The organism is Kibdelosporangium banguiense (assembly GCF_017876405.1).
In the GTDB taxonomy this organism is placed as follows: domain Bacteria; phylum Actinomycetota; class Actinomycetes; order Mycobacteriales; family Pseudonocardiaceae; genus Kibdelosporangium; species Kibdelosporangium banguiense.
The window spans coordinates 4926927-5041492 of record NZ_JAGINW010000001.1 but is presented as its reverse complement, the minus strand read 5'-3'; the positions used below and the strand labels follow the sequence as shown (position 1 = coordinate 5041492).

Genomic DNA, 114566 nt, shown 5'->3' with positions numbered 1-114566 from the left:
CTTCAAGCAGCTCAACGACGCGGCGAAAATCGTCACCAGCGACCGGAAAGCCCTGCTCACGGAATGCACCGAGATCGACGATCCACGGGCGGCGGAATGCGCCCGCATGCTCCAGCCGGCCCAGCCTGATCTCGCACGGCTCGCCGGGCTTGTCGCGCCTGGCGACGCGAACACAACCGCTGGGACGGCACTTCGGCGGCTCGCGGAGTTGCCATTGCCTGGCGACGATCTGGTCAAGGCCGCAGTGGAGCGTCTGAGCACAGCGCTCGGCGTGCTCAATCACCGCAGAACCGCCGACGTCAGCTCGGCGCGCGACACCGCGGATCTGCTTCGCCGCGCGCTGCTGCTCCACGAGTCGACAGGCGACGGACCATGTCCGGTCTGCGCCGCGGGCCACCTTGATCAGGACTGGCGTGTTCGGGCCACGACTGCGGTAACCACTCATGAATCCGTTGCCGCGCAACTACGGGCGGCGGAGCTCGAAGTCGGTCATGCACAGGACGACGTGCGTGAACTCATCGCTCCGATCCCTGCCGAGCTGGCCGAGGGGCATCCAGGTGTCGACACGACGGAAGCACTTGCAGCGTGGCGAGAATGGCGCGCGCTCGCCACGCTCCAGTCGCCCGAGGACGTTGCTTCCCAGTTGTGGGAACGTCATCACGTCCTCTCACGAAAGGTACGTGACCTGCGGGCGGCATCCGAGCAGGAGCTGACTCGCCGCAACGAGGTCTGGCAGCCGTTTGCCGGCAAACTGCTGGCTTGGCTGGAGCAGGCACGCCAGGTCGCGGCGAACGCCGAACGCCGCAAGCAACTCCATGCCGCCCAGGAATGGATCAAGAAGGCCTGGGACGACCTGCGTGACCAGCGTGTGCTGCCGTACGCGGAGGCCGCGCAACGGATCTGGCATTCACTGCGCCAGCAGAGCAATGTCGACCTGGGCAAGTTCAAGCTGGCCGGCGGCCTGGTCCAGCGCAAGGTCGATCTTGAGGTCCAGGTCGACGGGTCACGGAGCGCCGCGCTCGGTGTGATGAGTCAAGGAGAGCTCCACGCACTGGCTCTGTCACTGTTCCTTCCGCGCGCGACAGTCGAGCAGAGTCCGTTCCGGTTCGTCATGATCGACGACCCCGTCCAGGCGATGGATCCCGCCAAAGTGGACGGTCTTGCTCGCGTACTCTCGGATCTCGCCGAGGATCGGCAGGTCATTGTCTTCACGCACGACGACCGCCTCGCCGAAGCCGTCCGCCGGCAGAAGCTGCCCGCGACGATCTGGGAAGTCGTTCGCGGTGAACAGTCCAGAGTGGAGCTTCGGGCGGCCGGGAATCCGGTGAAACGCTACCTGGCCGACGCACGCGCGGTGGCCAGGACGACTCAGATGCCAGCCGCCTTCCGTTGCGAGATCGTCGTCAGCATGTGCCGGTCGGCCCTGGACGCGGTCAGCCATCAGGTGATCCGGTCGCGGCGGCTCAGCCGTGGCGAGAGGTACCACGACGTTGACGACCTGATCGAGACGACCCGCACCACCCACGAGAAACTCACCTTGGCGGTGTTCGACGATCCGACCCGCAACGCCGACCTCTACAGCCGGATAAAGATCTCGGGTCCACGGGCAGTCGAGACGGTGCAGGCCTGCAAGCAAGGCGCCCATCGTGGCTACGAAGGCGATCTCGGCCAGCTGATCAAGGACACTGAGGCACTCGCGTCATGGGTGGAGAGGCAGTGAACGAACGACTGGACTACGTCAGGCAGCTGCTGGGCACGCCGGGCGAACTCATCGGAGTCTGGCCGCAGTGCTGTGTCTGGCTGCTTCGGCTCGCCGTCGAGAACGAGATCACCGCACTGTGGGAGTCGCGGCGGCCCGAAATGAACTCGTGCAGCATGCGTGCCCAGTTCATCGCGCTGAGGCAGATCGTCGACACGGACACGGCCCATGAAGCAGCAGCTCTCTGGTCAACGTTGAGCCGGGCGTCCCACCATCACGACTACGAGCTCGCGCCGACAGTCCATGAGCTGTATTCGTTGCACGCCACTGCGAGCCGGATCTGCGCGGCGCTGCGGCAAGGCACATCAGTGATCTGAAGACGCTACTTCTCCAGGTCGTTGAGCCAGAGGCGCAGGGCTGTGCCGGATTCGCGCAGGGTTCGGGCTGGTTCGCCGAGGCCTGAGTGGGTGTGGCCGTGGCGTTGGGCCTTGGGGCTCCAGAAGTGGGAGAAGGCGAGTTTGAGGCAGCCTTCGACTGTGGTGGCGTGGTACATCAGGAGTTCGGCGACACGGTTCTGCAGCGAGCCTGGGCCGGCGGCGTGGTCGGTGGCCTCGCGGTGGAGCCTGGCGTATTCGCTGACTATGCGCCCGCCGCGGCGGGCCACGTCGTTGGGGATCTCGCCGGCGCGGCAGCACTCGGCGATGGTTTCCTCGGCGTTGGGTTGCTCGCGGACGCCTTGGTCGACTAAGTCGATCAGGGCGGCGAGGCTTCGGGCCAGGTCGGCCCGGGCTCGGGCGGCCGCTCGCGGCCTGCGCCACATTCTCATCGGCTCCTCCACCACCGACGCTGGTGCATGGATGTGACTCACCCTAGAACTTTTTTGTGACGAATGGGCCCCAGGTCACGTTCGGGTTTTGCCGAATGCGAGCCGCCGGGCGGCGCGGGGGTGGCCAGTCGTCCACTGTGGAAAAGCACAGTGGACGAAAGCCGCGGCAGGCGGGCGGCGAAGACACCCAACGTGACTTGTACAACGTACAAGAGTGATCTGTACACCGTACAATCGCGGACGCATTTGACGTCTGGCGGTGGGAGTGTCCTGATGGGCCGTAGGTCGTTGTCGCGTCCGGAGATCGTGACCGCCGCCCTGCGTTACGTGGACCAACACGGCCTGGAGGCGCTGTCCATGCGCGCCCTGGCCAAAGAGATCGGGGTCTATCCGACGGCCCTGTACTGGCATATCGGCACGAAGGCCCAGCTGGTGGGGGCCGTCACGGCGACTGTTCTCGACGACATCGTGCTGCCCGCCGACCACGAGCTGAGGTGGGACGAATGGCTGGTCGAGGTCGCCCGGCTGTGCCGGCAGGCGATGCACCGCCACCCCAACCTGTCCCCTGTCATCGGGTCTCAGCTGGTGGTGACCACGGCGGCGTTGCCACTGGTCGAGCGCGTGCTCAACGTTCTGGAGCGGGCCGGGTTCACCGGCCGCGACCTGGTGGACGTCTACAACGCGGTGGCCGGGTTCATCCTCGGCTGGGTCAGCCTGGAGCTGGCCAGCGGCCCGCTGGACGTCGAGGACGACTGGCAGGAGGAATACGCCGGCCAGCTCCGGTCGGTCAACCCGAACGCGTACCCGGCCATGACCCGCAACATGGACCTGCTGGCCGGCAACGCCTTCATGACGCGCTGGGAATCCGGCCGGGTCCGGCCGATGGACCGCAGTTTCGAGGCCTCGCTGGAGCTGCTGATCCTGGGCCTGCGTGTGAAACAGGAGCGGGTATGAACGACGAGCGTGAACGATTCCTGATCCGCTACGCCGGCGACTTCGCGCCGTTCGTGGTCGAGAAGGCCGAGGGCTCCTGGGTGCTGACCACCGACGGACGGCGCATCCTGGATTTCACGTCCGGGCAGATCAGCTCGACGCTGGGGCACAACCACCCCCGGATCGCCGAGGCGGTCGAACGCTCGTTACGCGAGGTCATCCACCTCAACTCCTGGATGATCAACGAGGATGTCCTGGAGCTGGCAAGGCGGTTGGCCGAGCTGCTGCCGGACCCGCTCGAGCAGTCGATCCTGCTCAACACCGGGTCGGAGACCAACGAGGTCGCGTTCAAGCTGGCGAAGGCGTTCACCGGCAAGTTCGAGGTCGTCGGGCTGACCCGCAGTTTCCACGGTCTGCTCGCGGGCACCAACTCCGTGACGTTCTCCATGGGTCACAAGGGTTTCGGCCCCAACATGCCAGGCAGCTTCGCGATCCCCGCACCGTATGAGTACCGCTGCCCGGTCCGGCATTGCGTGCGGTCGTGCGACATGACCTGCCTGGACGTCGGATTCGACCTGGTCGATCAGGCTTCGGTCGGCTCGCTGGCGGCGATGGTCGTCGAGCCTGTGCTGTCCGCAGGTGGGGTGATCCCGTTGCCGGACGGCTATTTGCGGGCCGCCAGGCAGAAGTGCGACGAGCGCGGCATGCTGCTGATCGCCGACGAGGCCCAGACCGGATTCGGCCGCACAGGTGCGATGTTCGCGTTCGAGCACGACGACGTGGTTCCCGACATCCTCACGGTGTCCAAGACCCTGGGCGGCGGTATCCCGCTCGGCGCGACGATCACCAGCGCCGAGATCGCGGAAAAGGCTGTGCAGAACGGCTTCCTGCACATCACCACGCACGTTTCCGACCCGATGCCCGCCGCGGCCGGGCTCGCTGTGCTGGACGTGATCGCCGACGAGGACCTCGTACAGCGGACGCAGAAGATGGGCGCGTACCTGATGGAACAGTTGCGCGCGCTGCAAACGGAGTTCCCGCAGATCGGGGATGTCCGCGGCCGGGGCCTGCTGGTCGGGCTGGAACTGGTCGAGGACCGCGAGACCAAGCAGCCCGCCAACGATCTCGGTGGCGCGGTGACCGAGGAATGCCTGCGGCTCGGGCTGTCGATGAACATCGTCAAAGGCGATGGGTCACAACGCAACTGCCTGCGTCTGGCACCGCCCTTGACGACCACCGCCGAAGAGGTCGACATCGCGGTCGGAATTCTGCGGACAGCGTTACGGACTTGTCTATAAAGTTGTGAGACACACAAAACCTGGGGGATCTGGATGACTGTGCGTATCGATCCTTCCAATGCGGACCAGCTGACCGCGTGGGACGGCCCCAACGGCGAGTTCTGGACCGCCCGCGCCGACCGGTTCGATCAGGGTGTCGCCCGCTACCAGCCGAAACTCCTCGCCGCAGCCGCGGTCGATCCTGCTGACAACGTTCTCGACATCGGATGCGGCAGCGGGACCACGACACGCGACCTCGCCCGTGCGGCCAGCTGCGGCACGGCACTTGGCGTGGATCTGTCATCACAGATGCTGCGGCTCGCGCGAGAACGAGCCGCGGCCGAGCAACTCACGAACGTGACCTTCGAGCAGCGCGACGCCCAGATCCACCCGTTCCCCGAAGGTCACTTCGATGTCGTGGTCAGCCGGAACGGTGCGATGTTCTTCGGCGATCCAGCTGCCGCGTTCAAGAACATCGCGCGTGCCATCCGGTCTGGTGGCCGGCTTGTTCTGCTGACATGGCAGGCTCTGGCCGACAACGAGTGGCTCAGCACCTTCCGGGCCGTTCTGGCCGCGGGCCGCGATCTGCCGATGCCGCCGCCCACCGCGCCCAGCCCGTTCTCGCTCAGCGACCCGGACCGCGTGCGGTCGCTGCTGGCGCCGGCCGGGTTCGAGAACATCCAGTTGCAGGCGCTCCGCGAACCGATGTACTTCGGTAAGGACACCGAGGACGCGTACGACTACGTGCACGACCACTTCTGCGGTCTGGTCAAGGACCTCGAGGCCGAGGTCAGGGAGTCCGCGCTCGAGCAACTGCGGGCAAACCTGGCCGAACACCAGACCGCGGAAGGTGTCGTGTACGACTCGGCAGCGTGGTTGATCGAGGCGCGCCTCGCAGGCTGAGCCCGCGAGGCGCCATTGCCTAGTCCAGGGGATCGATCGTCATGTACGCCTGCAATGGATTTCCATCGTGCACAAGCGACTCGTGCGCCCCGACATCGTCGAAGGCGAAGCCGTAAGCCTTGCCGTCGGCCATTTGTGCGTGGATCAACCGGGAGAAGTGGTTGGTCACCGGGTCACGGTAGAAGTTCGTGTTGTCCGGGTCCGGCTGGTTGGCGTTGACCAGCAACGTCGACCGGTTGAACCCGGCGCACAGGGTGCGCGAGATAGGGCCCCGGACCAGGTCGTTCGGCGCGTCCAGCCGCTTGTGACAGCCGAAGACGCTGTCGGAGTCCGGTTTCTCGAACTGGGTGGCGAATCCGCCTGACGCGTTGGTGAAAACCATGAAATTGCCTTGTACCCGGCCGAAGTACTTCGTATTCGGCTGGTTGGCGAACGGTGTCACGGTCAGGGTCTGCGACGCGTATCGCGTCCAGACCCGGTCGATGTAGTCGTTCATCACCGACGCAGGCAGGGCACCGGCTTCAATTCCGTGCCCGGGGGCCAGAGCACGCAAGTTGTTGCCACGGATCAGCCCGCCCCAGCCCTGAGCCCGCAGACCGTTGAAAACAGCCGCATAACCGCCTGGCTTCAACCTTCCGGCATTCCGTATCGCGCCGCTGGACGGCTGAACGCCGACCGAATAAGGCGCCGAGAACATGTCGACCTGGGTGCTGTTGATCCAGATACCCGAGTCGTTGAGCGTGTACTCCGACCAGTTGAACAGGATGTTCACGTTCGGGTCGGCCGGGTTCTGCACCGCGGGCTGGACCAGGCCACCGGTGGTGAGTTTGAAGACGAGCTTCTGGCCGTAGGAGAAATAGATCCGGCCGGAGAACTTCGGAATCCGGATGGTCTTGGTCTGGCCGTTCGCCGGGCCCGCGATGGACGCGTCCGGCGCCGGTGTCGGTGGATTGCCACCCGCCGGCCAGGGATGGAACGTCCCGTTGGCGTCCGCCCAGCCTTGCTGGCCGGTCGACAGCAACGTCCCCAGGTTGTAGATGTACACCGGATCGCTGCGTCCTGAACTGTTCTTGAACTCCAGCGGGATGGTCGCGGGCACGGCTTGCGCCGTGAGCGCGGTGAAAGCCATCAGGCCGGCAGCGGCCAATGCCGCAATCTTCCATTTGACACGCACCTGTTTTCCTCCTCTGGGGCTGTTCCCGGTTGGAGCGGTGAGAGCGCTCTCATAGCGTCGCCCGGCAAAGCGTGTGTGTCAATGTTCACGTCGCCCGAAAGGCGTTCTTTGGCTCTTTATGGACAAAACAGCAGCGTTGACGGCCTCCTGATAGCGTTCGGGGCCATGGAGAGTGTGACTTCGAAGGACGGCACGACGCTCGTCTACGACCGCAGCGGCAACGGCCCGGCTGTGATCCTGGTTGGCGGAGCGACAGTCACGCGCCACGACAGCGCACCGCTCGCTGCCGAGCTGGCCGAACACTTCACTGTGTACAACTACGACCGGCGCGGCCGCGGCGAAAGCGACGACACGCTGCCGTACACCGTCGACCGTGAATTCGAGGACATCGCGGCGCTCATCGCCGCTGCTGGTGGAACCGCGCACCTGTATGGCATCTCGTCAGGTGGCGCGCTTGTTCTTGAGGCCGCCGCAGCTGGTGTCCAGGCAAACAAACTCGCGGTTTACGAAGTGCCTTACGACCTGTTGCCTGGCGGCGACGAAAGGAACCGGGAGTACAACGAGACCCTGAACGCCTTGCTCGCTGAAGGCCGTCGGGGTGACGCGTTCGCGCTCTTCATGCGCTTCGCAGGCGCGCCGGAGGAAAACGTCGAAAGCGCCCGCAACTCGCCGGTGTGGGCCGGGCTGGAAGCCCTCGCTCCCACGCTCGCCTACGACGCCGCCTGCATGGGCAACGGCCGGCCATCCGCCGAGCGGCTCGCCAAGATCACCCAGCCCACCCTGGTCGCGATCGGTGGCGCCAGCGCGGAGTCGTTCGTCGGCGGTGGCGGCGACTTCTTCGCGCTCGCCGCCGAGGCCATCGCGGCGGGCATTCCGCACGCACAACGGGAAACCATCGAGGGCCAGACGCACATGGTCGACCCCAAGGTGCTCGCGCCGGTGCTGACGAGGTTCTTCAAGGACTGAAACCCGGCGATGGCAGGTGCGTGTCCAGCGGGAACACGCCGATTTGATCCGCCCGCCGCGGGCTGTGTCAGAATCACAAGAGGTTGGTTCACCGCTTGGGGGGCATGGCTAGGTGCGCATTCTGGTCCTTGGGCCGGTCGATCTGACCACCTCAGACGGTACGGGTGTGCCGCTGGGTGGCCTGGAGCAGAAGGCTCTGCTGGTGGCGCTGCTGCAGCAGGCCCGTCGGCCGGTCCCGGCGGATCGCGCCACCGAGCTCGTCCGGAGCGGCTCCCCTCCGGCATCAGCGACAATCCAGACATACGTGTCCACGCTGCGCCGCGCGATCGCCGCGGCGGGCGGGGGCGATGCGCTGACCGCCGACGAGTCCGGTTTCCGGCTCGATGTCCCTGACGCATGCACTGACCTGGGCGTTTTTGCCGAACGGCTGGGGCAGGCGAAGCAGGCCGAACAGGACAACGATCTCCAACGGGCCGCCGAGCTGTACGACTCGGCGCTCGCGCTGTGGCGCGGTCCGGCACTGGCGGATGTGGACGCCGCGTTCGCCCGGAGCTGGGCCGAGTCCCTCGAGCATGACCGTGCGGAAGCGCAAGCCGGACGTGCTCGTGTCCAGGCCGCGATGCACTCCGAGATCATGGCGCACGCCCAGGTGACGGTCGGTGCGCCGGCCACCCGGCCACGCAATCTCCCACCGGACGTCGCCGACTTCACTGGCCGTGAGCAGGACCTCAAGACGATCCTGCGGCTCGGCGAGACGGCCGGGCAACGCACTGTGGTCGTCTCCGGGTTCGGTGGTGTGGGCAAGTCCGCGCTGGCCGTGCACGCCGCGTACCTGCTGAGCAGCCAGTTCCCGGACGGCCAGCTGTTTGTCGACCTGCGTGGCGCCGACCAGGCGCACGAGGTGCTCGGCCGATTGCTGCAGACCATAGGCATGCCCGCGGGCGCCGTGCCGGCCAGCACAGAGGAGCGAATCGAGCAGTACCGCTCCCGGATCGCCAGTCGCCGGTTTGTCATCGTGCTCGACAACGCCCGCAACGAACAGCAGGTCCGGCCGCTGTTGCCGGGAGAACCGGGCTGCCTGCTCGTGATCACCAGCCGGTCCCGGCTGGCCGGGCTGGGCGCCGAGGCGGTCGAGCTGAACTTCCTCACACTGGACGACGGCGTGCACCTGCTCAGCAACATCCTCGGCGACGAGCGCGTCGCCAGCCAGGGTGCCGACGCCGGACGGATCGTCGAACTGTGCGGCGGCCTGCCGCTCGCCATCCGGGCGGCCGGGGCGAAGCTGCTCGCACAGCCGGACTGGCCGCTCAACGCGCTGATCGTCCGGCTGGCCGACGAACGCCGCAGGCTGGACGAGCTGACCGTGGGCGACCTGGCGATCCGGTCCAGCCTCGGGCTGAACTACGCGGAGCTCGACGAGCGGCAGCGGCGGGCGTTCCACCTGCTGTGCCTGCTTGACCTGCCGGATTTCGGCTGGTGGCCAGTGGTGGCGCTGCTGGGTGTGTCGCCCCGGGACGCCGAGGACATGGTCGAGCACCTGGTCGACTTGCGGCTCGTGGACGTCGCCGGGGTGGACGCGATCGGCCGGGTCCGCTACCGGCTGCATGACCTGGTCCAGCTGTTCGGTGCCGAACAGCACGAGTCGGGCGTAGGCGTCGCCGCGGCGGTGTCCCGTGCGGTGGCGACGTGGACTGTGCTCGTTGAGGAATGCGCGCGTGACCTGCCACAGGTGACAGTGCCGCTGCTGCCCCCGCAGACGCCGGACATCGTCGTCGACCCGCTGTTGACCGACGACGCCGTGCACGACCCAGGCGAGTGGCTCAAGTCCGAGACCGCCGCGGTCACGCGGATGATCGAACGGGCTCACGAGCTGGGTGTGGATCATGGTGCCATCGTCGCCCTGGCCGCGCGCCTGGCCGCGCCTTTCGCCGCACGCAACGAATTCGGGGAGTGGAAACGGGTTCTGCAAGCGGGTCTCGCGGCCGCGCGAATCATCGGTGACGCTGCGGCTGAAGCCGTGATGCTCACCGGGCTCGGGCAGGCGCACGCCGAACTGGACGCGTTCACCGAAGCGCTCGCCTACTTCCAGCAAGCGTCCACAATGGCCGGTGACGAGCAGACCCGGGCTATCGCCCTGGTCGGCATGGGCAGCGTTCACCGCGAGCTCGCTTCGTACACCACCGCTGTCGCCGACCTGACGGCCGCCGCCGATTCGGGCTACCCGGCTGTTGTCGCCGCCGCGAACTACGGCCTGGGCGCGATCAGCCGCGACCACGGCGACATTCCCGGTGCGACAGCGCATTTCCAGAATTGCGCCGACACCTACCGGCAGATCGGTGATCTTCGCGGCGCGGCGTTGGCATTGCGCGGCTTGAGCCTTTGCCACCGTGCCGTCGACGAGTACGCCGTCGCCGCGGAACTCGCCGGGCAGTCCGCGGCACTTCTCAACGAGATCGGCGACGAACTCGGCACAGCCTATGCGCGGCAATCCTGGGCCAAGGCCTCGATGCGCCTCGGCGAATACTCCGAGGCGATCAGGGTTCTGGGCTCGTGCCTGTACACATGCACACGCCGGCACGACCGGTTCGGCGTCGCCCTGATGACCCGGACCCTCGGTGAAGTCCATCTCGCCGCGGGGGATCTCGTCGCCGCCCAGGAGACTTTGGGCGCCGCCCTGGACTTGTGGACCGAGCTCGATCTGCCGTTGTGGCAGGCAAGAACTTTACGGGACCTCGCCGCAGCGACTGCGCCAGACGATCCGGCCACTGCGGATGCGTACTGGGCGCGTGCCCGGGGGCTGAGCGAGGCCAGTCAGGGCCGGGAAAGCAGCGAGCTCGCCGCCCTGTCCCCCGCCGCCTGGCTCGCCAAGGTCCGCGCCTGACGGCTCGACTGTTGCCGGTATCGCAGCCCCGGCAGGCCCGTTGCCGGTTACTCTCCGACCAACGACAACATCAAGTGCGGTGAAGGTTTTTCCAGGTCAAGGACTAGTTGGGGGAAGATGTCCGACCTTAGGTACGGCTTGCTGGGCCCGCTTGAGGTGATCCGCGACGGCGACCGGGTCGCGATCAACGGGCCCAAGCTGCGCGTTCTGCTGGCCACGCTGCTGTTGCGGGCGAATTCGACGGTGTCGGTGGACCAGCTGGGCGAGCGGATGTGGGGCGAGAATCCCCCCAGTACCGCCCGCAAGAGCGTTCAGCTGTACGTCATGCGGCTACGTCGTATCTTAGGGGATGATGGGTTGATTGAGACCCGTCCGGACGGATATTTGATGAAAGTTCCGTCCAGCCAGGTCGATCTGCTGCGGTTCCGGCAGCTCACCCAGGAAGCTCGCGAGGCGGATGAACTCGTCGACGAGCTGCACGCCCTCACCGAGGCGGTGGCCTGCTGGCGTGGACCGGCGCTGAGCGACGTCCCCTCTGAGTCGCTGCAGCGCGAAACCGTGGCCGAGCTGGCCGAAGATCGTCTGCGCACGGTCGAGCGACGCATCCAGGTGCTGCTGGACCTAGGCCGGCACCGCGAGGTGATCAGCGACCTCGTCCAGCACACCAAGGACCACCCGTGGCACGAGCAGTTCTGGATCCAGCTGATCCAGGCGTTGCACCGGTCCGACCGGCTGGCCGATGCACTGGACACATACCGGACAGTGCACCGGAAGTTCCGTGAGGAGCTGGGCATCGACCCCGGCCCGCAGCTGCGACAGCTGCAGCGCACGATCTTCGCCGAACCCGCTTCGGCCGAGCCGGACACACCGGCGGCGCCGATCGGCCAGCTGCCTGCGGACATCCACAGTTTTGTCGGCCGGGCGGAGCTGATCCCGAAGCTGACCGGCGCGCGTGGCCGGGTGACCGTGATCTCCGGGCCGCCCGGCTTCGGCAAGACATCGCTCGCCCTGCACGTGGCCCATCTGCTCAAACCCGAATTCCCTGATGGCCAGTTGTATGTGGACTTGCAGGGATACGCGGCCGATCCGCCGTTGTCCCCGGCGGCTGTGCTGACGCGGTTCCTCAAAGCGCTTGGTGTGCCGCGGGACCGTGTTCCGAGCGAACTGGAGAGCCAGGCGGCGTTGTACCGCAGTCTGCTCGGCGGACGCCGGATGTTGCTGCTGCTGGACAATGCCGTGAACGCCGACCAGGTGCGGCCGTTGCTGCCCGGCGATCCCGGCTGCCATGTGCTGATCACCAGCCGGGGCGACCTGCGTGGCCTGGCGGTCAATCCCGGGGCCGACCAGCTGCCGCTGGGCGAGCTCTCAGAAGAGGAGTCGATCGCCATTCTGGCCGGGCTGATCGGTGCCGAGCGTGCTTCGGCCGAGCCGGAGTCCTTGGTGGAACTGGTTTGGGCGTGTGGCCGTCTGCCGCTCGCCCTGCGGATCGCGGGTGCCAACCTCGCCGCGAATCCACATCGGACTCTTGCGGACTACCTCACCGAAATGCGCCAGTTCGGACGTCTCACCGAACTGGCGATCGACGGGGACAAGCCGTCCGCCGTCCGGGTCGCGTTCGATCACTCCTATCTGCGGTTGGGTGACCGCGACCGCGAACTGTTCCAGTTGCTCGGCCTGGCTCCCGGTCCGGACATCGGCGTTTCCGCCGCGGCGGCGCTGGCCGATCTGACGCCGTCCGAAGCCAACCGAGCGCTTGACCGGCTTACCGCGGCAGCTTTGTTGCAGCGCGACACGCGTGGCCGGTATCGGTTCCACGACCTCATCCGGGAGTACGCGGCTTCGCAGGCCAATGCCGCGCAAGCCGCAGCCGCGATGACGCGTCTGGCTGACTACTATCTGCACACCGCGCATGCGGCGGCCATGCTGTTGTACCCCGGAACGCCACGGCTGCCGTTGCCAACGCCTTGCGGGCACGCGGTTTCGCTGACCACGTCCACGGCATCGCATTGGCTGGACAACGAATGCTACAACCTTGTCGCCGTCGTGACCTGGGCCGCGGCTCATCCCGTGCTGCATCACTACGCCTGGCGGCTTGTCGACGTTCTGCGTGGATACCTGCAGGCGCGTGGGCACGCTCCCGAAGCGATCGCGGCATTCGAAGCCGCGCTCTACGCGGCCGAGGACGCCGGCGAACGCGCCGCGCAGATCTCGATGCTCGACGTTCTGGGCGTGGTTTCGTACAACCTCAGCGACTACAAGCGGGCCATCGACTATCACCGGCGGGCTCAGGACGTAGCCAACGACATCGGCGACACGGATGCCGCGGGCCAGGCACTGCACCACCTCGGCCGGATCCACATGCAGATGGGGCAGCCACGGCTGGCCGAGCGCTACCACCGCCAAGCGCTTGCCGCGGCCCGGAAAACCGGCAATGTGGAAACAGAGATCCTGGCCCTGAACTACATCGGCGTGGCTCTGACCTCGTTGGGCATGCCCGGCACGGCGATCGGCTGGCACGAGCGCTCGCTCGCGTTGAGCGAGTCGACCGGCAATCGCACGGCGGCTTTCCGGGCGCTCAACGCACTGGGCATCGCCACATGGCGCCTTGGCCGGCTCGACGAAGCGATTTCTTTGCTCGAGGGGGTGATCGCCTATTGCCAGGAGATCGGTGAACGGTTCGGCGAACTGATCACACTGGTCTGCACAGCCGAGATCAACTGCGACGCGGGCCGGCTCGATCTCGCGCTGACCCAGGCGAACCAGGCCATGGTCGTAAGCGCACAGCTTGGCGAACGCCGCAGTGAGGCCGGCGCCCGTGAGGTGATCGCGACCGTCCACAACCGACAGGGCAGGCACATCGAGGCAATCGCGGGCTACACCGAAGCGCTGCATGTGGCCAGGGAGATCGGATTCGGGTACGGCGAGACGTCCATCCTGATCGGACTCGCCAGCGCACACCGGAACGCCGGTGAGCCCGCCGTGGCCCTGGCACACGCCGAGCAGGTGTTGATCCGGCTGCGCGGCGACGGCCAGTTGCAGCTTGAGGCCTCCGCCTTGATCGAGGTCGCCCATGCCTACCTGGACCTGGGCAACGTCAGCAAAGCGAGCCATTTCATCGGCCAGGCCGTTCAGCGTACGCGTAAACGCGGTGAGACCCTGACCGAGAAGAGGGCACTGGATGTACAGGCCCTTATCGAGTCGCACAAAGACCAATGACCACAATCACGGTGTTGTTGCGCCTGTCTCCCAGACATATCGGGCTGAGGCGTGTTCGGCAACAGAACCCCCGCTATGGCAACAAGTGCGACCACGCCTGGCCACACACGAGGCCTGAACCGCTTGGCCTGCAACGCGGCAATCCGCCGCCTTCCCTCAATCGCTCCCCGCCAACCAGGATCCAGCGAAAGCGCAGTCGCCCAACAAGAGTCGGCGTCCGCGAACTCGCCCCGCTGCGCATGCACCCTCGCCAACAGGTCCAATACCCGCGGATCATCACTCTCCCGCCCACCCATTCCTTCCAGCGCCGCCACGGCCTCTTCATAGCGCCCCGCCCTCGCCGCCTCAACCGTCCTTTCGAGCACAGCACTCATCGACGGGATCGCACGGTTGACGGGGCTGAGTCGTCGGGGACGGGACGGTCCGGCGGGACCAATCTGCCGAGTTCGTTGGCGATCATGGTCAGGCGATTGTTGTCGCCTTGCACAAGGGCTTTGTCGCCGTCGGCGATCAGTGCCTGGATGCGTGGATCGCGGCTGCCGGAGAAGTGTTGTTTGAGAGCGTTGAATCGGATCGCCGGGAGTTCGCCGGTTGATTCGAGAACGTCGACACCTATCTTGCGCAGTACCTCGATCTGGTGAGTCACCACTGTGATGTCGCCCGCTGTGGCCGCCTCATCGAGTTTCCGCTGGGCTTCGACGGCTTCCTGTTTGGAGCGTTGGTCTCCGGCCTCGGCGTTCAGATCCGCCACCCATTGTCGCATCTGGCTGGCTTCGGCGAGTAGCTGTGGCAGTTCGGCGGCTTCCTCAGCCTTGTCCAAAAGGGATTCCGCGGTACGGATCAGCGCCTGTGCCGCGGCCGGCGCGTCCGGGTTGTGTTCGGCCGAGTCCAAGGTGTGCCTGATCTTGACCAGCAGATCCTGGACCTCCTGCAGGAATGGGTTGGCCCCGGCCGCGTGGAGCTTGTCGTGCTGCGTTTCCAGGGCACGGCACTGCCTGCGGAGCTCCTTGACTCCGGGAGCCCCGGTCCGGCCGAGCTCGACCTCGATGTCGAATTCCTCGTCCAGGATCGGCACGAACGCGTCCACGTGCGGCGTGAAACTCCGGTCGATCGTGATCGACACCTCGATCTCGCTGCCGGCCGGGACATCCCGGGTGATCTGGTCCGGCCGGATGTCCAGCTGGCCGATCACCGTGTTGCGATCGGCACGCGGCCGCTCCCCCTCGACGATCGGCACGCGGATCAGCCCGGCTGCCGCGCCTCGGCGTACATCCACTGTGGACTCAAGAACGATCCGCTTGACGGCAGGCAGTTCCGCGCCTTTGCGCAGAATCCACTTGACCTCGTTGCCCTCAAGCCATACCCCCACTGAATGGCTGAGAGTCGAGTCACCGCCCTCCATGTTCATCCGCTGATAAGAAGTGCTCGCGGGCTCAGTCGGCACGAGTGTCCCGGCCGGGGTGCGGAACTCGATGTCGAACTTGTTCGACTGCGCCGCGGCCAGCAATCTCGTGGTGAACGTCCCCGCTTTGGTCAGCGGCACCTGGCCGCTGCGCCATATCGGCTGATGGGTGTTGTTCACGAACTCGATCGTGTGACCGGTCCAGTCATCGCGGACCGGCTCGACCGCCTTGCCGCCGACCAGCGGATCACTGCCGCGGCCAGTCGGCTGGTTCTGGAAATCAAGCCGGACATGCCCCGAAACGACCGCCCGTCTGGTCAGGTCCCGGGGAATTCGCTGCGTCCGGGCGAAAATCGCGGCACCCCGGGCGACCACCGTGACCGGATCCAGGCTGTGGTCCAACGGAATGCCAAGCCCATCAACCGGATCGGCCAGCAACGCCCGCAGCGCGGGCGCCATGGTCGCGCCACCGACGAGAATCACCCGTTCGATATCCGCGGCTTTGAGTCCTCTCTCCGACAGCGCCCGGCGGCACAACTCCACGGAACGGCGATACAGCGGCAGCGACAGCCGCTCGACGTCCGCCCGGGTCATCTCGTAGGTGAACGAGAACCGCCGGTCGTCCTCGTCTGCGATCTCCACCGCGATCTCGGCGAAATCACTGTGCGACAGCTCGATCTTCGCGTTCTCCGCGGCGACTTTGAGCTTGGCGACATTGCTGCGCCACCGCGGATGCGAGCGGTCGAACGCGGGCAGCGAACCGTCCGCGGCGACCGCGGGCACGAGCAGTTCGTCCACAATGGTCCAGTCGATCAGCTTGCCGCCGAGGAAATTGTCTCCGGCGTGGTTGACCACGGTGAACTCGCCGTCCTGGACCTGCACGACAGCCGCGTCGAACGTCCCGCCGCCGAAGTCGTAGACGAGCCAGAAACACTTCGAAGGCACATTCGAGGCCTGCGCGCTGTACGCCCACGCGGCCGCGGTCGGTTCCTGGACAAGCGGCGCGAAATCCAGGCCTGCCAACGTTGCCGCCCGGCGAGTCGCATCACACTGGTCCAGCTCGAAGGCCGCCGGAACGGTGATCACAGCGGCGGTGATCGCCTCCCCGAGCTTCTTCTGCACGTCCGCACGCAGCGATTTCAGGACTTCGGCAGACAGTTGCTCGGGCGCGAGCGCCCGGCCGGAATCGGCGAACATCCTTGGCTTGTCCCGCATTCCCATCTGGAGCTTGAATTCTGAGTGCGCGTTCAGAGGGTCGGCTTCGACTCGGTCACGGGCGGACTTGCCGACATAGACGTTGCCGGATTTGCTTATATAGACTGCGGACGGGGTGTACTCCATCTCAAGGTTGTTGCGCACCACGGTCCCGTCGGAGCCCGCCGACACCGCGATGGCACTGTTGGTGGTACCAAGGTCGATACCGAAGTCGACGGTTTCACGCGTCATGCTGCTGAACTCCTTCGGGTTGAGCGACAATGACCTGACCGGTCTGGATACAGCGACCAGCCCGGTAGATCGAGGGGCGCACGGTTTCCACGACCGTCTCGCTCGCCGTTCCCGGGCGCGCTTCATAGGCGATCACGTCCAGGGAAAGGCCTGGGTGAAAGGGGGTCCCGTCGTGGTCCTGAATTTGGATACCGGCCTCGGCAAGGCTTTCCTGCGCCGCCTGGGCATGTCGCGAGGCCATCCGGCGACCGCGTGCGGCATCGCCGTTCTGCTCACCGGTGAGTTTCTTGGTGACTCGCCACAAGTTCGTCGCCAGATCTGCCATCACCACATCAGCAGGTTCGGTATCTTCCTGTGGCGCCGGCGGAATCTCCGGATAGCTGTCCGGAATCCTGAACTCGGGCGGGAACCGCCACTGCCGCAGCCTGCCGAGGATCACCGGCCCACCTTCCTCAAAGCCCACATCCGCAGCCGCAACCACCGGACTCCGACAACGAGCAGCGACACACCGTAAACCGTGAGCAGCACATCCATATTGCTGATCAGCGACCCGAAGACAGCCGAGACGACCAAGCCGAGCAGGAAGTTGAGGACGGCGAACCGCCACCAACGGGCCCACCGGCCCAACGGAATCCTGGCCCGCAACTGAAAAATCGTGGCGAAGTACGCCGACACCGGGATCAGCGGAACGAACAGGATGCTCACCATGAGCAGCGCGGTGTAATGATAGGGGTCGTCACCGCGCGTAAGAGCAACAAACCTCTTGCCGCAACCGAACAGGCTGAAAGTTCCCGGTACTCGAGGGACGTCCGCGCCGACCCGGTTGTCATCCGGCGGAATCGACTGCAAGGCCTGTTTGAGCTCCCCGTCCGGCAGCACACTGAGCAACGCTCGCCGCCGCCGATCGGCTTTGTCCACCTTGTCCCGTTCGCAGAGCTCCCGCATTTCCGTCGTCAGGTCGTTCAAGCTGACTACTGCGATGTTGTCGTCGACAAGCCGGGTCGTGGTGCGCAGGCGCGCGAACGACTTTGCCGATGCCAGCAACCGCAAAGCTATGTCCGGCCGGTGCCCCGTCAGGTTATGGGCAACGGCGCAGTTGTTGACCACGAGCGCGACCTCGTCGCTGAGCACCACAGTGATGTCATCCCCTGTCCCCCGCAGTGCTTCGACTACCAGCAACGGGCTGCCGACCTTGCCCAACAGGTCCTCTGCGATATCCTCGGCCCGGCTTTGGTTTGCCTGCAAAGCATCCCGTGCCCCACTGCAGGCGGAAACGATCGATTGTTCGGCTGGGCGGACCGCGTCACGCAGCGTGTCGCGCACCAGTTCGCTCGGGAAAGGCGAATTCACCAGAAGTTTCACCAAGCGGCCCGAATCTCCGCAGCGCGCGGCGCGGACAGCGAGATCGGCTGTCACCGAGACGATGTGCTGCGGCAATCGGTCTCGCAGCCGCCGGACGGTCCCCGTGGTGAGCCGAGGGTCATCGATCTGTTTGACCCGTTCTTTGGCGTGTGCCCAGAATTCCGGCGCCTCCAGTCGCAACGCCCACGCTGTGAGGCTGTTGACCCACAGCTTGTCCAGCCGTTTCGCCTCGCCGCTGGTAGCCGGGAACGGGCCCTGGTATTCGGTTTCCACGGCTTCGCGATGCTGTTGCGGTGCCGGGAACCACAGAAGCTCGTGAATGAGCCGGGCAACCGGGTCGCGCATCGTTTCGAACGCGCTGCGGATTGCGTCAGCGTCGAGATCCGGGTTCAGCCTGCTCTGCAGAACGGCCTCTTCACGCATCCGCCGGATCTGCCCGGCGGACGCACCGGCCGGCACGCCGGTGATGTTGAAGATGTTGGCGCGGTACAGGTCCGGCCCGGAAATCGCACTCAGGACCTGGTCGAGATCGGTCGCGGTCTGCATCACAGCCCGGCTCCCCAATCCGCCAGCTGCCCGGCCAGTACGGTGGCATTCGGTGTGCGGCCAACAGGATTCGGGTCCAGCGCGGCCAGCACGATGTCGTCCAGCCGCGTGTCGGCGTCAGAATTGAGCGCGCTTGGCGCGACCGGTCGTGTGCGCCGCGAGGCTCCTTCGGGATACGGATGTCGGTCGGTCAGCAAGAGGTAGGCGATGGCGCCCAATGACCAGACGTCCATCGCACACGATTCCGCGACCGCACCCAGCATCGATTCCGGCGCGGCAAAGGCCAGGGTCACCTGTCCCCGGGCTTTTCCGGGCAGTGGCCGGGCCACTTTCGCCAGACCGAAATCACCCAGCCGGGCACGCCCGTCCGGCCCGATCAGGATGTTGTGCGGGGTGATGTCGAGATGGATGATCGGCGGCCGTTCAGCGTGCGCCGCCGCCAAACCCCTGGACACCTGGTGGATGATCCGCACGGTTTCGGCCACCGCGATCGGCCGGTTGCGGGGCGTCGCCCACAACCGGTACAAAGTGCCGCCCGCGACGTATTCCATCGTGAAGAACCCGCGTTCACCAAAGGCGGTCGCGACCGTTCCCGCGTCGAACACCCGCACGATGTTCGGATGCGCGATCCTGGTCAGCAGCACCGCTTCGGTCATCAGCGCTCCGCTACCGGCCTGCTTGAACACCTTCATCGCCTGCCGGCCCATGAATCGGTGCCGGACCCGGTACACCTCGGCGAACGCGCCTTCGCCGAGCAGGCGTTCCACCACATAGCCCGGTTCTATGCGCTGCCCCTCAACCAGGAAACACATGCCGGCACGCTAACCCCGGCCGGCTGGGACCCCTCCCGGCCGAATTCCCGGACAATCACTGCCGCTGCTCGGTCAATTCGGGCAACAACGAGTGCCTGTCGCACCCTGTTGGCAGGCGGCCGCCCCGGGCAGGATTCAACTGGCCGGTGGCCGCGGCAAGACTTCATTAAGACCGCCCACTCAGACTGCTCGCATGCAACAGGTGCGCGTGACCGTCCAGACATCGGATCCGATGTCTCACGTGGGGCTGACCAGCTATCTTGAAACAAAACGCGAGTTCGCCGTGGTCGACGGCGTTGGAGAGCGACCCGACGTGGTCCTGTTCTCGACCGAACGGCTGAGCACTGACGCGATGGCACGACTCAGACAGACGGCGACCGACTTCGCGCGGCCGACCGTGCTGATGACCGGCGACCTCAGCGACGCCCCGCTGCTGACCGTGGTCGAATGCCGCGTGGTGGCCATCCTCCCGAAGAAGACGGTCACCAGCACCCAGCTCGTCGACAGCATCCTCGCGGCGGCCGACGGCAACGGCGTCATGCCACGCGACATCCTCGGCAAACTCCTCCGGCGCGTCGAAGTCCTGCAACGCGAAGTCCTCGCCCCCAACGGCCTCAACGCCTCCGGCCTGCAACCCCGCGAGGTCGACGTCCTCCGCCTGATCGCCGACGGCTTGGCCACCGAGGAAATAGCCCAGGCACTCCGCTATTCAGAACGAACAGTGAAGAACGTCATCTACAACCTGACCGCCAGACTGCATTTACGCAACCGCGCCCACGCCGTCGCATACGCCCTGCGCGCAGGCGTCATCTGAAACCCATGCATCTATTCCACGCGGGCAATCCGGCAATTCCCGAGGGAGGGGGCGCCTCCGGCCCCCGGAATCCAGCCTGGATTCCGGGGGCCGGAGGCCATTTTCTCAGGAAGCGCGGTTGATCTGGGAGCGGGAGGCCACGCCTAGTTTGTTCATGATCTGGACGACATGGGCCTGGACTATTCGGCGGGGCAGGGACATGCGGGTGGCTATGTCGGGGTTGGAGAGGCCGTTGGCGACCATGTCCGCTATTCGCTGCTCCGCTTCCGACAGGGTTCCCCAGCTGCTGGTCCGGCCGCCGGGGATGGCGTGGAGGGGCTCGCCGATGCCGGATTGGGCGAGGCGGACCTTGGCGCGAGCCCTGTCCCAGCGGGCGCCGAGGGCGACGAAGGTCTGGACGGCTTCGGCGTAGGCGGCGATGGCTTGGTCACGCTGGTTGTCGGCGGCCAGCAGGACTGCGGCGTCTTCGAGGGCGTGCGCCAGTTCGACTGGTCGGCCGACGAGCCTGTAGTGCTCGACGGCGGTCAGTGCGGAGTCGAGGTCGCCCTTGGCCAGAGCGCGGCATCGATGCAGGGCGGCGTACGCGCGAGCGGGCACCAGTTCGCGAGCGGCTTCCATTTCGGCTACGGCCAGCGCCTCCTCGACGCGGGCGAAGTCGGCGATGTCCAATGCCAGCCGCACGACATCGGGCAACCACTGGTGCCGCAACATCATTTCCGCGTAGGCTGGGTCGAGCACAGGCGCGAACTCCACCAGCGCACCGGCCACGTCTCCGCGCTGCACTGCCGCGAATGCCCTTGCTGCCAACAGGAAATCGCAGCTTTCCCGTTCGGAGTCGGTGATCACCAGGTAGCGCTCGGCCGCTGCCAGGTTCTCGGCCAAGGCTGCACGGTCGTCACGCCGAGCCGCGATCAACGCGGACACGCCGTGCAGCAGCAAACCGGCGGGCCCGGCATCCATCAGGCCGGCGTACGTGATGGCCGGGCCGTCCTCGGTGATGGCGTCCAGCTCGAACAGGGCTTCGTCCCATCTGCCTGTCCAATAGTGGTGCACGGCAGCGGAAACCTGCGGGCCGACCGGCAGACGGTGTTCGAGCACCAGCTCGGTGGCCGCTCGCAGGGTCGCGTCCGCGTCCTGCATCCGGTCCAGGTTCTGCAGGGTGAACAGCTTGTTGTCCAGCAGGTTGAACTGCATTCCGGCAAATTCCGCTCTGCCGCGGACCTTGTCGATGGCGTCGTCGATCCGCTGCAGCGCGGTCTCGTGATCCCGGCGGACGGTGTCGACGATCCAGCGGGTCTGCAGGGCGTGCGCGACCAGACCGGCCTCGCCGTTGGCGACCGCCTCGGTGTACGCCGAGATCGCCTGGACCTCGGCGGCATCCACATCGGTGACGTCACGGACCAGGTGCGCCAGCAGGAACTTCCGCCGCTGCACCCACTCCTGCGGCACCGCGGGGTCCACTTCGGATCCGGTCAGCGTCCTGATCGAGTCGGCACGCCTGCCGTTGCGATAGATGATCGCGGCGAGCAGCTGCCGCATCTCCTCGGTACGAACAGGATCCGTGGAAGCCGCAAGCGCTTGTTTGGCCCGCGCTTCCGAGTCACGGGTCAGTCTGAAAAGGACACGAACAAGTGCGGCGAGCAACACCTCGCGCGACGGATCGCGGCCACTCATCGTCCCGAGCACGGCTTCCAGGAGATCCGCGGCGATCAGCGGAGCGTGGTTGGCGACCTCCGTGACATGCGTAACCAGCCAGTCCGCGACCCATGGCTCCAATCTCGACAGTGCGGCCACAAACTGTTCAGCAACACGGATCGGCGGCGCGTCTCCCGCCGCGAGCACCCTCGCCGCTTCCCGATGCAGCACTCCGCGCACCGGCAGAGGCATGTTCCCGAGAATCGCCTCCCGCATCAACGGATGCCGGAACACCAGCCGTGGCCCTTCATCAAAAACCACGTTCGCGTCCACAGCCTCGGCCAACGCGGAACGCAGCGAGTCGGCCGCCTGGCCAGTCAATGCGACGACATTCGCGAGCGTTGCCTCCGGCCCAAGCACAGCCGTCCAGCGCAAGACCTCATGCGTGCGTTGCGGCAACGCACCACAAGTCCGTTCCACGGCTGCGGCGAGCGAGCGCGGCGCGGTCTCAACCTGGGCCTGATCGATGTGCGCGACCCCGTCGATCAGGTCAACGGCATCGTCACGCACCAACCCACGAACCATTTCCCGCAGGTAGAGCGGGTTTCCACCGGCTCTGTCGGCCACCCGGCGCAGGAGTCTGCCCGGACGGCCGCCGGCCAGGCTCCCGGTCAGCGACTCGACATCGTTGGGCGGCAACGGTTCCAGCACGACCAGTGTCGCCCTGGCCCGGAGCTGGTCGAGCTCCGCCCGGCCATGACCGGTACGGGCGCACGTGACCAGCAGCAACGGCAATTGACGTGTCGCGGCCGCCAACCGGCGCCACACATGCACCGAAGCTTCGTCGGCCCACTGCAGATCGTCGATCACGAGCACGACGGGGCCGTGCGCGCACATCCGGTCCACCAGTGCCAACATCCTGTCCACGGCGGCGGAGACCGGGTCACTGTCGTCGGTTCTGCGGTCGGTCCGCAGCTGGCGCGCGAGCTCGGCCCGGTCGGTGTCCGGCGACTTCACCGAGATGCCCAGGCATTCCAAGATCAGCCGGAGCGGGAACCGCACGTCCGGCTCGTCAGCGATGGCCCAGCCGAGTTGGCAGCCGCGCGCCTGCACGTCTCCCAGTGCCTCGATCAGCAGCTCGGACTTGCCGATCCCGGGGTCACCCTCGATCCACGCCATCCCGCCGCGGCCGGCGAGCACGTCTGCGACCCGAGCACGCACCTTCGCGACCTCGTCCGTACGCCCGACGAACAGCCGCGACGTGCTCTGCGCGATCGCCGCGACGTGCGGGGGCATCACTGAGAGCGGCGCTTCGTTACGTGCGCTGATCGCTTCGTCACCAGCGAGAATTCTTGCGTGCAAGGTACGCAACGCCACGCCTGGCTCAGTGCCGAGCTCACGCCGGAGCGTCTCGCGCGTCTCCTGGAAGACGTCCAGGGCTTCGGCGTGCCGCCCACTGCGGGAGAGCGCGATCATCAGCAACTCCCGGAGCGGCTCACGCAATGGATGATCTTGTACCAGGGTGCCGAGTTCCGCGGCCAGCTCGACGTGCGCGCCCAATTCCAGCCGGGCCGCGGCCAATGCCTCCACCGCGCGCATCCGGGACTCCGCCAGCCGGATGCGTTCCTGGTCGGCGAATGGCCCAGGAATACCGGCGAACGCCTCTCCGCGCCATAAAGCCAGCGCTTCCCGCAATGTGCGCACAGCATCCCGGTAATGCCTGGCCGACGCCGATACCGCAGCCTGCGAGCACAAATAGTCGAAAACAGCGATATCGACGTCGTCAGCCGAAAGGTGCAGGGTGTATCCACCGTCCGAAGAGGAAAGAAGATCCCGGTTCCCGCCGAGAGTCCTGCGCAGAGTGGAAATGTAGAGATACACCGCACTCGCCGCGCTGGCCGGCGGTTTCCGGCCCCAGACAGCCTCTATCAGGCCGGTCCGGGAGACCACCTGACCTGCACGAAGTGCCAGTACAGCCAGCACGGCCCGTTGCCGGGGCGGCCCGAGTTCCACCTCGGTATCCCCCACGAGCGCGCACACCGGGCCCAGCAACCGGACGCGTAGCTGCGACACCGGCCCAGGTTACCCGGTGTGAGAGATCAAAATACTCAGTGCGTCGTCTTCTGGAAGATCCCGCTCTCATCGGGTTGCGTCGGCGCTGTCAGCTGGGCGCCGGTGGCGTCGAAATGCGGTGGCGTCATCGGCGCCATCAGAATCGCGACCTCTTCACGTGCTCGCGCCTGCGCCTTTCGTAAAGTCTGTATAAGCGCGCTCGCCAGATCAGCGGGCGGCAACGTCCGGTAGGCACCCGACGGGAACTGAACATCAATGACCTGACCGTACTGACCGACCGTAATGGTGACGATCTGCCGTGGCGCGGTCGCGGAAACCGCCATCTCGGCCAGTCTGCGGTCGATTTCCTGACCTGAAGAGGAAGTGGGCACAGGGAGCTCCCTCACTGTCACGTGAACAGGATCTTCCGAGTAGTAAACGAGCGGTCCGGCCGCCGCAAGCAAGCTGCCCGCAACGCTCACGCCCTGCTGCCCTTTTGACTCTTGCCGTGCCCTGGCCGTTGTTGATCGCGCAGGTCAGAAGTCGGCGGTCAGGCAGGCGAGGCGAGCGCCCGCGGCACCGGCCTGGCCTGGAACCGTGTGGGTGTGGGTGGCGTGGATGACTATTGAGGACGCGTCGCGGTTGTTGAAGCCCCAGGGGACGGTGGCCATGGCGGCTCCGGCGCCTTGGCGGTCGGTGGTGAAGTCGAGCCAGATTTCGTTGCGGGGGTTGGCATAGGCGGGGTTCACCGAGGGCTGGATCGGGTCCTTCTTGTTCTGGAAGTGCGGGCCCGCGTCGGTGGGGGCCTGGCCGCAGGGGCTGACGTGCACGTGGGCGCCGTATTCGCGTTTGGGCAGGAGGCCCCGGGTGTTGAGCACAACCGTGGTGCTCCGGGAGCTGGAGAAGGCGAAGACCGAGAGCTGGGCGCCTGCCGGGGCCAGCTTCTGGTCGTAGGTGACGCCGGTCGCGCCTGGTTTGTAGGACTGGATCCTGGAGGAGGCGGTGGTCAGCCGCAGCGTGGGGGTGTCGGCCGACGCGGCCTCACCGTGCAGGACTCCGGCCAGGGCGAGCGCGGCCAGGCTCAGGTAACGCATGTTTCTCCTCCACTTTGGACTCCGTCTTGGATTCCACTGTGGATAGTGCCACGAAACGGCCACGCGGTCAGACTGGGGCCACGCCGATCAGGCCGTTGCGGGTGACCAGCGAGGCTAGTTGCTTTTCGCCGAGGCCGTCGGAGCCCGGCGGGCGGAGTGGGAGCACGAGGTAGCGGGTTTCCGCGTTGGCGTCCCAGACTTTGATCTCGACGGACGGGTCCAGGTGCAAGCCGAATTCCGCCAGCACCGCGTGCGGTGTGCGGACGACCCGTGAGCGATAACTCTCGCTCTTGTACCAGGTCGGCGAGGGCCCGAGCAGAGCGATCGGGTAGCAGGAACAGAGCGTGCACACGACCACGTTGTGTGAGGTCCGAGTGTTGGCCACGACCTGCAGGCGTTGAGGTTGCAGGCCGCCGCTCATCGACAGGCCCAGCTCGGTGAGGGCTTCGCCGGCGTCGGCCAGCAGCCGGGCTCGGAATTCGGGGTCCAGCCAGGCTCGCGCGACGATCCGCGCGCCGTTGGCGGGTGAGGCCCGGGACAGGAAGGCCGCCAGCGCCTCGTCGAGCGCGCCCGGGTCGATCAGGCCACGCTGTTCCAGCAGGCTTTCGACGTGCCTGACCCGGGCCGCGATGCCCAGATCCGAGTGATCACCGCTCACAACGGCTCCAGATAGTCCTGCCACAGGCTCAACGTCACCGTGTGGTCGCCCGCCCCGAACAGGTCCCGCGCGGCGAACCGCACCGTGTACACCGGCTGCGGCTGGGCGGGAAGGCCGCGCGACCGGTCATCGGGAAGTGGCCATGAGCCCTGGAGCTCCACGACTGTCCCCACGTGACCACGTGCGTACAAGGGAACCCGCGTATGGTGCGGCGGGTCGGCGCGGCTCGTCCGAACCTGATCACCCTTCGTGAACTTCACCGGAGATCTCCTCCGCGGTGGCCACGCCTTTGCGCACCAGCAGGGCCGAAATCGCCATGAACCACCGCTCGTAATACGAGGCCGCCAGAAACTCGCCGGGCGGGATGCTTTCTACCGCATCGCGGAATTCGTCCAGGTTGTAGATCCCCTGGCGGATCAGGGCGCTGTTGAGGGCGAAGACATGCGCCTCCCAGTCGGAGTGAAAGGGCGGTTCGTCCGGTTCGACGAAGATCGGCGGGAAACCTTCCATCCCGCCGACGTCGTTGATTCGGCTCATGGTGACACCGTATTTCATTCTGGGAAGATGTGAGTGCTTTCGGCGGGCATTCATGGGGTAGCCTGAGCGAATGCCGGTCAGGTCTCGGGTCCGTGAAGCGTTGACACTCTCCGCGGTGCTCGCGTTCATCTTCACCACCGCGATCTTCTTCACGGTGGTCAGCAGCAAGCTCGACTACGTGTACGCGTGGATCACCGGACCGTCGGCGATGGTCATCGGGCTTGGCCTGATTGTGAGGTGCCGGCCCCGCCGGTAGTGCGAAGATGGCCGCGTGGAAGAACCGAGACTGTCCACGTGGGAGCGACGCACCGAGTGGCCGATGGCCGCCCTGGCGGTCGCGTTCCTGATCGCCTACGCCTGGCAGGTGCTGCACGTCAGCCGGCCGCAGTGGCTGCACCTGGGTCTGGAGATCGTGCTGTGGGTCATCTGGGTCGTGTTCGCGGGTGAATATCTGATCCGGCTCGCCCTGGCCGAACGCAAGATTCGCTTCATTTGGCGCCATCTGTTCGATCTGCTGGCCGTGGCTTTGCCGATGGTCCGCCAGCTGCGGGTATTGCGTCTGGTCACGGTGTTACGTGTCCTTAATCGACAGGCATCGGCGGCATTTCGTGGGCGAGTGGCCATTTACGTCGCCATCGTCACCGTGCTGGTGAGTTTCTGCGCGGCACTGGCCGTGCTGGACGCGGAACGCAGCAATCCCGACGCGGGGATCGATTCCTTCCCGAAGGCGCTGTGGTGGACGCTGACCACCATCTCCACCGTCGGCTACGGCGACGTCTACCCCACGACCTGGGAGGGCCGCCTGGTCGCGGCCAGCCTGATGATCGGCGGGATCGCCCTGCTCGGTGTGATCACCGGCATGATCGCGTCCTGGCTGCTGGAACGCATCCGGGCCGCGGACGAGAACCTCGAGGGCGCCATCCAGCAGGAGTCGGACGATCTGCGGGCCGAGCTGCGCACCCTGCAGGCCGAGATCCGCGAGCTGCGCAGGCAGCTGTCGGATCAGGAGCCCAGCCCGCCACGGCCGGTCAGCTGATGATCCCCTCCGCACGCAGGTCGCGAATGTCCTGCGCGCTGTAGCCGAGCGCGGTGAGAATCAGCTCGGTGTGCTCACCGGCAGCAGGCACGGGATCCATCCGGGCGGTGACTCCGGCGAGGTTCACCGGCGGCAGCATCGCCTGTACCTGCGAACCGGGAATGCCGATGTCCTGCCAACGGCCACGCTCAGTGAGCACCGGGTGCTCCAGGAACTCCTGGACCGAGTTGACTCCCGCGTTGGCGATCCCCGCACTGTCCAACAAGGACATCACCTCGTCGCTGCCGATCTCGCTGAACCGCCGGGCGACAATGGCATTGACCTCGTCACGGTGCGCGACACGGGCTGAGCCGGTGGCGTAACGCGGGTCGTCGATCAGCTCCGGCCGGCCCAGGAACTGCCGGCAAAGCGAGATCCACTCGCGTTCGTTCTGAATCGAGAAGAGCACGTCCTTGCCGTCGGCGGCCGTATAGGCACCGTAAGGCGAGATTGTGGCGTGCTGGGTGCCGACACGCGGAGGTTGAGTTCCACCGTAACGGGTGTAATACGCGGGCTGCCCCATCCACTCGGCCAGGGCATCGAACAGCGACACGTCAACCGAACGGGCGATTCCCGTTGTCGCACGGGTGAACAGCGCGGTGAGAATTCCCGAGTAGGCGTACATCCCGGCCGCGATGTCGGCCACGGAGATGCCCACCCGAGCCGCGCCCTCAGGCGTGCCGGTCAACGACACCAGCCCGGTCTGGCACTGAACCAGCAGGTCATAGGCCTTCCGATCGGCCCACAGCCCCTCGCCGTAGCCGGAGACCGTGCATGTGATGAGCTGCGGGTACTTGGCCGCGAGGGTCGCCGGGTCAAAACCGAGCCTGCTCGCCGCGCCGGGCGCGAGGTTCTGCACGAACACATCGGCACCGGCCACCAGCTGATCGAGGATCTCACGCCCGCGCGGTGACTTCAGGTCGAGGGTCAGCGACTGTTTCGACCGGTTGAGCCAGACGAAATAGCTGGACTGACCGTCCACAGTGGTGTCGTAACGGCGGGCGAAATCGCCGCCGTCCGGGCGTTCCACCTTGATCACCCGGGCCCCGAGATCAGCCAGTTGCCTGGTCGCGAACGGCGCCGCCACCGCCTGTTCGACGCTGACCACGGTGATTCCGGTAAGCGGAAGATCAGCCACCCTGCCTCCTGATTCCGTCGACAACCAACCGCAGCAGCCGATCGGCCTGGCCATGAAGGTGTTCCGCGGCCAGCGAGACGGCATTGACCAGGGTCAGCAGCTCGACAATGTCGATATCCGGCTGCACGGTGCCGTCCTGCCGAGCTCTTGCGAGCAGCTTCTCCCCTGCGGCAACGATTTTCGTGTGCGCCGAGGCGCCTTTGATCAAGAACGGCGCGAGCCCTCGATTCGCCGAGGCGTGCGCCACGACCGCGTGCAGCCACGTCACGAGCGCTTCCCCGGGCGATGGATCATCAAGCAGGTCCGCCGCCTTCGCGCAGAGCGCGTCTACCCGATCCTGGAACACCGCGTCGAGCAGGGCATACCTGCCCGGGAAGTGCCGATGCAGCGTCGCGGAGCCCACGCCGGCGCGGCGTGCGATCTCCTCAAGCGACGCCTCGGCGCCCTGCTCAGCGACAACAGCGCTGGCCACGGCCACGAGCCGGTCGTAGTTCCGGCGGGCGTCCGCACGCATCGATTCCTCCGACCTTGCTAACCGGGGTGGCCCTCCGTATCGTAGTCGACATAACTGGGGTGCCACCCCACTTAATCTTCCGGAGTACTCATGAAGATCGGTTTGTTCGTCGGTGACGTGCGTGGACCTGCGACTCTGGCCGAGATGACCGCCCAGGCCCAGGCCGGGTTCAGCAGTGTGTGGTCCGGGCAGGCCCTCGGCTGGGACGCGCTCGTCACCCTCACCGCGCTCGGCCACGTCCCCGGAATCAGCCTCGGTACCGCCGTGATCCCGGCCCCGCAACGACATCCCTTGGTGCTGGCGAGCCAGGCGTTGAGCGTGCAGGCTGCCACCGGTAACCGGCTGACGCTGGGCATCGGGGCAGGCATCGGCGCCATGGTCGAAACCATGTTCGGGCTGCCCGCCGACCGGCCCGCACGGCGAATGCGGGAGTACCTCGAGGTCCTGAATCCGTTGCTACGCGGCGAAAGCGTCTCTCATCAGGGCGAGACTCTCACTGCGGCCGGCACAGTGCAGGTGCCTGGCGCGCAGCCGCCGCCAGTACTGCTCGCCGCGATGGGCCCGGCGATGCTCCGGCTCGCCGGTGAACTCACCGACGGAACTGTCACGTGGATGACCGGGGCGAGGACGCTCGCCGGGCACATCGTGCCCACGATCAGCAAGGTCGCTCGGTCGCCGCGCGTTGTCGCCGGCCTGCTGGCCTGCGTCACCCATGAGGAAGCCGTTGTCCGGGACAGGATCGGGGCCGAGTTCGCGATGGCCGGTCAGGTTCCCGAGTATCGCGCGGTGTTCGAGCGTGAAGGCGTTGCGGGACCTCAGGATGTGGTGATCGTTGGCGATGAGGACAGCGTCGGGCGGCAGGTGGACCGGCTGCGCGACGCAGGCGTCACGGAGTTCGTCGCGGCGCCCTATGGAACCGCCGAGGAACAGGACCGCACCATGAAGGTGTTCAGCGCCCTCGCGTCGCGGGCAATGCCAGGGACACGTGCATGAACGGCATCGAAACGATGCACAGCATTCATGGGGTGATCGTTCTGGTCACATAACCCGCGATGTGGCTGCGTTTCCTGCTGTCCGACTCGCCGGTGGAGTCCTGGGACACCTCGGCGTCGAACCTGAGGAGCAGGTCGGCTTTCTCCGGCGTGAAGGCCACACGAGGGTCGGTGGCCGGATCCGGTCCGGATAACTCGTCGAGGCCGGTCGCGAGTTCCCCTGCCAGCGCGGCCAGGCGGAAGCCCGGGTGGGTCGCGGCCCGGGCGGCCACGACGGCCAGCGCCAGCGGAAGCCTGGCGCACAACCGGATGATCTCGGCGACCGCCTCCGGCTCCGCCGCGACCCGTTGCGCGCCAATACGACTGGCCAGCAGGACACGCGCCTCAGTCTCGTCGAACAGGTCCAATATCAACGGGTGCACGCCTTCTGCGACAAGACCGGTCAGCAGGTCGCGGCTGGTGACCAGGACCAGGCATCGCGGCGCCCCAGGAAGCAGCGACCGGACCTGCTCGGCGTCACGTGCGTTGTCCAGCACCACCAGCACCCGCCGGTCTGCCCGCAGGTTGAGGTACAGCTGGCCGTCGGGGAACTGTGCGCGAACACGGTGCGCCCAGTGCACCACAAGCGAAGTCTTGCCGACTCCGGCCGTCCCGGACACCACCACGATCCTCGCCCCGGACAGCCCGCTGAGACTGCGCATGTGCTCATCACGCCCAGCAAAACCGTAGACATCCGGCGGCAGCTGCGCGGGCTTGTACGACTGCTCAGCCGGGAGCTCGCCCCGCAGGATCGCGCAGTGCAGCGCGCGCAGCTCAGGCCCCGGATCGGCGCCGAGCTCGTCCGCCAGACGCTGCCGGATCGCGGCGAACCGGTCGAGCGCTTCCGCGTCCCGGCCGGCGTCGTGCAACGCCCGCATCAGGACGACTTCGAGCTGCTCGGCCAACGGATACTCGGCCACCAGGTCAGGCAAGAGATCGATCACGCGGCCGGGCGGCCCAGCCGCAACTGGACCTCCCCCCAGCGGACCAGCGCGTCCAGCCGTCGCCGGAGCCAGCGATCCCGCACCTGCTCGACCCACTCGCCTGGGACCCCGGCCAACGGCGTGCCTCGCCACAGGCTCAACGCGGCCGTCAACGCCGTTGACTTTTCCTCATCGTCGCCGCTCTGCTCGACCAGTCGCCAGAACCGGTGCATGTCCACTGAGTCCGGTTCCACGTCCAGCACGTACCCGGCCTGGCGACGGTCCAGTGTGGCCGTGTCCCCGGCCCGCTTGAGCAGTTGCCGGATCCGGCTGAGATGGGAGTACAGGACGTTACGGGCCTCGACTGGCGGGGCTTCGTCCCAGACCCGGCCGATCAGGGTCTCGATGGCCACCGGGCGGCCCGCGTCGATGACAAGTGCGGCCAGCACGGCCTGCTGCCGTGGGGTGCCCGGATCGAGCAGCTTCCCCGCAGCCTGTAGCTGTACCTCCCCGAACAGCCGGAACTCCATACAGGCCCCTCTGCGGTCTCAGAGCTTGATGCTGACCTGCGCCGCAAGGTCCACGGGCAGGGCGTGGCGAAATCGTGAACCCGTTGAGAGCACCAGGCCTTCAGGGGAGGCGGCCATGCACGTACAGGCTCTTGTGGACAGTGCTTCGCGAGGCGACGAAGGAGCGTGGAACGCGCTCGTACGCCGATACCGGTCCTTGGTCTTCGCGGTATGCCGGGGACTCGGCGTGACCGGAGCCGACGCCCAGGACATCGAAGGCGACGTCTGGCCCCGGCTGGTGGCCAACCTGCACTCGCTGCGGAACCCGGAGGCCCTGCCCGGCTGGATCGCCACCACCACCCGCCGTGGATGCCTGCAGCTGTTACGCGACCGCAACCGCCAGATCCCGGACACAACCGAGATCGAATGCCCGGATCCCGGGCCGGACGCCGACCTACTGGTCGACGAACGCCGCACCGCGCTGCGCGAGGCCCTCAGCCAGCTGTCCGACCGCGACCAGCTACTGCTGGCGCTGCTGTTCTGCGACCCACCGGTGCCGTACACCGTGATCAGCACTCGCCTCGGCATGCCCATCGGCGCGATCGGCCCGACCAGGCAACGCTGCCTGGCCAGAGTCCGCCGCACCCCCGTCATCGCAGCCTTACTCGCCTAGACGGGTTCAGTGAACTTGGCTCGCCAGGCTGGGGGCTCCTCCGAGCCTGGGCTGGTCCAGTACTCGCGGCCTTCGACGATCTTGCCGTCGCGCACCTTCCAGAAGGAGGCCGCCCGGAATTCGCCCAGGTCGCGGTGGGGCACGTCCATCTCGGAGACGACGTCCTCACCCGAGCCGAAGATCCGGATCGGGCGGATGGACCAGCCTTCCGGGTACTCGGCCTGGATACTGATGAAGTTGTCGCGGCCGGCGATCCGCTCCGCCGTGACCGGCCACTCCACCACCACGTCCGCCGCCAGCAACTGCCCCGCCGCGGGCCAGTCCCGAGCTTCGATCCGGTCCAACAACTCTCGTACTACCTCGACTGGTTCCATGGCCGGGATACTGACAGGGCCCTCCGACATTTTCGGCTTACGCCCTGGCGGCGGGGACCGGTCCCGGGCGGTGACGCGCATACTCGGCTGCAGGTGATGGAGGGGAGCGGGAAGTGACTGTCAGGGATTTCGTACCGCAGGTCCTGCCTGCTTCGATGCGTAGTCTCGCTGGCGGGGTGCCGGTCGCGCCGCCTGGCACGATCTTTGTGCTGGCCGCGGACGGCGGTTATGCCGTGCCGCCGCGGAAGTTCACGTTGCTGTTCGGGCGTGGCAAGGATGACGTGCATGTGCCGATCGGGGCCGACGACCCGTATGTCAGCCGGTTGCACGGGGTGATCGTCTGCGACGGCCGGGAGTGGTGGATGCGCAACGAAGGCAGGCTGCCGATCCAGCTGCCTGGCGAGTCGTTGCTGTTGTCCGGCCACGAGTTGCAGATGCAGGAGGGCTACACCCCGCTGTTCATCGGGGAATCCCGCCGCCGGTCGCACCTGCTCGAGGTGCATGTGGTCGGCGCCAACCGGTCGGGGGACAACGGCGAGCCGCGCGGCATCACCAAGGCTCCGTCCACGTACGACCTGAGCGACACCGAACGGCTGGTGTTGACGGCGTTGGCGCAGCGATACCTCCGCCAGGAACGCCACCCGCAGCCGGTGTCGTGGAAACAGGTCGCCGACGACCTCAACCGGTTGCCCGGCAGCCGGGAGTGGAACGCCAAGACGACCGCGAACGTCGTGGCGAGCGTCCGGGAGCGGCTGTCGAAGGCGAGCAAACCGATCGCCGGGATCATCCGGGAGGACGGCGTCGGCGAACCCGTCGGCAACGCCCTGAACCACAATCTCATCCAGGCTCTGCTGGAGAACACCACGCTGATGCCCGAGGACCTGCTCCTGCTCGGCGAGTCCCCAGCGTCCTAAATGGACATCACCTCGCCGCCTTTTCGAGCACCGCCTCGCTCAGCACCGGCTCCACGGCGGACTGCCTGGTGTTGAGGAACAACAGGACCAGCGAGATCGCGGCCACGGCCGCGGCGATCGGTGGCAGGGCGAGCAGTCCGGCGGAGCTGATCACCACACCGCCGAACACGCCGGACAATCCGACACCCAGGTAGATGGCGGACGCGTTGAGCGACAGCACCAGCCCGCTGTTGGCCGGGGCTAGCTCGATCAGCCAGTTCTGGATCGGCGGGTTCACCGACCACGTGAACATGCCCCACACGAACAACACCACACCCGCGCTCACCGCGGAGACCGCGGTCAGCGGCAAAGTCGCCAGAACCGCAATGAAAACAGTGAAGATGACCAGCAAGGGACGGCCGCTGCCGTACCGATCGGTCATACGGCCGCCGAGCGAGTTGCCGATCGCGCCACCGACGCCGTAGACGAACAGCAGCAAGCTGATGGTCGTGCCGTGCACACCAGCGGTTTCGGTGAGCAACGGCGCGATGTACGTGAACACGCTGAACGCCGCGAGGCAGGCGAGCACGGTCATCGCCAGCATCATCAGTACGCGGCTGTCACGCGCTGCGGCGAGACGGTCCCGCAGTCCGACCGCAGGCGGCGCCGCGATGACGGGGATACCTACCTGCACGGCCACGGCACCCAGCAGCGACACAAGCGCGACCAACGCGAAGACGCCCTGGTAGCCGATGCTGCCACCGACCAAGTTGCCAGCTGGCACCCCCAGGATCAGCGCGAACGTCAGCCCACCGAACACCATGGCGACCGCGCGGCCACGACGCTCCGGAGGGTTGAGAATCGTCGCGACGGCCGTGGCCGCGGGCGTGAACACGGCCGCACCCAACGCGCTCACGACGCGAGACACGAGCAAGAGCTCGTAAGTCGGTGCAAGTGCCGCCATCACGTTGCCCGCCGCGCTGACCAGCAGCGCGACAACGAGCAGCCGCCGCCTCTCCCACCGGCCAGTGGCGGCGGCGAGCAGCGGAGAGGCGATCGCGTACGCGATGGCGAACGCGGTCACCAGCTGTCCGGCCGTGGCCGCCGAGACGTTCAGATCATGACTTACCGCAGGTAGAACACCAGAAACGATGTACCCGCTCGTCCCGACGGCGAACGCGCCGGCGGCCAGCAGGTAGGTCCGAGGCGACATGTCACTCCCCAGTAGAGGTTTCGTTCAACCAAAACCGTACTACGACTTTTATCGAACTACGATAGATCTCGTACTATGGACGTCATGGCCGACCCCCTGCCCCACCCGGAGCGCGACGAGATCCGTATCGACGCGGTGCTGCACGCGCTTGCCGACCCGGTGCGGCTGCAGATCGTGCGTGCACTGGCCGAGCTGGGCACCGGGGTCGCGTGCGGGGCGATCGAACTGCCGGTCACCAAGTCCACCCGCACACATCACCTGCGGACCCTGCGTGAAGCCGGTGTGATCCGGGTCCGTCCGGAAGGGACGACCCGGATCACCACGCTGCGGCGTGCCGACATGGACGCGCTCTACCCCGGTCTGCTCGACGGGATCCTTGCCGCGCCGCGCTAATTTACGTGCGTGCCCGACATTGAGCGTGTCTTCACCGAGGAGTACGGGCGCGCGGTCGCTGTGCTGGTCCGGATCTTCGGCGACATCGACATCGCCGAGGAGGCGGTCCAGGACGCGTTCGCCGAGGCGGTCCGGCGCTGGCCGGAGACCGGCGTGCCACCGAGCCCGGCCGGATGGATCATCACGACCGCCCGCAACCGCGCCATCGACCGGCTGCGCAGGGAGTCGTCCAGGGCCGACCGACACGCCCAGGCGGCCTTGCTGCAAGCCCAGGGCGAGCCGGTGGACGAAGGCGCCGTCAGCGACGACCGGCTGCGGCTGATCTTCACGTGCTGCCACCCGTCGCTGGCCGTGCCCGCGCAGGTCGCGTTGACGCTCAGATTGCTGGGCGGGTTGACGACCGCCGAGATCGCGCACGCTTTCCTCGTCCCCGAGCCGACCATGGCCCAACGCCTGGTCAGGGCAAAGGGCAAGATCCGTGACGCCGGGATTCCGTACCGCGTGCCCGCCGAGGCTGATCTGCCGATGCGGCTGAGATCCGTGCTCGCGGTGGTCTACCTGATCTTCAACGAGGGCTACACGGCCAGTTCCGGCGACCGGCTCGTCCGCGAGGACCTGTGCGCCGAGGCGATCCGGCTCGGCCGGGTGCTGGCCGGCCTGCTGCCCGAAGAGCCTGAAGTGCGAGGACTACTCGGGTTGATGCTGCTGATCGAGGCCCGCCGTGCGGCCCGCACCGGGCCGGACGGCGGCATCGTGCTGCTGGCCGACCAGGATCGCTCGCAATGGGACGACGACCTGCTCGCCGAGGGCATGGCGATCGTGCGGGACTGTGTGCGGCGCAATCAGCCTGGGCCGTACCAGATCCAGGCCGCGATCAACGCCGTGCACAGCGAGCCGCCGACCGACTGGACGCAGATTCTTCAGCTGTACGACCAGCTTTACGCCCTGACGCCGACTCCGGTGGTCGCGCTCAACCGGGCCGTCGCGGTCGCCGAGGTCGACGGTCCGGCCGCCGCGCTCGTCCTGGTGGACGAGCTCAGGATGGACAAGTTCCATCTGTTCCACGCGATCCGCGCGGACCTGTTGCGGCGGCTGGACCGCATCGAGGAAGCCTTGCAGGCCTACGACTCCGCGATCGACCGCGCGTCGAACTCGTCCGAACGCGAACATCTGCGCCGCAAGCGCGAGAACTTGATGACAGAACAGGACAGCTGACAGGCGTCACACAGCCTGATGGGAGATCCTGTACGGCGTGACAGGACGCGAGGGCCGGTTAGGCGGAGTCGACCTGGCCAGAGGACTGGCTGTGTTCGGCATGTTCGCCGCGCACGTCGGGCCGGACCCGAACGACGGCGGCCTGATCGCCCCGCTGATGCAACTCACCCATGGCCGCTCGTCGGTTCTGTTCGCGACTCTCGCCGGCCTGTCACTGGCATTGATCACCGGCCGCCAGCAGCCGGACGCGACCTGGCGGCACGGGGTCAGGATCACGATCCGGGCGATCGTACTGATCGCGCTCGGCACATTCCTCACCCTGATGAAAACACCGGTCGCGGTCATTCTCGCCTACTACGGAGTTTATTTCCTGCTCGCACTGCCGTTTCTGCGTCTGCGCGCACCGGCGTTGTTCTCGGTGGCCGCTGTGATCGGGTTGATCGGGCCGGTGTTCTCGATGCTGGCCCGGGGCACTTGGTGGACCTGGGGCGACCCGCTGGAGGACTTCAGTGGCGAAGGAGCCCTGCAGTTCCTGCTGACCGGCTACTACCCGGCTGCGGCGTGGATGGCGTATGTGCTGACAGGCATGGGGTTGGGCCGGCTCGATCTGAACGCGGCGCGAACACGGCTCCGGCTCGCGATCGTCGGACCGGTCATGATCGTGCTGGGGTACGGCGGCGGCTCGGTCGCCAGAGCCGTGGCCGGGGAGTCCGGCCGGCCCAGGCGTGACCAGACGTCCTGGCTGCTGCAGTCCTCGCCGCACAGCGACACGTCGTTTGAAATCGTTGGGGCGCTTGGTGTCGCCATTACCGTGCTGGCCTGTGCCCTGCCCCTCGCGCGACGGCTGCCCCGGCTGACCCGGCCGATCACCTCGGTGGGAGCGATGCCACTGTCTATCTACACCGGGCACCTGCTGGTGATCGCCTTGATCATGGAGCTCGACATCGACATCCCGCCCGGCTGGGAACTCGTTTCGCACATCGTCGGCGCGATGGTGTTCGCCTCGGTGTGGATGACGTTCTTCCGTCGCGGGCCGCTCGAATACGGGCTCGCGGGCCTGACGAAGTGGATTGCACTGCGCCCTTCCCAGCGACCGGTCACCCGCGGTTTCCAGCCGGAATAGCCGCTGGTAAATACCGTGCGGCGGTCGGTGGCGTTGTGCTGGGATGCCTGGATGGAACCGTCAATCCTCCTGGCGTTCGCGGTGGCCTGTGCCGTGATCAGCCTCGCTCCCGGGCCGGACATGATGTTCATCATCGCCAACGGCATCACCCGGGGCAGGCGGGCCGGTGTCATCGCCGCGCTGGGCATGTCCACCGGCCTCGCCGTGCACACGGTCGCCGCTGCCGCAGGCCTGGGCGCGTTGCTGGCCGCCGCACCGGCCGTGCTGGACACGTTGCGCATCCTTGGCGCGATTTTCCTGGTCTACCTGGCCATCACCACGTGGCGAGCCTCGCGCAAGGCCGTCACCGCACCTGAAGTGCCGGTGCAGACTCGATCCCTGCGCAAGATGTACGTGATGGCCGTGCTGACGAACCTGGCCAACCCCAAGGTGATCCTGTTCTACCTCGCGTTCTTCCCGCAGTTCATCACGCCCGGCGGCTGGGCCGCGTGGATCCAGTTCCTGGTGCTGGGCGCGGTGTTGATCGTCGTGGGGCTGAGTGTCGACGGCACAGTCGGTTTCGTCGCCGGTGCGCTGTCGGAGCTGCTGATGCGGCGGCCGGCCATCCGGCGCCGGCTGGACCGGGTGTCAGCCGCGATCTTCGGGGCGCTTGCTGTCCGCCTGGTCGCCGACTCCCAGTAGATCGGCGGTGCGGTCCCAAAGCAGACGGGTGAATTCGGGATCCTTCGCCTGGGCATTGCGGGGCCTGCTCCGGCGCATCTTGTCGAAGTAGGCGCCGTTGACGGACTGGGCGTCGGGCACGGTTGCCAAGTGCAGCAACGGGTCGGCGCCCTTGTCCGGCGTCACGAGGGCGAGCTTGCCGATCGGTGAACCGACGAGCGCCCGGAGAACCCGGTTGTTCCGGAAGAAGTCGCTGGCCACCGGACCGGGATGGAACGAGCTCGCCGTGACGCTGGTCGCCTTGGCACGACTGGCAAGTTCCTGCGTGAAAAGGATGTTCGCCAGCTTCCACGTGCCGTAGACGCGCATCGCGCTGTAACGTTCGGGCGCCTGCGTCAGCCGGTCGAGATCGATGCGGCCGTACATGTGCGCGGCGCTGGCGGTGGAGACGACCCGTGCGTCCGCCGAGGCTTCCAACCGGTCGCGCAGTAAGGCCGTGAGCAGGAACGGCGCCAAGTAGTTGACCTGGAACGTCAGCTCGTAGCCGTCCTTGCTGAGCGTCAGGGTCTTGGCGATCAGCCCGGCGTTGTGCGCCAGCACGTCGACCACCGGATACTCGGCGTGCAGTTCGTCGCCGAGCCTGCGGATGTCGTCAAGGCTGCTGAAGTCCACAATGTACGGCTTGGCGCCGGTCTCGCTCGCCACGGCCTCGGTTTTCTGCCTGGACCGGCCGATCACGGCCAGGTTCACGTCCAGCTTCGCGAACTTGCGCGCGGCGGCCGCACCGATACCGGCACTCGCACCAGTGATGATCACGGTCTTGGTCACAGGGCTTCCTTCCGGATGACGTGCCCGGAAGGCTACCAGAAAACGGATGACCTATCCGCTCTGCCGGAGACCCTGAATGAGCACGTCGAGGTAGCGCGCAGAGCGGTTCTGGTCGCCGTCGGGCCACGTCCGGACGGCGTGCTCCACTCCGCACACGAGGTTGCGGACGTCCGCCGCGGTGAGGTCCCGGCGCACGACCCCGGCCTCGTGGGCCCTTCGCAGCAGCTCAGCGGTAAGAACGCCCAGCTCGTCCTTGGCGCGCGTGGTGCCACAGTCCGCGTCCTCGATCGCCAGCATCACGACGGACAGGCCACCGTCTGTGCACAGCAACATATCGAACGTGCTGCGCAGCATGAACGTGAACGCCGCCTGGATGTCGGCCATCGCCAGTGCCTGCCGGGCGATCTCGACCAGTTGGTTGAGCTGCTCACCGACCAGTGCCTCGAGCAGCGCCTGCGGCGTCGGGAAATGCCGGTACACCGTGCCCACCCCGACACCGGCCTTGCGCGCGATATCGTTGAGCTGCAGGGCCACGTTCCCGCCCGCCAGTTCCTGGCGCGCGACATCGAGCAACCGTTCCCGGTTACGCAAGGCATCGGCACGCAACGTCACACACCCAGGTTAACGGCAACCTGGCCGATCCCGATTCCGGCAGACGGAAACCGCGGAGGTGTGTTGCATGACTCGTTGCCGGCTCGTGAACTCTTTTCGCACGTCTGACGGATAGCAGGTGAGCGTCCGCACCCGCGAAAGGTGGTTCATTGATTCCGACAGATGACCGGGATGACGCGGCGATAGTCCAGGCTTCGCTGCGGGATCCCGACCAGTTCGCCGTGATCTTCGACCGGCACGCGCCCTATGTGCACCGGTATCTGGCGCGGCGGCTGGGCCTGCAAGCAGCTGACGACCTTGTCGCGGAGACGTTCCTTGTCGCGTTCGGCAAACGGAAACGCTATGACCACAACCGGACCGACGCCCGGCCGTGGCTTTACGGCATCGCGACGAACCTGGTCGGCCAGCATCGCCGGGACGAGGCCAAACAGCTGCGGTTACGCAACGCGATCAGCCCCGAACCCGATGTGGCCTCGCATGCCGAGCGAGTGGTCGCGCAGGTCGCGGCCCAGGCGATGGGCCAGTTGCTCGGTACCGCGCTGGCCGAGTTGTCCACTGGGGACCGAGATGTGCTGTTGCTGGTCGCCTGGGAAGGGCTGACCTACGACCAGGTCGCCATGGCGCTGGACATTCCGGTCGGGACAGTCCGGTCACGACTCAACCGGGCCCGCAAGCAGGTCCGTGAAGTACTCGAAGTGCCGCAGCGCAAGCAGAAGGAGATCAGGACCCATGGATGAGATGCAGTTGCTCCGGGAGCTGGGTGACCGCACTCCCCTGGCCACACGCAACGACCTCGCGCCCGCCCGCGCGGCCTTGCTCGCCAAGACCAAGCCCAAGGCCCGCAAGCGGTTCGCCATCTACGGCGCGGCTGTCGCCGCAATGGCAGCGGCGATCTTCGCGGTCTTCGCCCTGATCCCGCCGAGCCACAGCGGCACCGAAAACGTCAGCGGTCCAGCCCGAAACACCGGCGAGAACACCGGCGGGGTCACTGGGGCCAGGAACGACGACCCGGTGCAGGTGTTGCGCCTGGCCGCGACGAGCGCCCTGCAGACCAAGGACATCACGCCCCGCTCGGACCAGTTCGTCTACATCAAGACACAGTTCGAGAACGGGTCGGTTCGCGAGGACTGGTTCTCCGTCGACGGCACCCATGACGGCCTGTTCAAGATGCAGACCGGCGAGGACATGCCGGTGCCCGGCTGCCGCAACGGCAAGATGGCTGTCTACAAAGGCCCTGACCTGCTGCCTGGCAAGACCGACGACTGTGAACCGAATCCCGCCTACCGGCCGGATCTGCCCACCGACGCGGCCGGGATGATCAAGTATCTGCGGAAGGGCAACGCCAGCCTGAACTCCACGGCCAAGGACATCAGTTTCCTGTTGAGCAGCATCTACATGCGGCCGCAGTCGCGCGCGGCGCTGTTCGAGGCGGCGACCAAGATCGAAGGCCTCACCGCGACACCTGGCGTGACGGACGCGGCCGGCCGCCAGGGCATCCAGATCGGCTGGAACAAGGACGGCTACTCCGGCGACTTCATCGTGGACGCCAAGACCTACGCCTACCTCGGCTACCGCAAGAACGAGGCGCAGATGGCCATGGCCATTGTGGACAAGGTCGGCCAGCGCCCCTGACTGGCGACTCGTGAGTGGCCCGTCCGGCCACTCACGAGTCGAGCAGGCGACGAGTCACGGCCAGGCGGGAGTCGACGCCGAGTTTGCGCAGTATCCGGGAGATGTGCAGCTGAACTGTGCTGCGGGACAACGAAAGCTGGACGGCGATGTCGGCGTTCGGCCAGCCCGCGGCGACCAGGGCGGCCACCCTGGACTCCGTTTTGGACAGAGGGCCTTGTGGCACCACCACAGGCTGCAGCGCGAACGGTGCCATCCTGGATTCCGCCCGGCGGGCGTCCCAGGCCGCGCCGAGCTCGTTGTAGACGATCATCGCTTCGTGCAGGGCTTTACGCGCTTCGTCCATCCGCCGGTCCGCGGCCAGCAAGACCGCCGCGTCCTCCGAGGCCATGCCGTACTCGATCTTCCGGCCTGTCACGGAGTAGTGCTTGGCGACAGTCAGCAGTTCACCCGGATCCGACTCGATCAGCCCACGGCACCATTGCACGGCGGCCGACGCACGCGCCGGCTGAAGCTCCATTTCGGCCTCGGCCACGCAGACGTCCAAAGCGGACAGAGCCAGCTCTCGGTCACCCTGGTCCAGTGCGAGCCGGACGACCTTCGGCAACCACTGGTGGCGCAACATCATCCGCGAGTAACCCGGGTCCAGCACGGGTCTCAGCAGCTTGAGCGCCTCGTCGGGCCGGCCCCGCTGCTCGGCGGCCAGCGCCTCGGCCATCAGCAGGAAGTCGCTGCTCTCCTTGGCTTCCGGCGTGGGTTTCGACTGGCCGGCACCCATCTTGAGGTGTCGTTCCAACCTCACCGAGTCGTCGCGGTGCGCGGCGATCAACGCGGCCGTCCCGTACAGCAACCGGATCACGCCGTGCTGACGCAGTCCGTAGAACGTGATCTCCGGCCCGTCCTGCATCACCGAGTCGAGTTCGGCCTGTGCCTCGTCCCACCGGCCGAGCCAGTAGTAGTGCACGGCCGCGGCGATGTGCGGGCCGGTGGGCAGGTTCAGCCGGGTGACCAGGTGGCGGGCGGCGTCCAGGCTCTGGTCGGCGTCGTCGAGCCGGTCGAGGTTCTGCAGGGTGAACATCTTGTTGTCGAGCATGCTCAGCAGCAGGTCGCCCAGTTCCGGGCGGCCGGAGATCGCCGAGATCGCGGCGTTGATGTAGTCCAGCGCCGCGGCGTGCTTGCGCAGCATCGACGAGATCTGCCAGAGGAACTGCGACCACTGGGCGATGGCGAACCCGTCCTTGGCCCGTAGCGCGTTCGCCAGTTCCTCCTGCGCGGCCGGCTCGGCGGCCGCCGGGTCGTCCAGGCCGCTGCGTTCGACCATCGCGCGCATCGCCTGGTGACGGGCCCGCCAGTGCTCAGGCACGTCCGGGTCGCCGATCACCTGGTCGAGCGCCTCGATCGCGCGGGCGTTGTCGTGCCCGAGGTAGTCCAGATACGCGAGTACCAGTCGCATTTCAGCGGCGCGTTCGGGATCGCCTGTCATCGCCAGCACGGACCGCGCCTCGGTCTGTGGCCTGCGGCCGAGCCAGAACTGCACCCGGGCAAGCCGCGCGGTGAGCGTCTCGCGGGCCTCATCACGCAGGCCAGGGCTGGTGACCGCGTGCGACAACAGGTCTGCCGCGATGGTCGGCGACCGCCGGGCGACCGCGTTGGTGTTGGCCACAAGCCATTTGGTGACCCACGCGTCCACCGGCACGCCCGCACCCTGCAACTGGGCGGCCACCAGCGACACCTGCGCACCGGCCTCGTCCAAGGTCTCGGCGGCCTGCCTGTGCAGGGCGATCCGGACGGCCTCCGGCATCGCCTCGTACAACGCACGGCGTACCAGCGGATGCCGGAACGCGAACCGCTGCCCGGCCTCCCGCAGCACCCCGGCGGCCGAGGCCTCCTCGACCGCTCTGATCAGCTCGGATGCCGGCCGGATCATCACTGTGGCCAGGTCGCCCAGGTCGAACTCGACGCCCAGCAAAGCCGCCCACCGCAACGCGTCCTTGGTGAGGTTGGCAAGGTGACCGGTCCGCCGTGTGACCACGGAGGCCAACGCGGGCTGAGCCTCGGTCAGCCCTTCACAGTCCATGTCGCCGACGTCGGCGATCCCGTTGGCGATCGTGATCGCCTTGTCCCGGACCAACGCCTGCACGATCTCCCGGATGAACGACGGGTTGCCGGCCGCGGAGTCGGTCAGGCCGAGCAGGGTCCCACCCGGCTCCGCACCGAGCAGACGGCCCGCCAGCTCAGCCGTGCCCGCCTCGTCCAACGGCTCCAGGGAGATCAGCTCCCCGGCCCAGACCGACACCACCGACCGGATCTGGTCCAGCTCGGCCCGCCGGGGCGCCGGCCGGCACGAGCCGACGAGCAGCAACGGCAACTGCCGGGTCATCCGGGCAAGCCGGTGCCAGACAAGCAGGCTGGCGTCATCGGCCCACTGCAAGTCGTCGAGCACCAGGACGACCGGGCCGTCCCCGCACAGCTGCTCGACCAGGTCCACCAGCTGTTCCACGGCGGCCAGCAGCGGATCCTCCGGCTGCCAGCTCGGCTGCTGGCCTGACTCCCCCGCCCGCAGGGATTCGGCGACCTCGGCCCGCCGGGGGTCGGCCGACCGCGAGTCCACACCGAGGCAGGACAGGATGAGCCCCAACGGAAATCGGCGGCCGACCTCGTCGCCTGCGGCCCACAGCAACTGGCCGCCGCGGTCGGCGGCGTCGCCCAAGGCCGCCGCGAGCAGCGCGGACTTGCCGATCCCCGACTCGCCCTCGACCCAGACGGCCGAGCCCGCGCCGTGCAGCACGTCGGCAAGCCGTCCACGCAAGGCGGAGAGTTCGTTCGACCGGTTGACGAATACGTCCGGACGAGCCAGCTTGGCGAGCGACGGCGTCCGCGGCGGGGGTGCGGCCGGTGCTGGCCTGGCCACGATCTCGCCGTACACCCGGCGCAGGTTCGCGCCCGGCTCGATGCCCAGCTGCTCGATCAGGATCTGTTTGGTCTCTTCGTAGACCTCAAGCGCTTCCGCGTCCCGGCCACCGCGATGCAGGGCCGTCATCAGCAAGCCGCGTAACGACTCTCGCAACGGATGTGCGCCGGCCAGGCGGTAGAGCTCGGTCACGGCACCGGTGATGTCACCGGCGGCCAGCATGATCTCGGCACGCCGTTCGAGCGCGGCCAGTCGCAGCTCGCCGAGTCGTTTGCGGTGCAATGCGGCGAACGGGCCCTGGATCCCGGCGAGTGCTTCGCCGTGCCACAGCTTCAGTGCCGCGTCCATGGCGGCACGGGCCGACGTGAGGTCCCGGCGGTTCCACAGTTCGTTGGCAGATTCCCTGAGCCGGTCGAACTCAACAACGTCAAGGTGATCAGCATCAAGCTGTAGTGAGTACCCCGAGCCTTCGGAGACCAGCGTCTGACCACCGGACCACCGCGACCGATCGGGCTCGAGAACGCGCCGCAGCCGCGAGACGTACGTATAAAGACTGCCGCTGGCACCGCTGGGCGGATTCTCGCCCCACACCGAGGAAACAAGCTCCTCGCGGGACACGACCCGGTTGGCTCGCATGGCCAGAGCTGCGAAGACAGCCCGCTGACGGCCCGACCCCAGATCGAGTGGCTGCTCTCCACGCCAGGCGGTCACCGGTCCGAGCACCTGCACACGCAAGGACTCGACTAGCTCCGCCGCCATACCCACACCCCCGGATCGAGACAAGAGGATACCGCCGGGTCAAGCCTTTCCGGAACGGCCGAAAGTCGGGATTCCATATGCGAAAGGTTTTATGAATTTCGCCGAGAAATTCCCGGCTGTGACGCCTTTCACATGGGTTTATGACCGACGGTGCCGGGCCGGCATCCGTGGCCGCCACTGACCAACAGGGCAGCGCTGGCTGACCGAAAGACCCCGAACAGGTGAAACACCTTCTGCTCTGGCGGTGCATGGGCTTCAATACTCCAGCCGGGCCCGGAGCCGAATCGGATCTTTCGGGCGCTTGTTGCGGCCGCGTGACCGTCGTCACCGTCGCCGTCAAGGTTACTCGCGGGTTCGTTCAAATCGCGGCAAGTCTTTGTGAAGATCAATGGCTGAGACTCATTCCCATTCCACAGGCGAGATGTCGGGGAAGGCGCGATGGAACGGGTAAAGATCGTCATACAAGCAGGCGATCCGATCACCTACGTGGGACTGTCCAGTTATCTGCAGTCCAGACCGGAGGTGGCCGTGGTGGAACAGCGCGACCAAGCGGACGTGCAGGTCCTGTCCACCGAGCGGGTCGGCCCGGACGCACTGGCCAAGCTGCGCGCATCGGCGGCCGACGGGGGTCGGCCGACCGTGCTGATGACCGGTGAACTGGGCGAGGCGCCCCTGCTCACGCTGGTCGAGTGCAACGTGGTCGCGATCCTGCCGAAGAACTCGGTCACCGGCGACCAGCTCGTGGACTGCATCGTCGCCGCGGCGGCCGGCAACGGCGTGATGCCACGGGATGTCCTGGGCACACTGCTGCGCCGGATCAAGGTGCTGCAGCGCGATGTGCTGGCACCACACGGGTTGAGCGCGTCCGGCCTGGAGCCGCGCGAGGTCGACGTGCTGCGGCTGATCGCCGAGGGCTGGGGCACCGAGGAGATCGCCAAGGAACTGGCGTACTCCGAGCGCACGGTCAAGAACGTGATCTTCAACCTGACCAGCCGGCTGCACCTGCGCAACCGGGCCCACGCGGTGGCCTACGCGTTGCGCGCGGGCGTTATCTAGGCACCCCCAACGCGTTGAGCTTCGCGGTCGTGAAGCCAAGGTCCCACTTCGCGCCGACGCCGGTGAAGATCTCGGCGGCCTCGGTGAAGGCGGCGCGGGCATCGGCCACGAGCCCGCGCTCGGCGAACAACTCGGCCACGTCCCCCAGCGCGGACGCCAGTTCCATCGGCCGCCCGGCCCGCCGGTAGTGCTCGGTCGCCACCAGCCCGGGCTCGGGATCACGCAGGATCAACGCCTGACAGCGCAACAGCGCGCAGAACGCCCGTGCCTGCACCGGTTCACGGGCCGCCTCGAACTCCGCGACCTCCAAGGCCTGCTCGGCTTTGGCCTGATCACCCAGCTCGACCGCGACGCGCACCAGCGCGGGCAACCACTGGTGGCGCAACATCATTCCGGCGAACGCGGGCTGAAGGACCGGCGCCAGTTCGGCGAACGCCCGGCCCATGTCGCCGAGCTGGGTCGCCACCAGCGCCCGTGCGGCGAGCAGGAAGTCGAAACTCTCCCGTTCCGCGTTCGTGGTGACCAGCCAGTGTTCCGCGGCCTCCAGATGAGCCGAGGCACCGATGTGGTTGCCACGCCGGGCCGCGATCAGCGCGGAGAGGCCGTACTGCAGCAATCGTGCCGGGCCCGCGTCCAGCAGGCCGGCGTAGGTGATCGACGGCCCGTCTCCGGTCACCGCGTCGAGCGCTTGCAGTGCCTCGTCCCACCGGCCTTTCCAGTAGTGGTGCACTGCCGTGGTGACGTGCAGGCCGATTGGCAGGCCCTGTTCGGCTGCCAGCTCGTTGGCCACGCCGAGCGCGGCGTCGGCCTCGTCGAGCAGGTCCAGGTTCTGCAGCGTGTAGATCCTGTTGTCCAGCAGGTCGAACTGCATCCCGATCAGCCGCGGATCGTCTTCTACCACAGCGATCGCCTCTTCGACGTGCCGCAACGCCGCGACATGGTCCCGGCGCACCGAGTCCACGAGCCAACGGGTCTGCAGCGCGTGCGCGGCAAGGAAACCGTCACCTTGGTCGACGGCTTGTTCGTACGCGGCCTTCGCCGCGACCTCGGCCGTGCCGACGTCGCTGATGTCGCGGCGCAGGTAGGCCAGCAAAGCCTTGTGCCGCAACCGCCACGCGTCGGGCAGGTCGTCCTCGAGCGGAACCTCGGTCAGGATGGCGATCGCCTCCTCCCGGCGGCCCTGCCGGTACACGATCGCCGCGAGCAACTGGCGCATCTCGGCCGAGCGCACCGGATCCGTGGACATCGCCAGGGCGTGCCGGGCTTTGGCCTCGGGATCACGCGACAGCTGGAACAACACACGGACCTGGGCCGCGAGCAGGATCTCCCGCCGCGGATCGCCGACGTCGAGGTGGTCGATCACCTGGTCCAGCAGCTCGGCGGCGATCAGCGGGGCACGTGCCGCGAGGGCCGGCCCGTGGTCGACGAGCCAGCCGGCCACCCAGGGTTCGACCACTCCGCCGGCCGCGACCAGCTGCTCGGACACACGATGCGGCGGCGCTCCCGCGTCGGCAAGCACCTTGGCGGCCTGACGATGCAGCACTGCCCTGGTCGGGGCCGCGACAGCGCCGTAGACCGTGTCGCGGATAAGCTGATGCCGGAAACCCAGCCGTGGGCCGTCTTCAGCGATGACGTTCGCGGCGACCGCATCGGCCACTGCCCGCACCAGATACCACACGGGCCGCTCGGACACTGTCGCGATGTTGCCGACTGTCGCCTCAGGACCGAGCACGGCGACCCAGAGCAGCATCTCCTTTGTGCTCTCCGACAAGGCTTTCGAGGAGCGCTCCACCGCCGCGATGAGCGAGCGCGGCGCGTCCTCGGCTTTGCAGTCGTCCACATGAGCCACGCCGTCGACGATCTCGATCGCGTCTTCGATCAGCAGCGCGCCAACGACTTCACGCAGGTACAACGGGTTTCCGTCGGCCCGGGAGGCGATCCGGCGCAGCATCCGGCCCGGCCTGGCCCCGACCAGCAGGCTCAGCAGGGACTCGCTGTCGGCGAACGACAGCGGCCCGACCACGATCGTCCGGCCGTTCTCGTCGCTTTCCATCTGACGGCGCAGGTCGAGCAGGTCCGTGCGGCCGTGCCCGGTGTTGGCGCAGCATACAAGCAGCAGGGGCAGATGACTCGCGGCTTCACACAATCTCCGCCAGGTCTGCACACTCGCCTCGTCGGCCCACTGGATGTCGTCGATGACCAGGACAAGCGGGGCCGTGGCGCAGATGCGTTCGACGATCGCCGGAATCGGCTCGCGGGCCGGGGATTTCCGGTCCATGCCGAGGCATTCCAGCACGATCTGCAGCGGGAACCGGCCGGCCAGCTCGTCGGCCACGGCCCAGCCGATCTGCGTGCCGAGGCTCTCCACCCCGGACAGCTCGCTGAGAAGAAGCTCAGACTTGCCAATACCCGGCTCACCTTCGATCCACACCGCGCCACCGCGACCGGCCTGCAGCTGCGCGATTCGTTCGCGCAACAGCTGCGTTTCCGCCTGCCTGCCGACGAACAGCCGTTCGGCCGGCTCGTCGGCCAGGCCGCACGGCTTGACCGAAAGCCTCGCGACCACCGGCTGGGCCTGGAAAGCGTTGCCCGCCAGGACTTGGGAGTGCACCTGGCGCAACGCCGGGCCGGGCTCGGTGCCCAGCTCGCACAACAAGGTCGCGCGTGTGTCGGCGAAGACCTCCAGCGCCTCGGCGTGCCTGCCGCTGCGCGACAGCGCCACCATCAGCAGCTCTCGCAACGATTCCCGCAACGGATGCTCGCGGATCAACGTCTCCAGCTCGGCGGCCACTTCGACGTGTGCGCCCAGTTCGAGGCGGGCGGCCGCGAACGTCTCCACCGCACGCAACCAGGCCTGCTCCAGCCGTGTCCGCTCCTGCTCGGCGAATGGCCCTGGCACACCTGCGAAAGCCTCACCACGCCAGAGCATGAGCGCTTCACCCAGCGCCGTGGCCACACCACGGTGGTCGGCTTTCGCGGCCATCACATTCGCCTGGTCACACAGCTCCTCGAACTGCCTGGTGTCGACCTGGCGCGGGTGCACACGCAACGAGTAACCGCTTCCGGCGGACGCGATCAGATCGCGGCCGAGCGCGCGCCGCAGGCCGGAGACATAGGTGTAGACGCTGCCGTCCGCACTCGCCGGCGCCGAGCGGCCCCACACCGCTTCGACCAGCTCCGCCCGCGACACCGCCTGTCCCGCCCGCATCGCCAGTACAGCGAAAACGGCTCGTTGCCTGCCGGGCCCGAGCCCGATTTCGTCGCCGGCGTACATCACCCTGACCGGACCCAGAAGCTCGACCCGGAGCACGGCCTGCCGACCCTGATCCCCCAGTGCACTCACCTGAATACCGAGAGGCACGTGATCCACCCTACCCGAACCGGGCGGCCCGCATTCCCCTCCCGCGCCACCGCCTCATCCAATGGCTCAACTGAAGCACCTTTGAACCGTTCTGCCGCAACAAGATCATCATTGTGAACCTGCGAGAGTTTGTCCACAATAGACACTGTCGGCGTTTCGCGCACCGCTCCGGGGACTTTCGGGCAAGAACTGTCCGCATGGCGGCCGAGTTGGGTAATCCTGGGCAAGCGTGACCGACATCGTCAAGGAGCCTCCCGTGACATCGACCCTCAGCCGCGGCACCCGGCAAGCCCCGGCGCTCGGCCTCTTCTCCACCGCCGACCGCGGCCGGACGCTCGTACTGCACCTGCCGCACAGGCAGAACGACCGGATCGCGGAAGTCTCGGTCACCGAAAGCCCGCGGTCAGTGCTGATCGACATCGGGCCCGTCGAGATTCCCGGCCCCGACCAGCGGCCACGGCTTGTCAGATCGACGCACAGCGTCGCGCTGGCGGCCCCGCTGGGCAACCGGCGCCTGGCACTGACCTGGGCAGGTTCCCGGATCCCGCTGCTCCAGGCGGTTCCTGCCGGCGCCGCGGACACCGCACAGTCCGCCACCGAGCGGGCCAAGAAGGAACTCGCCGCACTCATCGACACGCTTGAACCAGGCTCGGCGTTGCCCTCCGAACGGGTACTGTCGGAGCGGCTGGAGATCGCCCGGATGACGCTGCGGCACGCGGTGGACGAGCTGACACTGGCCGGAAAGGTCTCCCGGCGCAGGGGAAGCGGCACCTATGTGGCCGAGTCCAAGCTGCTGTGCCGGATCGACGCGGACGGCCTGGACGTGGATTTGACGGCACCCGGCCCTGGATTCGGGCACGTACATGTGGTACGGGACTGCGTCCAGGCGGACGAGGAGGTCGCCGGCGAGCTGGGCATCGACCGGGGCGACCTGGTACTGCACATTGGACGGTTACTGCTGGTCGACCACAGGCCATTTGGCCTGGTTTCCCGGCACATCCCGATCGCCAGGCTGGCCGAGACCCCGGGCGCGTCCGGCACACTGCGCTGGTTCACCGAGCGAACCTCCAGGGTGGACACTCGGATCCAACTGTCGACGGCCACTCTCGCCGAAGCCCGCCTGCTCGACCTCAGCCAGGTGCAGCCGATGCTGGCGTGGCACCGGGTCGCGTTGGACGACAACGACGTCCCGCTCGAACGAACCCGGGTCCTGGCCAGAGGCGACCGGATCGTGCTCGACATGTCAGGTCACTGAGGACAGTCGGGTATTTTGCGTTTCATGGTCATCCAACTTGCGCGACGGGATTGCGATCTTGCGCCGAAAATGAGTGGTGATCACTCGTAGAGTGGACACCATGGACACGCTCGCGCACATCCACGACGTCCCCGTGCTCGTCGGCGACCCGGCAGGGCCAGTGGCCCGCACCGAGGCGGACGCACTCGATCTCGTGGTCGCGGCGGGGCACTACGGCGCGAACGCCGACTGGCTGCTGCTCCCGGAATGCCGGCTGTCGGACGACTTCTTCAACCTGAGCACGGGCTTCGCCGGGACCGTGGCCCAGAAGTTCGTGACCTACGGCATCGGCCTGGCGATCCTCGGCGACATCTCGGCACGGGCCGTGGGCCCGGTGGCCGACTGGGCGCGGGAGAGCAACAAAGGCCGGCACCTCTGGTTCGTCGCAGACCAGGCCGAGTTCACCGCACTGCTGGCCAAACGCGCGAAGTGACGCGGTAGGCGTCCAGACCCGGATACCTGTCGGTCATCTGGGCGGCGAGCAGCACGGCAGGCACATCGTGGAAGCTGCCGCGGTAACGGACATACCGGAACAACTCCCGCCCTTTGCTGTCGTACGGCTGAAGCAGCGCGTCGGATGACCCGTCGAATTCGACCGGCGGGACATCCATCCGCAGGCACAACTCCCGATCGATCATCGGCGTGACACGGATCCACCGGCCGTGCCGCCAGATCTCGCTGTACCCATGCCAGGCGAAGAGATCGGTGCCCATCGCGTGCCGCAACCGCCAGCCGGTGCGATGCCGGTTCAGCACATCCGCGAACGCGACCCGAGCCGGAATGCCGGCCGCCCTGCACAGAGCGGTGAACAGCGTCGCCTTGCTTACACAGTAACCATAACCGGCCTGCAGAACACTGCTTGCCCGATACGTCTCAAGAGTACCGAGATAGTCCGCCATCGAGCCGCCAGGTGCACACGTCTGGTAAGCGACGCAGTCACGGACCACATAATACAGTTCCCGGGCATCGGACAGGCCCGCCGCCAGCGAACGGATCGCCGGATGGTCACTGTCGACGTACCGCCCGGGTGCCAGGAAGTTCGCCATAGCCGACTAAAGCCCTCCCCCGGCAACAGCCGCGCAACAGCTTGCGCCGCTGTTGCGCCGGGCGAGCCATCATAAGCTCGTCCATCGTTCAGGAGGACCAGTCATGTCCCGTTCGCTCGACATCGGCCTTGACGTTGACGGAGTTCTCTATCCCTTCGTCCAGGTCATCGCCGGTTACGCGTCCAAAGTGCTCGGACGGCCGTGTACCGAGAAGGCCGATACATGGGACTGGTACCAGCGGCAGTGGGGCCTCAACCACGACGAGTTCTTCGCCCTCTGTAGCCGCGGTGTACGAGACGGGGTCCTCTTCACCGAGGGCGCTCCGCTGCCCGGTGCGATGCGAGCCGCCAAACGGCTCGCACGTGCCGGCCACCGGCTGCACTACATAACAGCCAGAGCCTTCGCCGGCATACCCGCCCCCGTCGCCTGGCACAGAACAGCGGAATGGCTCCAGAAATGGACCTTCCCAGTCCACTCGCTGACAGTCTCCGGCGACAAGAACTGCCGCCCAACCGACGTCTTCCTCGACGACTCACCGCACACCTGCGACGCCCTGCTCGCCTCCGGGCACCCAAAACCAGTGCTGTGGTCCCACTCCTCCACACAGACCCACACAGCAGCCACAGTGTCCACCTGGGACCAGTTCTTCCAGATCATCGAGGCGGAATCCGGTCCCCTGCCCACCCTGGAAGTCGGCTACGCCGTGTACTAGGACCTGCCTTTGGTTCCTGCCGGGACTTCCTTGTGGTGCATGACGACTGGTCGACGTCGTGATTGTTCCAAAGACAATGCCCTTGCCGGGCAAGCCCAAACAGCCCCCACCCTCACCGGGGGGCGTCCCTGGTCCAGTCTACAGGGAGAAGGCCCTGAGCAGGGGGTTTCAAGGGTGAACCCGGTACGAATGGGCCGTTCACACTGGGTTCGCTCGAACGGCGGAGTGCGGCTGGACGGGGCGCTGCACTCGAACATCTCATCCGTAGGCTGGGGAAACACGACTGCGTGCTTGAGTCTCCCCTGAGGGGAGGTGCGAGGGTGAGGGCATGAGCTACACGATCGGGGAACTGGCGCGGCGGACTGGGCTGACGGTCAAGGCGATCCGGTTCTACTCCGACCGTGGGCTTGTTCCCCCGACCGACCGTAGCCCGGCCGGTTATCGCCTGTATGGGCCGGACGCGGTGGCGCGGCTGGAGCTGGTGCGGACTCTGCGGGAGCTGGGGCTGGATCTCAAGACGATCCGGCGCGTGCTGGAGGCGGAGGCCGATCTGCCTGGTGTGGCCGCCGCGCATGCGGAGGCGTTGCATGTGCAGATCCGTGTTCTGCAGTTGCGGCGTGCGGTCCTGTTGGCGGTGGCCAGGCGCGGGATTCAAGAAACGGACATTCTGATGACCACGCTTTCGGCGCAGGAACGCGATCGGCTTATCGCCGAGTTTCTCGACTCCGTGTTCGACGGGCAGTTCGCCGGGATCAGGCAGTCGATGACCCCGGTTTTGCCGCAACAGCCTGAGCCTGAACAGGTCGAAGCCTGGATGGAGCTGGCGGAACTGGCCAAGGATCCGGACTTCCGGGAGAGTTTGCGCACCATGCTGCGGCAGCGCGACTTCTCGACGCTGACCCTGTACGACGTTCTGCACATTGATCCGGCTTCGCCGGCCGCGGACCCGATTGTCCAAGCGGCCACGAAGGATTGCGAAGTGGACGAACTGTTGGCCTGGCTGCGGGCGGCGAACGACCCGCGCAGAGACATCTACATGGAACGGCTCGCGGTCATCAACGGCTGGGCGGCGCCGGAAAGTCCGGCGCCGCTTTTCGACTGGTTCATCGAGGCGCTTTCAGTCCGGGCGCTCGATTGACGGGTTGTACATGTCCGCCCAGTGGTACAGGTCCAGGATCCGGTCGATGCCGCGCCGCACGTTGCTGGGGATCGTGGCCGGGTCCAGCTGTACGACTTCGGTGAGCCAGTCCCAGTCGATCAGCGACATCACCAGATGGTCCCGATCAGCCAGGACTTCCTTGGCCTGCTGCTGAAGTTCGGCGTTGTAACCGGGATCCTGAGTGGACGGATACGAGGCCTTGAGCCGCTGCTGCACCGACGGTGGCACGACATGTGAAGTGGCGTGCCGGAGCAGGCTTTTCTCGCGGCCGTCGAACGCCTTCATCGACCACGGCGCGTTGTAGACGTACTCGACAAGTCTGTGGTCGCAGAACGGCACCCGGACTTCCAGGCCCACCGCCATCGAGACCCGGTCCTTGCGGTCGAGCATCATCCGGACGAACCGAGTCAGATGCAGGTAGGAGATCGTACGCATGCGACGCTCGAACTCGCTGTCGTCAGGAAGGTGATCGACCGAGGCCACCGCAGCCGAATACTGGTCCGCCATGTATGTCGGGATGTCGAGCTGGTCACGCAGGTGCGGGCACATCAGTGCGGCCCGGTCGCCACTCATCGCGCTTTGGTAGACCAGCCAAGGAAAGTTGTCCGTCCTGACGACCTCAGGATCGTGGAACCAGCGGTACCCGCCGAACACCTCGTCGGCCGACTCGCCGGACAGGGCCACAGTGGACTCGGCTCGGATCGCCTCGAACAGCAGGTAGAGCGAAGTGTCCATCTCGCCGAAACCGATGGGCATATCCCGGGCGGCGATGACCTTGCGGCGCAACGAGGGATCGGTCAGCGCCTTCGACGACAGTGTGACGAACTTGTGCTGGGGATTGACCATGTCCACGACATCCCGGATGAACGGCGTGTCCGGGGTGTCGCGGGCCTCGTCGGCCTTGAAGGACTCCTCGCGGCCGACGAAGTCCACCGAGAAGGTCCGCAACTGCTCACCTTGCACGGCCAGATGCCCAGCGGCAAGTCCGGTGACCGCGCTGGAGTCGAGGCCACCGGAAAGCAGAACACAACGCGGAACGTCCGCGACCAACTGGCGATGCACGATGTCGGTCATCAGTTCGCGAACCGTGTCTATTGTGGTCTCAAGCGAGTCTTTGTGCGGCTTGGGTTCCAGCCGCCAGTACGTCCGCTCCTGAATACCGGCACGGGAAACCGTCAGAACCTTGCCGGGTTCGACTTCGTACATGCCTTTCCACAACGCCCAGCGCGGCGTCTGCGCGAATGCCACCAGCTCACGCAGGCCATCCATGTCGACCACCCGCGGCACGGCGGGATTGGCCAGAATTGCCTTGGGCTCTGATCCGAAAAGGACCCCATCGGGTGTCGGGTAGTAATAGAACGGCTTGATACCCAACCGATCCCGAACCATCACCAGCTTCGAGTCGCGACCGTCCCAGACAGCGAACGCGTACATCCCGTTGAGCCGCTCAGCAAGACCGGCTCCCCACTCAAGGTATGCGTGCAGAACGACTTCGGTGTCGCTGTCGGTCAGGAACTTGTGCCCCTTGCCGGTCAGCTCGTCACGCAGTTCGACGTAGTTGTACGTCTCTCCACTGTAGACCAGCGAAACCTCGCCATGCGGAGTGCTGAACACCATCGGCTGGCGGCCACCCGGCAGGTCGATGATCGCCAGCCGTCGGTGGCCCAGCGCGACATGCGTGCGGATCCAGGTCCCCGAGTCGTCAGGGCCCCGGCACGCCATCGTCGCCGTCATCTCCGAAGCGATGTCCTGCCGGGTGGTCAGATCGCTGTCATAGGCGACCCAGCCCGCGATCCCACACATTCGAGATATCCCCAATCAAGGCGCGGCGATGATGGCTGTTGTCTCCACTGGCAGGTCAGCGATCCGCTCGACTCGCAGGCCGGCCCGGTTCAGCAGGGTCGTGAACTTGCCGACCGTGCGGTGCCGTCCGCCGTTGGTCATCAGCAGGTGCAGGTCCCACAACGCCGGCAGCATCGTGGAATCCTCGTCCACCACCACCCGTTCCAGGATGATCAGCCGGCCGGAGGAGTCCTTCATGGCCTTGCGGCAGTTCTCGAACACGCCGACGATCGCGTCGTCACTCCACCCGGCCAGTACCCGGCACAGGAAGTAGATGTCGCCGCCTTCGGGCACGGACTCGAACATATCGCCGGGATACAGCTCGACCCGGTCCAGCCCGACCGAGGCGGACAGGTTCTCGCGTGCCACAGGAATCACGTGCTCACGGTCCATCAACTTGGCCCGCGCGTCCGGCACTGCACCGAGAATGGCCGCAGTGAGCTGACCGGGGCCGCCACCGACGTCCACAAAGGTCTTCCCGGCCAGGTCGACGACCTCCGGAACGTAGTCGAAGAACAGGTTTCCGGCCTTCATCGCCAGCTGGAAGCGTTCTGTCGCGTCCTCGTCGTGGCTCAGATATGTGTAAAGCGGTTCACCGTAGGCGATTTCGAAGCCGGCCGTCAGCGTGGTGATGGACTCCCGTGCGTGCCCCCAGGCGGTGTAGAACTCCTCGCCGTACAGCAAACACATGTCCCGCAACGAATCCGGCGTGTTGAGCAGGACCGTGCTCACCGGTGTGTTGCGGTAGCCGTCCGTGCCGTTGCCCTCGAAGACACCGACCGCCGTGAGCAGACGCATCAGCCGGTGTATGCCCTCCTCCTTCGAACCGGTAGCCGCCGCCAGCTGACTGTTGGTGGTCTGACCTGCTTGAATGAGGTCCGGGATGCCCAGTTTCACCGCCGTGTACAGGCATTGCGCCCGCCAGCCGCCGGTGATCAGCTCGACGGCCTCGGTGGCCGCCGTCAAGTCGACCTTCACTCCAGGACCCTCCTCAGGTCGGGATTCCGCCCCGGTTGATGACCGGGATCTCGATGCCCAGCGCCCGGAGCTGGTTGTACGGGTTCATGAACTCCCGCTGGGTGACGATCTTGCCGTCGCGCAGCTCGAACGAGTGGATGAAATGGTTGCGGTAATGGCCGGGCGGGTAGGACGGGTACAGGATCTTGCCCTCGCCGTCGCATTCGACCCAGAACCGGTTGGCGTCCTGGGTTTCGAAGATCTCGATGTTGAACCACACCCAGTCCGGGAACATCCGCAGCGACCATTCGCCGTGCGCCTTGAGCTTCTCGTGCCCCTTGGACACGATCGGCTCAGGTGTGTCCCCTGTGTACAGTCCCGCGCTGCCGTCCTCGGTGAAGAGCAGGTATCGGGTCAGCCGGTTCTCGCCCCGCCGGCTCATGTAGTCCTCGACGACCGCGCGGTGAATCCGGCGCAGTTCGGTGGTGTCCATTACTCCGGTCATTTCCGATCAGACCTCGCAGACGTTTCCCGTCTCGTTTCTAGTGGCAACGGCGAATAATTGTCAACCGGCGTCCAACCGGAGAACTCGACATCCCCGGACGGCTGACGGTAGCGTGCACGAATGCATGACTACGTTGTCGCGGACGTGTTCACCGATACCGCACTCGAAGGTAACCCGGTCGCCGTCTTTCTGAAAGCCGACGACATTCCCGCCGAGCGGATGCAGCGGATCGCCCGCGAGATGAACCTGTCCGAGACGGTGTTCGTACTGGCCCCGGAGAACGACGGCGACGTGCGGGTACGGATCTTCACACCGGTCAACGAGCTGCCGTTCGCCGGGCATCCGACCATGGGCACCGCATTCGTGCTCGGCGAGCTCATCGCAGGCGACAGGATCGGAATGGAAACCCGGATGGGGACAATTCCGTTCGAATTCGACCGGATCGACGGAAAAGTCCACTGGGCCCGGATGCGCCAGCCCGTCCCGGAATGGCAGCCCTATCCACAGACTGATCATTTACTGGAAGCACTCGGCCTGAAAACATCCACCCTGCCGGTCGAGGTCTATCGGAACGGGCCGAGGCATGTGTTCATCGGACTGCCCGATATCCCGGCGCTGTCGGCGCTCCGGCCGGATCTGCTGATGCTCGCCGAGCACTTGGACATGGCGGCCAACTGTTTTGCCGGCAGCGGCGTCGAGTGGCGGACGCGAATGTTCTCGCCGGCGTACGGCGTGGCGGAGGACGCGGCGACCGGCTCAGCCGCCGGGCCGCTCGCGATCCACCTCGGGCGGCACGGCCTGGTGCCGTTCGGGACGCGGATCGAGATCCGGCAAGGTGTCGAGATGGGCCGGACATCGAAGATGTACGCGCAGGTGACCGGCACGCCCGAGCAGATCGGCGTGGTCGAGGTGTCCGGCCAGGCCGTCGTGATCGCCCGCGGGACCCTGCAGATCTAGTCCTCACGGCTGTAGCCGGCAGCTCGTCCAGCCGTCGTCCGTACGGTCATAACGCAGCCGCCGGTACAGCCGGTCCGGGTCATCTCCATGCCAGAACTCCACAGTGGACGGCAAGAGCTCGTACGCCACCCACCGCTCTGGCCGAACAAGTGTTTGGCCAGCGAGCCGTTGCGCCTCAGCACGCAGGACTTCCTCGTCCTCCAGCACCTCGCTTTGCCATGCCGCGACGGACATGGGGAGTGTGCGTGGATTGCGCGCGTCCCAGATCCCGTCGGCTTCCTCACCGGACAATTGCCGTACCGGACCGGCGAAGATCAGTTGCCGGTAGAGCTCACGCCAGTAGAAGACACCGGAAGCCCGGCCGGTGGCCGCGATGTCCCGGCCCTTCTGGCTGTTGGTGTGACTGGCGAACACCCAACCCTGATCGGTGATCCGGATGGTCTGGCACATCCGGCTGGAGACGCCGCCGTGCGCGTCCACTGTGGCCAGTGCGACGACACCCGGCTCCGAGGCCCCTTCCGCCTTGGCCGTCTCGAACCATGCTTTGAACAGGCCCATCGGCTCAGCCGGCGGCTGGTAGTACTCGGGCATGGCGATGTGCAGCGCGGTCACGGCGCCTCCAGCGCGAGGCCGATCCCGGACAGGCCCGGCTCGGTGAAGACGCCCTCGATAGTGGCCTCCACGTCGAACCGGATCCGCTCGGTGGGCGGATAGCCGATCAGCTTCGCGGCCTTGTTCGGCGGCATCTCCCAGGGATCGGGCACGGTTTCCCACAACATGATCGCACCCCAGCGGTTGCCGGCCGGATCGGCGATCCAGACCTTCAGCCGCAGCCCCACGACATCGGCCCACGGCTTGACGCCGTCCTCGCGCAGGTGCTCCCGCAGTGTGTCGATGGTCTGCTTGGAGTGGGTCAGATCCCACCAGGCGATCATGGCCTTCAAAGCTGAAGCACCTCCTTGATCCGGGTGGCCAGAATGCGCGGGCCGTCCAGGGTGAGCACCGACTCGGCGTGGAATTGCATCGAGGAGAAATGCGGTCCGCGCAATGCATTGACCTCGCCTGTACCGGGCTCACGACTGACCTCGACCAGGCCGGTACCCGGGCAGTCGATCTTGTCGTCGTGATTGTGCGCGGCGAAGGCGTTGTAGAAGCCGACGGTCTCGCGGTCGCCGAACAGGTCGATCTCGCGTTGCGTCCCTTGATTGGATACCTTGCAGCGCTTGACTTCGAGCCCCAGGGACCGGCTCAGAACCTGGTGGCTCAGACAGACCGCGACGAACCTCCGGCGTTCGGCCAGCAGTGCGGCGATCGCCGAATGCAGGTGTGCGATCCGTGGGTGTTCCACGTCGTTCGGGTCGCCCGGCCCAGGGCCCATCACCACCAGGTCGACATCGTCCCATGTGTACTGTTCGTCAAACCGTTTGACGCGTACGACCAGCCCCAGCGAACGAAGCTGGTGCGCGATCATCGCGGTGAACGTGTCCTCGGCGTCCACAACCAGAACCTCCAGCCCATGCAGGCTTGGGTCAGGCAGTGCCGTGGAGGTGCCTGCCAGCCAGAAGTCCGCCAGGCCGACGGTCCGACGGCCGAGCGCGGCCTTGACATCCGGGTCGTCACTGAACTGGTTGCGCTTGCCCACATCGAATGCTGCCAGCAGGCCTGCCGCCTTGGCGCGAGTTTCATCCACTTCGGACACCGGGTTGGAATGCCGGACCAAGGTCGCGCCGACGCTGATCTTGACGCGGCCGGTGTCCTCGATGTCCGCGGTCCGGATCATGATCGCCGAGTCCATTGCCCGGGAACCACCGGGATTGCGGCCGATCAACGCCATCACACCGCTGTAGTAGCCGCGGCCGTTCGGCTCGTACTTCGCGATCACGCGGCACGCGCTCTCCAGCGGGCTCCCGGTTACGGTCGGCGCGAACATGGTCTCCCACAGGATCTGCCGTGGGTCGCGTGTGGACCGTCCCTCGATGAAGTACTCGGTGTGCGCGAGCCGCGCCATCTCCTTGAGATACGGGCCCACCACGCGACCGCCCTCGTCGCAGATCCGGGCCATCATCTTGAGCTCCTCGTCGACGACCATGTGCAGCTCGTCGTTCTCCTTGCCGTCGCCAAGGAATTCCATCAGGCCGGCCAGGGTCGGCCCGGTCGACGGATAGCGGTACGTCCCACTGATCGGGTTCATCACCGCGATGCCGTCATGCAGGCTGACATGCCTTTCCGGCGTGGCACCGATGAAAGTGTGCGTTCCGGTGTGGACGATGAAAGTCCAGTAAGCCCCCGATTCACGCTCACACAGCCTGCGGAAGAACGTCAACGCACTGGCCGCGCGGTAACTGGTGATATCGGCCAGATACGTCCGTTTGATCACGAAGTTCGCGCCCGCACCCGTGCCGATCTCGTCGGTGATGATCTTCTGCACGGTGCCGGCGTACGTGTCGTCGTCGACGTCGAAATGCCCGCCGGTCAGCTTGATCGGCACAACCGGAATCCGGGCGAGGACTTCATGGACCGGCAGCACGGCCTGTTCGGTCACGCGCATGGCGATCAGCGGCGAGCCGTCCTGCACACAGCCGAACCCCCGTTCGGCGAGCTGCCGGTACGGCACGATCACCAGGACTTCCTGCCCTGGCTCGGATTGCTCGGCCAGCGGGATCTCCGCCAGCGTGTCCGGTGTGGACACCTCGCCGACCAGGACGTCCAACCGGTCGTGACCGATCGTGGTCGGCCGGTGCAGCAAGGCGAACGGCGGCGGCTCAGCGGCCAGCACGCGGTCTAGGAGGTCCACAGGAGCTCCTTGGTCGTCACCACGACCGCGCACCGCTCGGCGGCATACTGCACGGCAAGCCGGTGGTAGTCCGCGGTGAAGTCGGCAACCGCGTCAGCGACCACAAAAGGCTGAATATCGTTGGTGAACGCGTCCACCGCGGTCATCAGAATCCCGACATGCGCGTAGACACCGCAGATGATCAGCTGGTCACGTTGCCGCTCGCGCATCCTGGCGAGCAGATCGGAACGGTGGAAGGCGCTGTAGCGCCACTTGGTGAAAATCCAGTCCGCCGGATGCGGCGTGAGCGGGTCGACCACTTCGCGGTCGGCGGGGTCGACCCGCATTCCTGGTCCCCAGAAGTCCTTGAGCAGACCACGTTCCTGCTCGGTCATCCCGCCCGGCTGGGCGGTGTAGGCCACCGGGACGTCCAGTGACCGGCACTGGTCCAGCAGCTGAGCGATGTTCGCGACCAGTTCACCGGCGATGCTGTGCGGGAACGGCCGGACGAAATAGCGTTGCATGTCGTGGATCAGCAGAACCGCGCGATCGGGGTCGGCGACCCAGTTCGCCACGTTGCCCGGCAGGTCGGCCAGGGCCGGCAGCGGGTACGGCGCGATCGCGGGAATACCCACCATTGTCAGCATCTCCTACTCAGTGCGCGCCGTAACTGTTTCGTTCCAGTTGTTCCGCGACTGTGCGCCAGACCCGCGCACATTCCAGGGCCGCTTGGGCGATCGTCTCCCGGGCATGGGGCGGCACATTGCGCACCATCGTCGCCCACCGGTCGTTGCTCATCGAGTGCACGTCCAGCAGCCGCAGCAGTGTGCGCCCGGTCTCGGAGAAGCGAAGCGTCGGATCGGTTCGCAGATACCGCATCACAGTGATCCGGTCGGGCATGGGCAACGGCGGTGGCGTCCGCACTTGTTGCTGCTGCCGCTTATCCTCGACTTTCCTTGACCCAACGCGCTTTCGCACAGTCGGGTCCTCACCGCGCTGTAACCGTGCACGAACCGCCCGCGCGGTCTCCGGTGAGATCCCAGCCGCCTTGGCGACCTGCCGCAACGACAGGTTCGGGTCCTCCCGCATCAACGTACTGGCGAGCCTGCGCTTCTCCAGACTGTTGATCGGCCGCACCCGGCCGTCCTGACCGACGCGGCTTTCCGGCTGTGGCACCTTGTTGTTGCGCCGGACCTCGCCGATGGTCTTGGCCGACAGCCCCGTCACCGACGCGATCAGCCGGTCCGACCAGTGCGGATGCGTGGTGACAATGCTGTTCGCGGCCGCTTTGCGCTCGGCCAGGGACAGCGGCAGGCCGTGCGACACGTTCGTCCGCACCGCGAGCACGAACGCGTCCGCCTCGTCGCCGTCGAAGAACCGGACAGCGATGTCATGCTGATTACGGAGTTTGGCCGCTCGCAATCGGTGCACGCCGTCGATGACCCGCATCGTGTCGCGGTGCACAATGATCGGCGGCAGTTCGTCCGGGGTGTCGGCCAATGCCCGGACATGCTCCAAGTTCTCACCCGCGATCCGGGGCGATCCCGCGACGCGCAATGCCCTGACCGCGACCCTGACCACTGGTCCCGCGCTCGTGTTCGCGTCGAGACACTCGAAATCTTCCCGCGGGAGGCTGACAGCGAAGTTGGTCACCTCTACGACCTCCAGTCGTCACAGCGTGCCTGGTGACCCGCACACGACAACCAGATTCGCAGTCCGGGGCGGCCCACACCAGTGAGCCGCCCACGCGCAGGAAATGAGGTGGTGTGGCCTGATTTGTGAAGACCTCACCCCCTGTTTCCCCGGACCGTCAGGAATCCTGCGGAGATTTACCCTTGCTCATTCGCATACCAGCGAAAACTCCCGCACCCACAACGATTATCGCACCGACGATCCATACCCACGCCGGAATTCCGCCGCTGTCCCCGGTCTGCTGGGCAGTAGGGGTTGTCTGCTGGGTCGTCGCAGGTGGCGGCGCGGTGACCGTAGTGGTCGGTGGGGTTGTCGTCGTGGTTGTCACGGCGGTGGGTGACGATGTCGTGGAGGTGGCGACAGGAACTGCGGCAGTGAGCGCGAACGGAACAGTTCCACGGACCGGATCGCCGTCTTCGGAAATGACGCGATAATTGATGGTGTATTGACCGGCGGGTCCCGCAGGCGTCGCAGGGGCCGTGACAACGGCACCGGCGACGGACGCCGGACCCACGGTCCACTGGACTCCGCCGGGTCCAGTGACCGTGATCGCACCCGCTTCGACCTGCACCGGCTCGCTGAATGTCAGCACGATCTCCGGCGGTGCGGAGGCGATCGAAGAGCCTTTGGCGGGGGTGCTGCTCTTGAGCGCAGTGTGCGCGAGCGCAGGCACCCCGCCCGCGAGCAGGACCGTCCCGGCGATCAACAGAGCGGCGGACATACGCCTGACGAACATGAGGGTGGCCCTTCGTGTCCCGATACCGATGGTCGGTCAACTGGTCGTTCAGACCCCGACCTTAGTTCCCGGGCTTTTCCAGTCACGCAGGGTGACTAGGCCACGGTGATGACGACCTTCGCCCGGGCATGGTCCTCCTCGAGATACCGGAGGGCCTCGGCGGTCTCGGCCAGCTGGTAGGTCCGGTCGACGACGGGCTTGACCTTCCCCAATTCGAGGAGCTCTCGCAGCGCTGTCCGGTTCTCCGTACTCGCCTCGGCCATGACCAGACGCAACCGGTGCCGGACAAAGGGTGATACAAACCGGGCTTTGATGACGAGGCGCATCGGCCCGAACAGGCTACCGCCCTCGTATATGCCTCCGCCGCACAGCAAGAGCGTGCCTTTGGGCGTCAGTACGCTTCGCAGGTCAGTCAGCGAGCGATTGCCCACCAGGTCGAACACAATGTCGTAGCAATCCTCGGTGCGAGCAAAGTCCTCCTGCGTGTAATCGACCACGCGGTCCGCACCGAGTGAACTGACCAGGTCGGCGTTCCTCTTGCTGCACACCGCGGTCACATGTGCACCGAACGCCTTCGCGATTTGCACCGCGAATGTTCCGACACCGCCTGACGCACCGTTGATCAGAACGCGTTCTCCCACGTTCACATCGCGCAGTCCTGTCAAGGCGGTGATCGCGGCAAGCGGCACTGCGGCCGCCTGTTCGAAGGTCAGGTTGGCGGGCTTCAGGTCCACGCTGTCGGCTGGGACGCACACATACTCGGCGAACGCTCCGTTGGCGTCACCGAGGTCGCCGTACACCTCGTCGCCAGGGCGCAACGAGGTCACCGCGCTGCCAACAGCTTCGACCTGACCAGCGAAGTCCCTGCCCCTGATTTTCCTTTTGGGGCCGCCTAAGCCGAATACCAAGCGCGCCATGTACGGGTCGCCTCGCATGGCGTGCCAGTCGTACGCGTTGAGTGCGGCTGCATGCACTCTCACGAGCACCTCATTGCTCCGAGGCGTCGGACTGTCGACTTCGCTGAACTTGAGAGTGCTGGTTGAGCCGTAGCGGTCTTGAACGATTGCCTTCATCGGATCTCCTTGGAACGAATGGCCCGTTCGGCCACGAGAAGGTTGATCACCCAGCCGGACCCGATCAGGAGTTCACTGGTCAAGCCGGTCGGTGTGCCGAAGAACGGGATCCACAGCACATGGAGCAGCGCCTGCGTGCCCGCTGCGATGCCGATGGCGTACCCGCGGATCATCCAGGCGCGATGCCGCAGGATGTCCCGCTGCCGGATCGCGGTGAAGCCCAGCACGAGCGACAGCACCATGGCTGTGCCGAACACAAGCCGGAAGCCGGCGAGTACAACCCCGTCCGGGCTCTCGTAGAACAGGGTCATCCACAGCCCGCTCAGCGCCAGAGTCAGTCCACAAGGGACTACGACTCGCCCGGCGTTACGGTGCCACGTCCGCCGGAGCGGAGCGAACTGCAGTGCTCCCAGGACGCAGTACACACTGGCAGAGAAGATGTGCAGCACCACTGGCACGGGCGCTTCGAAGAACCTCGCGTTGTCCGCCGTGACCGGCCCGCCGCCACCGAGATCGGCCAGCCGCATTGCACCGCCGATCATCGGCACGACACTGAGCAGGATCAACGCGGCGGGCACGCGCCATCTCGGTCTGGCCCGGGCGATTGCCTTTGTCATAGGCAGATCGTGCCGCCGCAAGCCCGGCGTCTCATCGGAAGTTGGGCCTGAGCCGAACCACCCGATAGTCCGGCGGCGAGGTCGTACTTTCGGCTACCTGTGCCGGAATGCGTTCCGCACGCGATTGGTCTCGTACGCCCACATGGCGATCTCGACGCGATTGCGTGCGCCCAGTTTGGTCATCAGGCTGGCAATGTGAGTCTTGACGGTGCTGAGCGTGATGTGGAACTCGTCACTGATCTCGGCATTGGTCCGACCGCCTGCCACCGCGACGAGGATCTGTTCCTCCCGATCGGTGAGCACATCGATGGGTTGCACCGGCGGTGATGCGGGCCCTGTCGTGGCAAATGCTCCGAGCAACCGCGCAGTAATACTCGGTGCAATAAGTGCATCGCCCTTCGCCGCGGCATGGACCGCCTCGACGAGCATTGCGCGGCCGGAGTCCTTGAGCAGGAACCCGCGCGCGCCTGCACGTAGCGCTGCGTAGACGTAGTCATCAAGGTCGAAGGTGGTGATCACGACGACGGCGAGCGGATCGGCGACGGCCGGTCCGGCCAGCGTGCGAGTGGCTTCGATGCCGTCGACCCCGGGCATCCGGATGTCGAACAGGCACACGTCCGGGCGCAGGCGTTGCGCGAGTGCTATCGCCTGCCGACCGTCCGCGGCCTCACCGACGACCTCGATGTCCGGTTGCGCGTTGAGGATCATCGTCAACCCGGTCCGGGCAATCTCCTGGTCGTCGGCGACGACCACCCGGATCGTCATCTCGCGGCTCCCGATCGGGGCAATACGGCCGTCACAGTCCAGCCGCGGTCGGCATTCGGCCCGGCTTCACACGTACCGCCAAGCAGATCGGCGCGTTCCATCATGCCGACGAGCCCGTGACCAGGCGATGTGGCTGGGCTGGCGTCGCCGTCGTCGGTGACCCGCAATTGCACCGATGTTTCGTCGGCTTTGACACGGACTTCGATCCGAGTCGCGCGGTGCGCATGTCTCCTCGCGTTGGTGACCGACTCCTGGGCGAGGCGGTAGATCGCTGTCGCGACCGATGGCGGGAGGTCGTCGATGGGGCCGGTGATCTCGACGTCGACCTTCGGCCCAGGCCCCGATCGCACCAGATCCTCGAGGTCACCGATACGCGGACTGGGCGCGAGCTCCGCCGGCTCGTTCTGGCGCAGAACACGGACCATCGTGCGCATCTCGGTCAGGGCCAGCGACGCTTCGGACTCGATCACGGAGAGTGCCTCGGTCGCCGCGTCCGGACTCGTCTCCGCGGCCGCGAGACCCGCCCCGGCCCGGATCGCCATCGCCGAGACGTGATGCGCGACCGTGTCGTGCAGGTCGCGCGCGAGCCGCTCCCGTTCGAGCAGTTTGACCTGGTCAAGCTCACGCATCCGGGCTTTGGCGCGGAACCGCAACGCCGCCCCCACCGCACTGACCGAGAACAGGATGACGAATCCGCCACCGAGCTCGACCAGGCTCATATGGCCGGTGGCCGTCGAGATTCCCAGTTTGGCCACGATGATCCCGGCGCCGATCGTGGTGTCGCGCCCGGACCCCCACCGGAACAACGAGTACACCAGCAGCAACAGGAACACCATCGTGTTCAGGTCCGACTCGGCACCCAGCACCAGCGGCACCACCATGCAGACCCCGAACGCGATCCCGACCATCAACAACGGCCTGGTCCGGCGCCACAACACCGTGGGCGCCAGCCCCACAGCCACGATCACGGACACAACCGGCGACGGAATGCCGGCTCGCAGCGTGCCCTCAAGCACCGCGGCGGCCATGATCAGCCCAGCCAGCACCCAGTCCCACCACATCCGGGGGCGCGGCTTGTCATGAACGGGGTCGTACACCAACTCATGGTACGAGAGCATGTGGCACTTCAGATCAGCCAGAAGTACGAGCGGCAGGCACTGATCAGTCGGCGGGGCCACGCAGCGTCAAGACCACGCGCATCACGTGCTCCACAGCAGAGGGAAAGACCGCGCCACGCAACTCCCCGCGGGTGGCGAGGTTGTCGGAGGCGAACTCGAGCATGCGGTCCGGGCCCATCCGGCGGACCACGAGTGCGGCGGCCTCTTCCAGGTCCAGCTCTGGATAATCCAGGCGGACCAGGGCGAACTCCACGATCAGCTCACCATCCGTCACCCTGATGAGCCTAGTCCAGCAGGTCGATCAGGCCCAGATAGCGGCTGAGGTGCACCGCCGAGTCGAGCATGGCCAGGCCCTGCGTGGTCAGCTTCCGCCGCCAGTCATCAAGAGCCCTGGACAGGGTTTCCGTGCCGCCGGCTGTCCGAATCTGTTGAACCACGGTGGATATGCGGTCCAATGGATAGCCCCCGCGCCTGAGGAGATGGGCGAGCTCGGCATCGCGGATGTCGCTCGCTTGGAAGACGCGATATCCGGTGACCGGGTCCCGCACTGGGACGAGAATGCCGACATCCTCCCAGGAACGCAGGGTCGCCGGGGTGACCCGGAGCTGACGTGCGAGTTCACCGACACTCCGGGCAATCGGCCGATCTGGAGCCACAGTGGACTCCATTGCCAGGTGATTGACCGCCGTGCGCACCGCATCGAGAGTGTCCTGATCTCGGAGCAATTGGTTGTGCCCAAAAGCAATGCTCCGAAGTGCATCCTCGAGTGCGCCCCGGTGGATCGCAGTCATGATCTGCCCGCCGATTGAGTGCCCATATGCCGCAATGAGCGCCAGATAGGCGCGGAGCGCTGCCGCGTGCACCTCGGTGTAAATCCGGTAACCGCTCTGAGTGCGCTCCGCGGGCGGGATGAACCCGTCCCGCTCGTAGTTACGGACCGCCTGGGTCGAGAGGCCGTGCTCACGCGCGAGGTCAGCCGGCCGCAGGGTGATCATCGGTTTGAGACTTTACAGCACTGCCGAGAGGCCAGCGCCACAAAAGTATCAACCGAGCTTTCAACGATACGATTCATACACATGACTCAGGACATTCGAGACTTCGTCACCCCGTCATGCGAACTGCTTGCACTCGGCGAACCGGCCCACAAGGAGCCGGCCTTCGCCTGGGTCCGCAACGAGCTGTTCAGTCAACTGGCGGGCCTCGGCTTCAGGTCGATCGCCCTGGAGGTCGACCGAGCAGCGGCACTCATCGTGAACGACTTCGTCCAAGACGGAGTGGGAACCCTCGACACAGTGATGAGCGAAGGCTTCTCAACCGGCTTCGGAGCCGTGGACGCCAACAGGCACCTGGTCACCTGGATGCGCCACCACAACGAGAACCGTCCGCCGGAAGAGCAGTTGACCTTCCACGGCTTCGACGCCGAGATGGAGAACACCAGCGCACCCAGCCCGCGGATCTATCTCGAATACGCCCGCGACTACCTGAACCTCGACCAGGACCTCAGCCTCGTCGGCGACGACGAACAGTGGAACCGCACCGAGGCAATCCTGGACCCAACCAAGTCAATCGGCGCCACACCCCAAGCCGAAGCACTGCGGGCAATCGCCGACGACATGCTCACCTCGCTCTACGCACGCGCCCCGGAACTGATCGCAGCAACATCACGCGCCCACTGGTTCAGGGCCAAAACCCACCTCACCACAGCCCTCGGCCTACTGCGGTACCACAAACAATCAGCCCAGCGCATCGACGACGAGACCGCCCGCATCTCAAGCCTGCTCGCCACCCGAGACGCACTCATGGCCCAGAACCTCCTGGACATCCGAACCATTGAGGCCAGGCGCGGGCCGACCCTGGTCTTCGCCCACAACGTCCACCTCCAACGAAGCAGGAGCGCCATGCCCATGGCAGGCATGACCCTCACCTGGTTCTCCGCCGGGGCCATCCTGGCCTCGCTGCTCGACGACCGGTACACATTCATCGCCAGCACCCTGGGCCGCAGCGAAACCCTCAACCTCCAAGCCCCCGAACCGGACACCTACGAAGGCTTCCAGCAAAGCCGCACCCCCATCTGGGCCCTCACCCCAGCAACCGCAATCCCTCCCGCCAACACCCGCACCGACACAACCCCACAACAGGGCTACTTCCCCCTCAACCAAGAAACCCTCGACAAAACCGACGCAATCCTGCACATCAGCGACCCCACCCCCACAATCACCCAATCCCAGAGCAGGCTACGACCAACCAGAGTCCCTAATGGACAGAGCGCCAGCCATTAGGACAAGGCACTGACGTCCACGGAAGCGCCCACAAGACCGGTTGACGCGGTAAAGATCCGGCGGGCCTGGTTCGGTCCCGAGCAGTTGAAGACCAGCGCGTTGCCGGGCGGGGACTTGCCCTCACCGACAAGGCTGGATCAACAGGTGGGGCAAGAACCAGGCCTAGGCAAACAGCATTGACTCCGGCAGGCAAGCGACAGTCGCAAGGATCTCGGTGAAGTCACGCATGAGTCGGCGACAGAGCGGGCAGGCCGCGAATACTCAGCACCAACCTGGCCGAGATTCTAATCAGGACGTTTATGTCCATACTGGTCAGCTTGAATTCTGGAGTGTGTGGGACAGCAAGAGGTCAGCAGTGCGCTGGGGTTGTTCCCACCAGAAGAGGTGTCCGACGCCGGGGAGGAGTTCGAGGCGGGAGCCTGGGATCAAGGAAGCGATGTGTTCGCCGTTGCGGTGAGGCATACAGGCGTCGGCTGTGCCGTGAATTACCAGGGTTGGGGCAGAAATGTTGGCGAGCCGGGCGTAGGCCGAGTGATTCTGTGCGGCGTCCCATTGCATGAGGACGACTGGGACGGGGACGCGCTGGGACAAGGAAAGCTTGGCGTAGCGGGAAAAGTTGGTGGGGTCGGCGGCGAAGCGTGGAGATAGGTTGGCTTCGTAGCCGGTCTTCAGGGCATGTTCGACGTCGCGGGTGGCCATTGCGTCGACCATGCGGCGCGCGGTCTCCGCCAGGGCGACTGACGGGCCGCCTGCCCAGCTGCAACCGATGGTCAGGGTTTGCACCGAGTCCGCGTGGCGGAGCGCCAGCTCCTGGGCGACCATTCCGCCGAGGGAAATTCCGAGGATGTGGGCGCGTTGCCAGCCCGATGCGGTGATGATGCCGGCCGCGTCGTCGGCGAGGTCCGCGATTGTGAAGGGGGCGTCGGCCCGGGAGCTGGTCGAGATGCCTCGATGCGAATATGCGACCACGTCGAAGTGGGGTTCGAGCAGCTCGAGGAACCAGTCGCCCCACATGTCGTGGTGGCCGCTCATCCCCTGGATCAACAGTAACGGCTCGCCCTGCCCGCGCCTGATGTACGCGAACTGGTGCCCGTTGGCCTCGACGTTCATACGGTCACTATGAAAATCGCCGCTTACAGATCACTTGCACGACCACCTCTGATTGACGTCCATGCTGCTCACAGCCAGTCTGTGTCGCTACGCTGTCATCACCAGGTCGACCATGTCGGCCCACGTCAGTTGCAGGCCCTCGGCCTCGGCGACCGCGCGCTCGGCGGGTTCCAGCACGTCCGCGAGTGCCTCATCGACCCAGTCGATTTCATGCACAAGCAACGTGGGTGGTCGGGCAACGAAGCGGTTCGCGTGTTCGTGCACCGCGGTGAGCAGGCGTACTGCGTCGAAGGGACGACCTGTACGTGCGAAGGCCACGGCGGCGAAGTAGAAGGCTCCGATTGCGTTCGGAATGTCCTGTTCACGATTGAATACTCCGAGGGCGTGCCTCACAGCATTCAGTGCCTCTGCCGCGTCGCCTGCCAGTGCATTGGCCTCGGCGAACACCAGGCTTGACCAGCCCGCAGTGAAGCCACGGCCGAGCCGTCGGGCTACGCGGGCTGCGTCGAGCATGGCGGGGACGTCACCTTCAACGTGGGCTTGCACGACGTATGCGGCTGCACGCACGGTTTCTGCTGCGCGTGCGATCGAGGGAATGCCTATCCGGATTGCACGTTCTGTCGCGAGCAATGTGTTCGGTACGTCGGCGATCTCGACCGAGCAAAACGCCAAATGGTAGTAGAGCTCACTGACGTCGAGCGGGTCTTCGTCGTCGCCAATGTCCTTCGCCACCTCGAATGCGTCTGCCAGCAACCGCCCAGCCGCAGCGCGATCACCCCCGATTGCGGTGAGCGCGAGCAAGACCACCATGCCTCGCGCCCGCTGGAACGCCGGCGCGTCCGAAGCCGCGGCCAGCACGTCACGTGCCAGCGTCGCAGCCTCGATTTTGTGCACAGTCCGCGTGAACAGCAGCCCGAGCCTGACCAACGTCTGAAGCGCCTCGCCGGGCGCGTGCTCAAGGTCGTGCTTGAGGCCGGCGCGGATATTCGGCAGCTCACGGCTCAGCACCCGCAGATACCAGTCAGCGCGTTTGCCACGCATTGCAACGAGGCAACGCCGGCCAAGCTCGTGCACCCACTCGGCGTGCGCCGCGCGCGTCCGCGCCGGATCCGGATCGATCGACTCGCAGTACGCGCGCACGCTCTCCAACAGCAGGTACCTGGTCGGCATCACGGTCGTGTCCGCGACCACCACCGATCGTGTGACCAATGAGGACAGTGACTCGAGCGCTTGGCCACCGTTCTGGTGTTCGGCCGCTTCCAGTGAGAACCCGCCTTCGAACGGCCACAGTCTGAGCAGCAGCGCTCTGTCCTCTTCGGACAGCAGGTCCACGCTCCAGCCGATCGCCGCCTCCAGGGTGGCGTGCACCGCCAGCGATCCACGCGGCACTTGCCCAAGCAGGGCAAACCGGTCGTCCAGGCGTTCGGCGATCTCACTGAGCCCGAACATCCGGGCACGCGCGGCAGCAAGCTCGATGGCCAGTGGCAGTCCGTCCAACGCGGCACTGATCCGGCGAGCGTCGGCGAGTTCTTCCGGCGACGGATGCCATCCCGGCCTGATCGCCTGCACCCGGTCGACCAGCAACGCGTCCGCGCTCGCCGGCGGCAGGGGGTCGATGACGACCGTGACCTCGCCGTCCACGCCCAACGGCTCACGACTCGTCGCCAGGATCTTCAGCTGCGGACAACCTGCGATCAATGTCATCGCCAATTCAGCCGCCGCGGCCACGACATGCTCGCAATTGTCCAGCACCAACAAGCCGGACCTCGCAGCAATCGTGCGGATTGTCGCAGTGATCGGGTCATCTTGCACCGCGATCAGACCGACCGCATCAGCCACAACGCTCGGCAGCTCCCCCGACTGCCGCACGTCCGCCAGCCGTGCGAACCATGCTTTGCCCACGTACTCCACCGCAAGCCTGGTCTTGCCGACCCCAGCAGGCCCGATCAGGCTCACCAGCCGCTGCGTGGCCAATTGCTCCGCGATTGTGCTCAGTTCCGCTTCACGCCCGAGGAACGAGGTCAGCGGTCGTCCGCCCGGCTGCGACCGCGTTGGCTCCGGCACGGTCAGGCGCGGGTCGTGCGCGAGTACCTGGCGTTCCAGATCCTGCAGCTCATCGCCTGGATCCACGCCCAACTCGTCGGCCAGGACCTGCCGCGCCCGGCGAACCGTCGCCAACGCGTCACCCTGCCGCCCGCCGCGGTACAAAGCCAGGATCAGCAGCGCCCACCGTCGCTCACGCAGCGGCGCCGCCCTGACCAGCTCCTCCAGGTCAGGCACCGCGCCCGCCGCGTCGCCGCTGGCCACACGTGCCGCAGCACGCTCCTCGAGCGCGACTTCCCTCAGCTCTTTCAGCCTCGTACGCGCCGCATCGACGTCGTCGAGATCCGCATACGGCTCACCCCGCCAGAGATCCAGGGCCTCGGTAAGCCCACGCATGATCTCAACAGGGTCGTTCAGCTTCCGGTACTCGTCGACTGCGTTGGTGAACACAGCCGCGTCCAGCTCCGCGCGGAGGCGATAGCCAATGCCGTCGCGCTCCACGACGTCCCGGCCGTCCGGTCCAAGCGCCTTACGCAGCCTGGACACGTACACCTGGAGCGCAGCGCTCACCTTTGCCGGCTGCTGCCGGCCCCAGACCAGCTCCGCGAGCCGGTCATCCGGCACTACCTGCCCATCGGCAACGGCCAAGGCCGTCAGCAGCCGCCTCGGCAACGTCCCACCGAGGTCGACGCGCGTCCCTTCGACCGTCACTTCCACGGGCCCGAGCACCCGCACGACGAGCACACATCGAGCCTACAATGCCCAGCTCAGGCGTCCAGCCGGACTAATCCACAATGAACGGTCATTCGAAGCGGGAGACGTCTCCCGCGCCCGCACGAACGATCTCGGGCTCACCCTGGGAGAAGTCGATCACGGTCGTCGGGACCGTGCCGCATTCGCCGGAGTCGATCACGGCGTCGATGACGTTGTCGAGGCGTTCCTTGATCTCCCAGCCCTGGGTCATCGGTTCCTCCTGGTCGGGCAGCAGCAGCGTGCTGGACAGCAGGGGTTCACCGAGTTCGGCGAGCAGGGCCTGGACCACAGAATGGTCGGGAATGCGCACACCGACGGTCTTCTTCTTCGGGTGTAGCAGGCGGCGCGGGACTTCCTTGGTCGCGGGCAGGATGAAGGTGTAGCTGCCCGGAGTGACCGCCTTGATCGCGCGGAAGACGTCGTTGTCCACGTAGACGAACTGCCCGAGCTGCGCGAAGTCCTGGCACACCAGAGTGAAGTGGTGCCGGTCGTCCAGGTGCCGGATCTGGCGGATCCGGTCGATGCCGTCGCGATTTCCCAGCTGACAGCCCAGGGCGAAACACGAGTCGGTCGGGTAGGCGATCAGTCCGTCGTTGCGCAGCATGTCGACGACCTGCAGGATCGAGCGCCGCTGTGGATTGTCCGGGTGCACGTCGAAATACCTCGCCATGCACCCGAGACTAGTCCATGGTGGACCCTGTCACGCGACGATCCTCATCTGCGCCATCATGGCGACCGACGAGTGATCGACGAAGTGGCAGTGGAACGGGAAAACACCTGTGTAGGGGGCATCGAACCTGATCAGCAGGCGTACCGTCTCGCCTGCCGGGATCGACACCGTGTCCTTCGGGTAGGCCTCCCACGGTTCAACTGCTTTGCCATTGCGGTCCAATACCCGGAATTGCACCACGTGCACATGCAGCGAATGCGGGATCGGGTCCGGGTCGGCGTTGGTGACCTCCCAGATCTCGGTACTGCCCCGTTTGACCGTGTAGTCGATCCGGTGCGGGTCATATGGTTTGCCGTTGATCAGGAAGACCATGTTCTTGGCGTCGAAGCTGAGCACGACTTTCCTGGTCATCATCACCGGCGCGCCGATCGCGGGCAGCACGCTGAGCTTCGGCGGCACTTCGCTGTCGTCGTTGTCCGGGGCGTCCCGGCGAATGCCGTCGATGACCTCGAACTGCATGATCTGCGACGTACTCGCCACGTCACCGCCGTTGGCGTTGGTGAGCATGATCTTCGTGCCGCCGCGCTGCTTGCTGAAGTCGACGACGACCTCGACGCGTTCGGCCGGCCACAGCGAGATCTCGGTGCGGCGCACAGGCCGCGCCATCAGGCCACCGTCCGTGGCGACCTGCACGAACTCGCCGCCGTTGCTGAGCCGGAAGGAGAACATGCGCTCGTTCGACGTGTTCACCAGGCGCAGCCGGTACTTGCGCCGGCGCACTTTCAGCACCGGCTGCGGCACTCCGTTGACCAGAACTGTATTGCGCCGTTGGCCGTCGAAGATCGCCCACAGCAATTGGCCCTTGTCGTCCAGTGCAATGTCCCGGAACATCAGCGGGATGTCGAACTGGCCCTTGGGCAGGCTCGGTGCGTCCTTGCGATCCTCGATCAGATACAGCCCGCACAGTCCTTTGTAGATCTGCTCGGCTTCGAGGTGGTGCGCGTGGTCGTGGTACCACAGCGTGGCCGCGCGCTGGTCGTTCGGGTAGTGGTAGACCCGGTGCTTACCGGGCTGGATGACGTCGAGCGGGTGGCCGTCGCTGTCCTGCGGCACAATCCCGCCGTGCAGGTGCACGGCCGAAGGTGTCTGCAAGCGGTTGGTGACGGCCACTTTGACCGCCCGGCCGCGCCTGGCTTTGATCGTCGGTCCCGGGAAGCTGCCGTTGTACGTGATCACATTGGTCTGGACGCCTGGCAGGATCTCGGCAACGCCTGGCCGCACCGAGAGTTCGTAGTAATCCGTGGAGCGATCGGAGTACACAGGGGACAGCACGGGCGGGATCGGCAACGGCACCGAGAACGGTTGCGCCGTGGGCGCGTTGCCGAGGGCCGCCGACACCAGACGCTCCGCCGGCAGGGCCAGCGCCACGCCTCCGGCGGCGCCGAGTTTGAGTGTGCCTCTACGGTTGAGCATCGGTTGACCTCATTTCTTCACTACGGAACGCCGAACAGCGCAGTCCCGACGAGCACGAGCACGAATGTGTACTGCAGCACCGTCATCGCGGCCGCCAGCGTGCCGGTGAACAGGATCGCGTTCCCCAGCGAAATCGCGGCGACCGGGATCGTGACCAACGCGGCAGCCAGCGAACCCAGTGCGGCAAAGGAAAGTCGCGCGGGCACACTGTGAACGTTCCGATCTGGCCGGCGGAAGTACCGCCGGACGCACCACGCGGCGAGCACAATGCCGAGCGCCGTCAGGTGCACCGCCAGCATGGCCAGCCCCGGATAATTCACCACGGGATCGCCAGTGACGGGAGCAGGAGGAACAAAAGCATCTTCCCCGGCATGATGACTCGTCGCCCCGAACGCGTGCCGCGGAACAAAACCAGTGGGCAGGAACCTCGCATTGGCCCTGAGCGCCCAAGCGATCACCGCCGCCGCGACAGCCGCGAACAGCACCACCGGCAGAATCCGCACAGAATGCTCTTCGCGGCCCCCACCCTCCTCCGGGGGGACGGCCCTTGCCCAGTCTATCGGGGGTGGGGGGTGGGCAATAGGTTTGGCGGGGGTTGTGGACAAAAGGACTTGTGAGTGGGCCGTTCGCACGGCGGAGGACTCGCTCATCGGGACCACCCGGCCTGGTCTGAGGTGGCTGGGTTTGTTGGTAGTAAACGGTGTTCGTCCTGGTCGGCGTGGGCTATCAGTACTGCGGTCACGTCGCCGAAGAGGACTACCGGCAGGACGCGGACTGAGGCTGCGATTGTTGGGAGTGTGGTCATCGGGACCATCCCTCCGCGTCTATCACCGCTGCCGGGAGCAGGTTTGTCGACAGGGTGCGGATGTCTACGTCGAATGCCGAGAGAGCCGCCAGGGTGATCAGGATCAGCAGCAGGCGGGTGATCATTTCGACCACCTGCCCGCCGCGTGGAGGTCGTCGAGCACTGAGTCGCGTTTGGGGGTTTCGCGAGGCTTGAGACGGAGATCTTCCATGGACTGCCGCCTGGACCGGACGACCCAGGCGACGCTTGCCGCGGCCGTGGCTCCGGCGGACAACACGACTGGCAGGATCCCTTGCGGCATGGTCATGGCAGATCACCCTTTCGCTGTGGCCAGGTCCTCAGACGGGCTGGAGACGCGCTTCACGAGCTGGTCGCGGATCCGGGTGGGGATGTCCGGGGCGAAGCGCTGCAGGTAGCTCTCGGCGTGTGTGTCCGTGTCGATCACGAAGGGCAGGTCGAAGACCACCAGTTTGCGTACGGCCAGCAGGGGTACTGGGGCGCGCAGGGCTTTGAACTGGGCGTTCCAGAGGCCAGGTTCGTCGCACACCGGGTGGAACTGGCCGATCATCAGGCCGTCGGCGACGAAGTGGTCCTTTGCTTCGCGTTGCAGGTTGTCCAGCTCGGTGGAATCGGTGTAGTCGAGGTGGGGCAATGCGAGCAATATTGTGAGGAGCTCTTGGTCGTCCTCGGACAATGTTGCCGTGAGGCGGCCGTGCCATGAGCGCAATCCTTCGATCGCCGCGGGCACGTCCGGGGTCTGGACGGCCGCCAGGTAGAAGAGTCCCTTGCGCAATGATGGCTGGGTGTAAGGGCAAACCGGGCCGCTCCGGCCGAGTTGCTCGTGGGAGGAGACCAGATAGTCCCGGGACCATTCCAGGATCTCGCGGACGTACGGCAGGTGCTCGGCGGGCACCTGGCCGCCGTCCACCTCGGCCGTTGTCCAGATGAGGACCTGGTCGCCGGCGGTCATCGCGGTTCCCGCCACATCGGCCGCAGGGTTGGGCCGTCCGGGATCTCGATCTTGTGGCCGATCTCGACGAAGCCTGCCCTGCGCGCGGCGAATGTGCCGCCGGCCGAGCTGGCTTCGGTGTAACAGGCGAAGCCTTCGGCGTCGGCGCGGTCGATCAGGGCCTGCAGGAGGGTCGACATGGCGCCGCGGCGCTGGTTGTTCGGGTCGACTCCGGCGAAGGACACGTAATAGTGCAGCCGGCCGGTCGGGTGGTGCACTGCCTGCAGGCCCGAGATCGTGGCCATCGCCTCGACGTCGTCGCCGAGGATCTCGGCGAACCGTTGGGACAGCTCGACTCCGCGCTTCTCGGTCTCCTCCCAGCCCCCAGGCGGCAGGAACAGCAACGCGGCGTCCTTGCTGGCGTTGGTGTAGACGGCGTCGTAACGCAGGGAGATCTCCAGGAACACCCTGAAGAAGTCGGGCAGCTGGTTGCGCCTGCGATTTTCGTCAGGCGTGATCCACCTGGTCAGGGCGTCGTTGTGGAACGCTTCGGCCAGCATGCCGGCCAGGATTTCGGTGTCGGCTCTCGTCGCCAGGATGGCCTCGTCGGCGTCCTGGCGGTCGGCTGCTTCGATCGGGGACAACGGACTTTCCCTTCGCAGGAGTTACCACCAGATGCCGGTGTGCCCGTAGGGCCCGGCTGCGGCGGCGGCGAGTTCTTCCACGCGGGTGTGCAACTTCTCCAGATACCCTTCGGACTCCGGCTTGATCAGGACACTGCGCATCACACGGGCCGAGCCCGCGTCCCGCGCGGTATGCGGGTGCCGGCGCAGGAACGCGTCGGCCTCGGTACGCAGAACACTGAGGTAGACCGGATTGCGCTGCGCGGTCATGCTGTCGCGCAACAACCTGTCGGACGCGGCGTCCACAGCGGACAAACTGGGCTCCGGTACGGCAGGGAAATACGTCACGATGTCGAGCTCGGGCCGCTGGTAAAGGCGAACCTTTGTGGACTGTTCGATCAGTGCCGACCACCGCAGCGCCGCACGCCGGTTGGCGGCCAGGATCCGGCCGAACCCGTCCGGGGTGAGCGGCAACAGCTGCAGGGTCAGCCAGAGCGCCGCGGCGGCCGCACCGGCCCGGGAGCATTCCAGGCTGATCTCACCGAGATGCCCCTCGGAGTCCGTAAAGTAGGTGTACGGCGAATCGTGCGACAAATGCCGGCCGACCCTCGGATCAGCGAAGAGAATCGCACCGCACCCATACGGCTGAAGCCCGTGCTTGTGCGGATCGACCACCATGGAGTCACAGTCCGCGATGGCCAGCCACGGCCGGGGATCCAGCCCTTCAGTTTCCTGAGCGCGCGCAAGGACGCTGTAGAACCCGCCATAGGCCGCGTCGACGTGCACCCGGGCGCCGTACTTCCGTGCCAGCGGAACGACTTCGTGCACCTGGTCGACGGCGCCGAGGCCTGTCGTGCCGGTCGTGACGACAACAGTCCCGACCTGGCCGCTGCGCAGTGCGTGCTCCACGGCGTTCAGGTCGACGCGTCCAAGTGCGTCCACCGGCAACCGGTGCCCCTGCATGCCCAGGACGTGGCACATGCGCTCGTGCGTGTAGTGGCACTCGGCGCTGTAGGCGATTCCTTTGCCCGGATGCAATTGCCTGGCCACGTACAGCGCTTCGAGATTCGCCATCGTGCCGCTTGTGGTCAGATGACCGATGTGCTCGCGCAGCCCGAACATGTCCGCGAGGGCCGACACACACTCGCGTTCCATTTCGGTGGTGGCGGGTCCGCCTTCTTCGGCGTGATTGTTCGGGTTGAACTGCATGGCTGTCAGATAACCGACGATCGCGGCCGGGTGCGGTGGTTTCACCATCTGCCCGGCATACCGCGGGTGGAAGAACGGGTAGTTGTTCTCCAGCCGCTTGCCGAACTGCTCGAACACGGCGGCGAAATCGTCGTCACGCACCTGGTGGGACGCATGGGGCTGAAATGGGCCGAACTGTTCACCCCAGCGTTCGGCCACGTCCACGGCGCGTGGCAGCCAGTGCCTGAGATCCATGGTCAACCCTTCCCAACCGGTGCCGGGTAGTTCCCATGAATCTTTTTACGCCGTCCCCCGCAAGATGCCCGCAATACGCGACGAGGCCCTCGTGAATAACTTTCCGTCGAGTCGACGGAAAGTTATTCACGAGGGCCTGGAAAAGACCGTCGCTCAGGTGTTGACGTAGGCGATGAGTGCCCAGACCATGGCGCCGAAGCCGAGCGTGGAACCCCAGGCCCGGACGTGGTTGAGCCTGGTCCAGGCCCCTTCGAACTCCCTCCGGACGGCAGCGACGTCACCGATGCGTTCCGGCGGGCCCATGCGGTCGAGCCGGACGTTCATCGGGACGTTGCCCCGCACAGTGACCACGAAGCACATCAGGAAATTGAACGCGAGACTCACGATCACCGGCAGCAGCACCGCGGCCGGCTGACTGAGGAACATGAACAACGCGATGATCCCGAACAGCACTCCGCCGAGGAAAGCCAGAAAGAAAACCGGATTCTGGACATCCCTGTTGATTTTCTGCATGACGTTGACGAAGGCCCGATCGTCAACCCCACGCAGCGCGCGCATGACCGAGTTGCTGTAGGCGAAGAAATACCCGGCGGTCAATCCGATCAAAATCGTGGAGACCACCAGGACACCGCCTCGGACCAGTTCCATCGTCCCTTTTCCTCCCTGCCGATCGGGCCACTCCGAGTCACGTGAACGATATCAGGTCAAACGCCCGTTTTGGGAGTTATTTTCCCGCGTCCCGCGAGCGCGATCGCCGGCACGAGCGCTAGCAGCGACAACATGCACGCAATCGTTCGCGCGGCGTTGAGCGCGTTCCACGTGCCCTCGTTGAAGGCGGTCCGCACCGCGGTGAAATCGGCGATGGCAGCCGGGTCGCCCGCGGCGGCGAGGTTGTTGTTCAGGGGGATGTTGCCTCCGAAGGTGATCGCGAGCGCGACGATGTACAGCAGCAGCGCGGCGAGGATCCAGCGTGCGGCGTTGCGGGCACCCATCCGGTGGTGCACGATCGCGGCCGCGCCGGTGAACACGAACGCGCCGAGGAAGGCGAACTGGAACGCACCCGAGTTCACGCCGTCGTTGATCTTCTGCATGGCGACCACGAACGAGCGGTCGTCGATCTTGGCGAACGACGGCATGACCAGCGCCGCGAACGCGAAGAAGAAACCGGCCATCAGCCCGATCGTGAGAGTGGACAGGTAGAGCAGCGGTGCGGCGGCTTTGCTGCGCGGTCGCGCAACCCGGCCTGCGCCTTGGTCAGCAAGCATGTTCAGGCTCTCCTTCTGGTGTGGACTCTTTGTCTAGCAGCGAACGGGCGCCGGGTCACCGGACCGTCCCCGATCGGACGGACGGTTCACCTCAATGCCCTACTACCGTCTTCCCAGGTTCACCACAGGTGTGATCATCCGGTCGTACCGCCAGGTCAGTACCGTGCTGCCGACCAATCGGACCGGCGCCGGGATGGCGATGGCCGCGGCCGTCCTGGACGCCGTACGCCGGTCGATGCCGTCGAACAGCCATGGGAACAGGAAAGCACGCATCCCCGGTCCGGCGCTGCGTAACACCTGGTCCTCCAGGCCTCGGTACTGCCGCGGCGTCAACTCGCCGACGAACACCGGGAAGACAATCGGCTCCTCGACTTTGAGGTGCTCCAGCAGGACGTTCTCCATCCTCTGCGCCGCCTCGGGCAACGCGGCCAGGTCACCGCGCAGTGAACGCGCGACGTCGGCCATCGCCCGGTCGAGCTCGTGGTGGTCGTGCGCGAGCTCCTGCTCTTCCTTGGCGGCGAATCCCGGCACGCGGCGGCGCAGTTCCGGGAACAACACGTCATCCTCGGTGCGGTGGTGCCAGTCGATCACGTTGAGCACCTGGTCGAACCAGGTGGCCACCGCACCGGCATCGGCCCGCGTGATGTTCGGTGCCGCCTTGGCGATCCGCCGTGCGTCCCGCCGCATCGCCACGTGCATCAACGCGAACCCGTGGATGTGCTCCGGCAGGCCGGCCACCCCGTTCTCGGTCGACAGGTGCTGACTACTGGTCATCGTGTCCAAACCCCCGAATCCGCTGTCTTCTTGGCATACTCACTGAAATCCCTCGGCTCGCGGCCGAGCGCCTGCTGGACGCCGTCACTCACATGCGAGTTCCGTCCATCCAGGACTGTGCGGAACATCTCGACATACGCACGTGGCAGTCCATGTTCCCGCAACATCCGCCCATATTCGACGAATGTGGCCGAAACGTACCGAACCTCCTTGCCTGCCGCCTGGCCGATCTCCGCGGCCGCGTCGCCGAAGGTCAGCAGCCGCGGCCCGCAAAGCTCATAGGACTTGCCGATGTGGTCGTCCGTGGTCAAAGCGGCGACTGCGACATCGGCGATGTCCTCGGCATCGACGAACGGTTCGGCCACGTCACCGGCCGGCAGCGTGATCAGGCCGTGCAGAACCGGTTCGTACATGAAGCTTTCGCTGAAGTTCTGGCTGAACCACGCGGACCGCAGAATGGTCCACTCGGCTCCGCTCTCCCGGATGGCGAGCTCACTGGCATTGGCGTGCACATCGTCGCCGCGCCCGGACAGCAACACCATCCGCCGCACACCCGCGGCCACGGCAGCCGTGGCGAACTCGCCGATCGTCTCTGCGGCGCCGGGAAATCCGATCTCGGGCGAGTAGAGGACGTAAACCTTGCCGACCCCGTCGAGCACAGGACCCCACGTCTCCCGCTTGTCCCAGTCGAACGGCGGCTGGGCCGCGGTACGGGAACCGACACGCACCGCAACACCCGACGCCTCGAGCCGGGCCACCACACGGCGCCCGGTCTTGCCCGTTCCGCCGAGCACCAGTGTCGTCTTGTCGCTCATGAGGCTCCTTTGGACATGGCTGTGGCCCGGGCGGCGCAGCCGTCCGGGCCGAGTTCCTTCATCCACACGAGGTTCACGGCACGTTTACGTTCCGTAGTTTGTCGAGTGAGTCCAACCAATCCACGAGACTGGTCGTGCGAAGCAGACCTGTCCCGATCAGCAAACCCTTGTATCCAGCGGCAAGCAGCCGGGCCGCGTCCTGGGGCTCGGTGATACCGCTCGCGCTCACCGGGCACACCGTCCCGCTGCCGGCGAGCGCGGGCAGCAGCCGAATGCTGCGATCCAGGTCGCCCGGGTCACGTTCCTTATTCTTGATGTCCTTGTTGTTGACGGCAACGACGCACTGGTCCGCACTTGGCAGGGCGTCGATCTCGGCCTCGCTGGTGACTTCCACGAACGGAGTAAGCCCGAGCTCGAGGCTCGCACCGACCAGGGTCGGCATGCTGGATCTCGGCAGCAGGCCGGCGGTCAGCAGCACCGCCGAGGCGCCCAGGTCCTTGGCCTTCAGCAGTTGGTCACGCCGGGTGATGAAGTCCTTCTGCAACACCGGGCGGTCGGTGAGCGACGCGACCTCACGAAGCATCGAGTCGGCCCCGCCGAACCACCGCCCGGTGACCACAGAGATGCACGGCGCGCCCGCGGCCTCGTACTCGGCGACGATCTCCCGGATCGACCTCTCGCCGAACAGGTCACCGCCATGCGGGTCCCGCCGTTTCAACTCCATGATCACCGGGCGGTCCGCGGCGAGCAGGGCGTCCACGAATCTCACGCGACCTCCACATAACGTGCCGTGCGCCAGCCACGGCTGATGTCGGTGATGTTCTTGCGCTCGAACCGGCCGAAGTGGTTGCGAGCGCCGGTGTCCACGTCGATGCCGCGGAACTGCGGGTGCCCGGCGACCGTCGCGTAGTCCGCGCTGTTGTGCGCCGAGATCCCGCCTGCCAGCAGGAACGGCCGGTTGAAACTCGGCACCAGGTCGGCCACGTCGTCGGCCTGCAGCCGTTGGCCGGTGCTGCCGATCTGGCCGTCCGCGGTCACGACGTCGAGCAGGAACACGTCGACGCCGGCGTTCTCGTACGCCTTGATCAACGGCCGTTCCAGGCACTTGCCGTTCTTCAGGTGCAGCACCTTCACGATGGTCAGCTCATGGGACACCGCTTGCCGCAGCGCCCGGATCATCGCAGGCATCTGGTAGGCGTGCAGCTGGATCCATTGGATGCCAGTCCGTTCGACGATCTGCCGGAGCACCTCGACGTCGGACAGGAACGTCACCAGTGTCGGCTCCAGGCGGCCGGTCGCCCTGGCCGCCTCGGCTAACGTCGTGACTTGCTCGACTGACACTTCAGAGGGCCCGTCGGCGACACCGTGCCACAGTCCGACCAGGTCCGCGCCCGAGGACGCCAGCAGTTCGACGTCCGCTTTCGTGGTGGCCCCGCACACCTTGAGCAGCTTGCGGTCGGCCTTCGAGGAGAATCCAGTCTTCATTACAGCCCCAGCATGGATGCGATGCGGTTGTACTGAATCTCGTTGGTGCCCGAGTAGATCGTGCCCGCGACCGCGTTGCGCACGTCCTTCTCCAGCCCGTACTCGGCCATGTAGCCGTTGCCACCGAAGATCTGCACCGCCGCCAGGCTCGAGGCAAGGTTGCTCTCACTGGTCAGCAGCTTCGCGATGGCCATGTCAACGGTCACGTTCTCGCCCCGCACCAGACGCTCCGCCGTGTCGTACAACCACTTGCGCGAAGTCTCGAGGCGGATCTTCATGTCCACGATCTTGTTGGCGATCGCCTGGTAGGTGCCGATCGGCTTGCCGAACTGGGTGCGCTTGGTGGCGTAGTCGACGCAACGCTCAAGCCGGTTCTGCATCTCGCCGACATTGGTGATGAACGAGTACAGGATCTCGCGCTTCATCACGTAGTCCAGCACCAGGAATCCGCCGCCGATCCGGCCGCAGACCTGGGACGCGGGCACGCGGCACTCGTCGAAGAACAGCTCCGAGAGCGGCGAGGTGCGCAGGCCCATCTTCTTGATCGGGTTGCCGATCTCGAAGCCCGGTGTGTCCCGCTCGATCAGAAACGCCGTGACACCAAGGGGCCCGCCGTCCGGGTGAGTCTTGGCGTAGACCATGAACAGATCCGCGATCGGGCCGTTGCTCACAAAGGTCTTGCTGCCGTTGAGGATGAAGTGATCACCGTCGCGTTCGGCCTTGGTCCGCATCTTCAGCGCGTCCGAACCGCCGGCCGGTTCACTGATGGCGTGCGCGCCGATCGCGTCCCCCGAGATGATCCTCGGCAGGTACTTCTCCTTCAGGGCGGCGGAACCGAAGCGTTCGAGTGGAACACCGACGCTGCAGATCGTCGTGGTGACCGAGAAGTTCAGCCCGCCGTCGCGGCAGCCCTCACCAAGCCCCTCCAGGACGTACATCGTGGTCAGCAGATCCTGGCCGAGGCCGCCCCAGCGCTCGTCGAACGGCAGGCTGAGGATGCCGGACTCGCGCACCAGCTTCCACTTCTCCCACGAGAACGTGCTTTCCTCGTCATTCTCGACGTGATCGGCGGAGAAGGCCTCATGCCACGCGGACAAGCCCTCTCGCAACGCGATCTGGTCCTCATTCCAATCGATCATGGTGTGCCGCCTTGAGGCTGGGCCCCGCGCGGGTCGCCCCGCGCGGGGATTTCGGCTCAGTACTCCGAGAATTCGTCCGTGTCGAGGTTGTGGGCCTCGTCGCCCCGCAGCGCCGGGGTGAACATGCACACCAGACGCAGGTCCTCGTGCGGGCTCGCGACCAGCCAGTGCGGGTCGTGCTTGTCCAGCGCGTACATCACGCCCGGGGTGATCGGGAAGGAGTTGCCCTCGGTGTCGATCACCTCGCCGGAACCCTCGATGCAGTAGCAGGCCTCGAGGTGGTTGCGGTACTCCAGGTGCGACTTGGTGCCGGCGCGGACCAGGGTGTCGGTGAGCGAGTAGCCCATACCGTCGGCCTCGAGCAGGAACCGGCGCGACAGGCCGTTGCCCCACTCAACGGTCTTCACTTCGTCGATGTGGCGAATGATCATGGTCAGCTCCTTGTTGCTAGGCGAGTGTGTGGGCGGGGTGGACCGACCGGACGAAGTCGGCGAACTCGGTGACCACGTCGCGGTTGTACGCGAGGGCTTCTTCGACCCGCGCCACTCCTGCGGAGCCGACGATCACCGCATCCGCCCCGAGGGCGTGGACCGTGGTGACGTCTGCTCTTGTCTTGACTCCGAACCCGACGGCGATGGGCACCGCAGTGTCCACACGCAACTTCGCGATGGTGCCGGCGAGATCGGCGTACCCGTCGGCCGGCGCGGTGCCGCTCCGGCCGTACTGGGCGACCAGGTACAGGTAGGCCGAAGCGTTCGCTGCTGCCTCGGCCATGACCTGTTCCGTGGAGACCTTGTGATAGCAAGTGGTGACGATCGGCAGGCCCGCGTCGCTGGTGGCCTGGTAGAACGCCGGCCGCACCCGGGGTGGCAGGGCGTGCAGCAGCAAGCCGTCCGCACCTGCCTCGGCGATGTCGCCGACCGCCCCGGCCAACGGCCTGCTCTTGATCGAGTAGCTCCAGTCGGCCAGCAGCGCGATCCGCAGCCGGCGCAGCCTGGGCCGCACGTCGGCGATGAAGGTGAGCACTTCGTCCAGGCCGACGCCGAGCGCCAGTGCCCGGTCGTGCGAGCGCCGGATGACCGGGCCGTCGGTGACCGAGCCCGGGAAGGGCACGGCCAGTTCCAGACAGTCCACACCGGCCTCGTCGAGCATGAGGACGAGGTCCGCCAGCACGTCGAGCGGTGGGTCGCCGGCGTTGAGGAACAACGCCAGGCCCGGCTCGCCGTCGGCTTTCTGGTCGAAGAACTCAGCCATTGGATACCGCCTTGCGTACGAGAGTGAGCTTGCGCTCCCGCGGCGATCGCATGCGGTCGACCAGAGCGCGGGCTGCACCGTCACGGACTGCCTGCTGCGCGGCGTCAACCGCGTCCGACCAGTCCTCGATATGGCCGGTGGCAACGGCGAGCGCCGCCGCGTTGAGGCTGATCGTCTCGGTGGCGACGGCTCCGGCCTCGCCGGAGATCACCGCCAGGAAGTGGCCGGCCACGTCGTCGAGGTCCCTGGCCGGGGCCAGATCCTCGAACGTGCCCGAGTCGGAGGTGAACCGGCCGGCCCACAACCGGATCATGTTCGTCTCGTCATTGGTGTAGACGACGTTGTCGGCGAAGCCGAGCAGTTCGTCGGCACCGGAGTCGTTCATGCAGAGCCAGATCTTGCGGTCCCGGATGCCCGCGGCCAGCCTGCGCAGCTCGGGCTGCGGGGCGTGCACGGACACACCGGTGACCTGCGCGGTCACTGGCAGTGCGGCCAGGAACGGGCCGAGCGCGTTGACGAACCGGCCGAAGGGCTTGAGGCTCATCGGCATGATGGAACGTGCCAGGCGCAGCAGTTCGGTCGGGTAGACGAACGGCCCCGCGAACGCGATGCCGTATTTGTCCAAAGTGTCCTCGGTGTGCTTGTAGGACCTGGTCAGTCCGACACCGAGACGCTCGAGCAGGTCGATCGAGCCGACACTGCTGGTGTACGCCCGCGACCCGGTCTTGACCACCCGGACCCCCAACGCGGCGGCCACGAACGCCGACGCCGTGGAGATGTTGAAAGTCCTTGGCCCACCGCCGGTTCCGACGATGTTGACCGAGCCGGGCCAGTCGCCGGTGACCGGCTCACGCCGTTCGTTGAGCGACGCCAGCAGGTTGCGCAGCGAGTCATGGTCGGGCAGCCGGGTGGCCAGTGAGGCCAGCAGGGCTACGGACTCGCCTCGTTCGAGGTCGCCCGCGCCCAGCTGGTCCCACAGTGACCGCCAGGTCTCCCGCTCGATGCCCGAGCGGTGATCCAGGAGGGAAACGATCGCGGTGTGCACGGCTTCAGCTCCCTGCCACCTTCTGGCTGCTGGACTCCTCGATGAACTTGTCGATCGCGGCCACGCTGCGGAAGTTGTTCGGGTCGAGGTCCGTGTCGTGCACCGCCAACTGGAAGTGGTCCTCCACCCAGGCGATCAGCTTGAGCAGGCCCAGGCTGTCGATCACGCCGTCGGCCAGCAGGTCGTAGTCGGCATCGAGGTCCGCCGCGGACACGTCGGGCAGGAACTCGTCGATGACGAACTTCTTGATGGTGTCTGTGTTGCTCATGACGTCCTTCCTTGGTGCTCACTTGGGCTCAGCCGGCTTGGCGAAGGCGTTGCGGTCGACCTTGCCGGTCGAGGTCTTCGGCAGTGGCGTGTCGAGGATCTGCATCGTCGACGGGATTGCCGCCTGGGGAAGACGTCGTGCGCAGTGCTGGCGCAGCGTCAGGCTGTTCAGCTTGCTGTCGGCGGCCCGCTGCACCGCCGACACCAGCCGCCGGCCCGCGATCGGGTCAGGCACGGCGACGACCGCCGCCTCCAGCACTGCCGGGTGTTCCAGCAGTACGTGCTCGACCTCGGCGGTGTTGATCGCGACGCCACGCACCTTGACCTGGAAGTCGCTGCGCCCGATCAGGAAGACCCGTCCGTCGGCCTCGCGCCGGACCAGGTCGCCGGACCGGAACCAGGGCCGGTCGTCGGCGCCGGTCGGGTGTGGCACGAACTTGTCCGCATGCCTTGTGCGGTCTAGGTATCCGGCTGCCTGAAACGGCGTGGAGACGTACAGTTCGCCGGTTCGGACGGTTCCTTCACCGGTCAGGACCAGGGTGTGCACACCCGGGAGCGGTTTGCCGATCGAGACCGGCGGTGTGGCGGCTGTGTCACCGCTGCCGAGGTGGTGGATGAAGCTGTCGTTGGTCTCAGTACAGCCGTAGATGTTGTGCAGCGTCGCGGCCGGGAAGAGTTTGGGCAGCTCGGCCAGGGTCCGGTCCGGGATCGCGTCGCCGGTGAACATCACGCGGTCGACCAGTCCGAGGCGGTCGACCGCGGGCTGTACGACGTCCAACAGCAGGCCGAAGAACATCGGCACGGCCTGGATGACGTTGACCTCGTGGCGCACCAGCAGGTCCAGCAGATGCCGGCCGTTGGCCGCGTAGTCCGGGTCGACCAGCACGACCTGGCCGCCGTGCGCCAGCGTGGTCCAGACGTCCAGCAGGCACAGGTCGAAGTTCAGCGGCGCGTAGTTCAGCACAGTTCAGCGGCGCGTAGTTCAGCACTGTCCTACCCGGACGGATGTCGAACTCGGCCGCGGCCCATGCGACGAACCGGTCGATCGCACCCTGTGGCAGCGGCACGATCTTGGGCAGTCCGGTCGAGCCGGACGTGGTCAGCATGAACTGCACGTCGTCGACATCGTGCGCCGCAACTGCTTCTGTTGTGGCGTCAGGGTCCGGCCGGAACTCCGGTTCGCCTTCCGGGGCCACGACGTGCTTGCAGCCGGCCTGGGCGAACAGGCTCGTCAGCGCCGAGTTGGCCAGCGCGGGCGACGGCAACAGGAAACGTCGTCCGCTCAGGACAGTTCCGAGCACCATCGCGACCGCGGCCGGGGACTTCTTGGCCAGCAGGCCAACGGGCTCGCCCGGCTCGAGGTTCAGCCACTCGAGCCGGGCGCGTGCCTTGTCAGCCAGCTCGTAGAGCTCGCCGTAGGTCGTCACGTTGCCGTGCCAGACCAGCGCGGGTGCGCCAGGGCGGCGGCTCACTTGGGAGAGGAAGGCCTCTCGGAACGTCCGGGTCATCGCAACTCGACCCAACCGCTCTTCAGCGCCGGCCCGGTCGGGGTCTTGCAGGAGAAGCGGACGAAGTTCTCGTCCTCCTGCAACACGATCTCCAGCGGCGTGTCGGGCGTGACAGCTGCGGAGAACCGTGCGCCAACGCTCTTGACGCGGTCGGCGTCACCACCGGCGAACCGGTCGATGACTTCCTCAGTCACCACAGCCAAAACGCTCATGCCGTGGGCGATCACACCGTTGGCGAAGCCCGCTTCAATGGCGGCCTCGTCCTGCAGGTGGATCGGGTTGAGGTCGCCGGAGGCGTGCGCGTACCTCGTGACCGTCGCGCGTGCGATCGACTGCGCCACAACGGTTGCCTCGGCCGTGCTGCCCTTGCCGGGATGCGGCGGCAGCTGACCGAAGGTGTCCGGGGTGACCGCGCCGACGAGCATCGCACCGGTGACCAGCTCGCCGAACTGCTCGCCATCCTCACCCAGCAGTGCGACCTTCATCGCGACCTGGACACCCTTGCCGCTCTTGCGCGTACCCACGACGTCCAGCGCGACCGTGACCGGCTCGTCGGCGCGGATCGCGCGCTGGACGTGGATCTCCTGCGACAGGTGCACACGACCGAGCGGCGAGCCGTCCGCCGTGGCCGCGCCGATCAGACCGACCGACTCGTCGATCACCGGCGAGGCGAGCACGAACGCGTGCAGCGGCGAGGCCTTGCCATCGCCTGGCGCGAGCCCGCTGCGGACAACCTCACGGTAGGCAGCGATCTCTTCCGCGCTCACCTTGCGGACGACCTTCGTGGACAGAGTCATACCGGCGTCACCACCAGACAGGCGTTGTGGCCCCCGAAGCCGAACGAGTTCGACAACGCCGCTCCGGACGCCACCTTGCGGGGCGCGCCGTGCACGACGTCGATCTGCAGACCCGGCTCCAGTTGCTCATGGTTTGCGGTTGGGGGCACCACGGACTCGCGCATCGCCATCACCGTGGCGACCAGCTCGACCGAGCCCGCGGCTCCGATCAGGTGGCCGATGACACCCTTCGTGGACGTCACCGGAGGGCCGTCCGGCCCGAAAACCTTGTGCAGCGCGACCGCTTCGGCGCGGTCGTTGTGCGGCGTGGACGTTCCGTGCGCGTTGACGTGCACTATGTCGGCTGCGCTGAGGCCGGCGCTCGCGATCGCGTTCGTCATGGCCGCGACCGCGCCCGCGCCATCCTCAGCAGGCATGGAGAGATGGAAGGCGTCACTGGTGGAGGCGTATCCGGCGACCTGGGCGTACTGCCGGCCGCCGCGTGCTCTCGCGTCGTCGGCGCGCTCCAGCACGACGAAGCCGGCGCCCTCCCCCATCACAAAGCCGTCCCGGTCCTTGTCGAAGGGCCGGCTGGCGATCTTCGGGGTGTCGTTACGGCTGGTCGTGACGGCGTTGAGGTTGCCGAACGCGGCCAGCGTCACCTCAGTCATGATCGACTCACACCCACCGGCGAGCACGACATCGACCTGGCCCGACTGCAGCAGCATCCGGGCATATCCGATCGAGTCGGCCCCGCTCGCGCACGTGGACGCGATCGTCAACGCCGGCCCCTGCCAGCCCAGCTTCATGGAGAGGGCGGCCGCGGCGGCGTTCGGCATGTTGATCAGCGGCATCAACGGGTTGACCTTGCTCGGGCCACCCTCGTAGTAGTTGCGCGTCTCGTCGTCGCTGGTCCTGCGCCCACCAACCGCGTTGCCGATCACGATCGCCGCGCGGCTCCTGTCGGGCTTCGGCTCCCCCGCGTCCTTGTACGCTGCGAGCGCGGCCGTCACGCCGTACCTCGCGAACGGGTCCAGCCTGCGCGCCTCTTTCGCTCCGAGCAGTCCTACCTCGTCGAAGCCCGCGACCCGGCAGCCGATACGCACCTTGTGCCGGTCAAGGTCCAGCCCGGTCAGCTCGGCCGCGGTCGAGCGACCCGCCCGCAGCACCGACCAGAACTCGTCAAGCCGGCACCCCGCAGGAGTCACCACGCCCATTCCGGTGATCACCACGGGTGCCCCTGCGCTGGAATTCATCTGGAGCTCCCTCGAACTGACCGACTTCCACGGAGCAAGTTCTACGGGGTCTCCCGCAAGCCAGGCGCAACATGCGAGGACAGGAATCCGCACCGGAAATCGCGGTACCGCCGAGGGCGAACCGCGGGTCCGAGACGAGCCGTCTCGCTAGCCAGGCGCGAGAACTGGGGATGGGCACCATCCACGCCACCGAGCCCGCGCGGTCACTGTCCAAGAGCTTGCTCGGATGTTCCCGCCGGCCTGACCCGTGGAAACGTTGTCAGGGATTACCGCTGGTCACAGCGGTGGCCCGAAGTGGTTACAGCGCGTAGAACACACCGAACTGTTCAACCCCGCAACTAGACAAGCGTCCTAATCGGCGTACTATTTATACAAACGTCCGATTGGGCTGAGAGTCCGGGACGGCGGAGCGGGAAACGGCTGTCATGAGGGGTTGACTGATATGGCGCCACACCAGCGTCATCACGATCGGCCGGGGTGGTCTGGATGCTGATCCGGCTTACTGGGCTCGTCACCATCGAGCGTGACGAGACTGCGCCCCGGCATTTGTCGAGTGCGCAGGCTCAGGTGGCGTTTGCCCGCCTGGCGTTGGAGCGGGCGGGCGGCACGAGCCGCGATCAGCTCGCCGACACTGTCTGGCCTGAGGGGCTGCCGGATACCTGGGCGTCCGCGCTGCGTAGCGTCGTCAGCCGGGTTCGCGGGTTTGTCGTCGGCAGTGACATCGAGGCCAGTCCTCCCATTGTGGCGCAGGGCGGCCGCTATCTGCTGCGGCTCCCGGTCGGTGCCGTCGTCGATGTCGAGCAGGCTGAAGCCGAGGCGGCGCAGGCTACGGAGGCGTTCGCGAACAACGACTTCGCCGACGCCGAGCGTCTCGCCGCGTCCGCTGTCGCTTGTCTTGAGCGGCCGTTTCTGCCTGATCATGAGGGCGAGTGGGTCAACAGTATGCGCGAACAGCTCGGTGAGCTGCTGGTTTCCGCGTTGGAGACCGCGAGCCTGGCTGCGTCCGCGCTCAATGACGAGCGCAACTCCCTGCGATTTGCCGACGAGGCTGTCCGGCGAGCTCCCTTGCGAGAAAGTGCGCATCGCTGCCGGATGACGGCTCACGTCGCGGCGGGCAACCGGGCTGAGGCGTTGCGGTCGTACCACGAGCTTCGCCGGATGCTCGCTGAGGAACTGGGCATCGATCCGGCTCCGGAAACCCAGGCCGCGTATGCGGATCTGCTGGGCAGTCCTATCGTCACGCCGAGCCGGCCGCGGGTCACCCGGGCGCGCTCCGCAGGCGGGTCGGCTGCGCCTTTTGTCGGTAGAAGGCAGGAACTGGCGAGGCTGACCGCTACCTGGGGGCAGGTCGAGGACGGCGCGTGCCACATGATGCTGGTGACCGGGGAGCCGGGGATCGGCAAGACGCGCCTGGTCGCCGAAGTCGCTCGCCGGATCAGCGTCGCCGGCGGCGTGGTCATGTACGGCCGCAGCGACAGTGGGTCCACTGTGCCCTGTCAGCCATTTGTCGAGGCACTGAGCGGATACGTCGCCGCGACGCCCAACGACTCGATGCCTGAACTGAGCCAGGCCACCCAGCGCACGCTCGACGCCCTGCTGGCCGAGCCGAAGTTCCAGCTGTCGGAGCTCGGTTCGTCCAAACGGGCCGAACTGCTGCTGGCGCTGACCGACCTGCTGGTCAAAGTCGCCAAGGACCAACCGGTTTTCGTGGTCCTGGACGACCTCGACCTGGCCGACGACGACACCCTTGTCATGCTGCGCCAGATCTACCGGCGCCGGTACGGCACTTCCTTGCTGGTCGCGGCGACCGCGGGAGCACCTGGACGACGTCCAGATGCTCCCGACCATTTCGCCGCCGCGATCCATGACGTGGACCGCGAGGGCTGGCTTCGCCGGATCTCCTTGCCCGGCATGGACGAGAACGACGTCCGCGCGCTGGTCCGCCGGGTCATGCCGGAGACGTCGATCGGCGACGCCCCGCCACCCCACCGGCTTATCGCGGACACCAACGGCAACACCTTCCTCCTTCTGGAACTGCTGCGCTGGCACAGCGATCCCGACACCGCCCGGCCGGCCATGCCGTCGGGCATCCTGGAATACGTCAATGCCAGGCTTTCGGCGTTGGACGACGCGTCCCGCCAGCTGCTGCGCACCGCGACCGCGGCAGGCCCGACTTTCGAGCTGGATCTGACTGCCGAGGCCGCTGAACTGAGCACCAGCGAGGCGATGGAAGCGCTGGACACAGTCGTCAGCGACGGTCTGGTCGCTGAAATCCCCACCTCCCACGAGTATCGGTTCGTGCACGACGTTGTACGCCGAGCCATCTACGAACAGGCCAGCGCCGCCCGACGGCGTTGGTTGCACACCCGAATCGCCGACGCCATCGAGCTGCGACGCGCTGGTGAATTGGGCCGGTACAGCCGGACGATGGCACATCATCGTGCCGCCGGCGCGGTCCCCCACGGCGACCAGCGTGCCGTGAGATGGGGCTGGCGCGCGGCAGCGCGCGCCAGCCAGGACGGTGCGCCGAACGAGGCCGTTCACCTGCACCGCCAGGCTTTGCAACATGTTCCGTCCGCGGATCACGAGCTACGAGCCGAAGCCCTGACCAATCTTGGGCTCGCTCAACTCGCGGCCGGTCACGACGAGTGCGAGCAGACCCTGCTCGACGGCGCGATCCAGTCGCTGCACAACGGACGGCTCAACATGGCCGCGCAAGCCGCTCTAGGCCTGGCCGATGTCGTGGAGACCCGGCCGAGGCTGCGCAGCGAGGCCGCGGCGTTGACGGAAATGCTCGTCGGGGCAACACCTCCTGTCCGTGGTGTGAGCGCCATCGACGACGTCACAATCGGTCGTTTGCTTGCCCGGCAGGCCCGGCTGGGCCGTCCGGTGGTCTCCTCGGCCACAGTCACGGCGGCGTTGACGGCCATGTCCCGCGAGCTGCAACTGCTCGAAGGACCGGCATACGTCAAACGCCGGCTCAGCCTTGCCGGGGAGATGCTTGTGGTGGCCTCGGCGATCGAGGACACGTATTCGGTTGTCGTTGCCGCGCACCACCGCGCGATGGCCGCCGAGATGTCCGGCGACTACGCCGCGAGTGCAGCGGCCATGGCCGAACTGACAGCCGCGGTACAGCAGACCGCGGGCACCCAGTTCGGGCACGCCCTGATGATCGATCACAGTGTCGCGATCGCCGTGACACAAGGCCAGTTCGCCGACGCGACCGCGACAACCCAGCGTGTGCACCGGGTTCCCGACGACACCGACCACCGGATCAGTCCGGTGCCGGGAAGCCTGGCAGCACGCCAGATGCTCATCGCCGGCTGGCTGCGCCGCAGTTCCTGGCCTACCAGGGACAACACGTTCTCCAGCACGTACGAGGCCGCGGAACGTTCCCTGATCGCCCTTGTGAACGGGGAACGCGGCCTGCCACACTTGACAGTCCGCGCGCTCGCCACAGGTGTCGAGCCGCTTCCGTCGGGTGACGAGTGGCCGCACATCGTTGGGCTGCTTGCGCTTGGCGGTGTCGAACTGGGTGATCCCACCACAGCGGAAGCACTGAGAAAACTGCTCGAACCATATGCGGAACTCAACTGCGGAGTGGGTTACCGTACTTTCGTAGGTCCCGCGTCATTCCATCTTGGCCGGTTGGCGGTTATCGTTGGAGACTGGGACGACGCGGAGCGCCACCTGACCGCGGCGCTCACCGGGCTGGCCAACCGTCAGGCCCGGCCATGGATGGCACTGGCTCAACTGGCGCTGGCACAGGCACTGGAGGCAAGAGGACACGCAGGCAACCGAAGGCGAGCGGAAACCCTGCGTGCGGAGGCGAACTGGACCCTCGCCAGCCTCGACCTCCAGCCTCAGTCAGCGTAACCGATAGCCCCCTTGTGAGTACTTCGGCCACAACGCAGTACTCACAAGGGGGCTGTTTCTCTTCCTCAGGCAGCCCGGGTGGACCGCAACTGGGTCCAGGCACCGGGCGGGCGGTAGGCCGGCCTGCCGGGGCCTGAGGCCCACAGCCCGCCCGCGGGACCGCTGTCCTTGGCAGCGGCCGCCGCCTTCGCGTTGAGCGCGGTAATCACCGCGACCAACGCAGCAAGTTCCTCGTCGTCCGGCTGACCCTTCAGCACGATCACGTCGGCGGGGGTCATACCGGCGGGTTCCCGTGCTTGGCGTAGCTGAACGAGCCGCGCTTGGTGCGCAGCATCGCCAACGCGTTGATCAGGATCTCGCGGGTGTCCGCGGGGTCGATCACGTCGTCGACCAAGCCGTTCTCCGCAGCGTAGTACGGGTGCATCAGCTTGTCCTTGTACTCGTTCATCTTCTGCAACCGGGTGGCGTCCGGGTCGTCGGACGCCGCGATGTCCCGGCGGAAGATCACGTTCGCCGCGCCGTCGGCACCCATCACCGCGATCTCGTTGGTGGGCCACGCGAACGACAGGTCCGAACCGATCGACCGGGAGTCCATCACGATGTACGCGCCGCCGTAGGCCTTGCGCAGGATCATCTGGATCCTTGGCACAGTGGCGTTGCAGTACGCGTACAGCAGTTTGGCGCCGTGCCGGATGATCCCGTTGTGCTCCTGGTCGGTGCCGGGCAGGAAGCCTGGGACGTCCACCAGGGTCACGATCGGGATGTTGAAGGCATCGCAGGTCTGCACGAACCGCGCGGCCTTCTCCGACGATTTGATGTCCAGCACGCCGGCGAAGTACCGCGGCTGGTTGGCCACGATGCCGACGGTCGTGCCGTGCAGGCGCGCCAGCGCGGTGATCACGTTCGGCGCCCAGTGGTCGTGCAGCTCAAGGAGCTCGCCGTCGTCGACGATCTCCTCGATCACGTCGTGCATGTCGTAGGACTGACCGGGCTCGGCCGGGACCACGTCGAGCAGAGACTCGTTGCGCCGGTCAGCGGGGTCGTTGGACGGCAGCGTGGGCGGCTGCTCCTGGTTGTTCGACGGCAACATCGAAACCAGGTAACGGACGTCGTGCAGGCAGGTCGCCTCGTCGTCGTACACAAAGGACGCGACGCCGTTGCCGGCGTGCACGTCCGCGCCGCCGAGCTGGTCGTGGGTGACTTGTTCGGCGGTTACCGCCTGAACAACGTCCGGTCCCGTGATGAACATCTGCGAGACGTCACGGACCATGAACACGAAGTCGGTGAGAGCCGGAGAATAGGCCGCACCACCCGCACACGGGCCGAGCATGACACTGATCTGGGGGATGACACCCGAAGCTCGTACATTTCGCCGGAAAATCCCTCCGTAGCCGGCGAGCGCCGTGACACCTTCCTGGATCCGTGCGCCCGCGCCGTCATTGAGACTGATCAAGGGCGCACCGGTGGACTCGGCCATGTCCATGATCTTGTGGATCTTCTGGGCGTGCGCCTCGCCGAGCGAGCCGCCGAAGATCCGGAAGTCGTGGGCGTAGACGAACACCGTCCGCCCTTCGACTGTGCCCCACCCGGTGACCACGCCGTCGCCGGGCGGCTTGCGCCGCTCCATCCCGAAGCCGCTGGCCCGGTGCCGCCGAAGTCCTTCAACCTCCACAAAGGACCCTTTGTCCAGCAGCAACTCCAGCCGCTCGTACACGGTGAGCTTGCGCCGTGAGCGCTGTGCCTCGGTAGCCTTCGGATCCCCGGCGCGAGTCTCCTCCCGCAACTGCTGAAGGTCCTTGACGCGCGTGTGCATATCAGCCGTGGTCACGCCTTCACACTCCCTTTTCCGCGAATGGCCCGGGAACATGTCCCGGGCCGCCCGCGAACTCACTCAGGTGATCGAGACACCGCCGTCGACGCTGATGACCTGTCCCGTGGTGAAGTCGCATTCCAGGAACAGGGCCATGCTGCGGGCGACCTCCTCGGGGGTGCCGAACCTCGGGATCGGCGACTTGTCCCGGATGGAGTCCATCACGTTGTCCGACAGGTCCTTGGTCATCGTGGTGACCATGAAACCCGGGGACAGCGCGTTCACCGTGACACCGCGGCGGCCGCACTCGGCGGCCAGGGTGCGGGTGAACCCGATGATGCCCGCCTTGGAGGCGGAGTACGCCGTCTGGCCCGCCGAGGCGATCAGGCCGGACGGCGAGACCACGTTGACGATCCGGCCCCACCGCTTGCGCAGCATGTGCCCGACCGCGACGCGCGAGGTGTGGAACGTACCGATCAGGTTGGTCTCGATGACCTGGCGCCAGTCGTCCGGCGACTGCATCGCCATCAGCGAGTCCTTGCGGATGCCGCCGTTGTTGACCAGGATGTCGATCGGCCCCAGTGCCTCGGAGACCTCCTTGTACATCTGGTTGACCTCCTCCCACGAGGCGACGTTGCCCGTCACCACGCAGGAGTCGTTCTCCAGCTTGTCCGCGACGGCCTGGGCACGATCACGCGACGAGTTGTAGTGCACGGCGACCCGGCACCCCAACGCGTCGAGTTCGATCGCCAGCGCCTGTCCCAGCCCGCCTGACGCGCCGGTCACCAAGGCGACCGGCGAGTCCGGGCGGGCGACATCCACGAATGCTTTCCGGCTGCTCATGCCGAAACACCGCCCCACTTCAGAAGTGCCGATCCCCATGTCATGCCCGCGCCGAAGCCGGCCAGCAGAACCAGGTCACCGTCGCGGAAGCGGCCTTCCTCCAGTGCGTCGAACATCGCGATGGGCATCGACGCGGAGGCGGTGTTACCGTACTTCCACAGGTTGGTGACCAGCTTCTCCGGTTTGAGCCCGGTGTGGTCGAGGATCGAGTTGATGATCCTGATGTTCGCCTGGTGGGGAACGAAGTGATCGACATCGTCGACCGTCAGACCGGCCTGCTCGAGCGTGGCACGCACCGAGCGGACAGTGAAGCGGACCGCGTTGAGGTAGATCTCGTTTCCCTTGATCTCCGAGAAGTGCAGACCCTCCGCGAAACTGGTCGCGGTGGTCGGCATCCGGCTGCCGCCGGCCTGGACCCGCAAGCTGTCCTGGCGGGAGCCGTCGGCACCGAGGTTCCACGCCAGCACCCAGTCGACCGGCGACGGCTTGAGCACGATCGCCCCGGCGCCGTCGCCGACCAAAATGGACAGATCACGGTCCTTGGGGTTGATCTGCGTGGAGTGGGTGTCCGAGCCGATCAGCAGGATCGGCCGCGGATCCACCTTCATCAGGGCCGCGCCGGTGACGAGGCCGTAGATGAAACCGGAGCACTCCGCGTTCACGTCATGCGCGCTCCCGGCGATGCCGAGACCGTGGTGCACGAACGCGGAAGTGGCCGGGGAGAGCTGTTCCGGCGTCGCACTCGCCACGATGAGGTGGGCGATGTCCTTGCCGGTCAGCCCTGCCCGTTCAAGCGCCTGCCGGCCCGCGTCGATCGCCAGTGAGGCAGTCGACTGACCCGGGTCGATCGCCCGGCGCTCGTGGATCCCGCAACGGCTGATGATCCAGTCCTCATCAATCTCGAAGCGGGCCGCGAGTTCCGTTGTGGTGACGCGGCGCTCGGGTACGGCCATGCCCCACCCGGCGATTTCGAAGCCGTCCACGATGGCTTACGCTTCGGACGGCTGGGCGACCAGCGCGACGAGCCGGGCGTGCACATCACGCATCGTCGTCGTGTCGTCGATGTCGCTGAACAACGACTCGTCGGCAGGGATGTGCGGGTACTTGTTCTGGAAGCCGTAAAGCCATTCCATCAGGTCCAGCGAGTCGATGTCGGAGTTACGCTGGATGGCCTCGTCTGCGTCGAGCTCGGCAGCTCCCGAGACTGCTGCAAGCTGGGCGGCCAGCTCTTCCACGGTGGGCAGTTCCATTTGCCTGGCTCCTCTCGATTGCCCTGCCGGCCGGCTTGTGTGTAGGTTCCGGCCCCAGGGCTGCCGTTCTGGGAAGCAGTGAAGCTTGCGCGGCGCAACGAACGCGCAACCCTGGTCGTCCAAGGGCATATTGCGCATGTCTTGCGATGCACAGGTTTCCTCAGTGGCAAACATCCGCTCGAACACATACGAACTTCCGCGTTGTTCTCGCGCGGAACGCCTGAGGAGGCAAGCCGTGACGAGCACCGTCAACAACGAGACCAACCAGAGCGTCCGGACCGGTACAGGCGGGCGGCCCACGCCACACGTGAAGGTCGCCATTGTCGGCACCGGGTTCTCGGGCCTGGGCGTGGCGATCCGCTTGCTGGAGAACAAGATCAACGACTTCGTGCTGCTCGAGCGGGCGGACGAGGTCGGCGGCACCTGGCGTGACAACACCTACCCGGGCTGTGCCTGCGACGTGGCTTCCTTGTTGTACTCCTACTCGTTCGCGCAGAAGTCCGACTGGAACAGCACTTACGCCACGCGCCAGGAGATCTTCGACTACCTGCGCGACATCGCCGACCGCTACGGGATCCGGCCGTACGTCCGGTTCGGCCACGAGGTCCTCGACGCGCGCTGGGACGAGCACACCCGCCGCTGGCACATCAAGACCAGCCAGGGCGACCTCACCGCGCAGGTCCTGGTGGCCGGCTCCGGCTACCTGTCCGACCCGGTGATCCCCGACATCCCTGGTATCGGCGACTTCCAGGGCAAGATCATGCACTCGTCGCAGTGGGACCACGACTACGAGCTCGACGGCCGCAACGTCGCGGTGGTCGGCACCGGCGCCTCGGCGATCCAGTTCGTGCCCGCGATCCAGCCCAAGGTCGGCCACCTGGACCTCTACCAGCGCAGCGCGCCGTGGATCGGCCCGAAGCCCGACAAGCCCATCAAGGGCCTGCACGCGTGGGCGTTGAAGAACCTTCCCGGCTACCGCGCGTTCCGCCGTGGTTTCAACCGCAACGGCCGTGAGATCCTGATGTTCCTGTACAAGCGGCCCGCGCTGGCCGAGAAGACCATTCAGGCGAACGCCTTCGGTAAGCACTTGGCCAAGAGCGTGCCGGACCCCGAGCTGCGCGCGCGGCTGACCCCCAACTTCGCGGTCGCCTGCAAGCGGCTGCTGTTCTCCAACAAGTGGTACCCGGCCATCCAGCAGGAGAACGTCGAGATCATCGACGGTGAGATCGGCAAGGTGACCGCGAACGGGATCATCGGCTCCGATGGCAAAGAGCGTGCCGTCGACGCCATCATCCTCGGTACGGGCTTCCTGGCCACCAAGCGTCCAATCGCCGAGAAGCTCACCGGCCGCGGCGGCGTTAAGCTTGCCGACGCCTGGGAAGCAGGTGGAATGAAGGCATACCGGGGGACCACAGTGGCCGGTTTCCCGAACCTGTTCTTGATGCTCGGCCCCAACACCACACTTGGTCACTCCTCGCAGACCCTGATGATCGAAGGACAGATCGCCTACGTCGTCGACGCGGTCAAGCAGATGAACAAGCGCGGGCTGTCGAGCGTCGAGGTCAACGAGGAAGTGCAGGAGACCTACAACAAGGAGATCGAGTCCTGGCTGGAGGGTTCGGTCTTCGACGCCAGTACCTGCACGAGCTGGTACACCGACTCGACCGGCCGCAACCCGTCCATCTGGGCGAACTCGACCCGCAAGTTCATCAAGAGCACCAAGAAGTTCGACCTGCAGGCATACCAGGTCGCCACACTGGCTGGCGCCGAAACGCATGCCGACGTGAAGGCATAGCGAGAATCCCAACTGGAGGGGATCGATGAGCAGCAGCGCACACTCCCGGCGGAACGTCCTGAGAGGGATCGGCGCCGGTGCTGTTGTGGTCGGCTGGAGCGCAGTCTCAAGTTCGTGGGTCACCGCCGAGGCCGGCTCCGCGCAGGCCTCGACGGTGGCTCCCGTACCACCGCTGGACGGCACGCTGGTGACCTCACCGCAGGTGCTGGGCGAGTTCGCCAAGGACTGGGGCGGTTTTGTCACCGGAGCACCGAAAGCGGTGTTACGTGCCGGTTCGGTGCAGGACGTCGTCAAGATCGTCAACTACGCCCGGGCGAACCGGCTCAAGGTCGCCGTGAACGCGCAGAGCAGCTCCGCCGACGCGCCGGAGTCGCACTCGTTCTGGGGCAACGCCCTGGCACCCGGTGGTATCGCGATCGACGGCAAGTCCTTCAACAAGATCCACAGCATCACCTCGACCCACGCGGTGGTGGGCTCGGGCGTTTCCCTCCACGACCTCGCCGCGGCCACTTTGGACCGTGGGCTGATCGTCCCGTCGCAGACCGACTATCTGCGGCTGTCGGTCGGCGGTGTGGCATCCGTCGGCGGATTCGGCGGCACGGTGCCGAAGTACAGCGTTTTCTCACAGATGATCGAGGAGATCGAGGTCGTCACCGGCGATGGCCGCGTGCTGACCGCGTCGCCCACTGTGTGCCCGGACCTGTTCAACGCCGTCATCAACGGTGGCGGTCAGGTGGCCATCATCACCAAGGCCAAGATCCGGCTGATGAAGGCGCCCCAGCGGATCCGGATGTTCACCCTGTCCTACACCGACCTGGCCAAGTGGCAGCGCGACCAGGAGTTCCTGATGCGCGACGGCCGGTTCACCCAGCAGGGTGGCTACTTCTCCCGCAAGCCGGACGACTCCGGCTGGTGGTACCAGCTCGAAGGCGGGTTCTACTACTCGTCGCCGACCGTGCCCGACGACGCGAAGCTGCTGGCCGGGCTGAACGACGAGCGGGCCGCGCTGCAGGTCAACGACCACGACTTCCGCGACTGGACCTACCGGGTGGACCCGGGAGAGCAGGCGTGGAAGGACGGCGGCTTCTGGGACGGGCCACACCCGTGGCTCAGCATGATCGTGCCGGCGTCCAAGATCCAGACGTTCATCCCGTTCGTGTTGTCCGAACTGACTGCCGACCAGCTCGGTGCGGGCTTCTCGATCCTTTCGCCGTTGCAGACCGCGCAGGTCACGCGGCCGCTGTTCGCCAAGCCGAACGAGCCGGTGGCGTACCTCTGTGACCTGCTGCGGATGCCGCCGCCCGGCGACCCCAACATCCAGGCCTACCTGGCGCAGAACCGCAGGTTCTACGACAAGCTGGTGTCCTTGGGCGGCAAGCGTTATCTCATCGGTGCGATCCCCGGAATGAATCCGGCTCAGTGGAAACGGCACTTCGGGTCCAACTGGGACTTCCTGGTCAGCTCGAAGCGGCGCTATGACCCGGATTCCATCCTCGCGCCCGGTCAGGGCTTCTTCGCCTGACCTGTCTGGTCCTACTCGCCGTGGGACAAAGGGCGAGGGCAGGGGCCGGCAGCGCCCCTGTCCTCGTTCCAGCCAACCGTGAATTCCTGGAGGCATTACCGTGAGCGGCTACGACATCATCGATGAGGCCTTCATCGACACTTCGCCCGACCTGGTCTGGCAGGCACTGGTCGCTGAACTGAGCGGTGCCGCCGGTTTCTGGGTTCCCTTCAACACCTTCTCCGCCTCGGGGCCGCCCGACCAGGTCGGTACCGAGGTCAAGTGGACCGTGCACGCCAAGGGCGTGGACAAGGGCGGTCCGAAACTGCGGTTCACCTCGCGGACGACCGCGGTCGACCCCGGCCGCAGGCTGGACGCCGAGTACTTCGAAGGCGTGTTCCGCGGCCACGTGACGTTCACGCTGGAGCCGGTCAACGGCGGCCTGAGCACCCGCGTGTCGATCCACTTCAAGGCGCAGCCGCAGGGTTTCGTCAAGATCCTGGCCAAGGTCGCCGACGTGGGACTCAAGCACTCGCAGGCCGCGCAACTGGCCTTCTCTAACCTCAACAGCCGCCTGGGTGGCCGGCACACAGCGAACGGAGTAGCCCGGTGAGCGCGCCGACGGTGTCGGACGTCATCCGCACTGACGACGGTGCCAAGCTCGCAGTTTCCGTGACGGGCCAGGTCGGCGGGCCTACAGTCGTGCTCTCGCACGGCTGGGCAGCCGGTCGGGGTATCTGGAACTACGTCGTTGCTTTGCTGGTCGCCGAAGGCCTTTCGGTCGTGACATACGACCAGCGCGGCAACGGCGAGTCCACTTTGGGCGTTTCCCCGATCGGGATCGCCCGCCTCGCGCTGGACCTCGAGGCCGTTCTGGCCAGTGTGGACGCTCAGGACGCCGTGGTGGCAGGCCATTCAGGCGGCGGGTTCGCGGCCATGTCGCACGCCATCACCAACTCGTCCCGGCTGCGCGGCCTGGTTCTGCTGGGCACCGCGGCCCACGACCGCAACGTGCCCAAGAGCGAGGTCAAGCAGATGGGCAACCCGCTCGTGGCCCTTCTGCTCAAGATCCCCCCGCTCGGCCGCAAGCTGATCGGCAGCACCGTGGGCCCAGGGATCTCCGCCGAGGCCCTGGAGGCGCACCGCGCCCTGTTCGCCGGCACCGCCCGTCAGGTCCGGTCCGCCTACTTCGGCTGCTCGCAGGGAATGGATCTGCGGTCCGGGCTCGCCGAGGTCAAGGTGCCCGCCACCGTCCTGCACGGCGACGCCGACCATGTCATCAAGCCGGAGCTCGGCCGGACCGTGGCCGAGACGCTGCCCAATGCCCGTTTCGAAGAGGTTCAAGGTGCCGGTCACATGCTTCCGTTGGAGGCGCCGGATCGCGTGGCCCGCGCGATCGTCGAGCTGACCGGCCAGTGAACCCCGGCTGGACCCCTTGTGAGTGCGACCCCCGACACTCACAAGGGGTTCGCTGCTGCAAAAAGCGAAACCCCTCGTGAAGTTCACGAGGGGTTTTGCTTGCCCTTGCGGATACTGGGTCGCGGCTTGTTTAGACCCGCACCCGCAAGGGGGTCTCAGTACCGGTAGTGATCCGGTTTGTACGGGCCTTCCACGTCGACCCCGATGTACTCCGCCTGCTCCTTGGTGAGCTTGGTCAGCTTCACACCGAGCGCATCCAGGTGCAGACGCGCGACCTTCTCGTCCAAGTGCTTCGGCAGGGTGTAGACCTCACGCTGGTATTCACCCGGTTTGGTGAAGAGCTCGATCTGCGCGATGGTCTGGTTGGTGAAGGAGTTCGACATCACGAACGACGGATGCCCGGTGGCGTTGCCCAGGTTGAGCAGCCTGCCCTCGGACAGCACGATGATCGAGTGCCCGTCGGCGAACTTCCACTCGTGCACCTGCGGCTTGATCTCGATCCGCTGAATGCCCGGCGTCTTGGTCAGGCCGAGGATGTCGATCTCGTTGTCGAAGTGGCCGACGTTGCCCACGATCGCGTTGTGCTTCATCTTCGCCATCTGCGCGGCGGAGATGATGCCGAAGTTGCCGGTCGTGGTGATGAAGAGATCGCCCTTGTGCACCACGTCGTCCAGCTCGACGACCTCAAGGCCGTCCATGGCCGCCTGCAGCGCGCAGATGGGGTCGATCTCGGTCACGACAACGCGGGCGCCCTGGCCACGCAACGACTCCGCGGCACCCTTGCCGACATCGCCGTAGCCGCAGATGACGGCGAGTTTGCCGCCGAGCATGACGTCGGTGGCGCGGTTGATGCCGTCGGCCAGCGAGTGCCGGATTCCGTACTTGTTGTCGAACTTGGACTTCGTGACCGAGTCGTTGACGTTGATCGCCGGGAACAGCAGTTCGCCGTCCTTGGCCAGCTTGTAGAGACGCTTGACGCCGTTGGTCGTTTCCTCGGTGACACCACGGACTTCCGCCGCGATCCGGGTGAACCGGCCCGGGTCACGTGCGAGACTGCCGGTCAGTGTCTTGAGGATGAGCTGGTACTCCTCGACGTCGTCGTCGGCAGGCTGCGGCACGGCGCCGGCCTTCTCGAACTCGACACCCTTGTGCACCAGCAAAGTCGCGTCGCCGCCGTCGTCGACGATCATGTTGGGCGCGAGCCCGCCCGGGAACTCGAACAGCTGGTCGGTGCACCACCAGTACTCGGCGAGAGTCTCGCCCTTCCAGGCGAAAACCGACGTTCCGGCAGGCTTCTCGGCAGTGCCCTCGGGGCCCACCACCACTGCCGCGGCCGCGTGGTCCTGCGTGGAGAAGATGTTGCACGACACCCAGCGCACCTCGGCACCCAGCGCCACCAGCGTCTCGATCAGCACGGCGGTCTGGATGGTCATGTGCAGCGAGCCCGCGATGCGCGCGCCCTTCAACGGCTGCGCCTCGGCGTACTCCCGCCTGATGGACATCAGGCCAGGCATTTCGTGCTCTGCGAGCTCGATCTCCTTACGGCCGAACGCGGCAAGCGACAGGTCCGCCACGGCGAACTGCAGGCCGTTGACTTCTTGCAACAAAAAAGAGCACCTCCTGGTCACAGGAGGCGCCCTTGCAGTCAGTGGTGCGAGCCGAGCGTGGCCGACAGATGTCGGTTGCAGCGCCTCTCGGCTCTCTTCCAGAGTTCCAGAAGCCTGGACCCGCTGTCAACTGATGTCGAAATTCGCCATCATCGCCATGTCCTCGTGCTCCAGGTTGTGGCAATGCATCATATACCGGCCGCGGTAGCCTTCGAACCGCGCAAGCACCTCGACCACCTCGTACGGGCGAACGTCCACTGTGTCCTTCCAGCCCGCGTCCCGTTCCTCCGGCGCGCGGCCGTTACGCGCCAGCACCTGGAAATGCGCAAGATGCAGATGCACCGGATGGTGGAAGTCGCTGGACAACCGCCACCGTTCGACAGTACCCAATCGTGGACTTGCCAACGAGGTGTCCGGATTGAAAGGCTCGCCATTGATCGTCCACATGCGCATGCCGTGGTGCGGTGTGGCCCGGAAATCGAATGTCCGGGTTTCCACCGCGCTCTCCGGCATGAGTTTTTCCCAAGATGCCAGCCGTTCCGGTAAAGGATCACTCGACGGCCCGCGCCGGACCACCCGGAATCGCATGACCGGTCCGTCCAGCCTGTTGGTCAACGTGATCTCGCTGCCGACCGGGTACTGCGAGAAGTCGACGACCACGTCGAATCGCTCGCCGGGAGTGATGATCAGACTCTCGTGCGTGCGCGGACGGTCCAGCAGTCCCACGTCACTCCCGATTTGCGTCAACTGCCCGCCAGGTTCCAGGGCCAGCTCGTACCGGCGGGCGTTGGAACCGTTGACAAGCCGCAACCGGTAGCGGGTCGCGTCCACATCCATCACAGGCCAGGGCGCGCCGTTGACAAGAATGACATCGCCCAGCACACCGTTGTCGTACCCCGGCTGCACGCCTGGCCCTGACTCCAGGCTTGGGTACAAAAAGGACCCATCCTCGTCGAAGGCACGGTCGCACAACAGCAATGGCACGTCGTACTGCTCCTTGGGCAACGGCAGGTTCTCCTCCTCGGCGTCGCTGACCAGACACATTCCAGCCAGCCCGCGCCACACCTGCGGTGCCGTGTAATCCATCCGGTGGTCGTGATACCAGAGAGTCGCAGCTCGCTGCCGCATCGGATACGTGTACTGCTTTGCCCCCGAGGGCTTCACAAGATCCGTGGGGTAACCGTCCGAGTCAGGCGGCATCACTCCACCGTGCAAATGCATCGAGGTCGGTACCGGCAAGGAATTGCGGACTTCGACAACGGCCCGGCGTCCTTGTCGCAAGTGGAATGTCGGGCCGGGAAAGCTCCCGTCATACCCCCAGACCTGTGTCCGGACGCCGGGCAGGATCTCCACATCGGCGACTCGTTGAGTCAATGCGTAGAAATCGGTGTCGCCTTCCACCCGAACCGGCCGGGCGGCAGCCGGAATGGGCAGCGGCACAGTGAAAGGCTCAGGCAGCGGCCGGGCACTGCGTAGCAAGCCGTCGGCAGAGGGCCGGTTGACCACGACGAACCCAGTCGTGCCCAGCACAGCCGCACCCGCCACCAGTCCGAGAAAACGGCGCCGGGAGGTCATTTCCGCTCCCCCTTGTAGGAGAAGGCCAGCTGCGCCAGCCGGATCCCGAGCGCGAACATCGCCACACCCAACGGGATGTGCAGCGGAATGATGCGCGAATACCCCACAGCGATCTGCGCCACAGTCATCAAGGACGCGACAAGACCAACGTGAACGATCCGGCGTGGCGCACGCATGATGAGCGACGCCACAAAACACGCGGCCGCGGCGAACGCGATCACGCCGGCATTGAGGGAATGCATGTCCAGAAAACCCACATCGCCGGTGACGAACAGGCCGGCGAACAGCGCCTGAGCCAGCACAGCCACCACGAACAGCACGCTCGCCACCCGCAACACCCATAAACCCACTGGCACAACAGTTCTCGTTGTCACAACACCAGATCCTGCCGAGCGGAAACGCCGCAGGCATCGGGCCGCGGAAGACAAACCGCACTACTGCACCGGGAGTACGCGGCAGGCCGGCTACATCCGCCGGCGTACAGCCAAGCAAACCGCCTGCCAGCTAGTCTGCGCAGGTGAACAGACGGATCGCCGACATCGGGCACGCGGTCGCGGTCACCGCGCTACTGGTCGCCGCGATCGAGGCCGGGGCGCCCGTGGTCAGCACCGCCGGATACGTACTGATAATCATCAGCTCGGTGTCGCTGGTGCTGCGCCGGCTGTTCCCAGCGGCCGTCCTGATCCTCTCGACCGCGTGCACGCTGGCGGTCTACATCATGGATCGGCCCGACATCTTCATCGAGCTTCCCGTACTCGTCGCGCTGTATTCGGCGCTGCGGTCCGGGCACCGGCTGGTCGGGATCAGCACCGGCCTGACATACCTGGCCAGTCTCGTGGTCATGAACGTCATGATCCTGCCCGGACACCCGGCACGGGAGCAGATCCAGGACAGGGTCATGCTGCTGGGCTGGTTCATAGCGGCCATCATGCTGGGCGAGGCGGCCTGGCTCCGCGAGAAACGCGCCGCCGACCAGGCCAGGAGCAACCAGGAGACCGCACTGCGGCTGGCCGGTGAGGAACGCCTGCGGATCGCCCGCGAACTGCACGACTCGTTGACGCACAGTATCTCGGTGATCAAGGTGCAGGCCGGAGTCGCCGTGCACCTGGCTCGCAAGCGCAACGAGGACGTGCCGGAGGCTCTGCTGGCGATCCAGGAGGCGAGCGGAGACGCCGTCCGGGAACTGCGGGAGACCCTGGCCGCGCTGCGCGGTGAGCCGGAGACCAGCGGCCTGGACCGGCTGGACGACCTGGTCGAACGCACCAAATCGGCTGGTCTGCCGGTGGAGTTGACGATCACCGGAAGCCGGCGGGCGCTCCCGGAGGAGATCGACAGGGCGGCGTACCGGATCGTGCAGGAGGCGTTGACCAACGTCGCCCGGCACGCGGGCGAGGCACGCGCGAAGGTCCATATCGGCTACAGCATGCGAGAACTGACCGTGCAGATCGACGACGACGGCCAAACGGCCCCGGACACAAATCCGGTTCCAGGACTGGGACTGATCGGGATGCGCGAACGCGTCACCGGACTCGGCGGCGTGCTGTCCGCGACGGCCAGACCCGACGGTGGCTTTCGAGTGCGAGCGGAGTTGCCCGTCTGATGATCCGTGTCCTGATCGTCGACGACCAAGCGCTCATTCGGGCCGGATTCCGTGCCCTGCTGGCAGCCGAGGACGACATAGAAGTGATCGCCGACGCGTCCGACGGCCTGCAAGGCGTCGAGCTGGCATTGACCCACCGGCCGGATGTCGTCCTGCTGGACGTGCAGATGCCTGTCCTGGACGGAATCGAGGCGACCCGCCGGATCGCCTCGGATCCGCGCCTGGCAGACGTGCACGTCGTGATCCTGACCAACTACGGATTCGACGAATACGTCTTCAACGCATTACGCGCAGGAGCCAGCGGATTCCTCGTCAAGGACACCGAACCCGCGGATCTGCTGGCAGCCGTCAGGGTCGCGGCCCGCGGCGACGCCCTGCTGTCACCGGCCATCACCAGAAAACTCATCAGCGAATTCGTCGCCAGAACCCCGCATCAGGGACCGGTCATCGGCCTGGACGAGCTGACCAAACGAGAACGAGAAGTAATGGCCTTGGTCGGCAAAGGGCTCACCAACGACGAAATAGCCACCCGGATGGTGATCAGCCCCACCACCGCGAAAACCCACGTCAGCCGTGCCATGACAAAACTCCAAGCTCGAGATCGCGCCCAACTGGTCGTCTTCGCCTACGAATCCGGCCTGGTCCAGCCGAACACCCCGTCATGAGTGGCGATCCGTCCGGGGCGGCCACTCACGACAGGGAATCAGGCTGGAGTCACCACCAGGCAGGCGTTGTGGCCGCCGAAGCCGAATGAGTTCGACAGGGCTGGGCCGGGGGTGATCGGGCGCGGTGCGCCGTGGACCACGTCGATCTCCATGCCTGGTTCGAGTTCCTGGTGGTTGGCGGTTGGCGGGACGAGTGCGTTCTGCAGGGTCAGGGTGGTCGCGATGGCTTCGACGGCGCCTGCTGCGCCGATCAGGTGGCCGATGACGCCTTTGATCGATGTGACCGGTGGGCCGCCTGGGCCGAACACCTTCTGCAGGGCGGTGGCCTCGGCGCGGTCGTTCAGCGGGGTCGAGGTGCCGTGTGCGTTGACGTGCACTATGTCCGAGGCTTGCAGGCCTGCGTCCTGGATGGCCTGGGTCATGGCGGCGATGGCCGAAGATCCGTCGGGCAAAGGCATCGACATGTGGTACGCGTCGGATGTGCAGCCGTAGCCCGCGACGATGCCGTAGACCTTGGCGCCCCGCGCCTTGGCGTCTTCAAGCCGTTCCAGCACGACGAAACCTGCGCCCTCGCCCATGACGAAGCCGTCCCGGTCTTTGTCGAACGGGCGGCTGGCCTTGTCCGGTGCGTCGCTGCGGCTCGACATCGCGCTCAGTTTGCTGAACGCCGCGAGGGTCAACGCGCTGACCGTGGATTCGGCGCCACCGGCCAGCACCACGTCGGCGCGGTTGGCCCGCAGTGTCAGCACGGCCTGGCCGATCGCGTCCACGCCGGCGGCACACGTCGTCGCGATGGTCATCGCCGGACCGTGCCAGCCCAGCTTCATCGCCAGCGTCGCGGCGGCCACGTTGGGCATGCTGACCAGGGGCAGCAACGGACTGACCTGCTGTGGCCCGTGCAGGTAGTAGTTACGCGAGTCCTTGTCGGTGGTCCGGCGGCCACCGACCGCGTTGCCCACGAGGATCGCGGTCCGGCCCGGGTCGGGTTGCGGTGATCCCGCGTCGGCGAAGGCCGTCAGGCCGGCGGACACGCCGTACCAGGCGAACGGGTCCATCCGCCTGGCCTCCTTGGGGGTGACCAGGTTCAGGTCCTCGATGCCCCGGACCGCACAGCCGAAGCGCGGCACGTCGTTGTCGGCCGTGTCCGCGACGTCCAGCACGCCGGCCACGGACTTGCCGGCCACCAGTCCGGCCCAGAACGTGTCCAGTGTGGAGCCGGCAGGGCTGACCACACCCATCCCGGTGATCGCGATCATCGACATGACCTCAGCCCTCCAGCACCTTCGTCTGACGCGCCGCGGTGATGAACGAGTCGATCGCGTAGTCGATGTCCGCCCGGCTGTGCGCGGCGGTGATGGCGATACGCAGCCGCGCCATGTGGGGCTGGACGGCCGGGCTGATCACCGGCAGGCCGACCACGCCGCCCTTCTGCAGTGCGGAGGCGAAGTCCCAGGCCTTGTCGTTCGAGCCGACGATCAGCGGCACGACCGCAGTCTCGGTGTCGCCGGTGTTGAACCCGGCCTGCTGGACGAGGTCACGGAAGCGCGCCGCCTCACGTTGCGTGTACGAGACGCGCTCCGGCTCACGGTCCAGGATCCGCAACGACTCCAGCGCGGCACCGACCTGGGCGGGGGCCAACGCGGCGGAGAACAGGAACGGCCGGGCGAACCGCTTGACGTAGTCCATGAGGATCTTCTCGCCGACGATCCAGCCGCCGTTGGCCGGGATCGCCTTGGACAGCGTGCCCACCTTGATGTCGGCCTTGACCTCGTAGTTGAAGTGCTCCTCAATGCCCCGGCCGGTCGCACCGATGACACCGAGCGCGTGCGCCTCGTCGACCATCAGCAGCGCGTTGTGCTTGTCGCAGACCTCGCGAAGCGCGGGCAACGGCGCGATGTCACCGTCCATTGAGTACACACTGTCCACGATCACCAGACGGGTTCCACCCGGCGCCGTGGCCTCGAGCCGCCGGTCGAGGTGGCCGGGGTCGTTGTGCCGGAAGCGGGTGAGCGTGGCACCGGTCAGCTGCGCACCATCCACAATAGACGCATGGTCCAGCTTGTCGAGGAAGATCGTGTCACCGGCACCGACCAGGGCGCCGATGACGCCGACGTTGCCGGCGTATCCGGAGCTGAACACGAGCGCGCTCTCACGGCCGAGGAACTTGGCGACCTCGCGTTCGAGTTCCTCGTGCAGCGGAATCGTTCCGGCCAGCGCTCGCACGCCGGGGGTACCGGTGCCGTACTCGTCGACCGCGGCCTTCGCTGCCGCCACGACGCGCGGGTCACCGTTGAGTCCGATGTAGCCATAGCCGGACATCATGAGGAGACGCTGACCCTCGACGAACACATAGGCGGTGTTGCCGTCGGCCTTGTAGGGGACGAAGTTGTTGCGCCTGCTGGGCTCCCATTCGAGCTCGAAGATGCGTTCCTGGATGTTCGCGATCTTCGGCTCTAGGTACTTCCAGGCTTCAGATGTGCTCACGTGCGTCTCCTCACCCACGTACTGCCGCGTTTCACGGATTTCGCTGACATCATTTCTACGCAGTAGCCGCAATTCGGGCGCAACAGCTACAAAAAAGCCCTCAGTTCAGGCACTTCCGCCACCGCGGCCCGTACCCGCTGTTCGTGCGTGGGCCGATGGACCTGCCGCAGAATCCCGGTCGGGCGGATCTTCGGGCCGGCCGGCCGGATCTGGATCAGACCGGAACCGCGATGGTGCGCGGCGGCGGCAAGAACCTCGGTCAGGCCGTCTTTGTCATTGTCGGCCACCCGTCCGAGAAACGACATGTCACACGTCAGTGACAACGGGTCAGGCTTGTTGTCGTACAACAGGACCTTGATATTCACATTGGTGTGCAACGAGTTGATCAGGTGATTGCCGCCTGCCGCCATGGTGTGGCCGTCCTGGATGATCACCCAGACCGACAGGTCCGGGCGGCCCATCGCCACACCGGTGGCGATCGCCGGGGCCCGGCCGTGCACCGAGTGCACGCCGTCGATGTCGCGGTAGTGCGGAGCGGCGTGGCAGCCGATTCCCGAGAACAGCACGATCTTCTCGCGTGCGAGCCCCAGTGACGGCAGGTACGCCTGTACAGTGTCCAGAACGGCGTAGTCGCCGCAGCCGGAGCACCAGTGGATTTCCTCTTGCCGTACCGGTGAACCCGCGAGCCCCCGCAGGCCGATGTCAAGAGCTGTCACGTGTACCTCCCTTGATGGCAGAACTTTCACCGTAAGCAAGGCCCGCAAGACGCCCGCAACACCGCGGGCGGCTAGGATCGCCGGGTGGCTTCGCTCGAGACCGCGAGCCCGGCGCTGGATACCCTGCGCCGGGTCTTCGGGTACGACTCCTTCCGCGGCGAGCAGGAAGCGATCATCGATCACGTCGCGGGTGGCGGTGACGCGCTCGTCCTGATGCCGACCGGTGGCGGAAAGTCGCTCTGCTACCAGATTCCGGCGCTGGTCCGGCCCGGCGTGGGCATCGTGGTCTCGCCGCTGATCGCGTTGATGCAGGACCAAGTGGACGCGTTGAACACCCTCGGGGTGCGCGCCGGTTTCCTCAACTCCACCCAGGACTTCGAGGAACGCCGGCTGACCGAGGCGATGTTCCAGGCAGGCGAGCTGGACCTGCTCTACCTCGCGCCCGAACGGCTGCGGGTGCCCGCGACGCTGGAGCTGCTCGACCGCGGCCGCATCTCGCTGTTCGCGATCGACGAGGCGCACTGTGTCGCCCAGTGGGGCCACGACTTCCGGCCGGACTACCTCGGCCTGTCGCAGCTGCACGAGCGCTGGCCGGACGTGCCGCGGATCGCGCTGACCGCCACAGCCACCGAGGCCACCCACGCCGAGATCGCCAACCGGCTCAACCTGGGCGAGGCCCGGCACTTCGTGGCCAGTTTCGACCGGCCCAACATCCAGTACCGGATCGTGTCGAAGGCCGACCCGAAGCGTCAGCTGCTGGACCTGCTGCGTAACGAGCACACCGGTGACGCGGGCATCGTGTACTGCCTGTCCAGGGCGTCGGTGGAGAAGACAGCCGAGTTCCTGGTGGCCAACGGGATTCCGGCGGTGCCGTACCACGCCGGGCTGGACGCCCGGACCCGTGCGGAGAACCAGTCGCGGTTCCTGCGGGAGGACGGCCTGATCGTGGTCGCGACGATCGCGTTCGGGATGGGCATCGACAAGCCGGACGTACGCTTCGTCGCCCACCTTGACCTGCCGAAATCCGTCGAGGGCTACTACCAGGAGACCGGTCGCGCGGGCCGGGACGGGCTGCCGTCGACCGCATGGCTGGCGTATGGCCTGCAGGACGTCGTGCAGCAGCGCAAGATGATCGAGACATCCGAGGGTGACGACGCGCATCGCCGCAGGCAGAGCACGCATCTGGACGCGATGCTGGCATTGTGCGAGACCGTCACGTGCCGTCGTGTGCAGCTGCTGAACTACTTCGGCCAACGCGGTGAGCCGTGCGGCAACTGCGACACGTGCCTGACGCCGCCCGAGTCGTGGGACGGCACCGTGGCCGCACAGAAGCTGCTGTCCACGATCTTCCGCCTGCAGAAGGAGCGCCGGCAGAAGTTCGGCGCCGGCCAGGTGATCGACATCCTGCTGGGCCGCAAGACCGCCAAGGTCATCCAGCACGACCACGACACGCTGACGGTCTTCGGCATCGGCGAGGAGCTGAGCGAGGCCGGGTGGCGTGGCGTGGTCCGGCAGCTGCTGGCCCAGGGCCTGCTCGCGGTCGAAGGCGACTACGGCACGCTTGTGCTCACCGATGCCAGCGCCAGTGTGCTGCGCAAAGAGCGGACCGTTCTCATGCGGCGTGAGCAGGAGAAAGCCGCGACATCGAAGGCGGCGAAGCCCAAGAAGGCCGCCGTGGACCTGCCTGCCGAGGCCGTGCCGGTCTTCGAGAAGCTGCGGGCCTGGCGCGGCGCGGCCGCCAAGGAACAGGGCGTCCCGGCATATGTGATCTTCCACGACGCGACACTGCGCGAGATCGCGACGGCCTTGCCGAAGACCCTCGCCGACCTGGGCAGGATCAACGGCGTCGGGGAGAACAAGCTCGCCAAGTACGGCCAGCAGGTCCTGGACGCACTTGAGGGATAGATCAGCAGGTGACGGGGTACCCGGGCGCTATCGTCGACGCCTGGAGCCCCTGGATGTTTACTCCGTACGAACGCAGACAACTCCGTCTGATCGAAGAATGGTTCGAGAAGGACGACCCGCAGCTGGCCAGGATCCTGCGCTCGGGCCCGGTCAGAAAACCGTCGAGCGTTCCCCGGTTGATCGCCTTCTCAGTGGCCGGCGCACTCGGTGTGCTCGGTGTGCTGACCGGTGTGTTCATGTTGCTCTTCGGCTCGATGATCGCCGGCGTGGTGGCCTTCGGCATGATCGCCAGCCGGCACCGGAAACGGTCCTGACAAGGCCGGTCAGCGCTTGGTGCGGTAGCCGTCAGCGCCCGGCCGCACCGTTGTCCCCATGAACATCCTGATCTCAGGCGCCGGCGTCGCCGGACCGGCAGCGGCTTTCTGGCTCCAGCGGTACGGCTTCATGACCACCGTGGTGGAACGAGCCCCAGCGCTACGCTCCGACGGTTTCGCCGTTGATTTCCGCGGTTCCGCGCACATCGGCGTGCTCACCCGAATGGGAATCCTCGACGATGTCCGCGCGATCCAGACCAACATGGGCACGCAGAACGTCATCTCCGCGACCGGAAAGACCCTCGCATCCCTGCCGTCCGAATTCATGAGCGGCGAGGTGGAGGTGTTGCGCGGCGAATTGAGCCACCTGCTGTACGAGCGGACGAAGGACAACACGGAATATGTCTTCGGCGATCACATCACCGGTCTGAGCGAGACTCCCGGTGGCGTCGACGTGACGTTCGCCCATGCCGCACCGCGGACGTTCGACCTGGTCATCGGGGCTGACGGGCTGCATTCCGGGGTGCGTTCGGTGGCGTTCGGCGAGGAGTCCCGCTTCAGCCGGTTCCACGACTACTACCTGGCCGGGTTCGCCACCCCGAACTACCTCGGCCTTGAGAACCGCGGCGTGATGTACAACGAACCGGGCAAAGGCGTCATGTTCTCCGCGGGCAAGCGATCCACCGGCGCGTTGCTCGTCTTCGCCTCTTCGGAGCGTGGTTTCGACCGGCTTCCGGCTGATGAGCAGAAACAGCTCGTCGCGGAGACCTTTGCCGAGGTCGGCTGGGAGACGGCCCGCTTTGTCGAGGCGATGTGGCAGGCGCCGGACTTCTATTTCGACTCGATCAGCACCATTCACATGCCCGGCTACACATCCGGCCGCATCACCCTGCTGGGTGACGCCGGTTATGGCGCGACTTGCGGCGGCATGGGCACCGGCGCGGCCATTGTCTGCGCGTACGTCCTCGCCGGTGAACTCGCCCGAGCCGATTACCGGACCGCTTTCGGCCGATACGAATCACTCGTGCGTGACTACGTGACCAACTGCCAGAAAAGCGCCGAACGCGCGGGATCATTCCTCGCTCCACGCACCCGGCGCGCGATC

The 114566-nt window shown here is 66.3% G+C and carries 110 protein-coding genes, 1 pseudogene and 1 riboswitch (2 of these 112 cut by a window edge); of the genes and pseudogenes, 37 read left to right on the top strand and 74 right to left on the bottom strand.

Annotated features, from left to right (window positions below; all coding sequences use genetic code 11):
* On the top strand, positions 1-1720 hold the 3' portion of the coding sequence (locus JOF56_RS23875; protein WP_245378367.1) for an AAA family ATPase. Its footprint begins 686 nt before the window's first position; only the last 1720 of its 2406 coding nucleotides appear in the window; its start codon lies beyond the left edge, outside the window; its stop codon occupies positions 1718-1720.
* On the top strand, positions 1717-2076 hold the full coding sequence (locus tag JOF56_RS23870) for a hypothetical protein (protein WP_209641765.1): 360 nt from the start codon (positions 1717-1719) through the stop codon (positions 2074-2076). The genes JOF56_RS23875 and JOF56_RS23870 overlap by 4 nt, the downstream gene beginning before the upstream one ends.
* Before the next feature lie 5 nt (positions 2077-2081).
* Here JOF56_RS23870 and JOF56_RS23865 read toward each other — a convergent pair whose 3' ends face one another.
* Positions 2082-2525 carry a hypothetical protein gene (locus JOF56_RS23865; protein WP_209641764.1) on the bottom strand — a complete coding sequence of 148 codons (444 nt, stop codon included), beginning with the start codon at positions 2523-2525 and terminating at the stop codon, positions 2082-2084.
* A 273-nt stretch (positions 2526-2798) separates the two neighbouring features.
* On the opposite strand from JOF56_RS23865, the gene JOF56_RS23860 reads away from it, so the two are divergent.
* Genes JOF56_RS23860 through JOF56_RS23850 form a run of 3 tightly spaced genes read left to right on the top strand, consistent with a single transcriptional unit; the run spans position 2799 to position 5638 of the window.
* The gene (locus tag JOF56_RS23860) at positions 2799-3479 is read left to right on the top strand and encodes a TetR/AcrR family transcriptional regulator C-terminal domain-containing protein (protein ID WP_209641763.1); all 681 of its coding nucleotides are present in this window, start codon (positions 2799-2801) and stop codon (positions 3477-3479) included.
* Complete coding sequence (locus JOF56_RS23855; protein WP_209641761.1) at positions 3476-4756, top strand: aspartate aminotransferase family protein; 1281 nt, start codon at positions 3476-3478, stop codon at positions 4754-4756. Before JOF56_RS23860 ends, JOF56_RS23855 begins: the two co-directional genes overlap by 4 nt.
* Before the next feature lie 33 nt (positions 4757-4789).
* Complete coding sequence (locus tag JOF56_RS23850; protein ID WP_209641759.1) at positions 4790-5638, top strand: class I SAM-dependent methyltransferase; 849 nt, start codon at positions 4790-4792, stop codon at positions 5636-5638.
* Between the two features lie 19 nt (positions 5639-5657).
* Here JOF56_RS23850 and JOF56_RS23845 read toward each other — a convergent pair whose 3' ends face one another.
* Positions 5658-6812: a glycoside hydrolase family 64 protein gene (locus JOF56_RS23845; RefSeq protein ID WP_307855229.1), complete on the bottom strand. Its 1155-nt coding sequence runs from the start codon at positions 6810-6812 to the stop codon at positions 5658-5660.
* A 165-nt stretch (positions 6813-6977) separates the two neighbouring features.
* On the opposite strand from JOF56_RS23845, the gene JOF56_RS23840 reads away from it, so the two are divergent.
* The 3 genes from JOF56_RS23840 to JOF56_RS23830 all read left to right on the top strand — a co-directional run bounded on the left by JOF56_RS23840 (position 6978) and on the right by JOF56_RS23830 (position 13875).
* Positions 6978-7778: an alpha/beta fold hydrolase gene (locus JOF56_RS23840; protein WP_209641757.1), complete on the top strand. Its 801-nt coding sequence runs from the start codon at positions 6978-6980 to the stop codon at positions 7776-7778.
* Positions 7779-7890: 112 nt separating this feature from the next.
* The gene (locus tag JOF56_RS23835) at positions 7891-10659 is read left to right on the top strand and encodes an AfsR/SARP family transcriptional regulator (RefSeq protein WP_209641755.1); all 2769 of its coding nucleotides are present in this window, start codon (positions 7891-7893) and stop codon (positions 10657-10659) included.
* A 117-nt stretch (positions 10660-10776) separates the two neighbouring features.
* Positions 10777-13875: an AfsR/SARP family transcriptional regulator gene (locus JOF56_RS23830; protein ID WP_245378366.1), complete on the top strand. Its 3099-nt coding sequence runs from the start codon at positions 10777-10779 to the stop codon at positions 13873-13875.
* 370 nt (positions 13876-14245) lie between these two features.
* On the opposite strand, the gene JOF56_RS23825 is transcribed toward JOF56_RS23830, so the two are convergent.
* The 4 genes from JOF56_RS23825 to JOF56_RS23810 are packed head-to-tail and all read right to left on the bottom strand — an operon-like array spanning position 14246 to position 19443.
* Complete coding sequence (locus tag JOF56_RS23825; protein WP_209641754.1) at positions 14246-16723, bottom strand: Hsp70 family protein; 2478 nt, start codon at positions 16721-16723, stop codon at positions 14246-14248.
* Entirely contained in the window at positions 16713-17162 is a 450-nt protein-coding gene (locus JOF56_RS23820; protein WP_209641752.1) for a hypothetical protein, read from the bottom strand. Before JOF56_RS23820 ends, JOF56_RS23825 begins: the two co-directional genes overlap by 11 nt.
* Positions 17159-18631, bottom strand: coding sequence for a hypothetical protein (locus JOF56_RS23815; protein WP_209641750.1), 1473 nt, complete (start codon positions 18629-18631; stop codon positions 17159-17161). Before JOF56_RS23815 ends, JOF56_RS23820 begins: the two co-directional genes overlap by 4 nt.
* Positions 18631-19443: a serine/threonine-protein kinase gene (locus JOF56_RS23810; protein ID WP_209641747.1), complete on the bottom strand. Its 813-nt coding sequence runs from the start codon at positions 19441-19443 to the stop codon at positions 18631-18633. Before JOF56_RS23810 ends, JOF56_RS23815 begins: the two co-directional genes overlap by 1 nt.
* A gap of 193 nt (positions 19444-19636) precedes the next feature.
* On the opposite strand from JOF56_RS23810, the gene JOF56_RS23805 reads away from it, so the two are divergent.
* Positions 19637-20257 carry a helix-turn-helix transcriptional regulator gene (locus JOF56_RS23805; RefSeq protein WP_209641745.1) on the top strand — a complete coding sequence of 207 codons (621 nt, stop codon included), beginning with the start codon at positions 19637-19639 and terminating at the stop codon, positions 20255-20257.
* A gap of 105 nt (positions 20258-20362) precedes the next feature.
* Here JOF56_RS23805 and JOF56_RS23800 read toward each other — a convergent pair whose 3' ends face one another.
* The 6 genes from JOF56_RS23800 to JOF56_RS60745 form a co-directional block, all read right to left on the bottom strand.
* Entirely contained in the window at positions 20363-23965 is a 3603-nt protein-coding gene (locus tag JOF56_RS23800; protein ID WP_209641743.1) for a BTAD domain-containing putative transcriptional regulator, read from the bottom strand.
* A gap of 35 nt (positions 23966-24000) precedes the next feature.
* Positions 24001-24426: a YbaB/EbfC family nucleoid-associated protein gene (locus JOF56_RS23795; protein WP_209641741.1), complete on the bottom strand. Its 426-nt coding sequence runs from the start codon at positions 24424-24426 to the stop codon at positions 24001-24003.
* A gap of 54 nt (positions 24427-24480) precedes the next feature.
* Positions 24481-25038: a superoxide dismutase family protein gene (locus JOF56_RS23790; RefSeq protein ID WP_209641740.1), complete on the bottom strand. Its 558-nt coding sequence runs from the start codon at positions 25036-25038 to the stop codon at positions 24481-24483.
* Positions 25039-25105: 67 nt separating this feature from the next.
* A complete protein-coding gene (locus tag JOF56_RS23785; RefSeq protein WP_209641738.1) occupies positions 25106-25696 on the bottom strand; it encodes a nitrile hydratase subunit alpha in 591 nt (196 codons plus the stop codon).
* A complete protein-coding gene (locus JOF56_RS60750) occupies positions 25693-25956 on the bottom strand; it encodes an SH3-like domain-containing protein (RefSeq protein ID WP_209641736.1) in 264 nt (87 codons plus the stop codon). The genes JOF56_RS23785 and JOF56_RS60750 overlap by 4 nt, the downstream gene beginning before the upstream one ends.
* A complete protein-coding gene (locus tag JOF56_RS60745) occupies positions 25937-26233 on the bottom strand; it encodes an SH3-like domain-containing protein (RefSeq protein WP_209641734.1) in 297 nt (98 codons plus the stop codon). The genes JOF56_RS60750 and JOF56_RS60745 overlap by 20 nt, the downstream gene beginning before the upstream one ends.
* 70 nt (positions 26234-26303) lie before the next feature.
* Here JOF56_RS60745 and JOF56_RS23770 point away from each other — a divergent pair, with 70 nt between their 5' ends.
* Both JOF56_RS23770 and JOF56_RS23765 read left to right on the top strand, forming a co-directional pair.
* Positions 26304-26489 carry a hypothetical protein gene (locus tag JOF56_RS23770; protein ID WP_209641732.1) on the top strand — a complete coding sequence of 62 codons (186 nt, stop codon included), beginning with the start codon at positions 26304-26306 and terminating at the stop codon, positions 26487-26489.
* Positions 26490-26504: 15 nt separating this feature from the next.
* Entirely contained in the window at positions 26505-27269 is a 765-nt protein-coding gene (locus JOF56_RS23765; protein ID WP_307855228.1) for an ion channel, read from the top strand.
* On the opposite strand, the gene JOF56_RS23760 is transcribed toward JOF56_RS23765, so the two are convergent.
* Complete coding sequence (locus JOF56_RS23760; RefSeq protein ID WP_307855227.1) at positions 27262-28446, bottom strand: CaiB/BaiF CoA transferase family protein; 1185 nt, start codon at positions 28444-28446, stop codon at positions 27262-27264. The genes JOF56_RS23765 and JOF56_RS23760 overlap by 8 nt on opposite strands.
* Positions 28439-28960 carry a TetR/AcrR family transcriptional regulator gene (locus JOF56_RS23755; protein ID WP_209641721.1) on the bottom strand — a complete coding sequence of 174 codons (522 nt, stop codon included), beginning with the start codon at positions 28958-28960 and terminating at the stop codon, positions 28439-28441. Before JOF56_RS23755 ends, JOF56_RS23760 begins: the two co-directional genes overlap by 8 nt.
* 90 nt (positions 28961-29050) lie before the next feature.
* Here JOF56_RS23755 and JOF56_RS23750 point away from each other — a divergent pair, with 90 nt between their 5' ends.
* Positions 29051-29953, top strand: a complete 903-nt coding sequence (locus JOF56_RS23750) for a TIGR03564 family F420-dependent LLM class oxidoreductase (protein ID WP_209641719.1) — start codon at positions 29051-29053, stop codon at positions 29951-29953.
* Positions 29954-29978: 25 nt separating this feature from the next.
* Here the strand turns inward: JOF56_RS23750 and JOF56_RS58170 are convergent, their stop codons facing one another.
* Together JOF56_RS58170 and JOF56_RS58165 are read right to left on the bottom strand one after the other, a co-directional pair.
* The gene (locus JOF56_RS58170; protein ID WP_307855226.1) at positions 29979-30935 is read right to left on the bottom strand and encodes an AfsR/SARP family transcriptional regulator; all 957 of its coding nucleotides are present in this window, start codon (positions 30933-30935) and stop codon (positions 29979-29981) included.
* A complete protein-coding gene (locus tag JOF56_RS58165; RefSeq protein WP_281065475.1) occupies positions 30932-31444 on the bottom strand; it encodes an AfsR/SARP family transcriptional regulator in 513 nt (170 codons plus the stop codon). Before JOF56_RS58165 ends, JOF56_RS58170 begins: the two co-directional genes overlap by 4 nt.
* A 115-nt stretch (positions 31445-31559) precedes the next feature.
* Here JOF56_RS58165 and JOF56_RS23740 point away from each other — a divergent pair, with 115 nt between their 5' ends.
* Entirely contained in the window at positions 31560-32096 is a 537-nt protein-coding gene (locus JOF56_RS23740; protein WP_209641718.1) for an RNA polymerase sigma factor, read from the top strand.
* Here JOF56_RS23740 and JOF56_RS23735 read toward each other — a convergent pair.
* Entirely contained in the window at positions 32093-32470 is a 378-nt protein-coding gene (locus tag JOF56_RS23735; protein ID WP_209641715.1) for a nuclear transport factor 2 family protein, read from the bottom strand. The genes JOF56_RS23740 and JOF56_RS23735 overlap by 4 nt on opposite strands.
* Before the next feature lie 113 nt (positions 32471-32583).
* Between JOF56_RS23735 and JOF56_RS23730 the strand changes: the two genes are divergently transcribed.
* Positions 32584-33384, top strand: a complete 801-nt coding sequence (locus JOF56_RS23730; protein WP_209641713.1) for an FHA domain-containing protein — start codon at positions 32584-32586, stop codon at positions 33382-33384.
* Positions 33385-33391: 7 nt separating this feature from the next.
* Here the strand turns inward: JOF56_RS23730 and JOF56_RS23725 are convergent, their stop codons facing one another.
* Positions 33392-34576 (bottom strand): MFS transporter, encoded by a 1185-nt coding sequence (locus tag JOF56_RS23725; protein WP_209641711.1) that lies wholly within the window; start codon positions 34574-34576, stop codon positions 33392-33394.
* A gap of 75 nt (positions 34577-34651) precedes the next feature.
* Here JOF56_RS23725 and JOF56_RS23720 point away from each other — a divergent pair, with 75 nt between their 5' ends.
* Genes JOF56_RS23720 through JOF56_RS23705 form a run of 4 tightly spaced genes read left to right on the top strand, consistent with a single transcriptional unit; the run spans position 34652 to position 37988 of the window.
* Positions 34652-34969 carry an ArsR/SmtB family transcription factor gene (locus tag JOF56_RS23720; protein WP_209641708.1) on the top strand — a complete coding sequence of 106 codons (318 nt, stop codon included), beginning with the start codon at positions 34652-34654 and terminating at the stop codon, positions 34967-34969.
* Positions 34970-34978: 9 nt separating this feature from the next.
* Entirely contained in the window at positions 34979-36184 is a 1206-nt protein-coding gene (locus tag JOF56_RS23715; protein WP_209641706.1) for an RNA polymerase sigma factor, read from the top strand.
* 37 nt (positions 36185-36221) lie between these two features.
* Entirely contained in the window at positions 36222-37307 is a 1086-nt protein-coding gene (locus JOF56_RS23710) for a heparan-alpha-glucosaminide N-acetyltransferase domain-containing protein (RefSeq protein ID WP_209641704.1), read from the top strand.
* A gap of 51 nt (positions 37308-37358) precedes the next feature.
* The gene (locus JOF56_RS23705) at positions 37359-37988 is read left to right on the top strand and encodes a LysE family translocator (RefSeq protein ID WP_209641703.1); all 630 of its coding nucleotides are present in this window, start codon (positions 37359-37361) and stop codon (positions 37986-37988) included.
* Here the strand turns inward: JOF56_RS23705 and JOF56_RS23700 are convergent.
* On the bottom strand, positions 37935-38795 hold the full coding sequence (locus tag JOF56_RS23700) for an SDR family NAD(P)-dependent oxidoreductase (protein ID WP_209641701.1): 861 nt from the start codon (positions 38793-38795) through the stop codon (positions 37935-37937). The genes JOF56_RS23705 and JOF56_RS23700 overlap by 54 nt on opposite strands.
* A gap of 51 nt (positions 38796-38846) precedes the next feature.
* Positions 38847-39407, bottom strand: a complete 561-nt coding sequence (locus tag JOF56_RS23695) for a TetR/AcrR family transcriptional regulator (protein ID WP_209641699.1) — start codon at positions 39405-39407, stop codon at positions 38847-38849.
* 149 nt (positions 39408-39556) lie between these two features.
* Here JOF56_RS23695 and JOF56_RS23690 point away from each other — a divergent pair, with 149 nt between their 5' ends.
* On the top strand, positions 39557-40144 hold the full coding sequence (locus JOF56_RS23690; RefSeq protein ID WP_209641698.1) for an RNA polymerase sigma factor: 588 nt from the start codon (positions 39557-39559) through the stop codon (positions 40142-40144).
* Positions 40137-41039, top strand: coding sequence for a CU044_5270 family protein (locus JOF56_RS23685; protein ID WP_209641696.1), 903 nt, complete (start codon positions 40137-40139; stop codon positions 41037-41039). The genes JOF56_RS23690 and JOF56_RS23685 overlap by 8 nt, the downstream gene beginning before the upstream one ends.
* A 31-nt stretch (positions 41040-41070) precedes the next feature.
* Here JOF56_RS23685 and JOF56_RS23680 read toward each other — a convergent pair whose 3' ends face one another.
* Entirely contained in the window at positions 41071-44706 is a 3636-nt protein-coding gene (locus JOF56_RS23680) for an ATP-binding protein (RefSeq protein WP_209641694.1), read from the bottom strand.
* A 438-nt stretch (positions 44707-45144) separates the two neighbouring features.
* Between JOF56_RS23680 and JOF56_RS23675 the strand changes: the two genes are divergently transcribed.
* Positions 45145-45762, top strand: coding sequence for a helix-turn-helix transcriptional regulator (locus JOF56_RS23675; protein ID WP_209641692.1), 618 nt, complete (start codon positions 45145-45147; stop codon positions 45760-45762).
* On the opposite strand, the gene JOF56_RS23670 is transcribed toward JOF56_RS23675, so the two are convergent.
* Complete coding sequence (locus tag JOF56_RS23670) at positions 45755-49123, bottom strand: ATP-binding protein (protein ID WP_209641690.1); 3369 nt, start codon at positions 49121-49123, stop codon at positions 45755-45757. The two genes, JOF56_RS23675 and JOF56_RS23670, sit on opposite strands and share 8 nt — an antisense overlap.
* Positions 49124-49379: 256 nt before the next feature.
* Here JOF56_RS23670 and JOF56_RS58160 point away from each other — a divergent pair, with 256 nt between their 5' ends.
* Positions 49380-50378 carry a GntR family transcriptional regulator gene (locus tag JOF56_RS58160; protein WP_209641688.1) on the top strand — a complete coding sequence of 333 codons (999 nt, stop codon included), beginning with the start codon at positions 49380-49382 and terminating at the stop codon, positions 50376-50378.
* Between the two features lie 100 nt (positions 50379-50478).
* On the top strand, positions 50479-50850 hold the full coding sequence (locus JOF56_RS23660) for a DUF4180 domain-containing protein (protein ID WP_209641686.1): 372 nt from the start codon (positions 50479-50481) through the stop codon (positions 50848-50850).
* On the opposite strand, the gene JOF56_RS23655 is transcribed toward JOF56_RS23660, so the two are convergent.
* Positions 50819-51463, bottom strand: a complete 645-nt coding sequence (locus tag JOF56_RS23655) for a transglutaminase-like domain-containing protein (RefSeq protein WP_209641684.1) — start codon at positions 51461-51463, stop codon at positions 50819-50821. The genes JOF56_RS23660 and JOF56_RS23655 overlap by 32 nt on opposite strands.
* A gap of 103 nt (positions 51464-51566) precedes the next feature.
* On the opposite strand from JOF56_RS23655, the gene JOF56_RS23650 reads away from it, so the two are divergent.
* Entirely contained in the window at positions 51567-52175 is a 609-nt protein-coding gene (locus JOF56_RS23650) for a 5' nucleotidase, NT5C type (protein WP_209641682.1), read from the top strand.
* 328 nt (positions 52176-52503) lie between these two features.
* Positions 52504-53313 carry a MerR family transcriptional regulator gene (locus JOF56_RS23645; protein ID WP_209641680.1) on the top strand — a complete coding sequence of 270 codons (810 nt, stop codon included), beginning with the start codon at positions 52504-52506 and terminating at the stop codon, positions 53311-53313.
* Here JOF56_RS23645 and asnB read toward each other — a convergent pair.
* Genes asnB through JOF56_RS23630 form a run of 3 tightly spaced genes read right to left on the bottom strand, consistent with a single transcriptional unit; the run spans position 53293 to position 56638 of the window.
* On the bottom strand, positions 53293-55137 hold the full coding sequence (gene asnB / locus JOF56_RS23640; protein ID WP_209641678.1) for an asparagine synthase (glutamine-hydrolyzing): 1845 nt from the start codon (positions 55135-55137) through the stop codon (positions 53293-53295). The two genes, JOF56_RS23645 and asnB, sit on opposite strands and share 21 nt — an antisense overlap.
* A 15-nt stretch (positions 55138-55152) precedes the next feature.
* Complete coding sequence (locus JOF56_RS23635) at positions 55153-56154, bottom strand: methyltransferase (protein WP_209641676.1); 1002 nt, start codon at positions 56152-56154, stop codon at positions 55153-55155.
* A gap of 13 nt (positions 56155-56167) precedes the next feature.
* Positions 56168-56638 carry a PhzA/PhzB family protein gene (locus JOF56_RS23630; RefSeq protein WP_209641674.1) on the bottom strand — a complete coding sequence of 157 codons (471 nt, stop codon included), beginning with the start codon at positions 56636-56638 and terminating at the stop codon, positions 56168-56170.
* Between the two features lie 120 nt (positions 56639-56758).
* On the opposite strand from JOF56_RS23630, the gene JOF56_RS23625 reads away from it, so the two are divergent.
* On the top strand, positions 56759-57595 hold the full coding sequence (locus tag JOF56_RS23625) for a PhzF family phenazine biosynthesis protein (RefSeq protein ID WP_209641673.1): 837 nt from the start codon (positions 56759-56761) through the stop codon (positions 57593-57595).
* A gap of 3 nt (positions 57596-57598) precedes the next feature.
* On the opposite strand, the gene JOF56_RS23620 is transcribed toward JOF56_RS23625, so the two are convergent.
* The 12 genes from JOF56_RS23620 to JOF56_RS23565 form a co-directional block, all read right to left on the bottom strand.
* The gene (locus tag JOF56_RS23620; RefSeq protein WP_307855225.1) at positions 57599-58207 is read right to left on the bottom strand and encodes a pyridoxal 5'-phosphate synthase; all 609 of its coding nucleotides are present in this window, start codon (positions 58205-58207) and stop codon (positions 57599-57601) included.
* Positions 58204-58530 (bottom strand): hypothetical protein, encoded by a 327-nt coding sequence (locus tag JOF56_RS23615; RefSeq protein ID WP_245379956.1) that lies wholly within the window; start codon positions 58528-58530, stop codon positions 58204-58206. Before JOF56_RS23615 ends, JOF56_RS23620 begins: the two co-directional genes overlap by 4 nt.
* Before the next feature lie 5 nt (positions 58531-58535).
* A complete protein-coding gene (locus tag JOF56_RS23610; protein WP_209641669.1) occupies positions 58536-60389 on the bottom strand; it encodes an anthranilate synthase family protein in 1854 nt (617 codons plus the stop codon).
* Positions 60377-61015, bottom strand: coding sequence for an isochorismatase family protein (locus JOF56_RS23605; RefSeq protein WP_281065472.1), 639 nt, complete (start codon positions 61013-61015; stop codon positions 60377-60379). Before JOF56_RS23605 ends, JOF56_RS23610 begins: the two co-directional genes overlap by 13 nt.
* A gap of 7 nt (positions 61016-61022) precedes the next feature.
* Positions 61023-62021 (bottom strand): ParB/RepB/Spo0J family partition protein, encoded by a 999-nt coding sequence (locus tag JOF56_RS23600; RefSeq protein ID WP_209641668.1) that lies wholly within the window; start codon positions 62019-62021, stop codon positions 61023-61025.
* Between the two features lie 157 nt (positions 62022-62178).
* Complete coding sequence (locus JOF56_RS23595) at positions 62179-62796, bottom strand: copper resistance CopC family protein (RefSeq protein WP_209641665.1); 618 nt, start codon at positions 62794-62796, stop codon at positions 62179-62181.
* Positions 62797-62891: 95 nt separating this feature from the next.
* On the bottom strand, positions 62892-63869 hold the full coding sequence (locus JOF56_RS23590) for an NAD(P)-dependent alcohol dehydrogenase (protein WP_209641663.1): 978 nt from the start codon (positions 63867-63869) through the stop codon (positions 62892-62894).
* Positions 63866-64486: a DUF2306 domain-containing protein gene (locus JOF56_RS23585; RefSeq protein ID WP_209641661.1), complete on the bottom strand. Its 621-nt coding sequence runs from the start codon at positions 64484-64486 to the stop codon at positions 63866-63868. The genes JOF56_RS23590 and JOF56_RS23585 overlap by 4 nt, the downstream gene beginning before the upstream one ends.
* Before the next feature lie 93 nt (positions 64487-64579).
* Positions 64580-65251 (bottom strand): response regulator, encoded by a 672-nt coding sequence (locus JOF56_RS23580; RefSeq protein WP_209641660.1) that lies wholly within the window; start codon positions 65249-65251, stop codon positions 64580-64582.
* On the bottom strand, positions 65248-66348 hold the full coding sequence (locus JOF56_RS23575; protein WP_307855224.1) for a sensor histidine kinase: 1101 nt from the start codon (positions 66346-66348) through the stop codon (positions 65248-65250). The genes JOF56_RS23580 and JOF56_RS23575 overlap by 4 nt, the downstream gene beginning before the upstream one ends.
* A 64-nt stretch (positions 66349-66412) precedes the next feature.
* Positions 66413-66643: a hypothetical protein gene (locus JOF56_RS23570; RefSeq protein WP_209641656.1), complete on the bottom strand. Its 231-nt coding sequence runs from the start codon at positions 66641-66643 to the stop codon at positions 66413-66415.
* A 10-nt stretch (positions 66644-66653) separates the two neighbouring features.
* On the bottom strand, positions 66654-67364 hold the full coding sequence (locus tag JOF56_RS23565; RefSeq protein WP_209641654.1) for a TioE family transcriptional regulator: 711 nt from the start codon (positions 67362-67364) through the stop codon (positions 66654-66656).
* 81 nt (positions 67365-67445) lie between these two features.
* Between JOF56_RS23565 and JOF56_RS23560 the strand changes: the two genes are divergently transcribed.
* Positions 67446-68648: an erythromycin esterase family protein gene (locus JOF56_RS23560; RefSeq protein WP_209641652.1), complete on the top strand. Its 1203-nt coding sequence runs from the start codon at positions 67446-67448 to the stop codon at positions 68646-68648.
* A gap of 312 nt (positions 68649-68960) precedes the next feature.
* Here the strand turns inward: JOF56_RS23560 and JOF56_RS23555 are convergent, their stop codons facing one another.
* The 25 genes and pseudogenes from JOF56_RS23555 to JOF56_RS23445 all read right to left on the bottom strand — a co-directional run bounded on the left by JOF56_RS23555 (position 68961) and on the right by JOF56_RS23445 (position 90101).
* Positions 68961-69758 carry an alpha/beta fold hydrolase gene (locus JOF56_RS23555; RefSeq protein ID WP_209641650.1) on the bottom strand — a complete coding sequence of 266 codons (798 nt, stop codon included), beginning with the start codon at positions 69756-69758 and terminating at the stop codon, positions 68961-68963.
* A gap of 87 nt (positions 69759-69845) precedes the next feature.
* Positions 69846-72545, bottom strand: a complete 2700-nt coding sequence (locus JOF56_RS23550) for an AfsR/SARP family transcriptional regulator (protein ID WP_209641648.1) — start codon at positions 72543-72545, stop codon at positions 69846-69848.
* A 58-nt stretch (positions 72546-72603) separates the two neighbouring features.
* Positions 72604-73224 carry an L-threonylcarbamoyladenylate synthase gene (locus JOF56_RS23545; protein WP_209641646.1) on the bottom strand — a complete coding sequence of 207 codons (621 nt, stop codon included), beginning with the start codon at positions 73222-73224 and terminating at the stop codon, positions 72604-72606.
* A 30-nt stretch (positions 73225-73254) separates the two neighbouring features.
* Positions 73255-74697 (bottom strand): multicopper oxidase family protein, encoded by a 1443-nt coding sequence (locus tag JOF56_RS23540; protein ID WP_209641644.1) that lies wholly within the window; start codon positions 74695-74697, stop codon positions 73255-73257.
* 20 nt (positions 74698-74717) lie between these two features.
* Positions 74718-75200: a hypothetical protein gene (locus tag JOF56_RS23535; protein WP_209641641.1), complete on the bottom strand. Its 483-nt coding sequence runs from the start codon at positions 75198-75200 to the stop codon at positions 74718-74720.
* A 298-nt stretch (positions 75201-75498) separates the two neighbouring features.
* The gene (locus JOF56_RS59555) at positions 75499-75627 is read right to left on the bottom strand and encodes a hypothetical protein (protein ID WP_281065471.1); all 129 of its coding nucleotides are present in this window, start codon (positions 75625-75627) and stop codon (positions 75499-75501) included.
* Entirely contained in the window at positions 75624-75809 is a 186-nt protein-coding gene (locus tag JOF56_RS23530; protein ID WP_209641639.1) for a hypothetical protein, read from the bottom strand. Before JOF56_RS23530 ends, JOF56_RS59555 begins: the two co-directional genes overlap by 4 nt.
* Positions 75810-75815: 6 nt before the next feature.
* A complete protein-coding gene (locus tag JOF56_RS23525; protein ID WP_209641637.1) occupies positions 75816-76472 on the bottom strand; it encodes a DUF6875 domain-containing protein in 657 nt (218 codons plus the stop codon).
* Positions 76469-77095 (bottom strand): GNAT family N-acetyltransferase, encoded by a 627-nt coding sequence (locus JOF56_RS23520; protein ID WP_209641635.1) that lies wholly within the window; start codon positions 77093-77095, stop codon positions 76469-76471. Before JOF56_RS23520 ends, JOF56_RS23525 begins: the two co-directional genes overlap by 4 nt.
* Positions 77096-77116: 21 nt before the next feature.
* Entirely contained in the window at positions 77117-78517 is a 1401-nt protein-coding gene (locus tag JOF56_RS23515; protein WP_209641634.1) for a pyridoxal phosphate-dependent decarboxylase family protein, read from the bottom strand.
* A 153-nt stretch (positions 78518-78670) separates the two neighbouring features.
* Positions 78671-79165, bottom strand: coding sequence for an anthrone oxygenase family protein (locus tag JOF56_RS23510; protein ID WP_209641632.1), 495 nt, complete (start codon positions 79163-79165; stop codon positions 78671-78673).
* A 56-nt stretch (positions 79166-79221) separates the two neighbouring features.
* Positions 79222-79782 carry an anthrone oxygenase family protein gene (locus JOF56_RS23505; RefSeq protein ID WP_209641630.1) on the bottom strand — a complete coding sequence of 187 codons (561 nt, stop codon included), beginning with the start codon at positions 79780-79782 and terminating at the stop codon, positions 79222-79224.
* Positions 79783-79884: 102 nt separating this feature from the next.
* Entirely contained in the window at positions 79885-80556 is a 672-nt protein-coding gene (locus tag JOF56_RS23500; protein WP_209641628.1) for a hemerythrin domain-containing protein, read from the bottom strand.
* Positions 80553-81371, bottom strand: a complete 819-nt coding sequence (locus tag JOF56_RS23495; protein ID WP_209641626.1) for an NAD(P)H-binding protein — start codon at positions 81369-81371, stop codon at positions 80553-80555. Before JOF56_RS23495 ends, JOF56_RS23500 begins: the two co-directional genes overlap by 4 nt.
* Positions 81372-81444: 73 nt before the next feature.
* Entirely contained in the window at positions 81445-82140 is a 696-nt protein-coding gene (locus tag JOF56_RS23490; RefSeq protein ID WP_209641625.1) for a beta/alpha barrel domain-containing protein, read from the bottom strand.
* Positions 82137-82856 (bottom strand): phosphoribosylanthranilate isomerase, encoded by a 720-nt coding sequence (locus JOF56_RS23485; protein WP_209641623.1) that lies wholly within the window; start codon positions 82854-82856, stop codon positions 82137-82139. The genes JOF56_RS23490 and JOF56_RS23485 overlap by 4 nt, the downstream gene beginning before the upstream one ends.
* On the bottom strand, positions 82856-83995 hold the full coding sequence (locus JOF56_RS23480) for an acyl-CoA dehydrogenase family protein (protein ID WP_209641621.1): 1140 nt from the start codon (positions 83993-83995) through the stop codon (positions 82856-82858). Before JOF56_RS23480 ends, JOF56_RS23485 begins: the two co-directional genes overlap by 1 nt.
* A gap of 56 nt (positions 83996-84051) precedes the next feature.
* Positions 84052-84426, bottom strand: a complete 375-nt coding sequence (locus tag JOF56_RS23475; protein ID WP_209641619.1) for an ectoine synthase — start codon at positions 84424-84426, stop codon at positions 84052-84054.
* 16 nt (positions 84427-84442) lie between these two features.
* Complete coding sequence (trpA, locus tag JOF56_RS23470) at positions 84443-85249, bottom strand: tryptophan synthase subunit alpha (protein ID WP_209641617.1); 807 nt, start codon at positions 85247-85249, stop codon at positions 84443-84445.
* The gene (locus tag JOF56_RS23465; protein WP_209641615.1) at positions 85242-86294 is read right to left on the bottom strand and encodes an anthranilate phosphoribosyltransferase; all 1053 of its coding nucleotides are present in this window, start codon (positions 86292-86294) and stop codon (positions 85242-85244) included. The genes trpA and JOF56_RS23465 overlap by 8 nt, the downstream gene beginning before the upstream one ends.
* 4 nt (positions 86295-86298) lie before the next feature.
* On the bottom strand, positions 86299-86562 hold the full coding sequence (locus JOF56_RS23460) for an acyl carrier protein (RefSeq protein ID WP_209641613.1): 264 nt from the start codon (positions 86560-86562) through the stop codon (positions 86299-86301).
* 18 nt (positions 86563-86580) lie between these two features.
* Positions 86581-87525 carry an AMP-binding protein gene (locus JOF56_RS59550; protein ID WP_209641611.1) on the bottom strand — a complete coding sequence of 315 codons (945 nt, stop codon included), beginning with the start codon at positions 87523-87525 and terminating at the stop codon, positions 86581-86583.
* A gap of 37 nt (positions 87526-87562) precedes the next feature.
* Positions 87563-88069, bottom strand: a pseudogene (locus tag JOF56_RS60740) (AMP-binding protein); the annotation flags it as partial.
* The gene (locus JOF56_RS58145; protein ID WP_245378365.1) at positions 88066-88866 is read right to left on the bottom strand and encodes a MaoC/PaaZ C-terminal domain-containing protein; all 801 of its coding nucleotides are present in this window, start codon (positions 88864-88866) and stop codon (positions 88066-88068) included. The gene JOF56_RS58145 and the pseudogene JOF56_RS60740, both read right to left, overlap by 4 nt.
* Positions 88863-90101: a beta-ketoacyl-[acyl-carrier-protein] synthase family protein gene (locus JOF56_RS23445; RefSeq protein ID WP_209641610.1), complete on the bottom strand. Its 1239-nt coding sequence runs from the start codon at positions 90099-90101 to the stop codon at positions 88863-88865. Before JOF56_RS23445 ends, JOF56_RS58145 begins: the two co-directional genes overlap by 4 nt.
* Positions 90102-90587: 486 nt before the next feature.
* Here JOF56_RS23445 and JOF56_RS23440 point away from each other — a divergent pair, with 486 nt between their 5' ends.
* Positions 90588-93977 carry an ATP-binding protein gene (locus JOF56_RS23440; RefSeq protein ID WP_209641608.1) on the top strand — a complete coding sequence of 1130 codons (3390 nt, stop codon included), beginning with the start codon at positions 90588-90590 and terminating at the stop codon, positions 93975-93977.
* A 65-nt stretch (positions 93978-94042) separates the two neighbouring features.
* On the opposite strand, the gene JOF56_RS23435 is transcribed toward JOF56_RS23440, so the two are convergent.
* The 5 genes from JOF56_RS23435 to JOF56_RS23415 all read right to left on the bottom strand — a co-directional run bounded on the left by JOF56_RS23435 (position 94043) and on the right by JOF56_RS23415 (position 97880).
* Positions 94043-94255: an acyl-CoA carboxylase subunit epsilon gene (locus JOF56_RS23435; protein WP_209641606.1), complete on the bottom strand. Its 213-nt coding sequence runs from the start codon at positions 94253-94255 to the stop codon at positions 94043-94045.
* Positions 94252-95790, bottom strand: coding sequence for an acyl-CoA carboxylase subunit beta (locus JOF56_RS23430; RefSeq protein WP_209648433.1), 1539 nt, complete (start codon positions 95788-95790; stop codon positions 94252-94254). The genes JOF56_RS23435 and JOF56_RS23430 overlap by 4 nt, the downstream gene beginning before the upstream one ends.
* A 78-nt stretch (positions 95791-95868) precedes the next feature.
* Positions 95869-96630: a 3-oxoacyl-ACP reductase family protein gene (locus JOF56_RS23425; protein ID WP_209641604.1), complete on the bottom strand. Its 762-nt coding sequence runs from the start codon at positions 96628-96630 to the stop codon at positions 95869-95871.
* On the bottom strand, positions 96627-97613 hold the full coding sequence (locus JOF56_RS23420) for a 3-oxoacyl-ACP synthase III family protein (RefSeq protein WP_209641603.1): 987 nt from the start codon (positions 97611-97613) through the stop codon (positions 96627-96629). The genes JOF56_RS23425 and JOF56_RS23420 overlap by 4 nt, the downstream gene beginning before the upstream one ends.
* A 6-nt stretch (positions 97614-97619) precedes the next feature.
* Positions 97620-97880 carry a hypothetical protein gene (locus tag JOF56_RS23415; protein ID WP_209641601.1) on the bottom strand — a complete coding sequence of 87 codons (261 nt, stop codon included), beginning with the start codon at positions 97878-97880 and terminating at the stop codon, positions 97620-97622.
* A gap of 235 nt (positions 97881-98115) precedes the next feature.
* On the opposite strand from JOF56_RS23415, the gene JOF56_RS23410 reads away from it, so the two are divergent.
* The 4 genes from JOF56_RS23410 (at position 98116) to JOF56_RS23395 (ending at position 102595) form a co-directional block, all read left to right on the top strand.
* A complete protein-coding gene (locus JOF56_RS23410; protein WP_209641599.1) occupies positions 98116-99675 on the top strand; it encodes a flavin-containing monooxygenase in 1560 nt (519 codons plus the stop codon).
* 25 nt (positions 99676-99700) lie between these two features.
* Entirely contained in the window at positions 99701-101197 is a 1497-nt protein-coding gene (locus JOF56_RS23405) for an FAD-binding protein (protein WP_209641597.1), read from the top strand.
* A 100-nt stretch (positions 101198-101297) separates the two neighbouring features.
* Positions 101298-101789 (top strand): SRPBCC family protein, encoded by a 492-nt coding sequence (locus tag JOF56_RS23400; protein ID WP_209641596.1) that lies wholly within the window; start codon positions 101298-101300, stop codon positions 101787-101789.
* Positions 101786-102595, top strand: coding sequence for an alpha/beta fold hydrolase (locus JOF56_RS23395; RefSeq protein ID WP_209641594.1), 810 nt, complete (start codon positions 101786-101788; stop codon positions 102593-102595). Before JOF56_RS23400 ends, JOF56_RS23395 begins: the two co-directional genes overlap by 4 nt.
* 155 nt (positions 102596-102750) lie before the next feature.
* Here the strand turns inward: JOF56_RS23395 and ahcY are convergent, their stop codons facing one another.
* From ahcY to JOF56_RS23380, 3 genes are all read right to left on the bottom strand, one after another.
* Positions 102751-104202: an adenosylhomocysteinase gene (gene ahcY, locus JOF56_RS23390; protein ID WP_209641592.1), complete on the bottom strand. Its 1452-nt coding sequence runs from the start codon at positions 104200-104202 to the stop codon at positions 102751-102753.
* Between the two features lie 17 nt (positions 104203-104219).
* Positions 104220-104297, bottom strand: a riboswitch (S-adenosyl-L-homocysteine riboswitch).
* Positions 104298-104328: 31 nt separating this feature from the next.
* Entirely contained in the window at positions 104329-105777 is a 1449-nt protein-coding gene (locus JOF56_RS23385; RefSeq protein WP_209641589.1) for a multicopper oxidase family protein, read from the bottom strand.
* Positions 105774-106133, bottom strand: a complete 360-nt coding sequence (locus JOF56_RS23380) for a hypothetical protein (RefSeq protein WP_209641588.1) — start codon at positions 106131-106133, stop codon at positions 105774-105776. The genes JOF56_RS23385 and JOF56_RS23380 overlap by 4 nt, the downstream gene beginning before the upstream one ends.
* A gap of 161 nt (positions 106134-106294) precedes the next feature.
* Between JOF56_RS23380 and JOF56_RS23375 the strand changes: the two genes are divergently transcribed.
* Both JOF56_RS23375 and JOF56_RS23370 read left to right on the top strand, forming a co-directional pair.
* Positions 106295-107377: a sensor histidine kinase gene (locus JOF56_RS23375; protein ID WP_209641586.1), complete on the top strand. Its 1083-nt coding sequence runs from the start codon at positions 106295-106297 to the stop codon at positions 107375-107377.
* The gene (locus tag JOF56_RS23370) at positions 107377-108042 is read left to right on the top strand and encodes a response regulator (protein WP_209641584.1); all 666 of its coding nucleotides are present in this window, start codon (positions 107377-107379) and stop codon (positions 108040-108042) included. Before JOF56_RS23375 ends, JOF56_RS23370 begins: the two co-directional genes overlap by 1 nt.
* A gap of 38 nt (positions 108043-108080) precedes the next feature.
* Here JOF56_RS23370 and JOF56_RS23365 read toward each other — a convergent pair whose 3' ends face one another.
* From JOF56_RS23365 to JOF56_RS23355, 3 genes are all read right to left on the bottom strand, one after another.
* Entirely contained in the window at positions 108081-109304 is a 1224-nt protein-coding gene (locus JOF56_RS23365) for a beta-ketoacyl-[acyl-carrier-protein] synthase family protein (RefSeq protein ID WP_209641582.1), read from the bottom strand.
* A 4-nt stretch (positions 109305-109308) separates the two neighbouring features.
* Positions 109309-110526, bottom strand: coding sequence for an aminotransferase class I/II-fold pyridoxal phosphate-dependent enzyme (locus JOF56_RS23360; RefSeq protein ID WP_209641580.1), 1218 nt, complete (start codon positions 110524-110526; stop codon positions 109309-109311).
* A gap of 86 nt (positions 110527-110612) precedes the next feature.
* Entirely contained in the window at positions 110613-111242 is a 630-nt protein-coding gene (locus JOF56_RS23355) for a thiamine pyrophosphate-dependent enzyme (protein WP_307855223.1), read from the bottom strand.
* 84 nt (positions 111243-111326) lie between these two features.
* Between JOF56_RS23355 and recQ the strand changes: the two genes are divergently transcribed.
* The 3 genes in view from recQ to JOF56_RS23340 are tightly spaced (at most 58 nt apart) and all read left to right on the top strand, a layout consistent with a single transcriptional unit that may run on beyond the window.
* The gene (gene recQ / locus JOF56_RS23350) at positions 111327-113147 is read left to right on the top strand and encodes a DNA helicase RecQ (protein ID WP_209641578.1); all 1821 of its coding nucleotides are present in this window, start codon (positions 111327-111329) and stop codon (positions 113145-113147) included.
* Positions 113148-113200: 53 nt separating this feature from the next.
* Complete coding sequence (locus tag JOF56_RS23345; RefSeq protein ID WP_209641576.1) at positions 113201-113461, top strand: DUF3040 domain-containing protein; 261 nt, start codon at positions 113201-113203, stop codon at positions 113459-113461.
* 58 nt (positions 113462-113519) lie between these two features.
* Positions 113520-114566 carry the 5' portion of an FAD-dependent monooxygenase gene (locus JOF56_RS23340; protein WP_209641574.1) on the top strand. It continues 144 nt past the right edge of the window, so 1047 of the gene's 1191 nt are visible here — the first part of the coding sequence; it begins with the start codon at positions 113520-113522; its stop codon lies beyond the right edge, outside the window.

Excerpts from the sequence above, each read along its gene's own strand:
- JOF56_RS23865 (WP_209641764.1), bottom strand. The coding sequence starts at position 2,525 with ATGAGAATGTGGCGCAGGCCGCGAGCGGCCGCCCGAGCCCGGGCCGAC.
- JOF56_RS23860 (WP_209641763.1), top strand. The coding sequence starts at position 2,799 with ATGGGCCGTAGGTCGTTGTCGCGTCCGGAGATCGTGACCGCCGCCCTG.
- JOF56_RS23855 (WP_209641761.1), top strand. The coding sequence starts at position 3,476 with ATGAACGACGAGCGTGAACGATTCCTGATCCGCTACGCCGGCGACTTC.
- JOF56_RS23850 (WP_209641759.1), top strand. The coding sequence starts at position 4,790 with ATGACTGTGCGTATCGATCCTTCCAATGCGGACCAGCTGACCGCGTGG.
- JOF56_RS23840 (WP_209641757.1), top strand. The coding sequence starts at position 6,978 with ATGGAGAGTGTGACTTCGAAGGACGGCACGACGCTCGTCTACGACCGC.
- JOF56_RS23830 (WP_245378366.1), top strand. The coding sequence starts at position 10,777 with ATGTCCGACCTTAGGTACGGCTTGCTGGGCCCGCTTGAGGTGATCCGC.
- JOF56_RS23825 (WP_209641754.1), bottom strand. The coding sequence starts at position 16,723 with ATGACGCGTGAAACCGTCGACTTCGGTATCGACCTTGGTACCACCAAC.
- JOF56_RS23815 (WP_209641750.1), bottom strand. The coding sequence starts at position 18,631 with ATGCAGACCGCGACCGATCTCGACCAGGTCCTGAGTGCGATTTCCGGG.
- JOF56_RS23810 (WP_209641747.1), bottom strand. The coding sequence starts at position 19,443 with ATGTGTTTCCTGGTTGAGGGGCAGCGCATAGAACCGGGCTATGTGGTG.
- JOF56_RS23805 (WP_209641745.1), top strand. The coding sequence starts at position 19,637 with ATGCAACAGGTGCGCGTGACCGTCCAGACATCGGATCCGATGTCTCAC.
- JOF56_RS23790 (WP_209641740.1), bottom strand. The coding sequence starts at position 25,038 with ATGCGTTACCTGAGCCTGGCCGCGCTCGCCCTGGCCGGAGTCCTGCAC.
- JOF56_RS60745 (WP_209641734.1), bottom strand. The coding sequence starts at position 26,233 with ATGAGCCGAATCAACGACGTCGGCGGGATGGAAGGTTTCCCGCCGATC.
- JOF56_RS23770 (WP_209641732.1), top strand. The coding sequence starts at position 26,304 with ATGCCGGTCAGGTCTCGGGTCCGTGAAGCGTTGACACTCTCCGCGGTG.
- JOF56_RS23755 (WP_209641721.1), bottom strand. The coding sequence starts at position 28,960 with ATGCGTGCGGACGCCCGCCGGAACTACGACCGGCTCGTGGCCGTGGCC.
- JOF56_RS23750 (WP_209641719.1), top strand. The coding sequence starts at position 29,051 with ATGAAGATCGGTTTGTTCGTCGGTGACGTGCGTGGACCTGCGACTCTG.
- JOF56_RS58165 (WP_281065475.1), bottom strand. The coding sequence starts at position 31,444 with ATGGAGTTCCGGCTGTTCGGGGAGGTACAGCTACAGGCTGCGGGGAAG.
- JOF56_RS23740 (WP_209641718.1), top strand. The coding sequence starts at position 31,560 with ATGCACGTACAGGCTCTTGTGGACAGTGCTTCGCGAGGCGACGAAGGA.
- JOF56_RS23735 (WP_209641715.1), bottom strand. The coding sequence starts at position 32,470 with ATGGAACCAGTCGAGGTAGTACGAGAGTTGTTGGACCGGATCGAAGCT.
- JOF56_RS23725 (WP_209641711.1), bottom strand. The coding sequence starts at position 34,576 with ATGTCGCCTCGGACCTACCTGCTGGCCGCCGGCGCGTTCGCCGTCGGG.
- JOF56_RS23720 (WP_209641708.1), top strand. The coding sequence starts at position 34,652 with ATGGACGTCATGGCCGACCCCCTGCCCCACCCGGAGCGCGACGAGATC.
- JOF56_RS23705 (WP_209641703.1), top strand. The coding sequence starts at position 37,359 with ATGGAACCGTCAATCCTCCTGGCGTTCGCGGTGGCCTGTGCCGTGATC.
- JOF56_RS23685 (WP_209641696.1), top strand. The coding sequence starts at position 40,137 with ATGGATGAGATGCAGTTGCTCCGGGAGCTGGGTGACCGCACTCCCCTG.
- JOF56_RS23680 (WP_209641694.1), bottom strand. The coding sequence starts at position 44,706 with ATGGCGGCGGAGCTAGTCGAGTCCTTGCGTGTGCAGGTGCTCGGACCG.
- JOF56_RS23675 (WP_209641692.1), top strand. The coding sequence starts at position 45,145 with ATGGAACGGGTAAAGATCGTCATACAAGCAGGCGATCCGATCACCTAC.
- JOF56_RS23660 (WP_209641686.1), top strand. The coding sequence starts at position 50,479 with ATGGACACGCTCGCGCACATCCACGACGTCCCCGTGCTCGTCGGCGAC.
- JOF56_RS23655 (WP_209641684.1), bottom strand. The coding sequence starts at position 51,463 with ATGGCGAACTTCCTGGCACCCGGGCGGTACGTCGACAGTGACCATCCG.
- JOF56_RS23650 (WP_209641682.1), top strand. The coding sequence starts at position 51,567 with ATGTCCCGTTCGCTCGACATCGGCCTTGACGTTGACGGAGTTCTCTAT.
- JOF56_RS23645 (WP_209641680.1), top strand. The coding sequence starts at position 52,504 with ATGAGCTACACGATCGGGGAACTGGCGCGGCGGACTGGGCTGACGGTC.
- asnB (WP_209641678.1), bottom strand. The coding sequence starts at position 55,137 with ATGTGTGGGATCGCGGGCTGGGTCGCCTATGACAGCGATCTGACCACC.
- JOF56_RS23630 (WP_209641674.1), bottom strand. The coding sequence starts at position 56,638 with ATGACCGGAGTAATGGACACCACCGAACTGCGCCGGATTCACCGCGCG.
- JOF56_RS23625 (WP_209641673.1), top strand. The coding sequence starts at position 56,759 with ATGCATGACTACGTTGTCGCGGACGTGTTCACCGATACCGCACTCGAA.
- JOF56_RS23615 (WP_245379956.1), bottom strand. The coding sequence starts at position 58,530 with ATGATCGCCTGGTGGGATCTGACCCACTCCAAGCAGACCATCGACACA.
- JOF56_RS23605 (WP_281065472.1), bottom strand. The coding sequence starts at position 61,015 with ATGCTGACAATGGTGGGTATTCCCGCGATCGCGCCGTACCCGCTGCCG.
- JOF56_RS23595 (WP_209641665.1), bottom strand. The coding sequence starts at position 62,796 with ATGTTCGTCAGGCGTATGTCCGCCGCTCTGTTGATCGCCGGGACGGTC.
- JOF56_RS23590 (WP_209641663.1), bottom strand. The coding sequence starts at position 63,869 with ATGAAGGCAATCGTTCAAGACCGCTACGGCTCAACCAGCACTCTCAAG.
- JOF56_RS23585 (WP_209641661.1), bottom strand. The coding sequence starts at position 64,486 with ATGACAAAGGCAATCGCCCGGGCCAGACCGAGATGGCGCGTGCCCGCC.
- JOF56_RS23580 (WP_209641660.1), bottom strand. The coding sequence starts at position 65,251 with ATGACGATCCGGGTGGTCGTCGCCGACGACCAGGAGATTGCCCGGACC.
- JOF56_RS23565 (WP_209641654.1), bottom strand. The coding sequence starts at position 67,364 with ATGATCACCCTGCGGCCGGCTGACCTCGCGCGTGAGCACGGCCTCTCG.
- JOF56_RS23560 (WP_209641652.1), top strand. The coding sequence starts at position 67,446 with ATGACTCAGGACATTCGAGACTTCGTCACCCCGTCATGCGAACTGCTT.
- JOF56_RS23555 (WP_209641650.1), bottom strand. The coding sequence starts at position 69,758 with ATGAACGTCGAGGCCAACGGGCACCAGTTCGCGTACATCAGGCGCGGG.
- JOF56_RS23545 (WP_209641646.1), bottom strand. The coding sequence starts at position 73,224 with ATGGCGAGGTATTTCGACGTGCACCCGGACAATCCACAGCGGCGCTCG.
- JOF56_RS23540 (WP_209641644.1), bottom strand. The coding sequence starts at position 74,697 with ATGCTCAACCGTAGAGGCACACTCAAACTCGGCGCCGCCGGAGGCGTG.
- JOF56_RS59555 (WP_281065471.1), bottom strand. The coding sequence starts at position 75,627 with ATGATCACCCGCCTGCTGCTGATCCTGATCACCCTGGCGGCTCTCTCG.
- JOF56_RS23530 (WP_209641639.1), bottom strand. The coding sequence starts at position 75,809 with ATGACCATGCCGCAAGGGATCCTGCCAGTCGTGTTGTCCGCCGGAGCC.
- JOF56_RS23525 (WP_209641637.1), bottom strand. The coding sequence starts at position 76,472 with ATGACCGCCGGCGACCAGGTCCTCATCTGGACAACGGCCGAGGTGGAC.
- JOF56_RS23515 (WP_209641634.1), bottom strand. The coding sequence starts at position 78,517 with ATGGATCTCAGGCACTGGCTGCCACGCGCCGTGGACGTGGCCGAACGC.
- JOF56_RS23510 (WP_209641632.1), bottom strand. The coding sequence starts at position 79,165 with ATGGAACTGGTCCGAGGCGGTGTCCTGGTGGTCTCCACGATTTTGATC.
- JOF56_RS23505 (WP_209641630.1), bottom strand. The coding sequence starts at position 79,782 with ATGCTTGCTGACCAAGGCGCAGGCCGGGTTGCGCGACCGCGCAGCAAA.
- JOF56_RS23500 (WP_209641628.1), bottom strand. The coding sequence starts at position 80,556 with ATGACCAGTAGTCAGCACCTGTCGACCGAGAACGGGGTGGCCGGCCTG.
- JOF56_RS23495 (WP_209641626.1), bottom strand. The coding sequence starts at position 81,371 with ATGAGCGACAAGACGACACTGGTGCTCGGCGGAACGGGCAAGACCGGG.
- JOF56_RS23485 (WP_209641623.1), bottom strand. The coding sequence starts at position 82,856 with ATGAAGACTGGATTCTCCTCGAAGGCCGACCGCAAGCTGCTCAAGGTG.
- JOF56_RS23480 (WP_209641621.1), bottom strand. The coding sequence starts at position 83,995 with ATGATCGATTGGAATGAGGACCAGATCGCGTTGCGAGAGGGCTTGTCC.
- JOF56_RS23475 (WP_209641619.1), bottom strand. The coding sequence starts at position 84,426 with ATGATCATTCGCCACATCGACGAAGTGAAGACCGTTGAGTGGGGCAAC.
- trpA (WP_209641617.1), bottom strand. The coding sequence starts at position 85,249 with ATGGCTGAGTTCTTCGACCAGAAAGCCGACGGCGAGCCGGGCCTGGCG.
- JOF56_RS23460 (WP_209641613.1), bottom strand. The coding sequence starts at position 86,562 with ATGAGCAACACAGACACCATCAAGAAGTTCGTCATCGACGAGTTCCTG.
- JOF56_RS58145 (WP_245378365.1), bottom strand. The coding sequence starts at position 88,866 with ATGACTCTGTCCACGAAGGTCGTCCGCAAGGTGAGCGCGGAAGAGATC.
- JOF56_RS23445 (WP_209641610.1), bottom strand. The coding sequence starts at position 90,101 with ATGAATTCCAGCGCAGGGGCACCCGTGGTGATCACCGGAATGGGCGTG.
- JOF56_RS23440 (WP_209641608.1), top strand. The coding sequence starts at position 90,588 with ATGCTGATCCGGCTTACTGGGCTCGTCACCATCGAGCGTGACGAGACT.
- JOF56_RS23435 (WP_209641606.1), bottom strand. The coding sequence starts at position 94,255 with ATGACCCCCGCCGACGTGATCGTGCTGAAGGGTCAGCCGGACGACGAG.
- JOF56_RS23430 (WP_209648433.1), bottom strand. The coding sequence starts at position 95,790 with ATGCACACGCGCGTCAAGGACCTTCAGCAGTTGCGGGAGGAGACTCGC.
- JOF56_RS23425 (WP_209641604.1), bottom strand. The coding sequence starts at position 96,630 with ATGAGCAGCCGGAAAGCATTCGTGGATGTCGCCCGCCCGGACTCGCCG.
- JOF56_RS23415 (WP_209641601.1), bottom strand. The coding sequence starts at position 97,880 with ATGGAACTGCCCACCGTGGAAGAGCTGGCCGCCCAGCTTGCAGCAGTC.
- JOF56_RS23405 (WP_209641597.1), top strand. The coding sequence starts at position 99,701 with ATGAGCAGCAGCGCACACTCCCGGCGGAACGTCCTGAGAGGGATCGGC.
- JOF56_RS23385 (WP_209641589.1), bottom strand. The coding sequence starts at position 105,777 with ATGACCTCCCGGCGCCGTTTTCTCGGACTGGTGGCGGGTGCGGCTGTG.
- JOF56_RS23370 (WP_209641584.1), top strand. The coding sequence starts at position 107,377 with ATGATCCGTGTCCTGATCGTCGACGACCAAGCGCTCATTCGGGCCGGA.
- JOF56_RS23365 (WP_209641582.1), bottom strand. The coding sequence starts at position 109,304 with ATGTCGATGATCGCGATCACCGGGATGGGTGTGGTCAGCCCTGCCGGC.
- JOF56_RS23345 (WP_209641576.1), top strand. The coding sequence starts at position 113,201 with ATGTTTACTCCGTACGAACGCAGACAACTCCGTCTGATCGAAGAATGG.